84 protein-coding genes, 1 tRNA gene, 8 pseudogenes and 1 other annotated feature (1 of these 94 running past the window's edge) are annotated in these 91,627 nt (G+C 49.9%); of the genes and pseudogenes, 54 read left to right on the top strand and 39 right to left on the bottom strand.

Annotation, left to right across the window (positions count from 1 at the left end; genetic code table 11):
* Positions 1–398: the 5' portion of an HTH-type transcriptional regulator UlaR gene (ulaR, locus tag ACJHX3_RS04725; RefSeq protein ID WP_000133631.1), read on the bottom strand. It extends 358 nt beyond the left edge of the window; the window shows 398 of its 756 coding nt (coding positions 1–398); it begins with the start codon at positions 396–398; its stop codon lies off the left edge, out of view.
* A 107-nt stretch (positions 399–505) separates the two neighbouring features.
* Positions 506–1,570 carry an L-ascorbate 6-phosphate lactonase gene (gene ulaG, locus ACJHX3_RS04730; RefSeq protein WP_001295191.1) on the bottom strand — a complete coding sequence of 355 codons (1,065 nt, stop codon included), beginning with the start codon at positions 1,568–1,570 and terminating at the stop codon, positions 506–508.
* A gap of 354 nt (positions 1,571–1,924) precedes the next feature.
* Here ulaG and ulaA point away from each other — a divergent pair, with 354 nt between their 5' ends.
* The 6 genes from ulaA to ulaF are packed head-to-tail and all read left to right on the top strand — an operon-like array spanning position 1,925 to position 6,331.
* Positions 1,925–3,322 (top strand): PTS ascorbate transporter subunit IIC, encoded by a 1,398-nt coding sequence (gene ulaA, locus ACJHX3_RS04735; protein ID WP_001366527.1) that lies wholly within the window; start codon positions 1,925–1,927, stop codon positions 3,320–3,322.
* A gap of 15 nt (positions 3,323–3,337) precedes the next feature.
* Positions 3,338–3,643, top strand: a complete 306-nt coding sequence (ulaB, locus tag ACJHX3_RS04740) for a PTS ascorbate transporter subunit IIB (RefSeq protein ID WP_000218362.1) — start codon at positions 3,338–3,340, stop codon at positions 3,641–3,643.
* Positions 3,644–3,652: 9 nt separating this feature from the next.
* Entirely contained in the window at positions 3,653–4,117 is a 465-nt protein-coding gene (ulaC, locus tag ACJHX3_RS04745; RefSeq protein WP_000776505.1) for a PTS ascorbate transporter subunit IIA, read from the top strand.
* Positions 4,118–4,130: 13 nt separating this feature from the next.
* Complete coding sequence (gene ulaD, locus ACJHX3_RS04750; protein WP_000056760.1) at positions 4,131–4,781, top strand: 3-keto-L-gulonate-6-phosphate decarboxylase UlaD; 651 nt, start codon at positions 4,131–4,133, stop codon at positions 4,779–4,781.
* A gap of 9 nt (positions 4,782–4,790) precedes the next feature.
* The gene (gene ulaE, locus ACJHX3_RS04755) at positions 4,791–5,645 is read left to right on the top strand and encodes an L-ribulose-5-phosphate 3-epimerase UlaE (protein WP_000949555.1); all 855 of its coding nucleotides are present in this window, start codon (positions 4,791–4,793) and stop codon (positions 5,643–5,645) included.
* Complete coding sequence (gene ulaF, locus ACJHX3_RS04760) at positions 5,645–6,331, top strand: L-ribulose-5-phosphate 4-epimerase UlaF (protein WP_094308587.1); 687 nt, start codon at positions 5,645–5,647, stop codon at positions 6,329–6,331. The genes ulaE and ulaF overlap by 1 nt, the downstream gene beginning before the upstream one ends.
* A gap of 128 nt (positions 6,332–6,459) precedes the next feature.
* On the opposite strand, the gene yjfY is transcribed toward ulaF, so the two are convergent.
* Positions 6,460–6,735 carry a DUF1471 family protein YjfY gene (gene yjfY / locus ACJHX3_RS04765; protein WP_000492914.1) on the bottom strand — a complete coding sequence of 92 codons (276 nt, stop codon included), beginning with the start codon at positions 6,733–6,735 and terminating at the stop codon, positions 6,460–6,462.
* Between the two features lie 326 nt (positions 6,736–7,061).
* On the opposite strand from yjfY, the gene rpsF reads away from it, so the two are divergent.
* Genes rpsF through rplI form a run of 4 tightly spaced genes read left to right on the top strand, consistent with a single transcriptional unit; the run spans position 7,062 to position 8,501 of the window.
* Complete coding sequence (gene rpsF, locus ACJHX3_RS04770; protein ID WP_001216676.1) at positions 7,062–7,457, top strand: 30S ribosomal protein S6; 396 nt, start codon at positions 7,062–7,064, stop codon at positions 7,455–7,457.
* Positions 7,458–7,463: 6 nt separating this feature from the next.
* Positions 7,464–7,778: a primosomal replication protein N gene (priB, locus tag ACJHX3_RS04775; protein WP_001296681.1), complete on the top strand. Its 315-nt coding sequence runs from the start codon at positions 7,464–7,466 to the stop codon at positions 7,776–7,778.
* 4 nt (positions 7,779–7,782) lie between these two features.
* On the top strand, positions 7,783–8,010 hold the full coding sequence (rpsR, locus tag ACJHX3_RS04780) for a 30S ribosomal protein S18 (RefSeq protein ID WP_000135199.1): 228 nt from the start codon (positions 7,783–7,785) through the stop codon (positions 8,008–8,010).
* A 41-nt stretch (positions 8,011–8,051) separates the two neighbouring features.
* Complete coding sequence (gene rplI / locus ACJHX3_RS04785) at positions 8,052–8,501, top strand: 50S ribosomal protein L9 (RefSeq protein ID WP_001196062.1); 450 nt, start codon at positions 8,052–8,054, stop codon at positions 8,499–8,501.
* A gap of 70 nt (positions 8,502–8,571) precedes the next feature.
* Here rplI and ACJHX3_RS04790 read toward each other — a convergent pair whose 3' ends face one another.
* Positions 8,572–9,366 (bottom strand): DUF2686 family protein, encoded by a 795-nt coding sequence (locus tag ACJHX3_RS04790; protein WP_001468891.1) that lies wholly within the window; start codon positions 9,364–9,366, stop codon positions 8,572–8,574.
* 275 nt (positions 9,367–9,641) lie between these two features.
* On the opposite strand from ACJHX3_RS04790, the pseudogene ACJHX3_RS04795 reads away from it, so the two are divergent.
* Positions 9,642–9,953 (top strand): annotated as a pseudogene (locus ACJHX3_RS04795) (TetR/AcrR family transcriptional regulator); the annotation flags it as partial.
* 36 nt (positions 9,954–9,989) lie between these two features.
* Here the strand turns inward: ACJHX3_RS04795 and tnpA are convergent.
* Positions 9,990–10,421 (bottom strand): IS200/IS605 family transposase, encoded by a 432-nt coding sequence (gene tnpA / locus ACJHX3_RS04800; RefSeq protein ID WP_000604902.1) that lies wholly within the window; start codon positions 10,419–10,421, stop codon positions 9,990–9,992.
* Between the two features lie 7 nt (positions 10,422–10,428).
* Between tnpA and ACJHX3_RS04805 the strand changes: the two genes are divergently transcribed.
* Together ACJHX3_RS04805 and ACJHX3_RS04810 are read left to right on the top strand one after the other, a co-directional pair.
* Positions 10,429–11,637: an RNA-guided endonuclease InsQ/TnpB family protein gene (locus ACJHX3_RS04805; protein WP_001468889.1), complete on the top strand. Its 1,209-nt coding sequence runs from the start codon at positions 10,429–10,431 to the stop codon at positions 11,635–11,637.
* Positions 11,638–11,680: 43 nt separating this feature from the next.
* A pseudogene (locus ACJHX3_RS04810) lies at positions 11,681–11,788 on the top strand (TetR/AcrR family transcriptional regulator); the annotation flags it as partial.
* On the opposite strand, the gene ytfB reads toward ACJHX3_RS04810, so the two are convergent.
* Positions 11,772–12,410: a cell division protein YtfB gene (gene ytfB, locus ACJHX3_RS04815; protein WP_001119478.1), complete on the bottom strand. Its 639-nt coding sequence runs from the start codon at positions 12,408–12,410 to the stop codon at positions 11,772–11,774. The pseudogene ACJHX3_RS04810 and the gene ytfB overlap by 17 nt on opposite strands.
* 218 nt (positions 12,411–12,628) lie before the next feature.
* Between ytfB and fklB the strand changes: the two genes are divergently transcribed.
* The 4 genes and pseudogenes from fklB to ACJHX3_RS04835 all read left to right on the top strand — a co-directional run bounded on the left by fklB (position 12,629) and on the right by ACJHX3_RS04835 (position 16,828).
* On the top strand, positions 12,629–13,249 hold the full coding sequence (gene fklB / locus ACJHX3_RS04820) for an FKBP-type peptidyl-prolyl cis-trans isomerase (RefSeq protein ID WP_000211225.1): 621 nt from the start codon (positions 12,629–12,631) through the stop codon (positions 13,247–13,249).
* Positions 13,250–13,557: 308 nt separating this feature from the next.
* Positions 13,558–14,961 carry a D-serine/D-alanine/glycine transporter gene (gene cycA, locus ACJHX3_RS04825; protein ID WP_000228344.1) on the top strand — a complete coding sequence of 468 codons (1,404 nt, stop codon included), beginning with the start codon at positions 13,558–13,560 and terminating at the stop codon, positions 14,959–14,961.
* A 266-nt stretch (positions 14,962–15,227) separates the two neighbouring features.
* Positions 15,228–15,656: pseudogene (locus ACJHX3_RS04830) on the top strand (hypothetical protein); the annotation flags it as partial.
* 104 nt (positions 15,657–15,760) lie between these two features.
* On the top strand, positions 15,761–16,828 hold the full coding sequence (locus tag ACJHX3_RS04835; protein WP_001345317.1) for a hypothetical protein: 1,068 nt from the start codon (positions 15,761–15,763) through the stop codon (positions 16,826–16,828).
* Between the two features lie 246 nt (positions 16,829–17,074).
* Here ACJHX3_RS04835 and ytfE read toward each other — a convergent pair whose 3' ends face one another.
* The 3 genes from ytfE to qorB form a co-directional block, all read right to left on the bottom strand.
* Complete coding sequence (gene ytfE, locus ACJHX3_RS04840; protein WP_000331465.1) at positions 17,075–17,737, bottom strand: iron-sulfur cluster repair protein YtfE; 663 nt, start codon at positions 17,735–17,737, stop codon at positions 17,075–17,077.
* A gap of 107 nt (positions 17,738–17,844) precedes the next feature.
* Positions 17,845–18,810: a DMT family transporter gene (locus ACJHX3_RS04845; RefSeq protein ID WP_001324314.1), complete on the bottom strand. Its 966-nt coding sequence runs from the start codon at positions 18,808–18,810 to the stop codon at positions 17,845–17,847.
* Positions 18,811–18,917: 107 nt separating this feature from the next.
* Entirely contained in the window at positions 18,918–19,778 is an 861-nt protein-coding gene (gene qorB / locus ACJHX3_RS04850) for an NAD(P)H:quinone oxidoreductase (RefSeq protein ID WP_094321804.1), read from the bottom strand.
* 88 nt (positions 19,779–19,866) lie between these two features.
* Between qorB and ACJHX3_RS04855 the strand changes: the two genes are divergently transcribed.
* On the top strand, positions 19,867–20,247 hold the full coding sequence (locus ACJHX3_RS04855) for a winged helix-turn-helix transcriptional regulator (protein ID WP_000084622.1): 381 nt from the start codon (positions 19,867–19,869) through the stop codon (positions 20,245–20,247).
* Positions 20,248–20,364: 117 nt separating this feature from the next.
* Here the strand turns inward: ACJHX3_RS04855 and cpdB are convergent, their stop codons facing one another.
* On the bottom strand, positions 20,365–22,308 hold the full coding sequence (gene cpdB, locus ACJHX3_RS04860) for a 2',3'-cyclic-nucleotide 2'-phosphodiesterase (RefSeq protein ID WP_000589477.1): 1,944 nt from the start codon (positions 22,306–22,308) through the stop codon (positions 20,365–20,367).
* 189 nt (positions 22,309–22,497) lie between these two features.
* Between cpdB and cysQ the strand changes: the two genes are divergently transcribed.
* Positions 22,498–23,238 carry a 3'(2'),5'-bisphosphate nucleotidase CysQ gene (gene cysQ, locus ACJHX3_RS04865; protein WP_000886909.1) on the top strand — a complete coding sequence of 247 codons (741 nt, stop codon included), beginning with the start codon at positions 22,498–22,500 and terminating at the stop codon, positions 23,236–23,238.
* Between the two features lie 211 nt (positions 23,239–23,449).
* Positions 23,450–24,362: pseudogene (gene ytfI / locus ACJHX3_RS04870) on the top strand (protein YtfI).
* 89 nt (positions 24,363–24,451) lie between these two features.
* On the opposite strand, the gene ACJHX3_RS04875 reads toward ytfI, so the two are convergent.
* Positions 24,452–25,006 carry a YtfJ family protein gene (locus ACJHX3_RS04875; protein ID WP_000175287.1) on the bottom strand — a complete coding sequence of 185 codons (555 nt, stop codon included), beginning with the start codon at positions 25,004–25,006 and terminating at the stop codon, positions 24,452–24,454.
* A 325-nt stretch (positions 25,007–25,331) separates the two neighbouring features.
* On the opposite strand from ACJHX3_RS04875, the gene ACJHX3_RS04880 reads away from it, so the two are divergent.
* Entirely contained in the window at positions 25,332–25,538 is a 207-nt protein-coding gene (locus ACJHX3_RS04880; RefSeq protein WP_000689228.1) for a DUF1107 domain-containing protein, read from the top strand.
* A gap of 61 nt (positions 25,539–25,599) precedes the next feature.
* On the opposite strand, the gene ACJHX3_RS04885 is transcribed toward ACJHX3_RS04880, so the two are convergent.
* Together ACJHX3_RS04885 and msrA are read right to left on the bottom strand one after the other, a co-directional pair.
* Entirely contained in the window at positions 25,600–26,943 is a 1,344-nt protein-coding gene (locus tag ACJHX3_RS04885) for a hemolysin family protein (protein WP_000935042.1), read from the bottom strand.
* A gap of 322 nt (positions 26,944–27,265) precedes the next feature.
* Complete coding sequence (gene msrA, locus ACJHX3_RS04890) at positions 27,266–27,904, bottom strand: peptide-methionine (S)-S-oxide reductase MsrA (RefSeq protein WP_001295196.1); 639 nt, start codon at positions 27,902–27,904, stop codon at positions 27,266–27,268.
* Between the two features lie 205 nt (positions 27,905–28,109).
* Between msrA and tamA the strand changes: the two genes are divergently transcribed.
* The 3 genes from tamA to ACJHX3_RS04905 are packed head-to-tail and all read left to right on the top strand — an operon-like array spanning position 28,110 to position 33,963.
* Positions 28,110–29,843, top strand: a complete 1,734-nt coding sequence (gene tamA / locus ACJHX3_RS04895) for an autotransporter assembly complex protein TamA (RefSeq protein WP_001269308.1) — start codon at positions 28,110–28,112, stop codon at positions 29,841–29,843.
* Positions 29,840–33,619, top strand: coding sequence for an autotransporter assembly complex protein TamB (tamB, locus tag ACJHX3_RS04900; RefSeq protein ID WP_000060950.1), 3,780 nt, complete (start codon positions 29,840–29,842; stop codon positions 33,617–33,619). Before tamA ends, tamB begins: the two co-directional genes overlap by 4 nt.
* 2 nt (positions 33,620–33,621) lie before the next feature.
* The gene (locus ACJHX3_RS04905; RefSeq protein WP_001219160.1) at positions 33,622–33,963 is read left to right on the top strand and encodes a gamma-glutamylcyclotransferase; all 342 of its coding nucleotides are present in this window, start codon (positions 33,622–33,624) and stop codon (positions 33,961–33,963) included.
* A gap of 379 nt (positions 33,964–34,342) precedes the next feature.
* On the opposite strand, the gene ppa is transcribed toward ACJHX3_RS04905, so the two are convergent.
* Positions 34,343–34,873, bottom strand: coding sequence for an inorganic diphosphatase (ppa, locus tag ACJHX3_RS04910; protein ID WP_000055070.1), 531 nt, complete (start codon positions 34,871–34,873; stop codon positions 34,343–34,345).
* A 309-nt stretch (positions 34,874–35,182) separates the two neighbouring features.
* On the opposite strand from ppa, the gene ytfQ reads away from it, so the two are divergent.
* The 4 genes from ytfQ to yjfF all read left to right on the top strand — a co-directional run bounded on the left by ytfQ (position 35,183) and on the right by yjfF (position 39,799).
* Positions 35,183–36,139, top strand: coding sequence for a galactofuranose ABC transporter substrate-binding protein YtfQ (ytfQ, locus tag ACJHX3_RS04915; RefSeq protein ID WP_000265933.1), 957 nt, complete (start codon positions 35,183–35,185; stop codon positions 36,137–36,139).
* A gap of 139 nt (positions 36,140–36,278) precedes the next feature.
* Positions 36,279–37,781: a galactofuranose ABC transporter, ATP-binding protein YtfR gene (gene ytfR, locus ACJHX3_RS04920; RefSeq protein ID WP_001472754.1), complete on the top strand. Its 1,503-nt coding sequence runs from the start codon at positions 36,279–36,281 to the stop codon at positions 37,779–37,781.
* A 13-nt stretch (positions 37,782–37,794) separates the two neighbouring features.
* Positions 37,795–38,817, top strand: coding sequence for a galactofuranose ABC transporter, ATP-binding protein YtfT (ytfT, locus tag ACJHX3_RS04925; RefSeq protein WP_001472755.1), 1,023 nt, complete (start codon positions 37,795–37,797; stop codon positions 38,815–38,817).
* Positions 38,804–39,799, top strand: coding sequence for a galactofuranose ABC transporter, permease protein YjfF (yjfF, locus tag ACJHX3_RS04930; protein ID WP_000596015.1), 996 nt, complete (start codon positions 38,804–38,806; stop codon positions 39,797–39,799). Before ytfT ends, yjfF begins: the two co-directional genes overlap by 14 nt.
* Positions 39,800–39,831: 32 nt before the next feature.
* Here the strand turns inward: yjfF and fbp are convergent, their stop codons facing one another.
* Positions 39,832–40,830 carry a class 1 fructose-bisphosphatase gene (gene fbp, locus ACJHX3_RS04935; protein ID WP_000853753.1) on the bottom strand — a complete coding sequence of 333 codons (999 nt, stop codon included), beginning with the start codon at positions 40,828–40,830 and terminating at the stop codon, positions 39,832–39,834.
* 175 nt (positions 40,831–41,005) lie between these two features.
* Between fbp and mpl the strand changes: the two genes are divergently transcribed.
* The gene (gene mpl, locus ACJHX3_RS04940; protein WP_001219792.1) at positions 41,006–42,379 is read left to right on the top strand and encodes a UDP-N-acetylmuramate:L-alanyl-gamma-D-glutamyl-meso-diaminopimelate ligase; all 1,374 of its coding nucleotides are present in this window, start codon (positions 41,006–41,008) and stop codon (positions 42,377–42,379) included.
* Between the two features lie 155 nt (positions 42,380–42,534).
* Here mpl and yjgA read toward each other — a convergent pair whose 3' ends face one another.
* The gene (gene yjgA / locus ACJHX3_RS04945) at positions 42,535–43,086 is read right to left on the bottom strand and encodes a ribosome biogenesis factor YjgA (protein WP_000166270.1); all 552 of its coding nucleotides are present in this window, start codon (positions 43,084–43,086) and stop codon (positions 42,535–42,537) included.
* A gap of 93 nt (positions 43,087–43,179) precedes the next feature.
* On the opposite strand from yjgA, the gene pmbA reads away from it, so the two are divergent.
* Positions 43,180–44,532: a metalloprotease PmbA gene (gene pmbA, locus ACJHX3_RS04950; RefSeq protein ID WP_001162184.1), complete on the top strand. Its 1,353-nt coding sequence runs from the start codon at positions 43,180–43,182 to the stop codon at positions 44,530–44,532.
* A gap of 54 nt (positions 44,533–44,586) precedes the next feature.
* A complete protein-coding gene (cybC, locus tag ACJHX3_RS04955; protein ID WP_001232255.1) occupies positions 44,587–44,973 on the top strand; it encodes a cytochrome b562 in 387 nt (128 codons plus the stop codon).
* A 44-nt stretch (positions 44,974–45,017) separates the two neighbouring features.
* Here cybC and nrdG read toward each other — a convergent pair whose 3' ends face one another.
* The 5 genes from nrdG to treR form a co-directional block, all read right to left on the bottom strand.
* The gene (nrdG, locus tag ACJHX3_RS04960; RefSeq protein ID WP_001106226.1) at positions 45,018–45,482 is read right to left on the bottom strand and encodes an anaerobic ribonucleoside-triphosphate reductase-activating protein; all 465 of its coding nucleotides are present in this window, start codon (positions 45,480–45,482) and stop codon (positions 45,018–45,020) included.
* Between the two features lie 157 nt (positions 45,483–45,639).
* Positions 45,640–47,778 (bottom strand): anaerobic ribonucleoside-triphosphate reductase, encoded by a 2,139-nt coding sequence (nrdD, locus tag ACJHX3_RS04965; protein WP_000187776.1) that lies wholly within the window; start codon positions 47,776–47,778, stop codon positions 45,640–45,642.
* Positions 47,779–48,171: 393 nt separating this feature from the next.
* Complete coding sequence (gene treC, locus ACJHX3_RS04970; protein ID WP_001297260.1) at positions 48,172–49,827, bottom strand: alpha,alpha-phosphotrehalase; 1,656 nt, start codon at positions 49,825–49,827, stop codon at positions 48,172–48,174.
* A gap of 49 nt (positions 49,828–49,876) precedes the next feature.
* Complete coding sequence (gene treB / locus ACJHX3_RS04975) at positions 49,877–51,298, bottom strand: PTS trehalose transporter subunit IIBC (protein WP_001297258.1); 1,422 nt, start codon at positions 51,296–51,298, stop codon at positions 49,877–49,879.
* 118 nt (positions 51,299–51,416) lie between these two features.
* Positions 51,417–52,364 carry a trehalose operon repressor TreR gene (gene treR, locus ACJHX3_RS04980; RefSeq protein ID WP_001181324.1) on the bottom strand — a complete coding sequence of 316 codons (948 nt, stop codon included), beginning with the start codon at positions 52,362–52,364 and terminating at the stop codon, positions 51,417–51,419.
* Positions 52,365–52,548: 184 nt separating this feature from the next.
* Between treR and mgtL the strand changes: the two genes are divergently transcribed.
* The gene (gene mgtL / locus ACJHX3_RS04985; protein ID WP_001387276.1) at positions 52,549–52,602 is read left to right on the top strand and encodes a mgtA regulatory leader peptide MgtL; all 54 of its coding nucleotides are present in this window, start codon (positions 52,549–52,551) and stop codon (positions 52,600–52,602) included.
* A 140-nt stretch (positions 52,603–52,742) separates the two neighbouring features.
* Positions 52,743–55,439 (top strand): magnesium-translocating P-type ATPase, encoded by a 2,697-nt coding sequence (gene mgtA / locus ACJHX3_RS04990; protein WP_000471889.1) that lies wholly within the window; start codon positions 52,743–52,745, stop codon positions 55,437–55,439.
* 205 nt (positions 55,440–55,644) lie between these two features.
* On the opposite strand, the gene ridA is transcribed toward mgtA, so the two are convergent.
* The 6 genes from ridA to bdcA all read right to left on the bottom strand — a co-directional run bounded on the left by ridA (position 55,645) and on the right by bdcA (position 59,171).
* On the bottom strand, positions 55,645–56,031 hold the full coding sequence (gene ridA / locus ACJHX3_RS04995; protein ID WP_000047539.1) for a 2-iminobutanoate/2-iminopropanoate deaminase: 387 nt from the start codon (positions 56,029–56,031) through the stop codon (positions 55,645–55,647).
* 72 nt (positions 56,032–56,103) lie between these two features.
* Complete coding sequence (gene pyrI / locus ACJHX3_RS05000; protein WP_000148581.1) at positions 56,104–56,565, bottom strand: aspartate carbamoyltransferase regulatory subunit; 462 nt, start codon at positions 56,563–56,565, stop codon at positions 56,104–56,106.
* A 12-nt stretch (positions 56,566–56,577) separates the two neighbouring features.
* On the bottom strand, positions 56,578–57,513 hold the full coding sequence (gene pyrB, locus ACJHX3_RS05005) for an aspartate carbamoyltransferase (RefSeq protein ID WP_000013046.1): 936 nt from the start codon (positions 57,511–57,513) through the stop codon (positions 56,578–56,580).
* Between the two features lie 3 nt (positions 57,514–57,516).
* Entirely contained in the window at positions 57,517–57,651 is a 135-nt protein-coding gene (gene pyrL, locus ACJHX3_RS05010; RefSeq protein ID WP_001296693.1) for a pyr operon leader peptide, read from the bottom strand.
* Between the two features lie 280 nt (positions 57,652–57,931).
* Positions 57,932–58,327 (bottom strand): RidA family protein, encoded by a 396-nt coding sequence (locus tag ACJHX3_RS05015; RefSeq protein WP_000230281.1) that lies wholly within the window; start codon positions 58,325–58,327, stop codon positions 57,932–57,934.
* Between the two features lie 130 nt (positions 58,328–58,457).
* Complete coding sequence (bdcA, locus tag ACJHX3_RS05020) at positions 58,458–59,171, bottom strand: SDR family oxidoreductase (protein WP_000500686.1); 714 nt, start codon at positions 59,169–59,171, stop codon at positions 58,458–58,460.
* Between the two features lie 70 nt (positions 59,172–59,241).
* Between bdcA and ACJHX3_RS05025 the strand changes: the two genes are divergently transcribed.
* The 3 genes and pseudogenes from ACJHX3_RS05025 (at position 59,242) to ACJHX3_RS05035 (ending at position 62,184) form a co-directional block, all read left to right on the top strand.
* Positions 59,242–59,835, top strand: coding sequence for a TetR/AcrR family transcriptional regulator (locus ACJHX3_RS05025; protein ID WP_001401490.1), 594 nt, complete (start codon positions 59,242–59,244; stop codon positions 59,833–59,835).
* A gap of 144 nt (positions 59,836–59,979) precedes the next feature.
* On the top strand, positions 59,980–60,432 hold the full coding sequence (gene tabA / locus ACJHX3_RS05030) for a toxin-antitoxin biofilm protein TabA (RefSeq protein WP_000583470.1): 453 nt from the start codon (positions 59,980–59,982) through the stop codon (positions 60,430–60,432).
* Positions 60,433–60,554: 122 nt separating this feature from the next.
* Positions 60,555–62,184: pseudogene (locus ACJHX3_RS05035) on the top strand (DNA-binding protein).
* Positions 62,185–62,226: 42 nt separating this feature from the next.
* On the opposite strand, the gene argF reads toward ACJHX3_RS05035, so the two are convergent.
* Positions 62,227–63,240: an ornithine carbamoyltransferase gene (argF, locus tag ACJHX3_RS05040; RefSeq protein ID WP_000012927.1), complete on the bottom strand. Its 1,014-nt coding sequence runs from the start codon at positions 63,238–63,240 to the stop codon at positions 62,227–62,229.
* Positions 63,241–63,401: 161 nt separating this feature from the next.
* On the opposite strand from argF, the gene rraB reads away from it, so the two are divergent.
* The gene (gene rraB, locus ACJHX3_RS05045) at positions 63,402–63,818 is read left to right on the top strand and encodes a ribonuclease E inhibitor RraB (RefSeq protein WP_000002953.1); all 417 of its coding nucleotides are present in this window, start codon (positions 63,402–63,404) and stop codon (positions 63,816–63,818) included.
* A gap of 45 nt (positions 63,819–63,863) precedes the next feature.
* Here rraB and ACJHX3_RS05050 read toward each other — a convergent pair whose 3' ends face one another.
* Positions 63,864–64,367, bottom strand: coding sequence for a GNAT family N-acetyltransferase (locus tag ACJHX3_RS05050; RefSeq protein WP_001059412.1), 504 nt, complete (start codon positions 64,365–64,367; stop codon positions 63,864–63,866).
* A 192-nt stretch (positions 64,368–64,559) separates the two neighbouring features.
* Between ACJHX3_RS05050 and ACJHX3_RS05055 the strand changes: the two genes are divergently transcribed.
* Positions 64,560–65,756: a YjgN family protein gene (locus ACJHX3_RS05055; protein WP_094321803.1), complete on the top strand. Its 1,197-nt coding sequence runs from the start codon at positions 64,560–64,562 to the stop codon at positions 65,754–65,756.
* A gap of 55 nt (positions 65,757–65,811) precedes the next feature.
* On the opposite strand, the gene valS is transcribed toward ACJHX3_RS05055, so the two are convergent.
* The 3 genes from valS to pepA all read right to left on the bottom strand — a co-directional run bounded on the left by valS (position 65,812) and on the right by pepA (position 70,975).
* Positions 65,812–68,667, bottom strand: coding sequence for a valine--tRNA ligase (valS, locus tag ACJHX3_RS05060; RefSeq protein WP_000416400.1), 2,856 nt, complete (start codon positions 68,665–68,667; stop codon positions 65,812–65,814).
* Entirely contained in the window at positions 68,667–69,110 is a 444-nt protein-coding gene (gene holC / locus ACJHX3_RS05065; protein ID WP_000786399.1) for a DNA polymerase III subunit chi, read from the bottom strand. Before holC ends, valS begins: the two co-directional genes overlap by 1 nt.
* Positions 69,111–69,463: 353 nt before the next feature.
* A complete protein-coding gene (gene pepA, locus ACJHX3_RS05070; protein ID WP_000397144.1) occupies positions 69,464–70,975 on the bottom strand; it encodes a leucyl aminopeptidase in 1,512 nt (503 codons plus the stop codon).
* 153 nt (positions 70,976–71,128) lie between these two features.
* On the opposite strand from pepA, the gene ytgA reads away from it, so the two are divergent.
* From ytgA to lptG, 3 genes are all read left to right on the top strand, one after another.
* Positions 71,129–71,179: a protein YtgA gene (gene ytgA, locus ACJHX3_RS05075; RefSeq protein ID WP_211180521.1), complete on the top strand. Its 51-nt coding sequence runs from the start codon at positions 71,129–71,131 to the stop codon at positions 71,177–71,179.
* Positions 71,180–71,241: 62 nt separating this feature from the next.
* On the top strand, positions 71,242–72,342 hold the full coding sequence (lptF, locus tag ACJHX3_RS05080; protein ID WP_000584114.1) for an LPS export ABC transporter permease LptF: 1,101 nt from the start codon (positions 71,242–71,244) through the stop codon (positions 72,340–72,342).
* On the top strand, positions 72,342–73,424 hold the full coding sequence (lptG, locus tag ACJHX3_RS05085; protein ID WP_001295681.1) for an LPS export ABC transporter permease LptG: 1,083 nt from the start codon (positions 72,342–72,344) through the stop codon (positions 73,422–73,424). The genes lptF and lptG overlap by 1 nt, the downstream gene beginning before the upstream one ends.
* Before the next feature lie 160 nt (positions 73,425–73,584).
* Here the strand turns inward: lptG and ACJHX3_RS05090 are convergent, their stop codons facing one another.
* Both ACJHX3_RS05090 and ahr read right to left on the bottom strand, forming a co-directional pair.
* Positions 73,585–75,087: a helicase HerA-like C-terminal domain-containing protein gene (locus tag ACJHX3_RS05090; protein ID WP_001294554.1), complete on the bottom strand. Its 1,503-nt coding sequence runs from the start codon at positions 75,085–75,087 to the stop codon at positions 73,585–73,587.
* A 127-nt stretch (positions 75,088–75,214) separates the two neighbouring features.
* A complete protein-coding gene (gene ahr / locus ACJHX3_RS05095) occupies positions 75,215–76,234 on the bottom strand; it encodes an NADPH-dependent aldehyde reductase Ahr (protein WP_001299662.1) in 1,020 nt (339 codons plus the stop codon).
* Positions 76,235–76,429: 195 nt separating this feature from the next.
* Here ahr and ACJHX3_RS05100 point away from each other — a divergent pair.
* From ACJHX3_RS05100 to ACJHX3_RS05125, 6 genes are all read left to right on the top strand, one after another.
* A tRNA-Leu gene (locus ACJHX3_RS05100) sits at positions 76,430–76,514 on the top strand.
* A 163-nt stretch (positions 76,515–76,677) separates the two neighbouring features.
* Positions 76,678–77,937, top strand: coding sequence for a tyrosine-type recombinase/integrase (locus tag ACJHX3_RS05105; protein ID WP_001472781.1), 1,260 nt, complete (start codon positions 76,678–76,680; stop codon positions 77,935–77,937).
* A gap of 146 nt (positions 77,938–78,083) precedes the next feature.
* A complete protein-coding gene (locus ACJHX3_RS05110) occupies positions 78,084–78,254 on the top strand; it encodes a hypothetical protein (protein ID WP_001472782.1) in 171 nt (56 codons plus the stop codon).
* Between the two features lie 12 nt (positions 78,255–78,266).
* Positions 78,267–78,809 (top strand): ABC-three component system protein, encoded by a 543-nt coding sequence (locus ACJHX3_RS05115; protein WP_001472783.1) that lies wholly within the window; start codon positions 78,267–78,269, stop codon positions 78,807–78,809.
* Positions 78,809–79,306, top strand: coding sequence for an ABC-three component system middle component 5 (locus ACJHX3_RS05120; RefSeq protein ID WP_024203853.1), 498 nt, complete (start codon positions 78,809–78,811; stop codon positions 79,304–79,306). The genes ACJHX3_RS05115 and ACJHX3_RS05120 overlap by 1 nt, the downstream gene beginning before the upstream one ends.
* Entirely contained in the window at positions 79,293–81,206 is a 1,914-nt protein-coding gene (locus ACJHX3_RS05125; RefSeq protein WP_001472787.1) for an AAA family ATPase, read from the top strand. Before ACJHX3_RS05120 ends, ACJHX3_RS05125 begins: the two co-directional genes overlap by 14 nt.
* 463 nt (positions 81,207–81,669) lie before the next feature.
* Here ACJHX3_RS05125 and ACJHX3_RS05130 read toward each other — a convergent pair whose 3' ends face one another.
* The 3 genes from ACJHX3_RS05130 to ACJHX3_RS05140 are packed head-to-tail and all read right to left on the bottom strand — an operon-like array spanning position 81,670 to position 83,247.
* The gene (locus ACJHX3_RS05130; protein ID WP_001472788.1) at positions 81,670–81,942 is read right to left on the bottom strand and encodes an ogr/Delta-like zinc finger family protein; all 273 of its coding nucleotides are present in this window, start codon (positions 81,940–81,942) and stop codon (positions 81,670–81,672) included.
* 1 nt (position 81,943) lies between these two features.
* The gene (locus ACJHX3_RS05135) at positions 81,944–82,498 is read right to left on the bottom strand and encodes a phage polarity suppression protein (protein WP_001472790.1); all 555 of its coding nucleotides are present in this window, start codon (positions 82,496–82,498) and stop codon (positions 81,944–81,946) included.
* Positions 82,495–83,247, bottom strand: coding sequence for a septation initiation protein (locus ACJHX3_RS05140; protein ID WP_094321802.1), 753 nt, complete (start codon positions 83,245–83,247; stop codon positions 82,495–82,497). Before ACJHX3_RS05140 ends, ACJHX3_RS05135 begins: the two co-directional genes overlap by 4 nt.
* A 905-nt stretch (positions 83,248–84,152) precedes the next feature.
* Here ACJHX3_RS05140 and ACJHX3_RS05145 point away from each other — a divergent pair.
* The 6 genes and pseudogenes from ACJHX3_RS05145 to ACJHX3_RS05170 all read left to right on the top strand — a co-directional run.
* Positions 84,153–84,413, top strand: coding sequence for a helix-turn-helix transcriptional regulator (locus tag ACJHX3_RS05145; RefSeq protein ID WP_001084853.1), 261 nt, complete (start codon positions 84,153–84,155; stop codon positions 84,411–84,413).
* Positions 84,410–84,958, top strand: coding sequence for a host cell division inhibitor Icd-like protein (locus ACJHX3_RS05150; RefSeq protein ID WP_000761643.1), 549 nt, complete (start codon positions 84,410–84,412; stop codon positions 84,956–84,958). Before ACJHX3_RS05145 ends, ACJHX3_RS05150 begins: the two co-directional genes overlap by 4 nt.
* Positions 84,958–85,182, top strand: coding sequence for a hypothetical protein (locus tag ACJHX3_RS05155; RefSeq protein ID WP_001014979.1), 225 nt, complete (start codon positions 84,958–84,960; stop codon positions 85,180–85,182). Before ACJHX3_RS05150 ends, ACJHX3_RS05155 begins: the two co-directional genes overlap by 1 nt.
* On the top strand, positions 85,179–85,502 hold the full coding sequence (locus tag ACJHX3_RS05160; RefSeq protein ID WP_000842358.1) for a DUF5375 family protein: 324 nt from the start codon (positions 85,179–85,181) through the stop codon (positions 85,500–85,502). Before ACJHX3_RS05155 ends, ACJHX3_RS05160 begins: the two co-directional genes overlap by 4 nt.
* A 14-nt stretch (positions 85,503–85,516) precedes the next feature.
* Complete coding sequence (locus ACJHX3_RS05165; protein WP_094321801.1) at positions 85,517–87,850, top strand: primase-helicase zinc-binding domain-containing protein; 2,334 nt, start codon at positions 85,517–85,519, stop codon at positions 87,848–87,850.
* A gap of 570 nt (positions 87,851–88,420) precedes the next feature.
* Positions 88,421–89,559: pseudogene (locus ACJHX3_RS05170) on the top strand (tyrosine-type recombinase/integrase); the annotation flags it as partial.
* 5 nt (positions 89,560–89,564) lie between these two features.
* On the opposite strand, the gene ACJHX3_RS05175 reads toward ACJHX3_RS05170, so the two are convergent.
* Positions 89,565–90,778 (bottom strand): IS3 family transposase gene (locus ACJHX3_RS05175; protein WP_151327001.1). Its coding sequence is split into 2 segments (ribosomal slippage): positions 89,565–90,490 and positions 90,490–90,778, totalling 1,215 coding nucleotides; the frame shifts between segments, so codons are not numbered across the junction.
* Positions 90,381–90,497 (bottom strand) — a sequence feature (AL1L pseudoknot). (Overlaps the previous gene by 117 nt.)
* Positions 90,779–90,880: 102 nt before the next feature.
* Here ACJHX3_RS05175 and istB point away from each other — a divergent pair.
* Positions 90,881–91,246: pseudogene (gene istB / locus ACJHX3_RS05180) on the top strand (IS21-like element IS100kyp family helper ATPase IstB); the annotation flags it as partial.
* Between the two features lie 65 nt (positions 91,247–91,311).
* Here the strand turns inward: istB and ACJHX3_RS05185 are convergent.
* Positions 91,312–91,515: pseudogene (locus tag ACJHX3_RS05185) on the bottom strand (TetR/AcrR family transcriptional regulator); the annotation flags it as partial.
* Positions 91,516–91,627 lie beyond the last annotated feature (112 nt).

Raw genomic sequence — 91,627 nt, forward strand, 5'->3', positions numbered from 1 at the left:
TGATCGATCAGGTAATTTGCCAGCGGTAGATAATTAGTGATGATTTGCACTGGCTTGCCACACATTTCCCGCCCAAGCAGAAACGCGGTGGAGCCGCAGTTGATGACTACGCTTTCGCCCGGATTAACCAGCTGCGAGGCCGCTTTAGCAATACGTACTTTTTCATCGTGATTCTGCGCCTGATGCAGATTCATCGGCGTCCAGCGTGGGCGCTGCTGGGTAATAGCTTCTGCGCCATTGCGCACTTTTTTCAGTTTGCCGCTTTCGTCAAGTTTATTGATATCGCGTCGCGCAGTGGCAGGCGAAATTCCCAGACGCTCAACGACTTTCTCAACGGTCACAAAGCCCAATTGTGCGAGCATTTCCAGGAGGATTTGATGTCTTTGTGCTTCAGTCATGAGCTATTCCGATAAAATTTGATTTTTTTAGATGATATTTGAAATAGCCAGGAAATACTACGCCGGATAGCGCGAACTACTCCACGCTATCCGGTATAAACGACAGATTACAGGAATGACTTGAACGGCAGATCCGGTTCAATAGTGAAGCAATCATCGAAACCACGCGGATAGTGGTACTCGAAGTTGTCTTTATCCAACGGCCAGGTAAATTTGCCGCCCACCTGCCAGATAAACGGCTTGAAGCCATACTTCAGACGATCTTTTTTCATCTCCCACAGCACGCGGATTTCTTGCGGATCGGCCTGGAAGTTTGACCAGATGTCGTGGTGGAACGGGATAACCACTTTCGCATTCAGGGCTTCACCCATACGCAGCATATCGGCGCTGGTCATTTTGTCGGTAATACCGCGCGGGTTCTCACCATACGATCCTAACGCCACATCGATCTGATGTTCGTTACCGTGCTTCGCATAATAGTTAGAGTAGTGGGAATCGCCACTGTGATACAGGGAACCGCCAGGGGTTTTGAACAGGTAGTTTACTGCGCGATCGTCCATGCCATCTGGCAGTACGCCAGCCGCTTTTTGATCGGCAGGCAGGGTGATCAGTGCAGTACGGTCGAAAGCGTCAAGCGCATGAATTTCAATGTCTTTCACTTTTACAACATCGCCAGGTTTGACCACGATGCAACGCTCTTTCGGTACGCCCCAGCCAATCCACAAATCAACGCAGGTTTTCGGTCCAATGAACGGTACGTCATCAGCACAGTTCTGCATTACGGCAGCAGCGACGTTAACGTCGATATGATCGTTGTGATCGTGAGTCGCCAGTACCGCGTCGATCTGGCGAATCGCAAACGGATCAAGAACAAACGGGGTGGTGCGCAGGTTTGGCTGCAGTTTTTTCACGCCAGCCATGCGCTGCATCTGGTGACCCTGTTTCATTAACGGGTTACCGTGACTTTGTTTGCCAGTGCCGCACCAGAAATCAACGCAAACGTTGGTGCCACCTTCTGATTTCAGCCAGATCCCAGTGCAGCCTAGCCACCACATCGCAAATGTGCCAGGGGCGACCTGCTCTTGTTCAATTTCTTCATTCAGCCAGCTACCCCACTCCGGGAAAGTGCTCAGGATCCAGGATTCTCGGGTGATACTTTTCACTTTACTCATCGCCATTTACCTTCATGATAGTTCAATTCGAATCAACATATGATTGGTTTTGATTAATCCTGACACTATTTTTTCAGGAAGGCAATGACCATTTTTTGACTTTTTGCCAGGGAAGTTGTTATTGATTTTGAGTGTGGAAAGATTTAATGGAATGTGTAATTCAATTAACTAAATGAATTTAAATGAATAATTATTTCGTTGTGTGAATCCTACTCTATCCATGTGGAATTATTTGCGGGTCGCGTCACATTTAATCATAATTAATCTTGTTGTGATTACTTTTGAAAATTAGAGTGAGTGCACAACATTCCGGGTGTGTGGAATACCTGGTTACCTCTTCTTCAGGAGATCGTTATGGAGATCCTCTACAACATCTTTACCGTGTTTTTTAACCAGGTCATGACCAATGCCCCGTTGTTGCTGGGTATTGTGACCTGTCTGGGCTACATCCTACTGCGCAAAAGTGTCAGCGTTATTATTAAAGGCACGATTAAAACCATAATTGGTTTCATGTTGTTGCAGGCAGGGTCCGGCATCCTCACCAGCACCTTCAAACCGGTGGTGGCGAAAATGTCCGAAGTCTACGGCATTAACGGCGCAATTTCCGATACTTACGCGTCGATGATGGCAACCATCGACCGCATGGGCGATGCCTATAGCTGGGTAGGTTACGCGGTGTTGTTAGCGCTGGCGCTGAACATCTGTTACGTGCTGCTGCGTCGCATTACCGGTATTCGTACCATCATGCTGACTGGTCATATCATGTTCCAGCAGGCGGGGCTGATTGCCGTTACGTTGTTTATTTTCGGCTACTCCATGTGGACGACCATTATCTGCACGGCGATTCTGGTTTCGCTCTACTGGGGCATTACCTCCAACATGATGTACAAGCCGACTCAGGAAGTGACGGACGGCTGCGGTTTCTCCATCGGTCACCAGCAACAGTTTGCATCATGGATTGCCTATAAGGTTGCGCCGTTCCTCGGCAAAAAAGAGGAAAGCGTTGAAGACCTCAAACTGCCAGGCTGGCTGAATATTTTCCACGACAACATCGTCTCCACGGCGATTGTCATGACCATCTTCTTTGGTGCCATTCTGCTCTCCTTCGGTATCGACACCGTGCAGGCGATGGCAGGCAAAGTGCACTGGACGGTCTATATCCTGCAAACCGGTTTCTCCTTCGCGGTGGCGATCTTCATCATCACTCAGGGTGTGCGCATGTTTGTGGCGGAACTCTCTGAAGCGTTTAACGGTATCTCCCAGCGCCTGATCCCTGGTGCGGTTCTGGCGATTGACTGTGCGGCTATCTATAGCTTCGCGCCGAACGCCGTTGTCTGGGGCTTTATGTGGGGCACCATCGGTCAGCTGATTGCGGTTGGCATCCTGGTCGCCTGCGGTTCCTCGATCCTGATTATTCCCGGCTTTATCCCGATGTTCTTCTCCAACGCCACCATCGGCGTGTTCGCTAACCACTTCGGCGGCTGGCGTGCGGCACTGAAGATTTGTCTGGTGATGGGGATGATCGAAATCTTTGGTTGCGTCTGGGCGGTGAAACTCACTGGTATGAGTGCCTGGATGGGCATGGCGGACTGGTCGATTCTGGCACCGCCGATGATGCAGGGCTTCTTCTCCGTCGGTATCGCCTTTATGGCCGTCATCATTGTAATTGCACTGGCTTATATGTTCTTCGCTGGCCGCGCACTGCGCGCAGAAGAAGATGCAGAAAAACAACTGGCAGAACAGTCTGCTTAATAAGGAGTTTTGATTATGACCGTACGTATTCTGGCTGTGTGTGGCAACGGACAAGGCAGTTCCATGATCATGAAGATGAAAGTGGACCAGTTTTTAACCCAATCAAACATTGACCACACGGTAAACAGCTGCGCGGTTGGCGAATACAAAAGCGAGTTGAGCGGCGCGGATATCATCATCGCTTCTACGCACATTGCGGGCGAAATCACCGTGACCGGCAACAAATACGTGGTTGGTGTGCGCAACATGCTCTCTCCTGCCGACTTTGGCCCGAAACTGCTGGAAGTGATCAAAGAGCATTTCCCGCAGGATGTGAAGTAAGGACGCGCCATGAAATTACGTGATTCGCTGGCGGAGAATAAATCCATCCGCCTGCAGGCTGAAGCTGAGACATGGCAGGACGCAGTAAAAATCGGCGTTGACCTGCTGGTGGCGGCGGATGTTGTCGAGCCGCGTTACTACCAGGCGATTCTGGATGCGGTTGAACAGCACGGTCCGTACTTTGTGCTCGCACCAGGCCTGGCAATGCCGCACGGTCGCCCGGAAGAGGGCGTTAAGAAAACCGGTTTTGCGCTAGTGACGCTGAAAAAGCCGCTGGAGTTCAACCACGAAGATAACGATCCGGTGGATATCCTCATCACCATGGCGGCGGTCGATGCCAACACTCATCAGGAAGTGGGCATCATGCAGATCGTTAACCTGTTTGAAGATGAAGAGAATTTCGACCGTTTACGCGCCTGCCGTACCGAGCAGGAAGTACTGGATCTCATTGACCGCACCAACGCGGCAGCTTAAGAAGGAATTGAAAATGTCATTACCGATGTTGCAAGTCGCGCTGGACAACCAGACTATGGATAGCGCCTACGAAACCACTCGCCTGATTGCCGAAGAAGTCGACATTATCGAAGTGGGCACCATTCTGTGCGTGGGCGAAGGCGTGCGTGCGGTTCGCGATCTGAAAGCGCTTTACCCGCACAAAATCGTACTGGCAGACGCCAAAATTGCCGATGCGGGCAAAATCCTTTCTCGTATGTGCTTTGAAGCCAACGCTGACTGGGTGACCGTGATTTGCTGTGCAGATATCAACACCGCCAAGGGCGCGCTGGACGTGGCAAAAGAGTTTAACGGCGACGTGCAGATCGAACTGACCGGCTACTGGACCTGGGAACAGGCGCAACAGTGGCGCGACGCAGGCATTCAACAGGTGGTTTATCACCGCAGCCGTGACGCACAGGCCGCAGGCGTGGCGTGGGGCGAAGCAGATATCACCGCGATCAAACGTCTTTCCGATATGGGCTTCAAAGTGACCGTCACCGGTGGCCTGGCGCTGGAAGATCTGCCGCTGTTCAAAGGCATTCCGATTCACGTGTTTATCGCTGGCCGCAGCATCCGTGATGCCGCTTCTCCGGTGGAAGCCGCACGTCAGTTCAAACGTTCCATTGCCGAACTGTGGGGCTAAGGAGCGGATATGTTGTCCAAACAAATCCCGCTTGGCATCTATGAAAAAGCGCTCCCGGGCGGGGAGTGCTGGCTGGAACGCCTGCAACTGGCAAAAACGTTAGGCTTCGATTTTGTCGAGATGTCGGTAGATGAAACGGACGATCGCCTTTCGCGCCTCGACTGGAGCCGCGAGCAGCGTCTGGCGCTGGTGAATGCGATTGTTGAAACCGGCGTGCGTGTACCGTCTATGTGCCTTTCTGCTCATCGTCGTTTCCCGCTGGGCAGCGAAGATGACGCGGTACGGGCGCAGGGGCTGGAGATTATGCGTAAAGCTATCCAGTTCGCCCAGGACGTTGGCATTCGCGTAATCCAACTGGCGGGCTATGACGTTTACTATCAGGAAGCCAATAACGAAACGCGTCGTCGTTTCCGTGACGGCCTGAAAGAGAGCGTTGAGATGGCAAGCCGCGCGCAGGTGACGCTGGCAATGGAGATCATGGATTATCCATTGATGAACTCCATCAGCAAGGCGCTGGGCTATGCGCACTATCTCAACAACCCGTGGTTCCAGCTCTATCCGGATATCGGCAACCTGTCGGCGTGGGACAACGACGTGCAGATGGAATTGCAGGCCGGAATTGGGCATATCGTCGCGGTGCATGTGAAAGACACCAAACCAGGCGTCTTCAAAAACGTGCCGTTTGGCGAAGGTGTAGTGGATTTTGAACGTTGCTTCGAAACGCTCAAACAGAGTGGCTATTGCGGGCCGTACCTGATTGAGATGTGGAGCGAAACGGCGGAAGACCCGGCGGCAGAAGTGGCGAAAGCGCGTGATTGGGTGAAAGCGCGCATGGCCAAAGCTGGCATGGTGGAGGCGGCATAATGCAAAAGCTAAAACAGCAGGTGTTTGAAGCCAACATGGATCTGCCGCGCTACGGGCTGGTGACCTTTACCTGGGGCAACGTCAGCGCTATCGACCGCGAACGCGGGCTGGTGGTGATCAAGCCCAGCGGCGTTGCCTACGAAACCATGAAAGCGGCCGATATGGTGGTGGTTGATATGAGCGGCAAGGTGGTGGAAGGGGAGTATCGCCCATCTTCCGACACTGCGACGCATCTCGAACTCTACCGTCGTCACCCGTCGCTTGGCGGCATTGTCCATACCCACTCCACTCATGCCACCGCATGGGCGCAGGCGGGGCTGGCGATCCCGGCGTTAGGCACCACGCACGCTGACTACTTCTTTGGTGATATCCCGTGTACGCGTGGATTAAGCGAAGAAGAGGTGCAGGGTGAGTATGAACTGAACACTGGCAAAGTGATTATCGAAACGCTGGGCAACGCCGAGCCGCTGCATACGCCGGGAATTGTGGTGTATCAGCACGGACCGTTCGCCTGGGGGAAAGATGCCCACGATGCGGTGCATAACGCGGTGGTGATGGAAGAAGTGGCGAAAATGGCGTGGATTGCCCGCGGCATTAACCCACAACTGAATCACATCGACAGCTATCTTATGAATAAACACTTCATGCGTAAGCATGGTCCCAACGCTTATTACGGGCAGAAGTAAAACACGCGCTGCGGAAATTTCCTTCTTCGGGAGATAACTGGTCTAATTCCGCAGCCGTTTTTCAAAAAAAGCCCCCTGCGAAGGGGGCAAAGCAAACTATGGCAATGTTTCGTTGGTTATACCTGGTGCTAGCGATAAATATCCGCGCTGGCGTGCATATTGCCGTTACTTCCCGGTTCCCGCATCAGAATCACGTGGTAGTACGTTGCGCCCTGCGCATCGGTCTCTTCATTTAATGCCTGACGTGCTTCACTTTCAGTGGCGAAGTTATGGTTGATATAAATCACGCCTAAGCTTTGCACATCATCCATATTTCTGGCCTGGTGGTTATTAATTTCAATGGCTGCCCATGTATTTGCACTTAGCAAAAGCACAGCCAGAAGGGCTAAAACACGACTGAACATAGATACCTCCTCAACGGCTGACTTTGTGTGCTCTCCTCTGTGATGATCTTCTGATTTAATTTTAATCAATGATAAAGAAGTTGATGGTGACCATTTCTGATGCAGTTGTTCAAAAAAACACCATGATGAAGTGTGATGAACTTCAAATCAGCGTGTTAGTACGATTTGGTGAAGGATGAGATTTATTTGTCGGCTGGCCTTGAGTTTAGCGGGGCATACAAGTACTATAACGCGTCATTTTTCAGCCGACCTTTAACACGTTCCTTGCCTCCCCGGGATTCGGCTGACCCAGACAGGAGGCTGAATAATCCGTAAGGAGCAATTCGATGCGTCATTACGAAATCGTTTTTATGGTCCATCCTGACCAGAGCGAACAGGTTCCGGGCATGATCGAGCGCTACACTGCTGCCATCACTGGTGCAGAAGGCAAGATCCACCGTCTGGAAGACTGGGGCCGCCGTCAGCTGGCTTACCCGATCAACAAACTGCACAAAGCACACTACGTTCTGATGAACGTTGAAGCTCCGCAGGAAGTGATCGATGAGCTGGAAACTACCTTCCGCTTCAACGATGCCGTTATCCGCAGCATGGTTATGCGTACCAAGCACGCTGTTACCGAAGCATCTCCGATGGTTAAAGCGAAAGACGAGCGCCGTGAGCGTCGCGATGATTTCGCAAACGAAACCGCTGATGATGCTGAAGCTGGGGATTCTGAAGAGTAATTTCTGATGACCAACCGTCTGGTGTTGTCCGGCACCGTGTGCAGGACTCCCCTTCGAAAGGTCAGTCCATCAGGAATTCCTCACTGCCAGTTCGTGCTTGAGCATCGTTCTGTGCAGGAGGAAGCCGGCTTTCACCGGCAGGCATGGTGTCAAATGCCCGTTATTGTTAGCGGACACGAAAACCAGGCCATTACTCACAGTATAACGGTCGGCAGTCGCATAACCGTTCAGGGGTTCATTTCATGCCACAAGGCAAAGAACGGACTGAGCAAAATGGTTTTGCATGCCGAGCAGATTGAATTGATAGATTCTGGAGACTAGCCATATGGCACGTTATTTCCGTCGTCGCAAGTTCTGCCGTTTCACCGCGGAAGGCGTTCAAGAGATCGACTATAAAGATATCGCTACGCTGAAAAACTACATCACCGAAAGCGGTAAGATTGTCCCAAGCCGTATCACCGGTACCCGTGCAAAATACCAGCGTCAGCTGGCTCGCGCTATCAAACGCGCTCGCTACCTGTCCCTGCTGCCGTACACTGATCGCCATCAGTAATCGGTCACGGTCCATTAATACGACTTTGAGAGGATAAGGTAATGCAAGTTATTCTGCTTGATAAAGTAGCAAACCTGGGTAGCCTGGGTGATCAGGTAAATGTTAAAGCGGGCTATGCTCGTAACTTCCTGGTACCGCAGGGTAAAGCTGTTCCAGCTACCAAGAAAAACATTGAATTTTTCGAAGCACGTCGCGCTGAACTGGAAGCTAAACTGGCTGAAGTTCTGGCAGCTGCTAATGCTCGCGCTGAGAAAATCAATGCACTGGAAACTGTTACCATCGCGTCTAAAGCTGGCGACGAAGGTAAACTGTTCGGTTCCATCGGTACTCGCGACATCGCTGACGCTGTAACTGCAGCTGGCGTTGAAGTGGCTAAGAGCGAAGTTCGTCTGCCGAACGGCGTTCTGCGTACCACTGGCGAACACGAAGTGAGCTTCCAGGTTCACAGCGAAGTATTCGCGAAAGTGATCGTAAACGTAGTAGCTGAATAATTCGTTATTCAACGAGACGTAAAAACGCCGACCACTGGTCGGCGTTTTGCTTTCTATTTTTCGTTAGGTATTAGTTTCGCAAGTAGATCCATTCACCATTCTCTTGTGTCCATAATTCAGGATGGTTTGCTGGCGTTAGATGCATACGATCGCACCTTATGTCTCGGTCCTGCGGCACTCGCTCGAAACCCAAACCCGAGTAGATTGCTGCTGAACTTGATAAGGAACGCAGACCAATTTTCAAATCATGGGGTAAATCAGAATACGCGTTTAGCAATGCAGCAATGATGAATCCGAGGGCATTAGAAACGCCTGTAACAGTGCGAAGTTGGTCGATATAAAGATCGATTGTTGGTAGTTCAGATGACCAGCAATTAGGCATTTGGGCAGGAAGGGTTACAACGTATCCTATCGATTGGCCGGTATAGTCTGGAGTACCATAACCTGGACCCAAAACAACCTCGTGTATTGTGTATTTACTGTTGGGTTCGAAGGATTCGACATCTTGCAATAAATATTTCAGTTCTGCGGTTAACCTCGCACCCGCGTAAGCTTTATTGTATTTCTGGGCGTGAATATTATCTAATGTAGCTTCATGGTTCCATCCAAAAGAATTATCACCATTCATTGTTATTCCATCGTAAGCATTACACGCCATCGCTAGTTTATTGAATGCTTGCCAGTCTGAGAGATCTAGTTTGTGGATCTCAACAGTATGTCTGCCATCGCAATTATGATCTCTTCCACGATTTGAAAGTAATGTAGCGCGTGCGTATTGATGAAATTTTAATTTTACTGGTTTGTCGGTGGACGAAAAACGGGGTGAATATGCAGGAAATGAATAAATAGTCGTTGGTAATGTCATTGTATTTTTGCCTGTTTAATTTTTTTATAAATATCGCAGCTGAATGTGCACAGAATAAATAATCGATATTAATAAAAATAAGTTTGTTTTCTGAAGTAGTGAAGATAGCGGATGGTGAAAGATATTAATATCAAAAATCGCTCATCACGGATATAACGATGCATCCAGGGAGGGAGATGACTGACAACGCCTTACACCATACATTCTTGTTGTGCGGTATGTAATTATTCTACGCTGTCGGTATCGGTGCGTTCGTTAATCAGCAGGTTAACCAGCCACAAAAATCCATTGAAAAAATCATCGATTTTACCTGGGGTTATTATATTGCTAATCCCAGGTTTTTAAAAATTGTGCATAGTGAAAACCAAAGTAAAGGTGTGCATTATGCAAAATCACAGCGTCTCTTAGAAATTAATCATGCGCACTTGCATTTAATGGAATTATTGGATGAAGGGAAGAAACACAATATTTTTAAGGCAGATAGCGACCCATTGCAGGTGAATATTAATATTGCTGCGCTTGGGGGATATTATTTGATCAACCAGCATACGCTTGGCCTGGTTTATCCAGTGCGCCGTAAAACCCCGTCCTTCAGGGCGGGGATATAAGGCGCGGTTTTCCACCTAACCAGGTGTTTGCTGTTGTTCAATGTATTGACGGATGGCGGATATTGGCGCACCTCCGCAGCTACTGGCAAAATAGCCAGGACTCCACAAAACGCCTTTGTAGTAATACCTGACTGCAATATCTGGTCGATCTCGTCGCAGTAACCTACTCGATACGCCTTTGAGGCTGTTTACCAGACTGGATATCGCCAGTTTGGGAGGATAGTTAATTAACAAATGGACGTGATCTGGTTCGCCATCCATTTCAACCAGTTCAGCTTCAAAATCAGCACATACCTTTGAAAAGTAAGTGCGTAGTTTTTCTTTCGCGTCATGGTCAAAAATCTGGCGTCGGTATTTGGTGACAAAGACCAGGTGAACATGCATCAGGAAAACACAATGCTTTCCACGCCGGATATCGGTTTCTTTTTTCACAGACCAAAGTATCATTTGACCTGTGAAACGATTACAGGCATTTAAATTCCAGTTAAGACCAGGTGGTCAACAGGAGTGTGAAATGAGGCGCTTCGCAGGCGCATGTCGTTTCGTTTTCAATCGTGCTCTGGCGCTTCAGAATGAGAATCATGAGGCCGGTAATAAATACATCCCTTACGGGAAAATGGCTTCCTGGTTGGTTGAGTGGAAAAATGCCACTGAAACGCAATGGCTTAAAGATTCTCCCTCACAGCCATTGCAACAGTCACTGAAAGACCTTGAGCGGGCTTACAAAAACTTCTTCCGGAAGCGGGCTGCTTTTCCCCGATTCAAAAAGCGGGGACAGAATGATGCATTCCGCTACCCGCAGGGCGTTAAGCTCGATCAGGAAAACAGCCGTATTTTTCTGCCGAAACTTGGCTGGATGCGCTACCGGAACAGCCGTCAGGTCACGGGTGTTGTAAAAAATGTCACTGTCAGCCAGTCCTGCGGTAAGTGGTACATCAGTATTCAGACAGAAAGTGAAGTATCAACTCCGGATCACCCTTCAGCATCAATGGTCGGGCTGGATGCTGGCGTGGCTAAACTCGCCACGCTGTCAGATGGCACAGTCTTTGAGCCTGTAAACAGTTTTCAGAAAAACCAGAAGACGCTGGCGAGACTTCAGCGACAGTTAAGCCGCAAGGTCAAATTCAGCAACAACTGGCAGAAGCAGAAACGCAAAATACAGCGACTGCATTCCTGTATCGCAAATATCCGCAGGGACTACCTTCACAAAGTCACAACGACCGTCAGCAAAAACCACGCAATGATAGTCATTGAGGATTTGAAGGTCAGCAACATGTCAAAGTCAGCAGCGGGTACGGTCAGCCAGCCGGGGCGCAATGTCCGGGCAAAATCAGGTTTAAACCGTTCGATACTGGATCAGGGCTGGTATGAAATGCGCCGCCAGCTTGAGTACAAGCAGCTCTGGCGTGGCGGTCAGGTGCTTGCTGTTCCGCCAGCGTACACAAGCCAGCGATGCGCGTGCTGTGGTCATACAGCGAAAGAAAATCGCCTGTCACAAAGTAAATTCAGATGCCAGGCATGTGGATATACAGCGAACGCCGATGTAAATGGCGCTCGTAACATTTTAGCGGCGGGGCACGCCGTTCTTGCCTGTGGAGAGATGGTGCAGTCAGGCCGCTCGTTGAAGCAGGAACCCACCGAAATGATTCAGGCGACAGCCTGAACGTAGCAGGGATCCACGTCCTTCAGGGCGTGGAGGATGTCAACATATCAGTATGGTTTCCCCCCAGGCACTGGAAGCCAGACGTAAGGTCATCAAAGAGACAATCCTTAGCTGGCTTTTGGTTGACCCTTCATCTACCGCGCACGAATAAAACTGCCATCCGGCTGGCGGGTGAACAGGACCTGTTGATTATTCCCCGTATCAATGGTTAAGCCCGTCACCACGCCGCTGGCGTTCTGGCGGATTTTCACCATTTGCCCGTTTTGCAAATTACTCAGCGGCTTACCCGCGCCTTCTACCTGCGCCATTGCATAGACATCGGTAGCGGGCAGTCCGTGGTCGCGGAACAGTTGCGCCATCGTTTTACCGGGTTCGACACGGTAAGAGCGCCATTGATTATCAATTCCGCTATCTGGCTGGAATGGTTGCGTTTGGGTAGTTTGCGGCTGCTCTTCTGGCTGGCCTTCCTGTATAGGTTCTGGAGCGACCGGAGCCACCTGATCAGGATCATTTTGTGGGGTGACTAATTGCGCCCGCAGCTGTTCTTCTGTCGGCGGTTGTGATTGCGACTGAATATCTAACTGCGCTTCACGCGTCACCACCGGCGCGTTGGGCGTATCATCAGATGGAAGCAGAAATCCGACCACCAATACAATGGCGGCAATAATGATCCCCCGACGATGCATCGGCGGCAGCGGGTCCATGAAGCGAAAATTGTCCGGCGCGTGCCAGACTTTCTCCAGGGTTGGTTTTAGTTCAAAGCGCCCGGGCATGGTTTCCTCCTGCTCCGCGTCTTGTTCCTCAATCATAGCCTATGAATAAGCTAACGCTATGATGTCCGTGGTAAACCCGCCTTTATTATATTCATACGGGATATTGCTATTGTTTCTTTTTCCCCGGGATTTGTCATCATTCCTGCGACAAAGTTTTACCCAAAGAAGTGTGGCTGATATGCTGCCCGCTACTTTTATACCCTAAGAAAGGAAATACGATGACCACCCCAACTTTTGACACCATCGAAGCGCAAGCAAGCTACGGCATTGGTTTGCAGGTAGGGCAACAACTGAGTGAATCTGGCCTGGAAGGGCTGCTGCCAGAAGCACTGGTTGCAGGTATTGCCGATGCGCTGGAAGGCAAACATCCGGCTGTTCCGGTTGATGTGGTGCATCGCGCGCTGCGTGAAATCCACGAGCGCGCCGATGCCGTTCGTCGTCAGCGTTTCCAGGCGATGGCTGCTGAAGGTGTGAAATACCTGGAAGAAAACGCCAAAAAAGAAGGTGTGAATAGCACCGAATCTGGCCTGCAATTCCGCGTGATCAACCAGGGTGAAGGCGCAATTCCGGCACGTACCGACCGCGTTCGTGTTCATTACACCGGTAAACTGATCGACGGCACCGTGTTTGACAGCTCCGTTGCTCGTGGTGAACCCGCTGAATTTCCGGTTAATGGCGTGATCCCTGGCTGGATTGAAGCACTGACTCTGATGCCGGTAGGTTCTAAATGGGAACTGACTATCCCGCAGGAACTGGCATATGGCGAGCGCGGCGCAGGCGCATCCATCCCTCCGTTCAGCACCCTGGTGTTTGAAGTCGAACTGCTGGAAATCCTCTAAGCAGCGCATTCTGTTCCCCTCGAACCAGAGGGGAGCAGGCATTCAGCAATAAACCCTTCAGTTTGCCAAACGGCGCTATTTTGTGTTGCAAAGACCCCGTAAGCGTGTATTTTTGTGAGCTGTTTCGCGTTATCACCGTGATATGACACTCACTTTAAACATAAAATTAACATTAGATCTAAATCTTAGTATTCATCCCGCGTATTGTTACCTAATATCGATGAGTCCCGATACAGATTCGTCGTATCATAGACTGACTAAAGGCCGTAGAGCCTGAACAACACAGACAGGTACAGGAAGAAAAAAACATGGTAGATCAGGTAAAAGTCGTTGCCGATGATCAGGCTCCGGCTGAACAGTCGCTACGGCGCAATCTCACAAACCGACATATTCAGCTTATTGCCATTGGCGGTGCCATTGGTACGGGGTTGTTTATGGGGTCTGGCAAAACGATTAGCCTTGCCGGGCCGTCGATCATTTTCGTTTATATGATCATCGGTTTTATGCTCTTTTTCGTGATGCGGGCAATGGGGGAATTGCTGCTTTCGAATCTGGAATACAAATCTTTTAGTGACTTCGCTTCCGATTTACTCGGGCCGTGGGCAGGATATTTCACCGGCTGGACTTACTGGTTCTGCTGGGTTGTAACCGGTATGGCAGACGTGGTGGCGATCACGGCTTATGCTCAGTTCTGGTTCCCCGATCTCTCCGACTGGGTCGCCTCGCTGGCGGTGATAGTGCTGCTGCTGACGCTCAATCTCGCCACCGTGAAAATGTTCGGTGAGATGGAGTTCTGGTTTGCGATGATCAAAATCGTCGCCATTGTGTCGCTGATTGTCGTCGGCCTGGTTATGGTGGCGATGCACTTTCAGTCACCGACTGGTGTGGAAGCGTCATTCGCGCATTTGTGGAATGATGGCGGCTGGTTCCCGAAAGGTTTAAGTGGCTTCTTTGCCGGATTCCAGATAGCGGTTTTCGCTTTCGTAGGGATTGAGCTGGTAGGTACAACCGCTGCGGAAACCAAAGATCCGGAGAAATCACTGCCGCGTGCAATTAACTCTATTCCGATCCGTATCATTATGTTCTACGTCTTCGCGCTGATTGTAATTATGTCCGTGACGCCGTGGAGTTCGGTAGTCCCGGAGAAAAGCCCGTTTGTTGAACTGTTCGTGTTGGTGGGTTTGCCTGCGGCTGCCAGCGTGATCAACTTTGTGGTGCTGACCTCTGCGGCGTCTTCCGCTAACAGCGGCGTCTTCTCTACCAGCCGTATGCTGTTTGGCCTGGCCCAGGAAGGTGTTGCACCGAAAGCGTTCGCTAAACTCTCTAAGCGCGCAGTACCCGCGAAAGGGCTGACCTTCTCCTGCATCTGTCTGCTCGGCGGCGTGGTGATGCTGTATGTGAATCCCAGCGTGATTGGCGCGTTCACGATGATCACGACGGTTTCCGCGATTCTGTTTATGTTCGTCTGGACGATTATCCTTTGCTCGTACCTGGTGTATCGCAAACAGCGTCCTCATCTGCATGAGAAGTCGATCTACAAGATGCCGCTCGGCAAGCTGATGTGCTGGGTATGTATGGCGTTCTTTGTGTTCGTGATCGTGCTGCTGACACTGGAAGATGACACTCGCCAGGCGCTGCTGGTTACCCCGCTGTGGTTTATCGCGCTGGGGTTGGGCTGGCTGTTTATTGGTAAAAAACGCATGGCGAAGTAATGCCGCTAAGGCACCTGCGGGTGTCTTTCAGGCTGCAAAATTGCCTGATGCGCTACGCTTATCAGGCCTACAGAACCTCTGCAATATATTGAGTTTGCGTGCTTTTGTAGGCCGGGTAAGGCGTTTACGCCGCATCCGGCATGAACAAAGCACACTTTGTCAGCAATCTCCTTTGTCTTTATACATTCCTAAAAATACTTCCCGTCATCGACAGCTCTCAGGCGCGGGCTTACCGTGGATCTTTGCCACTCATTGCAGAGTTCACTATGGCTAAGCACAGTTGGTTATTAATCGCCGCATTACCTCTCTCCATTTCACCTTCCTGGGGCGCAGATTTTTATTACCGCCAGCAGGAGAAAGGCACGGTTTATGTTGCCGAACAGAAGGGAGAAAAGGATGAGATCCTCTCCGAACTGCCGGGCGTTAATTTTTCCCGCCTCTGGCGTATTGCCAATTTAGCCAATAACCAAGAAACCCGCTTACTGTCCGATTTTAATCCCGATAAGTTCGATTGCGATGATCGGAATAATTGCCAGCATACCTGGCTCACCGATGGACGCTCTGTTCTTTGGTCTGGCAAAGTCCTGAAAAATCCGCCCGGTGAACCTAATGTCGATGCCGCCAGTTTTCAGGCATTCGGTGCTTTCGCTGCCGATAAACGCAGCGTCTATTTTGACGGTCAGCGTACCGATGATAGATGAAGTGGATATGTATATAGCTGTGTCTCAGTTGCAAACAAATATTTATGTACCGAAATAAAAGTATCAATAGACAATTAATTAATAAATCAGGAGATAAAGTGGCTATATTACATCCACAGGAGTGCTGGTTGCTGGAAAGAATAATGTCGCCGGAATATTATCGGCGTCGTTTTGAGGGCTGGCAGGAGTTTGTCGAGCTGTGCGAGCGACAGGTGGCAGAGTGGAGCAAGACCATGCCGCTGGATGTGCGCCGTCGTCCGCTGTGCGAGCAGATTGACGTCGTCTGGGGCGGGCGAGTGTTGCCCAATATCCGCAGTACTTTAAAGTCGGTACAGTATGACTTTATTCAGCTACAGCAGGGGGACCTGCGGGTACTGCAATCCGGGGGCAATATTAGCAGTGATATGAAAGGACTAATTGATTATCCGTCGGACTGGATGTCACTCGCCGCGCAAAAACAGTATGACAGACTGAAATGGCGAGGTGCACATTATAATAATTTAATCAGACGTACCTCGGGCGGATACTGGTATGACGGCGAACTGACTTATTATTATGAGGAAAGTCTGCACGGCCCGCTGGCCCTGCCGATGCAATTACCGTTGTATGAGCTGGATAGTAGCGTATACCTGCGTGAGGATGACTCGGTAACGGTGGCTGGCCTGTATCTGCCGGATATCCCAGATGCCAGCGCCCAACTGTTGTACCGGAGTGAACATATTCCCGAGGCTTGGCAGGGGCGGGTACGAACGAAGTATGTCAACGAGGCTGGGATACAAGAATATTACTGGGAAAGCGGGGCGTGGGCAAAATGCAATTGGAAACGTATACGGCGGGTGGCAAACCGATTTATCAATGTGCCGCCGGAGGGATTTTTCCCACAGGGCATGCCGGAGGAGTTGTACAACTGGCCACAGCGCGAAGCGCAGTATGTTACAGACCGGCAGCGGATAGCGGCCTTTAGCGGTGAAGCTTGTCCTCATAGCGGGGAGTGGTCGATTTTTGTAGAAGGTAGACAAGCGACGGTGACACTGGAGCAGGGAGAGCAGATGCCAGAATGGACGGACAGGAAAATGGAGGGGGAGTATAAAAGAGGCGAGAAATTCCATGTGCTGTGGTCGCTGATGAACCGCCATGATGGCGGGTCGGTGTGGGTGGAAGCGTAGCGGTAGCTGGATGTACACGTAAAAACCAGGGAATGGGTGATTTTATTCTGGCTTATACAGGAGCGATGAATAAGTAATTATATTAATGAAAAAAATAAGTTAGTAACCGTTGAAGGAACTTATTATTGGCTGAATAATGAATTTTCCCAGTTCAGTAGATACAAAAGATTGTCCCGGAGTGGTGAATAACTCAAAGCATTTGAAAACGCACCTGATTGTGTAAACCAGGTGCGTTGATCGAACAAATTACTCACCCGCCAGCGCGCGTGGGAACAGTACATTGTTTTCCAGGCTGATGTGATCCATCAGGTCATCAATCAGTTCATTAATACCGTTATACATCGCTTTCCAGGTGGTGCAGGCTTCCGGCGGCGGTGTGACGTTATTGGTGGTGTGTTTAATCACTTCCAGCAGTTCGCCCGCTTCATCGTGCTCGCTTTCCATTACGCTGATTGGCCCCATTGCCTGGCTGCCCATGCCTTGTTTGATCATCGGGAAGAGGATCTGCTCTTCTTTCATCATGTGGCTGGAAAGCTCTTCATGCAGCATAGTCAGGTATTTTGTCAGCCCTTTTGGCACGCTCGGTTTGTCGGCGTGAACGCGCTCGACTTTAGTCGCTTGCAGGATCAGCTCCGGCAGCTGCTCGCGGTGACGATCGTGGTAGCGCACGATGATATGGTCAATGATTTCTGCCAGCGGGGCGCTACGCCAGTCTTTCTCAATCGGTTGTTCAGCAAGCTTTGCCAGTTCAGCTTCAATGACCTCAACATCCAGTTCTTTACGTGCCGCCGCGCGCGACAGCGTCTGCTTACCGCCACAGCAGTAATCCATATCATATTTACGAAACAGAGCTGAAGCGCGAGGGATAGAGAGCGCCAGTTCACCTAAAGGTTGGTCGCGATAAGCCATAGCTGATACCTCATTCTTAATAAGATAAGATGTATTTTAAATGCATCTTTAAGGCAAAAGCTATAACCCTTACGTAGCAGAGGCTTATTTAACTCACAGCCAGTATGTCAACTTTCTGAGACAGATTCAGTTAAGGGTTTTTCTGGTTTTGCTCTGACTGCAATGACCACGCCAACCACTAACAGCGCGATACCGCTCAGCGTCATCAGCGGCGGCATTTGCTGGCGTATCAAAAAGGTGTACAGCAAACCTGCCAGTGTTTCGAAAACGATCAGCGGCCCGAGAATCACTGTCGGTAATCGCTGGCTGGCGACGTTCCAGCAGAGTGCGCCAACCCATGAGCAAAGCACGGCTATCGCAACCATCAGACTAATAAACACCAGCGGACGGGGGCCAAAAGGTAGGGAGAAGTCCGGCGTTTGCGTATTCAGCCAGTAACAGGCGACGAGATAGCCGATGAGAGAAACCGGCAGTGTGACCAGCGCCTGCGCCGTCGCCCACATCATCGGATGTTTGTCGGGATTCTCCCGCAGCCAGCGGGCGTTGCGCAGGGCATACCATGCCCAGCAGACCACGGAAACTAACGCTAGCACGATGCCAGAGGTATAACGTGCCCAGTCAAAATCGGGGAGTCCGTGGTTTAACTCAGCAATATTCACACTCGCCAGGCCGATGCCAATACAAATCAGTGCCGGGGCGAGTTTTCCCCACGCGAGTTTGCCGTCGCGCTGGCTATAAAGCAGATTGGCAAAGACAGGAATGACCACCGGCAGGGTGCCGATAATCATCGTGGAAACAGGCGCGCCAGTACGTTGAATGGCACTGGCAAGGCAGAAGTAATAAATGAGGTTGCCCATCATAGTGAGCATCAAGGCGGTAAGCCAGTCCCGACGCGCCAACTGACGCAGACGCACGCGTCCCAGCCAGGCAATGGGCAGCGCAATTAACCCTAACGCCAGATAACGCCCCATCGACTGCAACATCGCCGGGTATTCCGGTACGATCAACGGCCCGACAAAAATAAGCCCCCACATCAACCCTGCTAACAGGGCGTACAGCACGCCGCTAATCATTACTGGCATCCATTGGTCTGTCAGAAGAAAGTTCAGGAAGCAGACATGATTGCTCCCGGCATCCCGTCATTATCAGAGAGGATGCGGGAGGATGCCACTTTAATTAACTAGTTATTAACATTAAAAAGATGGCTTACGCTTTCGGCTAACGTTGTCGTTGGGCGGCCAATCAATTTGCTAAGCGTTTTGCTGTTATCAAACAGACCACCTTTCGATGCGCCAACGTCAGAATCCGCCAGCATATCCGCCAGTCCGTCGGGCAGTCCGACGCTTTTCAGTGCCGCGGCGAAATCGGCTTCGCTCAGATTTTGATAGGTAACGGATTTTCCGCTCTGTTTGGTCAGCTCTGCCGCTAACTGTGTCAACGTCCAGGCACTATCGCCCGCCAGTTCGTAAACCTTGCCTTCGTGACCGGCTTCGCTAATCACGCGTGCCGCAGCTGCCGCATAATCTGCCCGCGTTGCTGAGGCGATTTTGCCATCGCCCGCCGCACCGATAAATACGCCGTGTTCCAGTGCTGCCGGGGCGCTGGCGAGGTAGTTTTCGGTGTACCAGCCGTTGCGCAGCAGGGTGTAAACGATGCCAGAATCAGCCAGCATTTTCTCCGTCTCGATGTGCTCATCGGCGAGGCCGAGCGGGGAGGTATCTGCATGTAGCAGGCTGGTATAAGCGATAAATTTCACGCCAGCCGCCTTTGCGGCATTAATAACATTACGATGCTGCGGGGCACGTTGATCCACTTCGCTGGAAGAGATCAGCAGTAGTTTTTCCACTCCCTGAAGTGCAGATGTCAGTGCGGCTTCATCGCCGTAGTCAGCCTGACGCACGGTAATGCCTTGTGCTGCCAGAGCCTGGGCTTTTGCCGGATTACGAACGATAGCCACTATTTGGCTGGCAGGAACCGTTTTCATCAAGGATTCAATAATATAGTGACCAAGTTGGCCAGTGGCACCAGTAATAGCGATCATGGGAAGTCTCCATCGTTTTGTCTTGTGTTTAAATACGCTAACACCTAAACTTACTTTTAGTAAGTACGTACAAAAAGGTAAGTATGAAATGAGTCAGGTTAGCCTGTCGCAACAACTGAAAGAGGGTAATCTCTTTGCGGAACAGTGCCCGTCGCGCGAGGTGTTGAAACACGTCACCAGCCGTTGGGGGGTGTTGATTCTGGTGGCGCTACGCGAAGGTACTCATCGCTTTAGCGACCTGCGGCGCAAAATCGGCGGGGTGAGCGAAAAGATGCTTGCGCAGTCGTTACAGGCGTTAGAACAGGATGGTTTTCTTAACCGTATCGCGTATCCGGTGGTGCCGCCGCATGTGGAATACAGCCTCACGCCGCTGGGCGAGCAGGTGAGCGAAAAGGTTGCTGCACTGGCGGACTGGATTGAGTTGAATTTGCCCGAGGTGTTGGCGGTGCGGGATGAACGTGCGGCATAACTGCCGGATGCGCGGCCTACGGTGTATGACTTGTAGGGCGGATAAGATGCGCCAGCATCGCATCCGCCAATAAATGCCGGATGCGATTGATGATTTATAGGCCGAAAAAGAAGTGTTTTACTTACTCAAATCCACCTGATAAATCGCAAACCCGATATCATCGGTCGCGACTTTATTCATCGGATACTGCCCTTTCTCTTTAATAAACGCTGCGGCTTTATCTGACGGGGAAGTTTCGAAACGGATATCCAGTTTCTTATCGGCAGCTATCGGTGCTAAACGCCAGTTGTTATCTGCCGCCGGGTGAATTTCCCCCGCACGTTTCGACTCATCAGCAATCCACGCTGCCAGCACCGAGCGGTTCTCATCCGGTGAAGCAAAAGCGATATGGCTGTCGCCCGTACCGGCAAATTTGCCGCCGTAAGCGCGATAGTTATTGGTGGCAACGAGGAACATGGCGTTCGGATCAATCGGCTTGCCATTAAAGGTCAGGTTCTTAATCCTTTCCGCATTGGTATTAATCATCTGGCACTCGCCGTCATAACGGGCAGGCTGGGTAACATCAATCTGATAATTCACACCATCAATCACATCAAAGTTATAGGTGCGGAAACCATCCCAGTTGATGAGTGATTGCGGTTTCGTGCTGTTAGGATCAATCTGGTTAAACTGTCCGGCGGAGCACTCCAGCCACTCTTTCACCTCTTTACCGCTGGCTTTCACCACAATCAGCGTATTGGGGTAGAGATAAAGATCGGCGGCATTACGGAAGGTCAACTGGCCTTTTTCCACCTCCACATAGCTTGCCGGGTCATTTTTGCGACCACCAACTTTAAACGGTGCGGCAGCTGAAAGCACCGGCAGTTTTGCCAGATCCGGATCGCCCTGAATGTAATGTTCGACATACGCTTTTTGCGCGTTGTTCACTACTTGCACGGTCGGATCGTCCTGCACCAGCGCCAGATAGCTATACATATTGTCGGCAGATTTACCGATTGGCTTGCTGACGAACTGGCGTGTGGCATCGTGATCGGCTTTGAGTGTTTCTACCAGCTTGCTGTCTTCCGCCGCGAGGGATTTTTTATTGGCGATGTCGTAAATCGGCCGAGCTTCCGCTTTCGCCTGCGTCACCTGCCATTTACCGCTGTCATTACTGAGTTGTAAGTCGACCACCCCAAGATGATCGCCCCACATGCCCGGCATTACCGCCGGAACACCATTCAGCGTGCCTTTGGTGATATCAGCCCCTTCGATATCAGCAAAATCTTTACCCGGGAAAACGGCGTGAGCATGACCAAACATAATGGCGTTAACGCCCGGAATTTCACTGAGGTAATAAACTGAGTTTTCCGCCATCACTTTATACGGATCGGCAGACAGCCCGGAATGTGCCAGAACGACAACGACATCGGCACCTTTCTCGCGCATTTCAGGCACGTATTTGCGCACGGTTTCGGTAATATCATTCACCGTCACTTTCCCGGATAAATTAGCTTTATCCCAGCCCATGATTTGCGGCGGCACGACGCCAATATAGCCAATCTTCAGCGTCTGTTTTTTTCCGTCTTTATCGACCACTTCGGTATCTTTAATTAAATACGGTGTAAACATTGGCTGTTTGGTTCTGGCGTCAATGACGTTGGCATTTACATAAGGGAATTTCGCTCCCGCCAGCGCATTTTTCAGGTAATCCAGACCGTAGTTAAATTCATGATTGCCGAGTGTACCGACCGTATAATCCAGCGTATTCAGCGCCTTATAAACCGGATGAACATCACCTGTTTTTAATCCTTTCGCCGACATGTAATCTGCCAGCGGACTCCCCTGAATCAAATCGCCGTTATCGACCAGTACGCTGTTTTTCACTTCATTGCGGGCATCGTTAATCAGGCTTGCCGTACGTACCAGTCCGAATTTTTCCGTGGCGGTGTCTTTGTAATAATCGAAATCCATCATGTTGCTATGCAGATCAGTGGTTTCCATGATACGCAGATCGACCGTCGCTGCATTCACACTGGCGGCAATCAGCGTGGCCAGGAGCGTTGCGCTAAACTTAATCATCAGGGACATCCTTTTATCATCGGGAATACGAAAGAAAAGGGAGAATAAACGTCTTACTTATAGAACAGTGAAGAATGCCACAATTTTACGCTTTGAAAATGATGACACTATCACAGTTGGCGCATTCATTAACGATAGGGTATAAGTAAAACAATAAGTTAACACCGCTCACAGAGACGAGGTGGAGAAATGTTAGATCAAGTATGCCAGCTTGCACGGAATGCAGGCGATGCCATTATGCAGGTCTACGACGGGACGAAACCGATGGACGTCGTCAGCAAAGCGGACAATTCTCCGGTAACGGCAGCGGATATTGCCGCACACACCGTTATCATGGACGGTTTACGTACGCTGACACCGGATATTCCGGTCCTTTCTGAAGAAGATCCTCCCGGTTGGGAAGTCCGTCAGCACTGGCAGCGTTACTGGCTGGTAGACCCGCTGGATGGTACTAAAGAGTTTATTAAACGTAATGGCGAATTCACCGTTAACATTGCGCTCATTGACCATGGCAAACCGATTTTAGGTGTGGTGTATGCGCCGGTAATGAACGTAATGTACAGCGCGGCAGAAGGCAAGGCCTGGAAAGAAGAGTGCGGTGTGCGCAAGCAGATTCAGGTCCGCGATGCGCGCCCGCCGCTGGTGGTTATCAGCCGTTCCCATGCAGATGCGGAGCTGAAAGAGTATCTGCAACAGCTTGGCGAACATCAGACCACGTCCATCGGCTCTTCGCTGAAATTCTGCCTGGTGGCGGAAGGACAGGCGCAGCTGTACCCGCGCTTCGGACCAACGAATATTTGGGACACCGCCGCTGGACATGCTGTGGCTGCAGCTGCCGGAGCGCACGTTCACGACTGGCAGGGTAAACCGCTGGATTACACTCCGCGCGAGTCGTTCCTGAATCCGGGGTTCAGAGTGTCTATTTACTAAATTCAGATGGCAGAAACAGTGTATTTCCTGATTCTGCCATCCTGATTTCTCCCAACCTAAAAAGTTATAAATAAAAAGAGATTGTATTTAAAGTGCAAAAATTCAATTGCTAATAAGTTACATTTTAATAATGAGCGTTTTTTGATAGTTTACTTCTATAATGAGATATTTAATGGCGACATAAAATAACCAAATAAAATAAGGTAGCCATATGTTACCCAGGATCAGACACAATAATTTTATTGGTGCGGTGGAGTTATTCGTAAAATCATCGCATACAAAAACACATTCAAACAATTTTTTTTAATAATATTCAGCATGCATTTAAGAAAAAAGATTGGGTTTCGAATTATGATAGCCTGTTAACTTTGTGGGAGTTTTTTCGTTGCGCAACTCAGATTGATAAAGATAGTTATCAAGTGCTTTCATCAAAAAATGAAACTGTTAAAGCCATGGATAAGTTTCTTATCAGTTTCAGCCTTAAAGATAACGGTGCCGAATATACAATGACATTGCGAGGCAGTGGATTTGAATACGAAGAAATTCCCATAACAATAAATGAGTATAACTCATTCATGGATTTCAAAAACCGCGAGTTTCCGTTAGAACAAAACAGAAGATTGTATGCCTGTGATATTTTGCAGAAAAAACAGTCTGACATACCAAAAAGGATTAAAGGTTATATTCGCCAGGCGTTTGGTGACGTATCTTTCGGTTATGCCTTATTGGAGGATATAGTAAGCAAATTAAAACGGGGTAAATTTGAACTCCAAATACCAGGCTGTGGAATTAAAGAATGCGATGGATGGTATATTTACGAAAAAATAATTGATGATAATTTTGCCATAGTCATAGAATCTTTGGGCTTTGCGCTTAAAATCTATGGAGGGGGTGAACGTTTTCGTAATGGTTCCTCTGTTGTTTTGGAGGATGAAGATTACTCTCTTATTTATAATTTTCTGGTTAATGCAGGTTGCCAACAAGTCGAATTAGCCGAACAAGTGGATGCGATAGTAAGTGCGAATCTGGCCGCAGATAGTAATATTACCAAAGAAAAGATTTGCGAGAAATATAAATCGACCATTGAGGCATTTAAAAAAGAGCAACTAGCGTTACCAGTATGAGTTCGGCGTAAGAACTAAGAGACTTAATTCCCCTATCCCATAGATAACGATAGGGGAAAATTATTTTTGCAGAATTTATGTTATTGCCATTATTTGAGCAACTTTTGCAGCAGGTCCATCACTTGCTGCACCTCTTCCTGTGTGAGCGCCCCGTCTTTGGCCCATTGCACGCGACCATCCTTATCCAGCACCACTACAGCGGAACTTTCTTCATCCAGCTGCCAGGCACCGCGCGCGACGCCATTGCTATCGACAATAAACTGCGACCAGGGATAAAGCTTTTTATTACTCTCCAGACTGCTGCGCACAAACATGCCGGAACCCGGAATCGCGTCGTCGGTGTTAACAATGGTGGTGGTCTGGTAACGATCGTGCGGTAACTTCGCTGATTTAATCGCTTCAATCAGCGTCGCGTTTTTCTCTTTTGCAGAGGTGCGACCAGCAATATGTTGCAGTACTCGCACTTTTCCCACTAACTGCGCGCTGTTCCAGGTTTTGTAGCTAAACTGATCTTTATCAAGCACCAACTCGCCCCGATCGGTAATGCCAATCGGCGGCACTCGCTGACCGGTTTCGAACTGATGTGCGGAAGCCATCATCGGCAACAGCAGGCAGGTGAGTGCCAGAATCTTGCGTAGGGTCATGGTGTTTCCTTCTTATGATATGCAGGTGATCCGACCACTTGGTGTCTGAGTTTTAATCATATGTGCTATTTATCGAATTTCCCGCAAGTGTGATGCCAGTTTGCGGTCAAGCGCACAAATCATATGAAAAATGAATGCTTATACTGAAGACCGCGCTTCGGTAAAAAGATAATTCTGAATAATTGTAACCTTTAGGTAAAAAAAGTTATACGCGGTGGAAACATTGCCCGGATAGTCTATAGTCACTAAGCATTAAAATTTGCGCCTCATAATAGTTGGGCCGATTGTGGCACCGCACAGGCGTAATACTCAGCAGGAGATAACAATGAAAATTTTCCAACGGTACAACCCACTTCAGGTGGCGAAGTACGTAAAGATCCTGTTCCGTGGACGGTTATACATCAAGGACGTTGGCGCTTTTGAATTTGATAAGGGTAAGATTCTTATCCCAAAAGTGAAGGATAAGCTGCATTTGTCAGTGATGTCCGAAGTTAACCGTCAGGTTATGCGTCTGCAAACAGAGATGGCTTAACCAAAGTGCTATGCAGTAATAAGACGGCTCCTGATTCAGGAGCCGTTGATGTTTCTGGGGGTTACGCGACGCTTTCTTCTTTATCTTTAGCGTCAGGCAGTTTTGGCGAAAGGGCGGTGGCCTTGCTGTCGATCCGGGTCACCAGCAGCTGGTCGATGCGGTAGTTATCGATATCCACCACTTCAAATTTGTAGCCGGCGAATTTCACCGAATCGGTGCGTTTCGGGATCTTACGCAGCATAAACATCATAAAGCCGCCGATGGTTTCGTAGTTGCCCGACTGCGGGAACTCGTCAATATCCAGCACGCGCATGACGTCGTCAATTGGGGTGCCGCCGTCAATCAGCCATGAGTTCTCATCACGGGCGACAATCTGCTCTTCCAGCCCCTGACCGACCAGATCGCCCATCAGCGTGGTCATCACGTCGTTGAGGGTGATGATCCCCACCACCAGCGCGTACTCGTTCATGATCACCGCGAAGTCTTCACCTGCGGTTTTAAAACTTTCCAACGCCTCTGAAAGGGTTAACGTATCCGGTACAATCAGCGTGTTGCGAATTTGTACGCCGCTGTTCAGTGCCAGGCTTTGGTTAGCCAGCACGCGGTTCAGCAGGTCTTTAGAATCGACATAACCGATGATGTGGTCAATATCTTCATTACAGACGAGGAACTTAGAGTGCGGATGTTCCGCCACCTTATTCTTCAGGCTTTGCTCATCTTCGTGGAGATCAAACCAAATCACGTTTTCACGCGGTGTCATTGAAGACGGAACGGTACGGGATTCCAGCTCAAAGACGTTTTCAATCAGCTCGTGTTCCTGTTTACGTAACACGCCCGCCAGCGCACCGGCTTCCACTACCGCGTAGATGTCATCAGAAGTGATGTCATCTTTACGTACCATTGGCAGTTTGAAAATACGGAAGATCATGTTCGCCAGGCCGTTGAAGAACCACACCAGCGGGGTGCATACGTACAGGCAGAAGCGCATCGGGTTGATGATACGCAAAGCTACCGCTTCTGGCGCAATCATACCGATGCGTTTCGGGGTTAAATCCGCAAACAGGATAAACATGCCAGTCACTAACGAGAAAGAGAGAATAAAGCTCAGTTGCTCAGAGAGCTCTGCCGACATATAGCGGGAGAACAGGCTGTGAAAAGCTGGAGAAAATGCCGCATCACCGACGATACCGCCGAGAATCGCCACTGCGTTCAGACCGATTTGGACCACGGTAAAGAACATGCCGGGATTTTCCTGCATATTCAGAACGCGTTGGGCATTTATATTGCCTTCATCAGCCAGCAGTTTAAGTTTGATTTTGCGTGAGGCGGCAAGCGAGATCTCGGACATCGAGAAGAACGCACTTACAGCGATCAAGCAGAGTATGACTAAAATACTGTTTAACATATCTTATCCGACCTTTCAGGCCAGATCCTCGGAAGGGGAAGTTGATTAATTTGTGTGAAATACACATTGAAAGCCGATTCGAAGAAAGTGAACCGGCATTTTCAGTGGCTAGTATAGCGTAAGGTACTGTAAAGTCGCCAGAGGGTTAAAATTCAGACTGCTGATAAATGCAATACTGCCTGATGCGCTATGCCGATCAGGCCTACGCAGTCCTTGCAATATATTGAATTTGGACGATTTTGTAGGCCTGGTAAGGCGTTTACGCCGCATCCGGCATAAACAAAGCGCACTTTATCAACAATCTACATTTGTACCCGTAACGCTATGCTTCCGGTGGCAGACAGACGCCAATTCCGCCAATTCCACAGTAACCATACGGGTTTTTATGCAGATATTGCTGGTGGTCATCTTCGGCATAATAAAACGGTGTGGCGTTAGCGATTTCCGTGGTGATGTGACGATCGTCATCGGCGGCAAGCATCGCCGCCTGAAAACGTTCCAGACTGGCGCGAGCTGCGGCATCCTGTTCTGGGGTCAGCGGATAAATCGCTGAACGATACTGCGTGCCGTGGTCATTGCCCTGACGCATTCCCTGGGCGGGATCGTGATTCTCCCAAAATACCTGTAGCAACTGCTCATAGCTGATGACGGAAGGATCGTAAACAATGCGTACCGCTTCGGCATGACCCGTATCACCGGAGCACACTTCCCGATAAGTCGGATTTGGCGTATAGCCTCCGGTATAGCCTGCGGCGGTGCTGTAAACGCCGGGTAACTGCCAGAACAGACGCTCCACACCCCAGAAACAACCCATCGCAAAAATGGCAATCTCCATTCCGTCAGGTACATTGGTCATTGAGTGACCGTTGACCGCATGCAGCGTGGCTACGGGCATCGGGGTGTTACGTCCAGGCAGGGCATCGGCGGGGGAAACCAGATGCTTTTTATCAAATAAACTCATGGTGTCGCTCTCCCGAAAATCGGTCATTGGGGTTAAGGTTGTAACAAGAGGCGTATTTGCACACAATAACCACCGTGAATAGGTCTAAAGTAAAACATAAGAAATATTTGGGGTTTAGTCTGCTTTTTAATCCATATTACTGGATTTTTGTTAAGCCGTTTAACGGCGTTCCAGGGGCAGGAAAAAAGGATATTCAGGAGAAAATGTGCGCTATATCCGACAGTTATGCTGTGTAAGCTTACTCTGCTTAAGCGGATCTGCCGTCGCCGCGAACGTCCGTCTACAGGTCGAGGGGTTATCGGGACAGCTGGAAAAGAACGTTCGTGCGCAGCTTTCTACGATTGAAAGTGATGAAGTGACGCCAGACCGTCGCTTTCGCGCACGCGTCGATGATGCCATCCGCGAAGGTCTGAAAGCGCTGGGTTATTACCAGCCGACCATTGAATTTGATCTCCGTCCACCGCCAAAGAAAGGGCGGCAGGTATTGATCGCCAAAGTCACGCCAGGCGTGCCGGTGTTAATTGGCGGCACCGATGTGGTATTGCGCGGCGGCGCGCGGACCGATAAAGACTATTTGAAATTGCTCGATACTCGCCCGGCTATTGGCACGGTGCTGAACCAGGGCGATTATGAAAATTTCAAAAAGTCCTTAACCAGCATTGCGTTGCGTAAAGGTTATTTCGATAGCGAATTTACCAAAGCGCAGCTGGGCATTGCGCTCGGCCTGCATAAAGCCTTCTGGGATATTGATTATAACAGTGGCGAACGTTACCGCTTTGGGCATGTGACCTTTGAAGGATCACAAATCCGCGATGAATACCTGCAAAATCTGGTGCCGTTTAAAGAGGGCGATGAGTACGAATCGAAAGATCTGGCGGAACTGAACCGCCGACTTTCTGCTACCGGCTGGTTTAACTCGGTGGTGGTGGCTCCACAATTTGATAAAGCGCGCGAAACGAAAGTATTACCATTGACGGGCGTGGTTTCGCCGCGAACAGAAAACACCATCGAAACCGGGGGCGGTTACTCTACGGACGTGGGACCGCGCGTGAAAGCGACGTGGAAAAAGCCGTGGATGAACTCTTATGGTCACAGTCTGACCACCAGTACCAGTATTTCCGCGCCGGAACAGACCCTCGACTTCAGCTATAAAATGCCGCTGCTGAAGAATCCACTGGAACAATATTATTTGGTGCAGGGCGGTTTTAAGCGCACTGACCTGAACGATACCGAATCTGACTCCACTACGCTGGTGGCTTCTCGCTACTGGGATCTCTCCAGCGGCTGGCAGCGTGCCATTAACCTGCGCTGGAGCCTCGACCACTTTACCCAGGGTGAAATTACCAACACCACGATGCTGTTTTATCCTGGTGTGATGATTAGCCGCACGCGTTCTCGTGGTGGCCTGATGCCAACCTGGGGCGACTCGCAACGCTACTCTATCGACTACTCCAACACGGCCTGGGGTTCAGATGTCGATTTCTCCGTTTTCCAGGCGCAGAACGTCTGGATCCGCACACTGTACGATCGCCATCGTTTCGTTACACGCGGCACGCTGGGCTGGATTGAAACCGGTGATTTCGACAAAGTACCGCCGGATCTGCGTTTCTTCGCCGGGGGCGATCGCAGTATTCGCGGCTACAAATACAAATCTATCGCCCCGAAATACGCCAACGGTGACCTGAAAGGGGCCTCGAAGTTGATAACCGGATCGCTGGAATACCAGTACAACGTGACCGGAAAATGGTGGGGCGCGGTGTTTGTCGATAGTGGCGAAGCGGTAAGCGATATTCGCCGCAGCGACTTTAAAACCGGTACCGGGGTCGGCGTGCGCTGGGAATCGCCGGTCGGGCCAATCAAACTCGATTTTGCCGTACCGGTCGCGGATAAAGACGAACACGGGTTACAGTTTTACATCGGTCTGGGGCCAGAATTATGAGTTTATGGAAAAAAATCAGCCTCGGCGTGGTTATCGTTATCTTACTGTTGCTGGGATCGGTGGCGTTTCTGGTGGGCACCACCAGCGGCCTGCATCTTGTATTTAAAGCGGCGGATCGCTGGGTGCCAGGACTGGATATTGGCAAGGTCACCGGCGGCTGGCGCGATCTCACCTTGTCTGACGTTCGTTATGAGCAGCCAGGCGTGGCGGTAAAAGCGGGTAATCTGCATCTGGCGGTCGGTCTTGAGTGCCTGTGGAACAGTAGCGTTTGTATTAATGACCTGGCGCTGAAAGACATTCAGGTCAACATCGACAGTAAAAAAATGCCTCCTTCTGAACAGGTTGAAGAAGAGGAAGATAGCGGTCCGCTGGATCTCTCCACGCCGTATCCCATCACCCTGACACGGGTGGCGCTGGACAACGTCAACATCAAGATTGATGACACCACGGTGTCGGTGATGGACTTCACCTCCGGCCTGAACTGGCAGGAGAAAACCCTGACCCTGAAACCGACGTCGCTGAAAGGCCTGCTGATTGCTCTGCCGAAAGTGGCGGAAGTGGCGCAGGAAGAAGTGGTCGAACCGAAAATTGAAAATCCGCAGCCGGAGGAAAAGCCGCTCGGCGAAACGCTGAAAGATCTCTTTTCTCGCCCGGTATTGCCGGAAATGACCGACGTGCATTTGCCGCTTAACCTGAACATTGAAGAGTTTAAGGGCGAGCAGCTGCGCGTGACGGGCGACACGGACATCACCGTGCGCACCATGCTGCTGAAAGTGAGCAGCATTGACGGCAATACTAAACTGGACGCCCTGGATATCGATACCAACCAGGGGATCGTCAACGCCAGCGGCACGGCGCAGCTGTCAGACAACTGGCCGGTGGATATCACCCTCAACAGCACACTGAACGTGGAGCCGTTGAAAGGTGAAAAGGTGAAGCTGAAAGTGGGCGGCGCGCTGCGCGAACAGCTGGAGATAGGCGTTAACCTTTCCGGTCCGGTGGATATGGATTTACGCGCCCAGACGCGACTGGCGGAAGCCGGATTGCCACTCAACGTGGAAGTGAACAGCAAACAGCTTTACTGGCCGTTCACTGGTGAGAAGCAGTATCAGGCGGATGATCTGAAACTGAAACTTACCGGCAAAATGACCGATTACACGCTCTCAATGCGTACGGCAGTGAAGGGACAGGAGATCCCGCCAGCCACCATTACCCTTGATGCCAAAGGTAATGAACAGCAGGTCAATCTCGACAAACTCACCGTCGCGGCGCTGGAAGGGAAAACTGAACTCAAGGCGTTGCTCGACTGGCAGCAGGCCATTAGTTGGCGCGGTGAGCTAACGCTTAATGGCATTAACACCGCCAAAGAGTTCCCGGAGTGGCCGTCGAAACTCAATGGCTTGATTAAAACCCGCGGTAGCCTGTACGGCGGCACCTGGCAGATGGAGGTGCCAGAACTGAAGCTGACCGGTAACGTCAAACAGAACAAAGTGAACGTTGACGGCACGCTGAAAGGCAACAGTTATATGCAGTGGATGATCCCAGGGCTGCATCTGGAACTGGGGCCAAACAGTGCCGAAGTGAAAGGCGAGCTGGGGGTAAAAGATCTCAATCTTGATGCCACCATCAACGCGCCGGGTCTGGATAACGCGCTGCCGGGGCTTGGCGGTACAGCGAAAGGGCTGGTGAAAGTACGCGGCACGGTGGAAGCGCCACAACTACTGGCAGATATCACCGCGCGCGGCCTGCGCTGGCAGGAACTTTCCGTGGCGCAGGTTCGCGTGGAAGGCGATATCAAATCCACCGATCAGATTGCGGGTAAACTCGACGTACGCGTTGAGCAAATTTCGCAGCCGGATGTCAATATCAACCTCGTCACCCTGAATGCCAAAGGCAGCGAAAAGCAGCACGAGCTACAGTTGCGGATTCAGGGCGAGCCTGTCTCCGGGCAGCTTAATCTGGCAGGAAGTTTTGATCGCAAAGAAGAACGCTGGAAGGGAACTCTTAGCAATACCCGCTTCCAGACGCCGGTCGGCCCGTGGTCGCTGACCCGCGATATTGCGCTGGATTACCGCAATAAGGAGCAAAAAATCAGCATCGGGCCACACTGCTGGCTTAACCCGAATGCGGAACTGTGCGTGCCGCAAACTATCGATGCGGGGGCCGAAGGGCGTGCGGTGGTGAATCTCAACCGCTTCGACCTCGCCATGCTGAAACCGTTTATGCCAGAAACCACTCAGGCCAGCGGTATCTTCACGGGTAAAGCGGATGTTGCCTGGGACACCACGAAAGAGGGGCTGCCGCAGGGCAGTATCACCCTTTCGGGGCGTAACGTGCAGGTAACGCAAACCGTCAACGATGCGGCGCTGCCCGTGGCGTTTCAGACACTGAATCTGACGGCGGAATTGCGTAACAACCGTGCCGAATTGGGCTGGACCATCCGCCTGACCAATAACGGCCAGTTTGATGGACAGGTGCAGGTGACCGATCCGCAAGGCCGCCGTAATCTTGGTGGCAACGTCAATATCCGTAACTTCAACCTTGCGATGATAAACCCCATCTTTACCCGTGGGGAAAAAGCAGCGGGGATGGTGAGTGCCAACTTGCGTCTGGGTGGTGATGTGCAAAGCCCGCAGTTGTTTGGTCAGCTTCAGGTTACGGGTGTGGATATCGACGGCAACTTTATGCCGTTTGATATGCAACCGAGCCAGCTTGCGGTCAACTTTAATGGTATGCGCTCGACGCTTGCCGGTACAGTACGGACCCAGCAGGGTGAAATCTACCTGAACGGTGATGCCGACTGGAGCCAAATTGAAAACTGGCGGGCGCGGGTAACGGCGAAAGGCAGTAAAGTGCGGATCACCGTGCCGCCGATGGTACGAATGGATGTATCGCCAGATGTTGTCTTCGAGGCTACACCAAACCTGTTTACCCTCGATGGTCGCGTGGATGTCCCGTGGGCGCGCATCGTGGTGCACGATCTGCCGGAAAGCGCAGTAGGCGTCTCCAGCGATGTGGTGATGCTTAACGATAACCTGCAACCGGAAGAGCCGAAAACGGCGTCGATTCCGATTAACAGTAACCTGATTGTCCACGTTGGCAACAATGTGCGCATTGACGCCTTTGGCCTGAAAGCGCGGCTGACGGGCGATCTTAACGTCGTTCAGGACAAACAAGGGCTGGGCCTGAACGGGCAGATCAACATCCCTGAAGGGCGCTTCCATGCCTATGGTCAGGATCTGATTGTGCGTAAAGGTGAGTTACTGTTCTCTGGTCCGCCGGATCAACCGTATCTTAATATTGAAGCTATTCGTAACCCGGATGCTACAGAAGACGACGTAATCGCCGGAGTTCGCGTCACTGGTCTGGCGGACGAACCGAAAGCGGAGATCTTCTCTGACCCGGCGATGTCGCAACAAGCTGCATTGTCTTATTTGCTACGTGGACAAGGGCTGGAGAGCGATCAGAGCGACAGTGCGGCAATGACCTCGATGCTGATTGGTCTGGGGGTTGCGCAAAGTGGCCAGATTGTGGGTAAAATCGGCGAGACGTTTGGCGTAAGCAATTTAGCGCTCGACACCCAGGGAGTAGGCGACTCCTCCCAGGTAGTGGTCAGCGGCTATGTATTGCCAGGTCTGCAAGTGAAATACGGCGTGGGTATATTTGACTCTATAGCAACACTCACGTTACGTTATCGCCTGATGCCTAAGCTATATCTGGAAGCCGTGTCTGGTGTAGACCAGGCACTGGATTTGCTCTATCAGTTCGAGTTTTAGCAATGCGAATATTTGTCTACGGCAGTTTACGCCACAAACAAGGCAACAGTCACTGGATGACCAATGCCCAGTTACTGGGCGATTTCAGTATCGATAACTACCAGTTGTATAGCCTGGGCCACTATCCAGGCGCAGTTCCGGGGAACGGAACAGTACACGGTGAAGTTTATCGTATTGACAACGCCACGCTGGCCGAACTTGATGCCTTGCGCACCAGGGGCGGTGAATACGCGCGCCAGTTGATTCAGACGCCGTACGGGAGTGCATGGATGTACGTTTATCAACGACCCGTCGATGGATTAAAGCTAATTGAAAGCGGCGACTGGTTAGACAGGGATAAGTAATAATAAAAGCACGCCACCTTCGGGTGGCGTTGTTTTATGCGATGTATCTCGCGATTTTTTTTTGTAACTTTTCCATCTTTTGCTTTTCTCTCCGAGCCGCTTTCCATATCTGCAATCGCATACAAAACTCTGCTGGCGTTCACAAATGTGCAGGGGTAAAACGGGGGCACGCTTTGAACGGTGAGTATGAGTGAGGTCGGCTAACTTCCAGCAAGTGGCTATGAACAGCAAAATGGTGGTCGGGTTTGCTTGTTCTTACCGTTCAAGCCTTGCAACCGCTGAGAATAATGATGGTGGAATAGAGAGTTTATTTATCGCGGGCATAAAAAAACCCTTACTAACCGAAGCCCGGCGTTCAGGGTTATTGCGCTAGAAGAACTTATTTATTCTTTGCGCGCTCGAAGGAAGCAACGATTTCAGCTTTAGCGGCTTCTGCGTTTTCCCAACCTTCAACTTTCACCCACTTGCCTTTTTCGAGGTCTTTGTAGTGCTCGAAGAAGTGAGCGATTTGCGCTTTCAGCAGTTCAGGCAGATCGTTTACGTCTTTAATGTGATCGTATTCTTTGCTCAGCTTGCTGTGCGGAACCGCAATCAGTTTCGCATCTTCACCGGCTTCGTCGGTCATTTTCAGAACGCCAACCGGACGGCAACGGATCACAGAACCAGGCTGCAGCGGGTACGGAGTCGGGACCAGTACGTCAACCGGGTCACCGTCCAGAGACAGGGTGTGGTTGATGTAACCGTAGTTGCACGGATAGAACATCGCGGTGGACATGAAGCGGTCAACGAACAGTGCGCCGCTCTCTTTGTCGATTTCGTATTTGATCGGATCTGCGTTAGCCGGGATCTCAATAACAACGTAGATGTCTTCCGGCAGATCTTTACCCGCAGGGACGTTGAGTAAGCTCATGTCTGTTTCCTTTAAAAATATGTGGCAAACAAGTGCCGAGTATTATAGCCAACTCGCGCCGAATGTCTTCGCTTGTTTTCGTCTTCATTTTCCTTTTTCGCCAATTTTAAGACGGTATACAGAGCAGGAAAATCCATAACCGTAGCCGCATTTTTCATAGTGAGATGAAAGCGATTACAAACTTGTGATTAACGTTTTATTTACTTCTTTGAAGTGTGATGTAACGCAATCCGTTACATAACGAATTGTCTATAGTTTTTTCGCGAACATCTTTTCACCAATAATAATTACCCCGACGAGGACAACCCTATGTGGAAACGCTTACTTGTAGTCTCTGCAGTCTCGGCAGCCATGTCGTCTATGGCGTTGGCCGCTCCATTAACCGTAGGATTTTCGCAGGTCGGATCGGAATCTGGCTGGCGCGCCGCAGAAACCAATGTGGCGAAAAGTGAGGCCGAAAAACGCGGAATTACGCTGAAAATTGCCGATGGTCAGCAAAAGCAGGAAAACCAGATTAAAGCGGTACGTTCCTTCGTCGCGCAAGGGGTGGATGCGATCTTTATCGCTCCGGTGGTTGCGACGGGTTGGGAACCGGTATTAAAAGAGGCGAAAGATGCCGAAATCCCGGTCTTCTTGCTCGATCGTTCTATTGATGTGAAAGACAAATCTCTCTATATGACCACCGTCACTGCCGACAACATTCTCGAAGGCAAGTTGATTGGTGACTGGCTGGTAAAAGAAGTGAATGGCAAACCATGCAACGTGGTGGAGCTGCAGGGCACTGTTGGGGCCAGCGTCGCCATTGACCGTAAGAAAGGCTTTGCCGAAGCCATTAAGAATGCGCCAAATATCAAAATTATCCGCTCGCAGTCAGGTGACTTCACCCGCAGTAAAGGCAAAGAAGTCATGGAGAGCTTTATCAAAGCGGAAAACAACGGCAAAAACATCTGCATGGTTTACGCCCATAACGACGACATGGTGATTGGTGCAATTCAGGCAATTAAAGAAGCGGGCCTGAAACCAGGCAAAGATATTCTGACAGGTTCTATCGACGGCGTACCGGATATCTACAAAGCGATGATTGATGGCGAAGCGAACGCCAGTGTTGAACTGACGCCGAATATGGCAGGTCCCGCCTTCGACGCGCTGGAGAAATACAAAAAAGACGGCACCATGCCTGAAAAGCTGACGCTGACCAAATCCACCCTTTATCTGCCTGATACCGCAAAAGAAGAGTTAGAGAAGAAGAAAAATATGGGGTATTGAGGGTTGCTATGCCTGATGCCGATTCGTAGGCCGGATAAGGCGCTCGCGCCGCATCCGGCGGTGGTGCGCTGAAGCCTGATGCGACGCTTACCGCGTCTTATCATGCCTACTGGGAGCACGCTTTACACCGGGGGAAACCATGACGACTAACCAACACCAGGAGATCCTCCGCACCGAAGGATTAAGTAAATTTTTCCCCGGCGTCAAAGCGTTAGACAACGTTGATTTCAGCCTGCGCCGCGGCGAAATCATGGCGCTGCTCGGTGAAAACGGGGCAGGAAAATCAACGCTAATCAAAGCATTAACTGGTGTATACCACGCCGATCGCGGCACCATCTGGCTGGAAGGCCAGGCTATCTCACCGAAAAATACCGCCCATGCACAACAACTCGGTATCGGCACCGTCTATCAGGAAGTAAACCTGCTACCCAATATGTCGGTCGCTGATAATCTATTTATAGGCCGCGAACCCAAATGCTTCGGCCTTCTACGCCGCAAAGAGATGGAAAAGCGCGCCACCGAACTGATGGCATCTTACGGTTTCTCCCTCGACGTGCGCGAACCGCTCAACCGCTTTTCAGTCGCGATGCAGCAAATCGTCGCTATTTGCCGGGCTATCGATCTCTCTGCCAAAGTGCTGATCCTCGATGAACCCACCGCCAGTCTCGACACCCAGGAAGTGGAGTTACTGTTTGACCTGATGCGTCAGTTGCGCGATCGCGGCGTCAGCCTGATTTTTGTCACTCACTTTCTCGATCAGGTCTATCAGGTCAGCGATCGGATCACCGTCTTACGCAACGGCAGTTTCGTAGGCTGTCGGGAAACGTGCGAGCTACCGCAGATCGAACTGGTAAAAATGATGCTGGGGCGCGAGCTGGATACCCACGCGCTACAGCGTGCCGGGCGAACATTGTTGAGCGACAAACCCGTTGCCGCGTTCAAAAATTACGGCAAAAAAGGAACGATCGCACCGTTTGATCTCGAAGTACGCCCCGGCGAGATCGTCGGTCTGGCTGGATTGCTGGGATCAGGACGTACCGAAACCGCCGAAGTGATCTTCGGTATCAAACCTGCTGACAGCGGCACGGCGTTGATCAAAGGCAAACCGCAAAACCTGCGATCGCCACATCAGGCTTCGGTACTGGGCATTGGCTTCTGCCCGGAAGACAGGAAAACCGATGGCATCATCGCTGCCGCCTCGGTGCGGGAAAATATCATCCTCGCTCTCCAGGCCCAGCGCGGCTGGCTACGTCCCATTTCCCGCAAAGAACAGCAAGAGATTGCCGAACGCTTTATCCGCCAGCTTGGCATTCGCACACCTTCAACTGAACAACCGATTGAATTTCTCTCTGGCGGCAATCAGCAAAAAGTGTTGCTTTCACGTTGGCTACTGACCCGACCGCAATTTCTGATCCTTGATGAGCCAACTCGCGGCATTGATGTTGGTGCCCACGCCGAGATCATCCGCCTGATTGAAACGCTATGCGCCGATGGTCTGGCGCTGCTGGTGATCTCCTCCGAACTGGAAGAACTGGTGGGCTATGCCGACCGGGTGATCATCATGCGCGATCGCAAACAGGTGGCGGAGATCCCGCTGGCAGAGCTTTCCGTTCCGGCGATCATGAACGCCATTGCGGCGTAAGGAGAACAGTGTGATGCCTCAATCTCTCCCGGACACTACGCCGCCGAAAAGGCGCTTTCGCTGGCCAACGGGAATGCCGCAGCTGGCGGCACTGTTGCTGGTGCTGCTGGTCGATAGCCTGGTGGCCCCGCATTTCTGGCAGGTGGTGCTCCAGGATGGGCGTTTATTCGGTAGCCCCATAGACATTCTTAACCGTGCGGCCCCCGTTGCGCTGTTGGCTATCGGAATGACGCTGGTGATCGCAACAGGTGGGATTGATCTCTCCGTGGGGGCGGTGATGGCTATCGCCGGAGCCACAACGGCTGCGATGACGGTCGCGGGATTCAGCCTGCCGATTGTTTTGTTAAGCGCCCTGGGCACTGGCATCCTGGCGGGATTGTGGAACGGCATACTGGTAGCGATCCTCAAAATTCAGCCGTTTGTTGCCACCCTGATCCTGATGGTCGCCGGGCGCGGCGTGGCGCAACTGATCACCTCCGGACAGATCGTCACGTTTAACTCGCCGGATCTCTCATGGTTTGGCAGTGGATCGCTGTTGTTCCTGCCAACGCCGGTCATTATCGCGGTGCTGACGCTTATCCTGTTCTGGCTGTTGACCCGCAAAACGGCGCTGGGGATGTTTATCGAAGCCGTTGGTATCAACATTCGGGCGGCAAAAAATGCCGGGGTAAACACGCGGATCATCGTCATGCTTACCTACGTGTTGAGCGGGCTGTGTGCGGCGATTGCGGGCATTATCATAGCGGCGGATATTCGCGGTGCCGATGCCAATAACGCCGGGTTATGGCTGGAGCTGGACGCCATTCTCGCGGTGGTTATTGGCGGCGGATCGCTGATGGGCGGACGTTTTAACCTACTGCTTTCGGTGGTGGGGGCGCTGATTATTCAGGGGATGAACACCGGAATTTTGCTTTCGGGCTTTCCGCCAGAGATGAACCAGGTTGTAAAAGCGGTGGTGGTTCTTTGCGTGCTGATTGTCCAGTCGCAACGCTTTATCAGTCTGATTAAAGGAGTACGTAGCCGTGATAAAACGTAATTTGCCACTGATGATCACCATCGGCGTCTTTGTGTTGGGTTATCTTTACTGCCTGACCCAGTTTCCCGGTTTTGCTTCCACAAGAGTGATCTGCAATATCCTGACCGATAACGCCTTTCTTGGGATCATTGCCGTTGGCATGACCTTTGTGATCCTCTCCGGTGGGATCGATCTCTCCGTCGGTTCGGTGATCGCCTTTACTGGCGTGTTTCTGGCAAAAGTGATTGGCGATTTCGGCCTCTCGCCGCTACTGGCGTTTCCGCTAGTGCTGGTGATGGGCTGTGCCTTCGGCGCATTTATGGGGCTTTTGATCGACGCCCTGAAGATCCCGGCATTTATCATTACCCTGGCGGGGATGTTCTTTTTGCGCGGTGTCAGCTATCTCGTTTCGGAAGAGTCGATTCCGATAAACCATCCCATTTATGACACGCTCTCAAGCCTTGCGTGGAAAATCCCTGGCGGCGGTCGCTTAAGTGCGATGGGACTGCTGATGTTGGCGGTGGTGGTTATCGGTATTTTCCTCGCGCATCGTACCCGTTTTGGTAATCAGGTATACGCCATTGGCGGCAACGCAACGTCGGCGAACCTGATGGGGATTTCCACTCGCAGCACCACTATTCGCATTTATATGCTCTCCACCGGACTGGCAACGCTGGCGGGGATTGTCTTCTCGATTTATACCCAGGCCGGATATGCGCTGGCGGGCGTAGGTGTGGAACTGGATGCTATCGCCTCAGTGGTAATTGGCGGTACGCTTCTGAGCGGTGGCGTTGGAACGGTATTAGGGACGCTTTTTGGCGTGGCGATTCAGGGACTGATTCAGACTTACATAAACTTTGATGGCACGCTGAGCTCATGGTGGACGAAAATCGCCATCGGTATTTTGTTGTTTATTTTTATAGCATTACAGCGTGGATTAACGGTGCTGTGGGAGAATCGTCAGAGTTCGCCAGTGACAAGAGTCAACATTGCGCAGCGATAAAAACGCCTCTCCGTGTGGAGAGGCGCAGGAGATTACGCGTCCGGGAACTCACGGATAAAGCGTTCGACATCTTCAACCATATGGTCGTTGCCGACAAAGAACGAACGGCGCTGGTGCAGAGTTTCCGGGATGATATCCAGAATACGCTCTTTGCCATCGCTCGCTTTACCGCCCGCTTGTTCCGCCAGGAATGCCATCGGGTTGCACTCATAAAGCAAACGCAGTTTGCCGTCCGGGTGGCTGGCGGTGCTTGGGTAGAGATAAATACCGCCTTTCAGCAGGTTACGGTGGAAATCCGCGACCAGTGAACCGATATAACGTGAGGTATACGGGCGGTTGGTGGATTTATCTTCTTCCTGGCAGAATTTAATGTACTTCTTCACCCCGTTCGGAAACTTAATGTAGTTTCCTTCGTTGATGGAGTAGGTTTTGCCTTTCTCCGGGAAGCGCATCCGTTCCTGGCACAGGCAGAAAACGCCGAGCGAAGGATCGTAAGTAAAGGCGTGAACACCGCATCCGGTGGTGTAAACCAGCATGGTAGAGGAGCCGTATACCACGTAACCTGCCGCAACCTGTTTGTTACCAGGCTGGAGGAAATCTTCTTCCGTTACCGGCGTGCCGACGGGCGTAACGCGGCGGTAGATGGAGAAAATGGTACCGACAGAGACGTTAACATCGATGTTGGACGAGCCATCCAGTGGGTCCATCAGCACCACGTATTTTGCATGTTCACAGCCTTCAAAGACGACAATCTCATCTTCTTCTTCAGAGGCAATGCCCGCAACGATATCGCGTGCTTTCAGTGCGGCTTTCAGTTTTTCATTAGCGAACAAGTCGAGTTTTTGCTGAACCTCGCCCTGCACGTTCTCAGCACCGCTGGCACCCAGGATATCAACCAGTCCTGCTTTGTTGATATCGCGATGGATAATCTTGGCGCCCAGTTTTATTGCCGACAGCAAAGCAGTGAGCTCACCGGTAGCATGAGAAAACTCGTGCTGCTTTTCGACAATAAATTCACCTAACGTTTTCATAAAACTTTCCCTGCAATGTTTATGGAGTAAAGCGACCGTAACAATCTTAACAAATAATCGGAATGTTGCGCTCAGGTGAATCGCGCCAGCAAATTGCGGATTATCCTGAAATGCGTTTCTCACTTGCCCGACATATGCGTAAAATGAGCGGCAGATTAAAAAAGGATAGTGACGTATGCGCATTCATATTTTAGGAATTTGTGGCACGTTTATGGGCGGTCTGGCGATGCTGGCGCGCCAGTTAGGCCATGAAGTAACGGGTTCGGACGCCAATGTGTATCCGCCGATGAGCACCTTACTTGAGAAGCAAGGCATTGAACTGATTCAGGGTTACGATGCCAGCCAGCTCGATCCGCAGCCGGATCTGGTGATTATTGGCAACGCCATGACCCGTGGAAATCCGTGTGTGGAAGCGGTACTGGAAAAAAACATCCCTTATATGTCAGGTCCGCAGTGGCTGCACGATTTTGTGCTGCGCGACCGCTGGGTGCTGGCCGTTGCCGGTACACACGGCAAAACTACCACCGCGGGAATGGCGACCTGGATTCTGGAACAGTGCGGTTACAAACCGGGATTTGTGATCGGCGGTGTGCCGGGGAACTTTGAGGTTTCGGCGCGTCTGGGCGAAAGCGACTTCTTTGTTATCGAAGCGGATGAGTATGACTGCGCCTTCTTCGACAAACGCTCTAAATTTGTCCATTACTGCCCGCGTACGCTGATCCTCAACAACCTTGAGTTCGATCACGCCGATATCTTTGACGACCTGAAAGCGATCCAGAAACAGTTCCACCATCTGGTGCGTATCGTTCCGGGGCAGGGCCGTATTATCTGGCCGGAAAACGACATCAACCTGAAACAGACCATGGCGATGGGCTGCTGGAGCGAGCAGGAGCTGGTGGGTGAGCAGGGTCACTGGCAGGCGAAAAAGCTGACCACCGATGCTTCCGAATGGGAAGTCTTGCTGGATGGCGAAAAAGTGGGCGAAGTGAAATGGTCGCTGGTAGGCGAACATAATATGCACAATGGCCTGATGGCGATTGCGGCGGCTCGCCATGTTGGTGTAGCGCCGGCAGATGCCGCTAACGCGCTGGGTTCGTTTATTAACGCTCGCCGCCGTCTGGAGTTGCGTGGTGAAGCGAATGGCGTCACGGTATATGACGATTTTGCCCATCACCCGACGGCGATTCTGGCAACGCTTGCGGCGCTGCGTGGCAAAGTTGGCGGTACGGCGCGCATTATTGCTGTGCTGGAACCGCGCTCGAATACCATGAAAATGGGGATCTGCAAAGACGATCTGGCACCTTCATTAGGTCGTGCCGATGAAGTCTTCCTGCTGCAACCAGCGCATATTCCGTGGCAGGTGGCAGAAGTGGCAGAAGCCTGCGTTCAGCCTGCACACTGGAGTGGCGATGTGGATACGCTGGCAGATATGGTGGTGAAAACCGCTCAGCCTGGCGACCATATTCTGGTGATGAGCAACGGCGGTTTTGGTGGGATCCATCAGAAACTGCTGGATGGTCTGGCGAAGAAGGCGGAAGCCGCGCAGTAATTCGGCCTTAGCCTGATATAGTGTGCGTAGGCCGGATAAGGCGTTCACGCCGCATCCGGCATTTGAGCATAGTGCCTGATGCGACGCTTGATGCGTCTTATCAGGCCTACAGGTGCACCGCATCCGGCAAACCATACTCACATCAACAACGAAAATTACCCTTCATTCTCCGCCAGTTCGCGCAGATACTGGAAAATCTGGCGTGCGGATTTCGGCGGCTTATTCCCTTCTTTCTCTTTCTTCGCGTTGCGGATCAGAGTACGCAGCTGCTGACGATCGGCATCGGGCCACAGATTCAATACTTCAGCGATGGCGTCATCACCTTGATCGATCAGACGATCGCGCAGGTTTTCCAGTTTATGGAACAGCACCACCTGCTGGTTGTGACGGTTTTTCAGCTTATCCAGCGCCTGACGAATAGGCTCTACGTCGCGCTGGCGCAGCATCTTACCGATGAGCTGCAACTGGCGGCGGCGACCTTCCATCTTAATACGCTGGGCGAGCTCAATAGCCGCGCGCAGATCCGCATCTAACGGGATCTTATCCAGCGCGTTTTTCCCCAGATCAACAATTTCCGCGCCAAGGCGTTTTAGCTCCTCGGCATCACGTTTAATTTCACTTTTACTGACCCAGATAATTTCATCGTCTTCGTCTTCGATGTCATCACCGGGAACGTCGTCGAGCCAGTCTTCGGGCTGCTTAGTCATCTCAGGCTCCTTAAAAAAAGAGGCTAATGTTACCAGTTAAGATGCGCACTGAAAAACGGTTCTCTGTTAGACTTCAGAGAAACTCTCTACATTATGGCACTTGCAATGAAAGTAATCTCTCAAGTTGAAGCGCAGCGCAAGATTCTGGAAGAAGCAGTTTCCACTGCGCTGGAGTTGGCCTCAGGCAAATCGGACGGTGCGGAAGTTGCCGTCAGCAAGACCACCGGCATTAGCGTAAGCACGCGTTATGGTGAAGTGGAGAATGTTGAATTCAATAGCGATGGCGCGCTGGGGATCACTGTTTATCACCAGAACCGCAAAGGTAGCGCATCATCCACCGATTTAAGCCCGCAGGCCATTGCCCGCACCGTACAGGCGGCGCTGGATATTGCCCGTTATACCTCGCCAGATCCCTGTGCCGGCGTGGCAGACAAAGAGCTGCTGGCCTTTGAGGCACCGGATCTCGATTTGTTCCACCCTGCGGAAGTTTCCCCGGATGAAGCCATTGAACTGGCGGCCCGCGCAGAACAGGCAGCATTACAGGCGGACAAACGTATCACCAATACCGAAGGTGGCAGCTTTAACAGCCACTACGGTGTCAAAGTTTTTGGCAACAGCCACGGCATGTTGCAGGGTTACTGCTCTACGCGTCATTCGCTCTCCAGCTGTGTAATTGCCGAAGAAAATGGCGATATGGAGCGTGATTACGCCTACACCATTGGTCGTGCGATGAGCGATCTGCAAACGCCAGAGTGGGTTGGGGCCGACTGTGCTCGCCGTACTTTATCGCGCCTGTCACCGCGTAAACTCTCCACCATGAAAGCGCCGGTCATTTTTGCCAATGAAGTGGCAACCGGGCTTTTTGGGCATCTGGTGGGGGCGATAGCGGGTGGAGCGGTTTACCGTAAATCTACCTTCCTGCTGGATTCGCTGGGTAAACAAATTCTGCCGGACTGGCTGACCATTGAAGAGCATCCGCATCTGCTGAAAGGGCTGGCATCGACGCCATTTGACAGCGAAGGTGTGCGCACCGAGCGTCGCGATATTATTAAAGATGGCATCCTGACTCAGTGGCTGCTGACCAGCTATTCGGCGCGAAAACTGGGGCTGAAAAGCACCGGACATGCGGGCGGTATTCACAACTGGCGGATTGCCGGACAAGGGCTAAGCTTCGAACAAATGCTCAAAGAGATGGGCACCGGGCTGGTGGTGACGGAGCTGATGGGCCAGGGCGTGAGTGCAATTACCGGTGATTATTCCCGTGGTGCGGCGGGCTTCTGGGTAGAAAACGGCGAAATTCAGTATCCGGTTAGCGAAATCACCATCGCAGGTAATTTAAAAGATATGTGGCGCAATATTGTCACCGTCGGTAACGATATTGAAACACGCAGTAATATACAGTGTGGTTCTGTGCTGTTGCCGGAGATGAAAATCGCCGGGCAGTAAAAAACTGGCGCGACCTGCCGCGCCAAATCTTCATAATAAAAAAGGAAGTGAGCAATGCGTAAAAGCCTGTTAGCTATTCTTGCAGTCTCCTCGTTGGTATTCAGTTCGGCGTCGTTTGCCGCTGATCTTGAAGACAATATGGAAACCCTCAACGACACTTTAAAAGTGGTCGAAAAAGCCGATAACGCGGCGCAAGTCAAAGACGCGTTAACGAAGATGCGCGCCGCAGCGCTGGATGCGCAAAAAGCAACGCCGCCGAAGCTCGAAGATAAATCACCGGACAGCCCGGAAATGAAAGACTTCCGTCACGGTTTCGATATTCTGGTTGGTCAGATTGACGACGCGCTGAAGCTGGCAAATGAAGGTAAAGTAAAAGAAGCGCAGGCTGCCGCGGAGCAACTGAAAACGACCCGCAACGCCTATCACCAGAAGTATCGTTAATTCCTCATTTCCCTGTTGCCTGCACTCAGGTAACAGGGAACTTATCATCGCAAATGATGCACCACCTGATTGCTGCTGCCGCGCCAGATCAGGGAAGGGTCTTTTAAATCCTGCACAAATTTGCCGTCGACCAGTACGTTAATCAAATCAACAACCTGCATTTGCGCAGCGTTGAGATCGTCGAGTTTATAGCCTGTCCACACCCAGATGTCTTTATCCGGACACTCGGCGCGGATGCGTTTTACCAGTTTCAGAATATCCGGCACGTTTTGCGGATGCAGCGGATCGCCGCCGGAGAGGGAAATCCCCTGGCGTTTGATACGAGTGTCATTCAGATCGTTAATGATCTGGTCTTCCATTGCTTTGGTAAATGGCTGACCAGAATTTACCCGCCATGTGCTTTTGTTATAGCAACCGGGGCATTCATGAACACACCCGGAGACAAACAGGGTGCAGCGAGTGCCGGGGCCGTTGACGATGTCGACAGGATAGTACTGATGATAATTCATTGTTTCGCCTGGCTTATCAGTCCGCGTATAGGATGCATCCGGTAATCAACGCCTGATGCGACGCTGTCGCCTCTTATCAGGCCTGGAGCCGTTGCCAAATGTAGGCCGGATAAGGCGTTTACGCCGCATCCGGCATTTGCTTAGCGCAGAGTGAAGATTAACCTATCTGCCCATTCCCCAAATGTTTAACGCGGCGCTTAACTTCTTCCTGCTTACCGGCGTTAAATGGACGTGCATCCGGGCTACCTAAATATCCGCACACGCGGCGAGTCACCGACACACGGGAGGCGTCATGGTTACCACATTTCGGGCAAGTGAAGCCTTTGCTGGTGCACTCGAACTCACCGGTAAAGCCACACTCGTAGCACTCATCAATCGGTGTATTGGTGCCGTAATACGGTACATGCTGATAGCTGTAATCCCAGACATCTTCCAGCGCCTTCAGGTTGTGCTGAATGTTTGGATACTCGCCGTAGCAAATGAAACCACCGTTCGCCAGCGGCGGGTAAGGCGCTTCAAAGTCGATCTTGTCGTACGGGTTCACCTTCTTCTCCACATCGAGGTGGAAACTGTTGGTGTAGTAACCTTTATCGGTCACGCCCGGCACCACGCCAAACTCAGCAGTATCGAGACGGCAGAAGCGGTCGCACAGGTTTTCACTCGGCGTGCTGTAGAGACTGAAACCATAACCCGTTTCTTCTTTCCACTTATCCACTGCCTGACGCAGACGTTCAACAATGGCGATACCTTTCGCGCGAAGCTGCTCGTTGTCGTAAACATGCTCGCCGCCGAACAGCGCGTTAATGGTTTCGTGGATGCCGATGTAACCCAGCGAAATAGACGCACGACCGTTTTTGAAGATTTCAGAAACATCATCGTCAGCATTGAGACGCACGCCACAAGCACCTTCCATATAGAGGATCGGGGCCACGCGCGCTTTCACGCCTTCGAGACGAGCGATACGGGTCATCAGCGCCTTACGTGCCAGCACCAGACGTTCATCCAGCAGCTTCCAGAAGGTGGCTTCATCGCCTTTTGCTTCCAGAGCAATACGCGGCAGGTTCAGGCTGATCACGCCGAGGTTGTTACGACCATCGTGGATCTGCTCGCCGTTTTCATTTTCCCACACGCCGAGGAAGCTGCGGCAGCCCATCGGGGTTTTAAACGAACCGGTGACTTTCACTACCTGATCGTAGTTCAGGATATCCGGATACATGCGCTTGCTTGCGCACTCCAGCGCCAGCTGTTTGATGTCGTAGTTCGGATCGCCTTTTTTATGGTTCAGACCATCGCGAATCGCAAACACCAGTTTCGGGAACACCGCAGTTTTACGGTTTTTACCGAGGCCTGCGATACGGTTACGCAGGATAGATTCCTGAATCAGGCGCGATTCCCAGCTGGTGCCCAGACCAAAACCAAAGGTTACAAACGGCGTCTGACCGTTGGCGGTGTGCAGGGTGTTTACTTCGTACTCCAGCGACTGGAAGGCATCGTAGCACTCTTTAATGGTACGAGAGTTAGCGTAGCCTTCGGCGTCCGGGATGTTCCACTCTTCTGCGGTCTTGCGATGTTTGTTGTAGCTGGCGGTGACAAACGGTGCCAGCACTTCATCGATACGGTTAATGGTGGTGCCGCCATAAATATGGCTGGCGACCTGAGCAATAATCTGCGCAGTTACCGCGGTTGCCGTAGAGATCGACTTCGGCGGTTCAATCTCGGCGTTCCCCATCTTAAAGCCCTGGGTCAGCATGCCTTTCAGGTCGATCAACATGCAGTTGAACATCGGGAAGAACGGCGAGTAATCGAGATCGTGATAGTGAATATCGCCACGCTCATGTGCCTGCACCACGTCACGCGGCAGCAGGTGCTGGCGTGCATAGTGTTTAGCCACGATCCCGGCCAGCAGGTCGCGCTGGGTTGGAATCACCTTGCTGTCTTTGTTGGCGTTTTCGTTGAGTAACGAGGCGTTGGTCTGCTCGACCAGACCACGGATCTCCTGGTTCAGGCGACCGCGTTTTTCACGTTCAATGTCGCGATCGTGACGGTACTCGATGTAAGCACGAGCCAGTTGTTTGTATGGACCCGACATCAGCTGGTTTTCAACTGCGGTCTGGATCTCGTTGATATCCACCTGGTTGCGGCCCTGCATCTGCTCGCTGACAACCGCAGCAACAGTGGCGCAATAATCGGCATCATCGACTTCCGCTGCTTTAGCTGCACGCAGAATCGCTTCTTTGATGCGCTCTGATTTAAACGGCACTTTGCAGCCGTCTCGTTTCATCACATGCGGTGTCATGATCGCTCCATATTTTTAAGAACAGGTTATCCACAGAAATTGGGAAAGGCGTTTTCCGGTTTTTTCGTTTCGTTTTCCGGTGCTTTCCGCAATCGCCATCCGCTTATCCACAACGCCGCACCTTTTTCGTGGGGAGCTGTAGTAGCAATTATAGTCGATTAATACAACATATTGGGTTGGGACGCATTTTAAAGTCTATATATAGTGCTTTGCATCAAGGATGTTTGAACTTTTTTTGATGTAGCTCAAAGTAAAAAGCAGAGCGTACGGATGACGGGCGCTACAGCGTTATGTAAATTTTTTAATGAATTTGCTGCTTGAAAAATCAACAAAAACAACATGCTGACAGACAAAACCCCGGAATGACCGGCATTACCGGGGCTTAGGGAAGATTTACTTCTGTAACCACCAGACAGCCTCAAAAGGCCGTAAATTCATGGCACAGGGTTGTGGTGAGGCTTCTTCGTAGTTATGCATCACAAGCTGCCAGTTGCCGCGCATTTGCCCTGGCTGCCAGGGTTGGATCCCACGGCTAAGGTTGGCAATGACCAGCAAGGTTTGCCCCTTCCATTCACGGCGATAGCACCACAATACAGGGCTGTTTGGCAGCAGATCCTGGTAATTGCCCCATGTCAGGATGGCTTCCTGCTTACGCAGTGCGATTAACTTTTGGTAGGTGTAAAACACCGAGGAATCATCGGCCAGCGCGGCTTCTACGTTGATTTGTTGATAGTTATCGCCCAAGCCAATCCACGGTTCGCCAGCCGTAAACCCGGCATTATCGCCGTTGCTCCATTGCATGGGTGTGCGACTGTTGTCACGGGATTTGCTGGCGAGGATTGCCAATAACTCGTCGGCATCACGCCCATCGTTGCGTAGCTCGGCAAACATATTGAGGCTCTCCACGTCGCGATAGTCAGTAATGCGCGTGAAATGCGGGTTGGTCATGCCAATCTCTTCGCCCTGGTAGATATACGGCGTTCCCTGCATGCCATGCAGCACCATCGCCAGCATTTTTGCCGCAGGCACGCGGTATTCACCTTCATCACCAAAGCGAGAAACAATGCGCGGCTGATCGTGGTTACACCAGAACAAGGCATTCCATGCTACGTTGTGCATTCCTTGTTGCCAGTGGCGGAACAATGTTTTCAACGCCACAAAGTCAGGTTTAGCCAGCGTCCATTTTTCACCACCGGGATAATCGACCTTCAGGTGATGAAAATTAAAGGTCATCGATAATTCACTGCCTGTCAGTGCCGCGTATCGCTGGCAATGCTCAAGGCTGGTGGAGGACATTTCACCTACGGTCATTAACCCGCGTGGCGTAAACACATCGCGGTTCATCTCGTGCAAAAACTCGTGTGCTCGTGGCCCGTCGGTGTAGAAGCGACGCCCGTCGCCATCCAGGTCATCAGGGAAACGTGGGTCTTTGGAGATCAGATTCACCACATCCAGGCGCAACCCGTCGACCCCACGATCGGCCCAGAACTCACAGACTTTTTTCAGCTCTGCGCGTACCGCTGGATTCTCCCAGTTGAGATCCGCCTGCTCTGGTGCAAAGAGATGCAAATAGTACTGTTCGCTTTCCGCATGCCAGCGCCACGCACTACCGCCAAATTTTGAACGCCAGTTGTTCGGTGGCGTTTCTGGTTCGCCATCGCGCCAGATATAAAACTGGCGGTAAGGGCTTTCTTTGTTCAGCGCCTCGCGAAACCAGGCATGTTGGGTAGAGGTATGGTTAAACACCATATCGAGAATGATACGAATCCCGCGCGATTTTGCCTGCGTCACCAGTTCGTCAAAATCGTCCAGCGTGCCGTAGATGGGATCAATCGCCGTATAGTTCGCTACGTCGTAACCGTTATCGACCTGGGGAGAGATATAAAAGGGGGTTAGCCAGATGGCATCAACGCCCAGTTTATGCAGATAGTCCAGGCGTTGGATAACGCCACGTAAATCGCCGGTGCCGCTACCCGTGGTGTCCTGAAAACTCTTTGGATAAATCTGGTAGATAACGCCGTTTTGCCACCAGTGGGGAAGATTAGTCATTACGTTATTCCTGCAAATGCGAGGGGGCGCAATTGCGCCCCGAAGAAAATTAAACAATATCCAGCGTGCCCAGGCGGTATTTCCGCTGATAGATAAACGAGGTGAGTACAATCGGGATGATGATGGCGATAACCATTGCCAGCGCAAATACCTGCCAGTAGCTCGGTTGAATCGAGAGAATTCCCGGCAGGCCGCCTACGCCGATACCATTCGCCATAACGCCGTTCAGGCCGCATAGTAATCCTGCCAGACCAGAACCAATCATCGCGCACAGCATCGGGAAGCGATATTTCAGGTTGATGCCGTACATTGCAGGCTCAGTGACCCCAAGCCAGGCGGAGATAGCGGCAGGCACGGAGATCTCGCGTTCATTGTGCTTGCGGCTGGAAATGATAATGCCTATCACGGCGGAGCCCTGAGCGATATTCGACAGCGCAATCAGCGGCCACACTGGCGTGCCACCCATGCTTTGAATCATCTGCAAATCAATAGCAAGGGTGGTCTGGTGTACGCCGGTGATCACCAGCGGCGCGTACAGGAAGCCAAACAATGCCGCACCAATCGGAGCAAAGCTGCCGGTCATCAGGTGACGTACCGCAAAGGCAACGCCATCGCCAATCATGCGACCAAACGGACCAATCAGCGCATGGGCGAGGAACACCGCGAGGATCAGCGAACAGACGGGCACCACCACCAGATAGAGGTAATCCGGTACGATGCGTTTAAGGCGAGTTTCAATAACGCCCAGTGCCAGCCCGGCTAACAGTGCCGGGATCACCTGTGCCTGATAGCCCACTTTGGCGATGCTGAACATGCCAAAGTCCCACACTTCCGGCAGCTGCTGCCCGAGCAGATAAGCGTTCATCAGCTGGGGAGAAACCAGTGTCACGCCAAGCACGATACCAAGGATCGGCGTGCCGCCCATTTTTTTCACCGCTGACCAGCAAATACCGACCGGCAGGTAGAAGAAGATCGCTTCACCGATCAACCACAGAAAATCGTAGATCGTTTGCAGGGAAGGGTACATTTGCGCCAGCGTCTGACCGTTGCTCATGGGCAAATCGCCGATCACATTGCGAAAACCGAGGATCAAACCGCCGCTAATCAACGCGGGCAGCAACGGGAAGAAGATCTCCGCGAAATGAGAGATCAACTGCTCATGCCATTTCATATTCTGCCGGGCGGCTTTTTTTACCTGCTCTTTATCAACCTGCGCCTGTCCGGTTGACGCTATTAGTGCTTGATAGTAATCACCCACGTTGGTGCCAATCACCACCTGAAATTGCCCGGCATTGGTGAAACAGCCTTTCACCATGGGGAGTTGCTCAATTTCTTTCGGTCTGGCATTGGCCGGTTGGTTGAGGACAAAGCGCAGGCGAGTAATACAGTGGCTCACCGTCGCAATATTGCCGCGCCCGCCGACCAGTTCAATCAACCGATCGATATCCGTTTGGTTTATTTTGCTCATCATAAAGCCCCATGGCAGATGACATTTTTGGTTGGCTGCAGAATATATTGCGCGGAAAAATTTAAAAACGGGAACGTTCCCGAAACGCAGCGAAGATCACAATTTATCGTTCAGGAAACGATCAGGACAGGGTGGCGGGGATGATGATTTGTTGCGGTTCGCTGCGCCCGGTTACCTGTGCGATCAATTGGCAGGCCGCCTGGCGTCCAGCTTCGGCGTAACCAGGATCTACGGTGACGATCTCCGGATGAAGGAATTTCATTAATGGCGTATTACCGACGCTCGCCAGTTGCAAGGTGTCGATGCGTTGCTCTTGCAGGTATTTACTTGCGCCAAGTGCCAGCGTGTCGGTTGCGCACAGTAAGGCGGTAGTTTCAGGCGTAATCACTTTTGCTACGTTCTCATAGCCTTGCTTCATAGCAAGGCCTGGCAGAGCGGCAACGGGATGCAGTTTATGCGCTTTGCAGAACGCCAGGTAGGCTTCGTGACGTCGCTTCCCGGTCGTCACGTCACTATGCGGCACGCCGAGATAACTGATATTACGATGCCCCTGGTCATACAGCCGTTGCATCAGGATCTTGATTGCCCCTTCGTCGTCATAACAGACCGAAGCAAAACCTTTTGCGTCACGCGCCAGCAGAACCAGCGATGACTGCCAGTGGGCTAACATTTCTTCTGTTATGCCAGTAAAACCGAACAGCACTACGCCGTCGATATTACGCCGTTTCAGCACCCCCAAATGTTCGGCAACTAATTGCGGGGAAAACTGACTTTCCATCATGATTGGGTCGTAACCTTGTTCATAGAACGCTGGCAGCATGGTTTGAACGGCGAGATTTTCTGACAACGAATCCAGGCGGGTAACAATGATGGCGACCACTTTATCGCTTTGCCCACGCATAGCGCGCGCAGAGCGGGAAGGGGAAAATCCATGCTGATTCATCACTGCTTCAACACGCTCGCGGGTGCGCTGGCTCACGCCGCTTTCGTTATTCAGCACCCGGGAAACTGTAGATTTCCCCACGCCGCTTAAGCGTGCGATGTCTTTGATGGTCAGCCGATTTTGCATCCTGTTGTCCTGTAACGTGTTGTTTAATTATTTGAGCCTAACTTTACCCGTGCATTCAGCAATGGGTAAAGTCTGGTTTATCGTTGGTTTAGTTGCCAGCAGGTATTATATCGCCATAGATACTACGAATATTATTGGATTCTCCTTATTATTTGCGGCGCTTTATTCACTTACCGGAGGTTATATGGAACCTGATCCCACGCCTCTCCCTCGACGGAGATTAAAACTTTTCCGGTAAGCCCGTCTTTTCACGGCGTTACCGGATGCGTAAGGCCGTGACGTTTTAACGTCCCTGCTCAGCTTTATTACCTTCAGGTAAGGCTTCGCCACGCCTGAAGACATTTCTGTACTGTTTCAGACAGTGCGGAGGGACTCCTTATGTTTAAAGAAATCTTTACCCGGCTCATTCGCCATTTACCTTCCCGTCTGGTTCATCGTGATCCATTGCCTGGCGCGCAGCAGACAGTGAATACGGTGGTCCCGCCGTCCTTAAGTGCGCATTGCCTGAAAATGGCGGTGATGCCCGAAGAAGAATTGTGGAAAACGTTCGACACCCATCCGGAAGGGTTAAATCAGGCGGAAGTGGAATCTGCCCGCGAACAACATGGTGAAAATAAATTACCCGCACAACAACCGTCGCCGTGGTGGGTACATTTATGGGTCTGCTATCGCAACCCATTTAATATTTTACTCACCATTCTCGGCGCTATTTCTTACGCCACGGAAGATTTATTTGCCGCGGGCGTTATCGCGCTAATGGTCGCTATTTCTACGTTGCTGAACTTTATTCAGGAAGCACGTTCCACTAAAGCGGCAGATGCCCTGAAAGCGATGGTCAGCAATACCGCGACGGTGCTGCGCGTAATTAACGACAAAGGCGAAAATGGCTGGCTGGAGATCCCGATCGACCAGCTGGTGCCCGGCGATATTATAAAACTGGCGGCGGGGGATATGATCCCGGCAGATTTACGTATCTTGCAGGCGCGGGATCTGTTCGTCGCTCAGGCGTCGTTAACCGGTGAGTCTCTGCCCGTGGAAAAAGCCGCTACCACTCGCCAGCCGGAGCACAGCAATCCGCTGGAGTGTGACACCCTGTGTTTTATGGGCACCACCGTGGTGAGCGGCACGGCACAAGCAATGGTGATTGCTACAGGAGCCAATACCTGGTTTGGTCAACTGGCGGGGCGTGTTAGTGAGCAGGAAAGCGAGCCGAATGCCTTTCAGCAGGGGATCAGCCGCGTCAGTATGCTGCTGATTCGCTTTATGCTGGTGATGGCTCCGGTGGTGTTGCTTATCAACGGTTACACCAAAGGCGACTGGTGGGAAGCGGCACTGTTTGCGCTTTCGGTCGCGGTAGGCTTAACGCCGGAAATGTTGCCGATGATTGTTACCTCGACGCTGGCGCGCGGCGCAGTAAAGCTGTCGAAACAGAAAGTGATCGTCAAACATCTGGATGCTATTCAGAACTTTGGCGCAATGGATATTCTGTGCACTGATAAAACTGGCACCCTGACACAGGACAAAATTGTGCTGGAGAATCATACCGATATCTCCGGTAAAACCAGCGAACGCGTGCTGCATAGCGCGTGGTTGAACAGTCATTATCAGACCGGACTTAAAAACCTGCTCGATACAGCGGTGCTCGAAGGTACGGATGAAGAGTCAGCGCGCTCGCTGGCCAGTCGTTGGCAAAAAATTGATGAGATTCCGTTTGATTTCGAGCGTCGTCGGATGTCGGTGGTAGTGGCAGAAAATACCGAGCACCATCAGCTGGTTTGCAAAGGTGCATTGCAGGAAATCCTCAATGTGTGTTCGCAGGTGCGTCACAATGGCGAGATTGTGCCGCTCGATGACATCATGCTGCGTAAGATTAAGCGGGTTACTGATACGCTGAATCGTCAGGGGCTGCGCGTGGTTGCGGTGGCGACGAAATACCTGCCAGCGCGTGAAGGAGATTACCAGCGGGCGGATGAATCCGACCTGATCCTCGAAGGATATATTGCTTTCCTTGATCCGCCAAAAGAGACAACTGCTCCGGCACTGAAGGCATTAAAAGCGAGTGGAATTACCGTAAAAATCCTTACTGGCGACAGTGAGTTAGTTGCAGCGAAAGTGTGCCATGAAGTGGGGCTGGACGCGGGAGAGGTGGTCATTGGTAGTGATATTGAAACGCTATCTGACGACGAACTGGCAAATCTCGCACAGCGCACCACGCTGTTTGCTCGTCTGACGCCGATGCATAAAGAACGCATTGTGACCTTACTGAAGCGCGAAGGGCATGTGGTTGGCTTTATGGGCGATGGTATTAATGATGCGCCCGCCTTACGCGCTGCGGATATCGGCATTTCTGTGGACGGCGCGGTAGATATTGCCCGTGAAGCGGCTGATATCATCCTGCTGGAAAAAAGCCTGATGGTGCTGGAAGAGGGGGTTATTGAAGGACGTCGCACTTTCGCCAACATGCTGAAATACATCAAAATGACGGCGAGCTCCAACTTCGGTAATGTGTTCAGCGTGCTGGTGGCGAGTGCTTTCTTGCCCTTCCTGCCGATGTTGCCGTTACACTTGCTTATTCAGAACCTGCTGTATGATGTGTCACAGGTGGCGATCCCGTTTGATAACGTCGACGACGAGCAAATTCAAAAGCCGCAGCGTTGGAATCCGGCGGATCTGGGGCGCTTTATGATCTTCTTCGGACCGATCAGCTCGATCTTCGATATTCTGACGTTTTGCCTGATGTGGTGGGTATTCCATGCCAACACGCCGGAAACGCAAACGCTGTTCCAGTCGGGATGGTTTGTGGTGGGCTTACTGTCGCAAACGCTGATTGTGCATATGATCCGCACCCGCCGTGTGCCGTTTATTCAGAGCTGTGCATCGTGGCCGTTAATGATCATGACCGTGATCGTGATGATTGTCGGGATCGCATTGCCGTTTTCACCGCTGGCCAGTTATCTGCAATTACAGGCGCTGCCGTTAAGCTATTTCCCGTGGCTGGTTGCGATTCTGGCAGGGTATATGACATTAACCCAGTTGGTGAAAGGGTTCTATAGCCGTCGTTACGGCTGGCAATAAAGAATAAACTGGGCACGATAGCCCCGATTCAGATTGCAGACAAAGTAAGCTTTGTTCATGCCGGATGCGGCGTAAATGCCTTATCCGGCCAACAAATTCAATAAATTGCAGGAATCACGTAGGCCTGATAAGCGTAGCGCATCAGGCGATTTTGCGTTTGTCATCAGACTTAATCCGGGCATGATAGCCCGGATTTCCATCAAGATTAGCGACGAACAGCGATCGCTTCGATCTCAATCTTCACGTCTTTCGGCAGACGGGCGACTTCAACGCAAGAACGTGCCGGGAAGGTGGCGTTGTGTTCGGTGAAGAAGGCTTCGTAGGTAGCATTAACGGTAGCGAAGTCGTTCAGATCTTTCACAAACACGGTGGTTTTAACGATATCGCCCACTTTCAGGCCAGCGGCTTCGACAATCGCTTTTACGTTATCCAGCGACTGACGTGCCTGTGCAGCGACGTCTGCCGGTACTTCACCCGTTTTCGGATTTACCGGGATCTGACCGGAGGTGATGATCATATTGCCCAGATCAACGCCCTGTACGTAAGGACCGATAGCTGCCGGTGCATTTTCCGTCGCGATAGTTTTGCTCATGATTTCTCCTTTATTACAGCGGTAAAAAGTCTGGCTCATTATAGGGAGCCAGACTTTTATTACCAACCGCAATTAATTGGCCAGCACCACATTATGGGAAAACTCTTTTTCACAGTATTTGCATTTGAGCGCGATGTCATTGGCGCGTTTTCGCACGGCAAAGCTGGAAGAAACCGGTTCGGCATGGCTGATACAGTTGCTGTTCGGGCAGACCAGCACGTTGTCGATGCGCTCTGGCAGACTGGGGCGCGATTTACCCACCACTTCATAGTTGTCGATACGGTTAACCGTGGCTTGCGGCGCATACAATGCCAGTTGATCTACCTGATCTTCACTCAAAAAGGTATTTTCGATTTTGATCAGATCTTTGCGGCCCATCTCGCCAGAAGGCAAGTTCAGACCGATGGTGATGCGCTGATCCGTTTCGGTCAGCTTGAACAGACTCAACAGCTTAAAACCGATCTGGGCGGGGATATGGTCAATTACCGTGCCGCGTTTAATAGCTTCAACCTGCAATTTATTATCGTGTGTCATCTCTATTTCCCCTTACAGTACCAGATCGCGATTCAGAACCAGTGCCAGTAACGCCTGGCGAGCGAAAATCCCGTTGCCTGCCTGCTGGAAGTACCAGGCGTGTGGCGTTTTATCAACATCCGTCGCAATCTCATCAACACGCGGCAGCGGATGCAGCACTTTCATATTGGCTTTGGCGTTGTGGAGATCGCTGGCGCGAAGAACAAACTGCGCTTTCACGTTGGCGTACTCGGACGGGTCCAGACGCTCTTTTTGCACGCGGGTCATGTACAGGATGTCTACTTCCGCCATCACTTCTTCAATAGAGCTGTGCAGACTCCATGCGATCCCTTTTTCATCGAGCATATCCAGAATGTATTGCGGCATTGCCAGCGCGTCCGGCGCGATGAAGTAAAAACGGTTGCCGTCGAACTTCGCTAACGCCTGAGTCAGGGAGTGAACGGTGCGGCCATATTTCAGGTCACCAACCATTGCGACGTGGAGATTGTCCAGACGCCCCTGGGTTTCCTGAATAGTGAATAAGTCCAGCAAGGTTTGCGTCGGATGTTGGTTGGAGCCATCACCGGCATTCAGTACCGGTACATTGCCGGAAAACTCGGTGGCCAGGCGCGCCGCACCTTCCTGCGGATGACGCATCACTATCGCATCGACGTAAGTGCTGATAACCGAAATGGTATCGGCCAGCGTTTCGCCCTTTTTACCCAGTGATGTATTGGCGCTGTCGGAGAAGCCCACCACGCTGGCACCCAGGCGGTGCATAGATGTTTCGAAAGAGAGGCGGGTACGGGTAGAGGCTTCGAAGAAACAGCTGGCAATGACTTTGTGCTTCAACAGCTCTGGTTGCGGGTTTGCTTTCAGTTTCGCCGCTGTCGCCAGCACCAGATTAAGGTCATCGCGACTAAGGTCGTTTATGGAAATGATATGTTTCTGATATAGCGGATTAGCCATCTTTTATCTCCTGACGCCTGGGCAAAAAAAAGCCCCTCGATTGAGGGGCTGGGAATGGGTGATCAACGGGAAGAAAAACGGCAGGCCAGCGTCTTTTTTCAGACGCGGTAAGACAAAATGTCGAACACACTGAACCATACATCCTCCCGGCAAATTGTCCGGCATTATACTCATCGTCAGAAGCGGTGCAAGCATTTGATGCAATATTTTGTCAGCGCAAACGGTTTATTTGAATTAAAAGTCAAGGTATATGCATTTTTATTTGATGTGATTCTGCAGGGGAACTGTCCTTCGGTATCAATAATTGCAGACATTCCCTGCTTTTTCCTTTTTCACTTTCACGCAATCAGATATGCATTTTATTCCATTCATCCGACTTATAGGGCGGAGTGTGAAAGCGAACGGCTAACACTATTGCTTACTGCTCAGGGATGCGCGCTATCACTTTAATTTCAAAATCAAAGCCTGCCAGCCATGTAACACCCACCGCCGTCCAGTTTGGATAAGGTGGGGCGCTAAATATTTCATTTTTCACCGTCATGATGTCTTCAAATTGGTTTTCTGGATCGGTATGGAAGCTCGTAACATCAATGATATCGTCAAAAGTGCATCCCGCAGCTGCCAGGGTCGCATGCAAATTATCAAATGCCAGTCTGACTTGTTGCTGAAAATCGGGTTCTGGTGTTCCGTCCTCTCGACTTCCTACTTGCCCGGAAACAAACAGCAAATCGCCGGAACGAATAGCCGCAGAATAACGATGCTCAGCATACAGTGAATGTCGGCCAGCAGGGAAAACAGCGGTTCTTTCTACCATTTGGTTATCCTCAAGATTTACGACATGAACAGAAGATTTCTCTTTACCGGGAGCCGCTTTTAGCGGACGACGTGAGTAAACAAAACCCAGACATCATGGATAATGGCTGGGCTTAATTGAGCGTAGTCGGTTATGCGCCAAACGCGCCATCAATGGTATGCATCGCGCCGGTAACAAAACTGGCTTCTGGCCCTGCTAACCATGCGACCATACCAGCGACCTCTTCCGGTTGCCCATGTCTTTTGATGGCCATAAAACTATGCAACATATCGCGCATTGGCCCGTTGGCGGGATTAGCATCGGTATCAATTGGCCCTGGCTGGACGACGTTGATGGTGATCCCACGCGGTCCAAAATCACGGGCCAGCCCGCGCGCCATGCCTTGCAGGGCAGATTTGCTGGCGGCATAAGCAGCCATGCCTGCAACAGGCATACGATCGCCATTCACGGAGCCGATGATTAAGATGCGCCCGCCTTCGGGCATCTGCCGGGCGGCTTCAACAGAGGCATGATAAGGAGCATGAATATTGATTTTGAAAAGGCGATCAATATCGTCGGCATTTAATTCCAGGGCATCGCCAAAGACGCCAATACCTGCATTTACTACCAGAATATCCAATGCGCCACTCTTACGAACGACATCAATGACAGCGTCTCTGTCAGCACTATCTGTGAATACTGCTGTCGCTCCAGTCTCTTGTGCCAGGTGTTCAGCGGCATCTTTCGACCCCGCATAGGTGAATCGTACATTGGCCCCATCGGTGACGAAACGACGTACGATAGCGGCACCGATTCCACGGCTGCCACCGAGGATGAGAACTGTCTTACCTGTAAAAGCGCCCATAAGGACTCCTTGATTTATTATGTAACATGCATTACAAAACTGTTTTAACTTTCTGTCAACAAGTTTTGTAATGGTCACTAAAAAACAATCTCGCGTTCCAGGTCGTCCCAGACGTTTCGCTCCTGAGCAGGCAGTCTCTGCGGCAAAAGTGCTTTTTCACCAAAAAGGTTTCGATGCTGTCAGTGTTGCTGAAGTTACTGATTATATTGGTATTAACCCCCCGAGCCTCTACGCGGCTTTTGGCAGTAAAGCTGGTTTATTTAGCCGTGTACTCAATGAATATGTCGGTACGGAAGCTATTCCGCTTGCCGATATTCTTCGTGATGATCGTCCGGTAGGCGAGTGCCTGGTTGAGGTATTAAAAGAAGCGGCGCGCAGATATAGCCAAAACGGCGGCTGCGCTGGCTGTATGGTTCTTGAAGGTATTCATAGTCATGATCCACAAGCGCGTGATATTGCCGTTCAATATTATCACGCCGCAGAAACGACCATTTATGACTATATCGCCAGGCGGCATCCACAAAGCGCACAATGTGTGACTGATTTTATGAGTACCGTGATGTCAGGGCTTTCTGCGAAGGCACGGGAGGGGCACTCCATCGAACAACTTTGTGCAACAGCTGTACTGGCGGGGGAAGCGATAAAAACTATTCTCGAGGAGTGATGCTGACCTTGACCCGAAAGGCGGGAACGCGCCTGCCGATAAGTTGTGATAAGACAATAATTCACGCGTTAAGGCTAGCGGAATTGATCATCTTTTCGTATAACGATAGAAATGAAACATTGTTTTAATTAAGGAGTGGAAAAGATGATCATCGGAAATATTCATAATCTTCAGCCGTGGCTACCCCAAGAGTTACGCCAGGCGATTGAGCATATCAAAGCGCACGTTACGGCAGAAACGCCAAAGGGTAAGCACGATATCGAAGGCAATCGTCTGTTTTATCTTATCTCGGAAGATATGACCGAGCCGTACGAAGCCCGCCGTGCGGAGTACCATGCCCGCTATCTCGACATTCAGATTGTGTTAAAAGGTCAGGAAGGCATGACCTTCAGCACGCAACCTGCAGGCACGCCGGATACCGACTGGTTAGCTGATAAAGACATCGCATTTTTGCCGGAAGGCGTTGATGAGAAAACAGTTATCCTTAATGAAGGTGATTTTGTTGTGTTTTATCCGGGGGAAGTGCATAAACCGCTGTGCGCAGTGGGCGCGCCAGCCCAGGTTCGCAAAGCAGTAGTGAAGATGCTGATGGCGTGATGACTTTTCGCCGTAAATAACTCCAGGTTTACGGCGAGTTTGTGAAAAGAGCGTTTTTTGATATTTTTTTGTGAGTAGAATTTGTAATGCTTAGACGTTCTTATTAACTCAAGGAGTCCGTCATGAGCAAAATATCAGATTTGAATTATTCTCAACACATTACATTAGCCGACAATTTTAAACAAAAAAGTGAAGTTTTAAATACCTGGCGTGTTGGAATGAATAATTTTGCCCGAATTGCCGAGGGGCAGGATAACACAAGAAATATCCTTGATTCTAAGACATTTTTGGAGTTTTTGGTAAAAATATTTACCCTGGGTTATGTGGATTTTAGCAAACGCTCCAACGAAGCGGGTAGAAATATGATGGCTCATATTGAGTCCTCATCTTATATCAAAAATAATGATGGCAGTGAAATAATGCAGTTTGTTATGAATAATCCTGAAGGTGAGCGAGCGGATTCACCCAAGGTGATTATAGAAGTTTCACTTTCCACTATCACTACTATGGGGACTCGTCAAGGACATACAGCCATTATATTTCCACAACCTGATGGTTCGACTAACCGTTATGAAGGGAAGTCCTTTGAAAGAAAAGATGAGAGTTCATTACATCTGATTACTAACAAGGTTCTGGCGTGTTACCAACGCGAAGCTAACAAGAATATGGCGCTTCTATTAAATAATCATCAGTTGAACTGGAAGGACGCAATTGATTATAACGAGTTATTAGAAAAGCCATTAGCCAGTACATTAGAAAAAATAAAGAAAGAACATCTGCTATTAATGCCTCATGTATGTGATGACACGATTCCATACTTACTAGGCGAAGGTGGTATACTTGAAGAAATAAATGATCTGAAAGCGTTACATGATACCAGAATTGCTAGTGGTACAGAAGGTAATGATGAAATTAATAACATCAAAATTAACCTGTCTAATATTCTTATTGATTCCTTAGATGATGCAAAAGTTAATCTCGAAAAGGTCATCGATTCGATGTTGAAGACTTTTTTAAAATTGCCATATATTAATGATGTAAAAATTCTGGAGTGGTGTTTTAATCAAAGTATGCAATATTCTGATGATACTACAAAGATAAAGCATGCCCGCTCCGTGATCGATCATATTGATTTTAACTGCGATCAGTCTAAAATAGCTGAGACATTATTTTTCAACCTCAATAAAGAACCCTATAAAAACAGCCCTGAGTTACAGGAATTGATTTGGGAGAAGTTGGTTGTATATGTCAATGATTTTAACTTAAGCAATCAAGAAAAATCACGCTTAATACTAAGGTTATTTGATGATGTTAAGTTGCTATTTAATGAAGTGTCTGTCAGCATTTTAGTAAATGATATTTTTTTGAAGGATTTTTTCATGAAGCAACCTGATTTTGCGAAGTGGTACTTCTATCAATTAATTAAGAAGTATGAGGGCGAACAGCTGTATCTTAATGAGTTAGGATATGTTTATGGTAATGAAGAAAAAACAAATGAAATTGTAAAAAAAACATCCGGGTTATGTCATTAAGATTTTTGAAGAAAAGATGGGTAATGAATTAAAAATTAGAACAAGAATGATGAAAATCCTCCGGAATGGCAAAATCAATATATATGAATATATGAATATATGAATATATGAATATATTAATAATGAACAGTTGGGAAAATTAAATCCTCCGGAAAATTTACGTATAGCAATAGAAAAATTTGGCTGGAAGAAAAAACTATCACTGCATAAAATAATGTGATGCCGGGATGTTTTTGTATTTCCCGGCATCTTGATAGAGATATTAATTATTTAATTTACTGAGCGTCGCGACCATCACCGCTTTGATGGTATGCATGCGGTTTTCCGCCTGATCAAATACAATGCTGGCGGCAGATTCGAAGACCTCATCAGTCACTTCCATTCCGCCATGTAGGCCAAACTCTTCCGCCATTTTCTTGCCAAGCGTCGTTTGGTCGTCATGAAACGCGGGCAGGCAGTGGAGGAATTTGACCTCCGGGTTACCGGTCAACTGCATCATCTTGCTGTTCACTTGATAATCACGCAGCAATGCAATGCGTTCCGCCCATTTCTCTTTTGCTTCACCCATCGACACCCATACATCGGTATAGATAAAGTCAGCACCTTCAACTCCTTTGGCTACATCTTCCGTCAGCGTAATATCCCCGCCATTTTGCTGTGCCAGGGCGCGGCATTCCGTAACCAGCGCAGCTTCCGGCCAGCATGCCTTTGGCGCGACCAGACGCAAATCCAGACCGGTAAGCGCCGCAGCTTCAAGCATCGAGTTTCCCATGTTGTTACGTGCGTCACCTGCATAGACCAGCGTCATTTCGTTGAATGTTTTACCGGGCAAATGCTCTTGCATGGTGAGAAGATCCGCCAGCAGCTGGGTGGGGTGGAACTCATTGGTCAGGCCGTTCCATACTGGCACGCCAGCGTATTCCGCCAGTGTTTCGACAATCTCCTGACCATAGCCGCGATACTGAATACCGTCATACATGCGACCAAGCACGCGGGCAGTGTCTTTAATCGACTCTTTATGACCAATCTGGCTGCCGCTTGGGCCGAGATAAGTAACGCGAGCACCCTGGTCATATGCGGCAACTTCGAAAGAGCATCGGGTACGAGTCGAGTCTTTTTCGAAGATGAGCGCGATGTTTTTACCAGTGAGTTTGGCTTCTTCTTTACCACTTTTCTTATCGGCTTTCAGCTTCGCGGCTAACTGCAGCAGGCTGTTGAGTTCAGCTGGCGTGAAATCGAGTAATTTCAGGAAATGCTTATGATAAAACCCAGACATAGATCCCTCCTGTGGCTAACGCCTCAATGAATTAAAATTCAATTTATATGGATGGTTATTCATTTGCAAGTCTAAAGCATAAATCTTTGTCACAAAGGTGGAGGCAATGTCAGTGGTGTGTGACAATAAGAGTATCGGCAGGACATTAAGAGGAATGAGCCATGGCAAACCCGGAACAACTGGAAGAACAGCGTGAAGAAACACGTTTGATTATTGAAGAATTACTGGAAGATGGCAGCGATCCGGACGCGCTGTACACCATCGAACACCATCTTTCCGCAGACGATCTGGAAACCCTGGAAAAAGCAGCAGTTGAAGCGTTTAAACTTGGTTATGAAGTGACCGATCCAGAAGAGCTGGAAGTTGAAGATGGTGATATCGTGATTTGCTGCGACATCCTCAGCGAGTGCGCGTTGAATGCCGATCTGATCGATGCCCAGGTTGAACAACTGATGACGCTGGCGGAGAAATTTGACGTTGAGTACGACGGTTGGGGCACTTACTTTGAAGATCCTAACGGCGAAGACGGCGACGATGAAGATTTTGTCGATGAAGACGATGACGGGGTTCGCCACTAATTAATTGATTAAAATGCCCGATAGCACACACTAGCGGGCATTTTTTTAGAGTTCGCGTAGCATCCGCACTTCACAATCGACATGGCCCGTGCAGCCAAGCGCATAGTCGATATGCTCAAAGCCCAAATGCTCATAAAGCGCAATGGCTTCCTTTAAAAAAGCGGTCGTTTCCAGATAGCAGCGTTTGAAGCCCATCTCTCGTGCCTGCTCCATCGCCATTAAGGCCAGTTTTTTCGCCAGCCCTTTACCGCGAATAGCCGGAAGAAAATACATCTTTTGCAGTTCGCAAATGTCCGATTCACTACCTGCTAATGGCGCAATCCCACCGCCGCCGACCACTTCACCATCGAACTCAACCACCCAATATGCATGGCCAGGCTGACTATACACTTGATACAACTCGTCAAGGTTCGGATCGGCGACGGTGTAGCCTTTATCAGCGGTAAGACCGTATTCGGCGGATACCTGACGAATGACGCGGGCGATAGCGGGATTATCCTGCTGCGTCAGGCGACGCATTACAGGTGATTGCGGCGCAATGTTATTCATAGTTTAACCCAATAAAAATAAAGTAATTATACATTTGTTTAATACCACTCTCTTCTTACGTGCGCAAGCGACTTATAAAGTAATAAAGTTTTTGCCAGCCTATTACTGATAAGAGTATTGTAACGTGGCAGAACATTTTACTGTCTGTATCTATAAATTATATCAATGGATTTTTTAATTCAGGGAATTTTTATGGCTCAAGTTATTAATGAAATGGATGTTTCGTCCCATTCGTTTGTTTTTCATGGCACAGGTGAGAGATATTTTCTTATTTGTGTGGTGAATGTGTTGTTAACGATTATAACGCTAGGTATCTATTTACCATGGGCATTAATGAAATGTAAGCGTTATCTCTATGCTAATATGGAAGTTAACGGACAACGATTTTCTTATGGAATTACCGGTGGGAATGTTTTTGTTAGTTGTCTTGTTTTTGTTTTTTTCTATTTCGCAATCTTAATGACAGTGTCAGCAGATATGCCGCTTGTTGGCTGTGTTTTGACTTTGTCACTGTTGGTTTTGCTTATATTTATGGCAGCAAAAGGACTGCGTTATCAGGCCTTGATGACCAGTCTCAACGGCGTAAGATTTAGTTTTAATTGCTCTTTGAAAGGGTTCTGGTGGGTAACCTTTTTCTTGCCGATTTTAATGGCCATTGGGATGGGGACTGTTTTCTTTATCTCGACAAAGATGCTACATGCCAATAGTTCAAGTAGTGTTATTATATCTGTGGTTCTGATGGCAATAGTTGGTATTGTTTCCATTGGTATTTTTAATGGTACTTTATATAGTCTGGTAATGAGTTTTCTCTGGAGCAATACCAGTTTCGGTATACATCGTTTCAAGGTGAAATTAGATACTACGTATTGTATAAAATATGCCATTCTCGCATTTTTAGCTTTATTACCTTTTCTCGCTGTTGCTGGTTATATTATCTTCGATCAAATATTAAATGCGTATGATAGTTCTGTGTATGCAAGTGATGATATTGAGAATTTACAGCAATTTATGGAAATGCAACGTAAAATGATAATCGCGCAGTTAATCTATTATTTTGGGATTGCTGTTAGCACCAGTTATTTAACGGTGTCGTTGCGAAATCATTTTATGAGCAACCTGTCACTGAATGATGGGCGTATTCGTTTTCGCTCAACTTTAACGTACCACGGTATGCTTTATCGCATGTGTGCGTTGGTGGTGATATCCGGGATTACGGGCGGTCTGGCTTATCCACTGCTGAAAATATGGATGATTGACTGGCAGGCAAAAAATACGTATTTGCTGGGCGATTTGGATGACCTTCCTTTAATCAATAAAGAAGAACAACCAGATAAAGGCTTCTTAGCCAGGATTTCACGGGGAATTATGCCTTCTTTACCATTTCTGTAAGAGATAAAAAAGGCCGGAGTATGCTCCGGCCTTCGTTTTCATCGCTGTGATTTGATTACAGCGCGGCGATAACAGCCTGCTGTTCAATCAGCTTCGCTTTCGCTTCTGCATAGCCTTCCAGCTTCTCACGCTCTTTCGCGATGACCGCTTCCGGTGCGCGCGCTACAAAGCCTTCGTTCGCCAGTTTGTTCTCGATACGGCTGATTTCGCCGTCGATCTTCGCCACTTCTTTCGCCAGACGCGCCAGCTCATCTTCTTTGTTGATGAGGCCAGCCATCGGGATCAGCAGCTCTGCGCCGTCGATGATCTTCGTAACGGAAACCGGACCTTTGTCATCGGCAGGCAGCACGGTGATGCTTTCCAGACGCGCCAGGGTTTGCAGGAAGCCACGGTTTTCATTTACGCGACGTTCTGCATCCGCGCTGCAACCACGCAGGAGCAGCTCCAGCAGTTTGCCCGGCGCGATGTTCATTTCTGCACGGATGTTACGTACCGCAACGATCGCCTGCTTCAACCACTCTGTGTCGGCCAGTGCGGCTTCATCAACCTGAGATGCATCGTACTGCGGGAACGGCTGCAGCATGATGGTGTCGGCAGTGATACCGCAAAGTACTTTCACACGCTGCCAGATGGTTTCGGTGATGAACGGAATGATCGGATGCGCGAGGCGCAGCAGACCTTCCAGCACGGTCACCAGCGTATGGCGAGTACCGCGCAGTTCGGCTTCGGTGCCACCGTTCATTACCGGCTTAGTCAGCTCCAGATACCAGTCACAGAACTGGTTCCAGGTGAACTCATACAGAATGCCTGCGGCGATATCGAAGCGGAAGCTGTCCAGCGCTTCGCGGTACGCTTTGATGGTCTGGTTGAACTCTGCCAGAATCCAGCGGTCCGCCAGCGACAGCGTCATTTCACCGCCGTTGAAGCCGCAATCCTGACCTTCTGTGTTCATCAGCACAAAGCGGCTGGCGTTCCACAGCTTGTTACAGAAGTTACGGTAACCTTCCAGGCGCTTCATATCCCAGTTGATGTCACGACCGGTAGACGCCAGCGCCGCCAGGGTGAAGCGCAGGGCATCGGTGCCGTGCGGCTCAATGCCGTTCGGGAACTGTTTCTCGGTGCGCTTACGGATTTTGTCCGCCAGCTGCGGCTGCATCATATTGCCGGTACGTTTTTCCAGCAGTTCTGGCAGCGAAATACCGTCAACCATATCCAGCGGGTCGATAACGTTACCCTTGGATTTGGACATCTTCTGGCCTTCGTCGTCACGAATCAGACCGGTCATGTAAACAGTGTGGAACGGCACCTGCGGTTTGCCATTTTCATCTTTGATGAAGTGCATGGTCATCATGATCATGCGGGCAATCCAGAAGAAGATGATGTCGAAGCCGGATACCATCACGCTGGTTGGGTGGAACTGACGCAGGGCGTCGGTGTTTTCCGGCCAGCCAAGGGTAGAGAAGGTCCACAGTGCAGAAGAGAACCAGGTGTCGAGAACGTCTTCGTCCTGACGCAGGGCAACGTCGGCACCGAGGTTATTTTCCTTGCGCACTTCTTCTTCGTTGCGGCCAACATAAACGTTACCTGCTTCGTCGTACCATGCAGGGATACGGTGACCCCACCACAGCTGACGAGAGATACACCAGTCCTGAATATCGCGCATCCAGGAGAAGTACATGTTTTCGTACTGCTTCGGTACGAACTGAATGTCGCCGTTCTCAACCGCTTCAACCGCCGGTTTCGCCAGTACATCGGCACGCACGTACCACTGGTCGGTCAGCATTGGTTCGATAACTACGCCGCCACGGTCGCCGTAAGGAACGGTCAGGTCGTGCGGTTTAATTTCTTCCAGCAGGCCAAGCGCGTCAACTGCGGCAACGACTGCTTTACGTGCAGCAAAACGCTCCAGTTTCTGGAACTCTGCAGGGATTTCGCTGGAATAAACGTCAGATTCGTTACCTTTGGTATCGAACACCTGGGCGCTTTCACGGATATCGCCGTCAAAGGTCAGGATGTTGATCATCGGCAGGGCGTGACGTTTACCCACTTCATAGTCGTTAAAGTCGTGCGCCGGAGTGATTTTCACGCAGCCGGTGCCTTTTTCCATGTCGGCGTGTTCGTCGCCAACGATCGGAATACGACGGTTAACCAGCGGCAGAATGACATATTTGCCAATCAGATCTTTGTAACGCGGATCTTCCGGGTTAACGGCTACGCCAGTATCGCCCAGCAGGGTTTCTGGACGGGTAGTCGCGACCACCAGATAATCTTTACCGTCTGCGGTTTTCGCACCGTCAGCCAGCGGATAGCGGATGTGCCACATCGAACCTTTCGATTCGCGGTTTTCGACTTCCAGGTCAGAGATAGCGGTGCGCAGTTTCGGATCCCAGTTTACCAGGCGTTTGCCACGGTAAATCAGGTCTTCTTTATACAGACGAACGAAAACTTCTTTCACCGCATTGGACAGGCCTTCGTCCATGGTGAAGCGTTCACGCTCCCAGTCGACGGAGTTGCCGAGACGGCGCATCTGACGGGTAATCGTGCCGCCGGATTCCGCTTTCCATTCCCAAATTTTGTCGATGAAAGCTTCGCGGCCGTAGTCGTGACGGGTTTTACCTTCTTCTGCGGCAATCTTGCGCTCAACGACCATCTGGGTAGCGATCCCGGCGTGGTCAGTACCGACCTGCCACAGGGTGTTTTTGCCCTGCATGCGCTGATAGCGGATCATGGTATCCATGATGGTTTGCTGGAAGGCGTGACCCATATGCAAACTGCCGGTGACGTTCGGCGGCGGGATCATGATGCAGAAACTTTCCTGGCTTTCATCGCCATTAGGCTTAAAGTAGCCCTGCTTTTCCCAGTGCTCGTAAAGCGGCTGTTCGATATCTTGTGGGTTGTATGTCTTTTCCATTATTTCCAGGTTGCCGTATTCAGGTTGAAACCAGCCACGCGGTAGGCTTTATAGCGTTCGCGCGCCAGTTGTTTCAGAGAATCTTCATAAGGAACGAAGTCTACCACTTCTGTGAAAGCGGTGGCAAAATCTGCAAAGCTTGTTCGCAGACTAATCAATATATCGCGCGGGCTGCTGCTGCGTTTTTGCGGCCAGGCGATCTCCACCGGCGCACCGCCGCGCGGTCCTTCTCCCGCTAAATTATGCGGAACAAAGCTTTCTGCCGGACGCGCCCACAGGGCTTCATCCAGCCGATAAGCCTGCTTTTCATCTTCACAGGCGATGAGCACGCGCTTACCGCTGCGCCAACGTTCTGCGGCAATTTCACACACCAGTTGCTCAACGGCGCTTAAGCCATCGACGGTGGTGTCATTGTCCAGAAGGTAGAACGTCGCGTTTTTCATATATGGGGCTTCTTGTGGTGGATTTAAATACGCATCAGGTATACACCGCAGCGCCTGATGCGACGCTGTTGTGTCTTATCAGGCCTACGAGTTCAGTGCTGTGTGTAGGTCGGATAAGGCGCTCACGCCGCATCCGACAATAACAGCATTGCCTGATGCGACGCTGCCGCGTCTTATCAGGCCTACGAGTTCGGTGCTGTGTAGGTCGGATAAGGCGTTCATGCCGCATCCGACAATAACAGCATTGCCTGATGCGACGCTTGCGCGTCTTATCAGGCCTACGAGTTCAGTGCTGTGTAGGTCGGATAAGGCGTTCACGCCGCATCCGGCAATAACAGCCTTGCCTGACGCAATTACTCTTCGCCGTTAAACCCAGCGCGGTTCAACAGGAACTGTGCCAGCAACGCTACCGGACGACCGGTTGCGCCTTTTGCTTTACCAGAACGCCAGGCGGTTCCGGCGATATCCAGGTGCGCCCAGTTGTACTTACGGGTAAAGCGCGACAGGAAGCAACCTGCGGTAATCGCCCCACCAGGACGACCGCCAATGTTCGCCATATCGGCAAAATTGGACTCCAGTTGTTCCTGATACTCGTCACCCAGCGGTAAGCGCCATGCGCGGTCACCGGATTGTTCAGACGCGGCAATCAGTTCATGGGCCAGCGGATTGTGGTTTGCCATCAGACCAGTAATGTGATGACCCAGCGCGATCACGCAGGCACCGGTCAGCGTCGCCACGTCAATCACCGCTTCCGGCTCAAAACGCTCAACGTAAGTTAACACGTCGCACAGTACCAGGCGGCCTTCAGCGTCGGTGTTGAGCACTTCAACGGTTTGACCAGACATGGTGGTTAACACATCGCCCGGACGATAGGCGCGACCGCCTGGCATGTTTTCACAACCTGCCAGCACGCCGATAACATTAATCGGCAGTTGTAGCTCCGCGACCATACGCATCACGCCGTAAACCGCCGCCGCGCCGCACATATCGTACTTCATCTCATCCATGCCTTCTGAAGGCTTGATCGAGATACCGCCGGAGTCGAAGGTTAAACCTTTACCCACCAGCACGATTGGGCGTGCATCTTCCGACGCGTTGCCTTTGTACTCAATCACCGACATCAGCGATTCGTTTTGCGAACCCTGACCGACCGCCAGATAAGAGTGCATCCCCAGCTCTTTCATCTGCTGTTCGCCGATAACGCGGGTAATGACATTCTTGCTGTAGCTGTCAGCCAGCTGGCGCGCTTGTGAAGCGAGGTAAGCGGCGTTACAGATATTCGGCGGCATATTGCCGAGATCTTTTGCTGCTTTAATCCCGGCGGCAATCGCCAGACCGTGCTGGATCGCGCGCTCACCGCTGGTCAGTTCACGGCGGGTCGGCACGTTGAACACCATCTTACGCAGCGGACGACGCGGTTCGCTCTTGTTCGTTTTCAGCTGATCGAAACTGTAGAGCGTCTCTTTTGCCGTCTCGACAGCCTGACGCACTTTCCAGTAGTTGTTACGGCCTTTAACGTGCAGTTCAGTCAGAAAGCAGACCGCTTCCATTGAGCCAGTATCATTCAGCGTATTAATGGTTTTCTGAATAACCTGCTTGTACTGACGCTCATCCAGCTCACGTTCTTTGCCGCAACCAATAAGGAGAATTCGCTCGGAAAGTACATTCGGAACATGGTGCAGCAACAATGTCTGCCCCGGTTTTCCTTCCAGTTCGCCCCGACGTAGCAGGGCGCTGATGTACCCATCGCTGATTTTATCGAGCTGTTCTGCAATCGGAGAAAGGCGACGTGGTTCGAAGACGCCCACGACGATGCAGGCACTCCGCTGTTTCTCCGGGCTACCGCTTTTTACACTAAACTCCATGCACTACGCTCCTGAATCTTAAAGACAACGGCGGTGGCTACAGATAGAATTGCAAGCTTTCGTAACTCATGTCCGCTGTTGCGATGACTTCGTGTTAATCTTAACGTTATTACGGCATTGGCACGTCAGAACAAAATCTGAGAGGTGAATCCGTTGAGTATAATTATCTTAGCGACGATTTCGACGACTCAAGAGAATAAATGACGTTTAAGCCATGAAACAAGCTAAAATCCTGCAAAAGACGAGTTTTTACGGGCGTATTTAAAGTGATAATCATAAGATATCTGGTGCGGGAGACGCTCAAAAGCCAGCTGGCGATACTCTTCATCTTGCTTTTGATCTTCTTCTGTCAAAAGTTAGTGAGGATCCTCGGCGCAGCGGTTGACGGCGATATTCCGGCGAATCTGGTGCTCTCCCTTCTCGGGTTGGGCGTGCCGGAAATGGCGCAGCTTATCCTGCCATTAAGCCTGTTCCTCGGGCTGCTGATGACGCTGGGCAAACTGTATACCGAAAGTGAAATTACGGTAATGCATGCCTGCGGCCTGAGCAAAGCGGTTCTGGTGAAAGCGGCAATGATCCTTGCGGTATTCACGGCAATCGTCGCGGCGGTTAACGTGATGTGGGCGGGACCGTGGTCATCGCGTCATCAGGATGAAGTGTTAGCAGAAGCGAAAGCGAACCCTGGCATGGCGGCGCTGGCGCAAGGGCAATTCCAGCAAGCGACTAATGGCAGCTCGGTGCTGTTCATCGAAAGCGTTGACGGCAGCGATTTCAAAGATGTGTTCCTCGCGCAAATTCGACCAAAAGGTAATGCTCGTCCTTCTGTGGTGGTGGCCGATTCCGGACATTTAACCCAGCTGCGCGACGGCTCCCAGGTCGTCACTCTCAACCAGGGAACGCGCTTCGAAGGCACTGCACTGTTACGTGATTTCCGCATTACGGACTTCCAGGATTATCAGGCGATCATTGGTCACCAGGCGGTGGCGCTCGACCCGAACGATACCGACCAGATGGACATGCGTACATTGTGGAACACTGATACCGATCGTGCTCGCGCAGAACTGAACTGGCGTATCACGTTGGTATTCACCGTGTTTATGATGGCACTTATGGTCGTACCGCTGAGCGTGGTTAACCCGCGTCAGGGACGCGTACTGTCGATGCTGCCAGCCATGCTGCTGTATCTACTTTTCTTCCTGATCCAGACCTCCCTGAAATCGAACGGCGGTAAAGGTAAGCTGGACCCGACGCTGTGGATGTGGACCGTTAACCTGATTTATCTGGCTTTGGCGATTGTTCTCAACCTTTGGGACACCGTGCCGGTCCGCCGCCTGCGCGCCAGTTTTTCGCGTAAAGGAGCGGTGTGATGCAACCTTTTGGCGTACTTGACCGCTATATCGGTAAAACTATTTTCACCACCATCATGATGACGCTGTTCATGCTGGTGTCGCTGTCGGGCATTATCAAGTTTGTCGATCAGCTGAAAAAAGCCGGGCAGGGGAGTTACGACGCGTTAGGCGCAGGAATGTATACCTTGCTGAGCGTGCCGAAAGATGTGCAAATCTTCTTCCCGATGGCGGCTCTGCTTGGGGCGTTGCTTGGTCTTGGGATGCTGGCGCAGCGCAGCGAACTGGTGGTGATGCAGGCTTCTGGTTTTACCCGTATGCAGGTGGCGCTGTCGGTGATGAAAACCGCCATTCCACTGGTCTTGCTGACGATGGCGATTGGCGAATGGGTCGCGCCGCAGGGCGAGCAGATGGCGCGTAACTACCGTGCGCAGGCGATGTACGGCGGCTCGTTGCTCTCTACCCAGCAAGGCTTATGGGCGAAAGATGGCAACAACTTCGTCTACATTGAGCGGGTTAAAGGTGACGAAGAGTTAGGTGGCATCAGTATCTATGCCTTTAACGAGAATCGTCGTCTGCAATCCGTACGCTATGCCGCTACCGCGAAGTTTGACCCGGAACATAAAGTCTGGCGTCTGTCGCAGGTTGATGAATCTGATCTGACCAATCCGAAACAGATCACCGGTTCGCAGACGGTGAGCGGCACCTGGAAAACCAACCTCACGCCAGACAAACTGGGCGTGGTGGCGCTGGACCCGGATGCACTCTCAATCAGCGGTTTGCACAACTACGTGAAGTATCTGAAGTCGAGCGGTCAGGATGCCGGACGTTATCAGCTCAATATGTGGAGCAAAATCTTCCAGCCGCTATCCGTGGCGGTGATGATGCTGATGGCGCTGTCGTTCATCTTTGGCCCACTGCGTAGCGTACCGATGGGCGTGCGTGTGGTCACCGGTATCAGCTTCGGTTTTGTCTTCTACGTACTGGACCAGATCTTCGGCCCGCTGACGTTGGTTTATGGCATCCCGCCGATCATCGGCGCACTGTTGCCAAGCGCCAGCTTCTTCTTAATCAGCCTGTGGCTGTTAATGAGAAAATCGTAACCTGATGAACGAATAAAGGGAGCGAAAGCTCCCTTTATTATTGTTAGCAAAGTGTGCTTCGTTCATGCCTGAAAAATCATGAAAATCCAATATATTGCAGTGGTGTAGGCATGATAAGACGCGCCAGCGTCGCATCAGGCAAAGACAAATCGCACCTGACTTACCTTCTTCTCCCTCCCAGCAAACTCCCCAACATTCCACGCACAATCTGATTCGTCACCTGGCGGGCGGCGCTTTTCGCCATTGTTTGCACAACACCATCTTTCTTCCCGCCGCGTGGTCCGGTAGTGCCGAACAAAATATCCTTCAATCCACCAAGAATGCCGTCATCCACCGCCACCTCTTTCCCTTTCACGGCAGGATTATTTTGCTGCTCGGTGCTTGCCTGTACGCCTTTTTGCAACATCTCATAGGCGGATTCCCGGTCCACGTCATCCTCGTACTTGCCATACACCGGAGAGTGATTAATCAAGCCATTACGCTCATCTTCCGTCACCGGTCCCATCCGCGAACAAGGCGCAATCACCATCGCCCGTTCCACCACAGAAGGACTTCCTTTTGCATCGAGAAACGAGATTAACGCCTCGCCGGTCCCCAGTTCCTGGATTGCCTTTTCGGTATCAAATGCCGGATTGGCCCGCATGGTTTGCGCCGCAGCTTTTACCGCTTTCTGATCTTTGGGCGTAAAAGCCCGCAAAGCGTGTTGAACGCGATTACCGAGCTGCCCGAGCACATTATCCGGAATATCAGACGGGTTTTGCGAAACGAACCAGACGCCCACGCCTTTTGAGCGAATAAGCCTTATCACTTGCTCAATCTTATCCAGCAGTACCTGCGGTGCATCGTTAAACAGCAGATGTGCCTCGTCGAAGAAAAACACCAGTTTTGGTTTCTCCAGATCGCCCGCTTCCGGCAATTGTTCATACAACTCTGAAAGCATCCACAGCAGGCTGGCGGCGTACAGTTTCGGCATCTGATAAAGTTTCTCGGCGCTGAGGATATTGATAACGCCTTTACCGTTGGCATCAGTACGCATCCAGTCTTTGATATCCAGCATCGGCTCACCAAAGAAATGCGTTGCCCCTTGCTGTTCCAGCGTCAGTAATCCGCGCTGGATGGCACCAACCGATGCGCTACTAATATTACCGTACTGATTCTGGAATGATTTGGCGTTATCGCCGATGTACTGGGTAATCGCCCGCAAATCTTTAAAGTCGAGCAGTAACAGCCCCTGATCGTCAGCAATGCGGAAGATGATATTTAGCACGCCAGATTGCACATCGTTGAGATTCAACAGCCGCGCCAGCAACAGCGGCCCCAGATCCGAAACCGTCGCCCGCACCGGATGGCCTTTCTCGCCAAAGATATCCCACACCACCACAGGATTGGCATGCGGTTGCCAGTCATTGACGCCGATATTTTTAAGCCTTGTGAGCAGTTTTTCCGACGCCGTTCCTGCCTGCGCGATACCGGTCAGATCGCCTTTCACATCAGCCATAAACACCGGCACGCCGATTTCCGACAATGACTCTGCCAGTTTTTGCAGCGTAACGGTTTTACCCGTCCCCGTTGCGCCAGTAATCAGCCCGTGACGGTTAGCCATTCCCGGCAGTAAAAACAGTTCTGTGTCCGGCGTGCGGGCAATTAACAGGGGTTCGCTCATGAGATTTCCTCCAGTTCCTGCCTGGAGTATAGGCAACGGCTGTGCACTCTTCACCGCTAAATTCAGCAGATTGCGAGACGCCTTCCAAAGAGATTTAAGTGCCGGGCGACAGCACCCGGCAAAGGGATCAGAAGTCGGCTTTCAGGACTACTCGGTAGCGAGCTTTACCATCGCGTACATGCTGAATGGCGTCGTTAATTTTCGACATCGGGAACAGTTCGGTTGTCGGCGCAACCTTGCTGCGGGCGGCAAAGCGCATCAGCTTTCGCAGCTCATAAGGCGTGCCGGTAGCAGAACCAGAGATGCTGCGGTCGCCCGCAATTAACGTAAAGGCCGGAACAGACAGCGGCGTGAGAACCGCACCGACCGTATGGAAATTACCGCCATAGGTCAGCGCCTCAAAATAAGGCTGCCAGTCGAGGCTGACGTTCACAGTATTGATAATGAGATCAAACTGCCCCGACAGGGCTTTCAGTGCCTGCGGATCGCGGCTATTCACCACTTTATCGGCACCCATCGCCAGTACTTCCTGCTCTTTCGCCGGATTAGAACTAAAGGCCGTCACCTCGCATCCCATTGCGTGCAGAAGTTTTATAGCGATATGCCCCAGCCCGCCAATACCAATTACCCCAACGCGGCTGGTAGCAGTGATATGGTGCATCAACAGTGGTTTAAAGACCGTGATACCGCCGCACAACAGCGGCCCGGCGGACTCGATATCAATATTTTCTGGCAGTGGAATCACCCATTGCCAGTCCGCACGCAACTTCTCGGCAAAGCCACCGCGATTCATAATCGTCGGCACCGCACCTTGCTCGCAGTTGATCTGATTACCGCTAATACAGGCGTCGCAGTGACCACAGCTACGCGCCGTCCAGCCAATCCCGACACGCTGACCGACCTGCAAACCTTTATCCTGCGCGGCGCTCCCGAGTGCCACCACGCGCCCAATCACCTCATGCCCGGCAACCAGCGGATATTGTGAAAATCCCCATTCGTTATCGATCATCGACAGATCGGAATGACAAATCCCGCAGTAATCCACCTGCACTTCAACATCTTGTGGCTTCAGCTCACCGGGATCGTACTCATAAACTTCCAGTTCGCCGCCCGCTTCTTTTGCGGCATAGCTTTTTATCATCGACATTTTTGGGGCCTTCTCTGGTGTTGTTTGGGAAGTGTAGAGCATGGCAGGGCGGGGTGCCTGGAGTGTGACAAAGGTTACATATCGCTGAGTGTAATGCTGAAAATTTCAGCACTTAGCGAGGTGGGTGCAAGCTGGCGCTTGCATGGTGGCGTGCGACAGGTATAATCCACAACGTTTTCCGCATACCTCTTCAGTGCCGAAGTGGCGAAATCGGTAGACGCAGTTGATTCAAAATCAACCGTAGAAATACGTGCCGGTTCGAGTCCGGCCTTCGGCACCATTAGTACTTCCAATACCATCCGAGAAAGTCCAATTATCCCTTAAAAATCAATGGTTGAAGTGATTTTTACGTCCTGAGTCGTCCGAGGTTGTCCGTTGAAATCCAGATGCCATTGGGGGCATAATTGGGGGCATCTTAACTTCGATTAGAAATGTGCCCCCAAATGAAGCTCAACGCCAGACAGGTCGAGACCGCAAAGCCAAAAGACAAAACCTACAAAATGGCCGATGGCGGCGGTTTATATCTTGAGGTTTCTGCAAAGGGTTCTAAATACTGGCGCATGAAATACAGACGCCCCTCTGACAAAAAAGAGGATCGCCTCGCTTTTGGTGTTTGGCCTACCGTGACGCTTGCTCAGGCAAGGGCAAAGCGTGATGAAGCTAAAAAGCTGTTAGTGCAGGGCATCGACCCAAAAGCCGAACAGAAAGAAGCTCAGGCCGAGAACTCGGGGGCATACACTTTCGAAACTATCGCTCGTGAATGGCACGCCAGTAACAAGCGCTGGAGTGAAGACCATCGATCACGCGTTCTACGCTATCTTGAGCTTTATATTTTCCCCCATATCGGTTCGTCCGACATTCGGCAGCTTAAAACCAGCCACCTGTTAGCCCCGATTAAAAAAGTTGATGCCAGCGGCAAACACGATGTCGCTCAGCGCCTGCAACAGCGCGTCACGGCCATTATGCGTTATGCCGTACAGAATGATTACATCGACTCAAATCCAGCCAGCGATATGGCCGGTGCGCTATCGACAACCAAAGCGCGACATTACCCGGCTTTACCTTCCAGCCGGTTCCCTGAGTTTCTTGCACATCTAGCTGCATATCGTGGCCGTGTAATGACACGGATCGCGGTCGAGCTTTCCTTGCTAACTTTTGTGCGTTCCAGTGAGTTACGTTTCGCGCGTTGGGATGAATTCGACTTCGATAAATCTCTTTGGCGTATACCTGCAAAACGAGAAGAAATTAAAGGCGTGCGTTATTCGTACCGAGGCATGAAGATGAAAGAGGAACATATCGTTCCGCTTAGTCGGCAGGCGATGATTTTATTAAATCAGTTAAAGCAGATTAGTGGTGATAAAGAGCTGCTTTTTCCGGGGGATCACGACGCAACTAAGGTTATGAGTGAAAACACCGTAAACAATGCATTGCGTGCCATGGGTTATGATACGAAAACTGAGGTCTGTGGGCATGGTTTTAGGACGATGGCGCGTGGTGCTTTGGGTGAGTCAGGGTTATGGAGTGATGATGCGATTGAGCGCCAGTTAAGCCACTCAGAACGTAACAATGTTCGTGCGGCGTATATTCATACTTCTGAGCATTTGGAAGAACGTCGGCTTATGATTCAGTGGTGGGCTGATTATTTGCAAGAGTGTTATAAAGGGCCAATAACGCCATACGAATTTGCAAAGAAATCTCAGTAGAAAACATAAAATCTATTAGTTGTGATAGATATCACTTTGTTTTTATTGAAATATAACGAGGTTTATGCATCATAGGGCATAGTGCAAGTATATAAATAGATAACAAGCTAATAATTTTTCAAGATAATTATATTAAGAGGTGTTTAATGGAAGTTAACGTGGTCACCATTGTTTTGGGGGTGTGTTTGTTTGCTGCTATCGTTGCCGTGCCTGTATGGAAAATAAGCGCAAGATTTTTCTTCAAAGGAGGAGTAAAAAATAAACTCAAAAATGTTTCAATTAATGGCGATTATACTGGTCGAGATAAGAAAAATTAATAAGGCCATTGTATGGGTATTTTTAATAGGCTGAAAAATGTTTTTGTAAATGGTGATTATGTTGGAAGGGATAAAATTGTCTATAATACAGAACCCACTCAGCTAATGCTATTGCAAGAGGAGTATCAGGAAGAGTTTAAAAATAGGCAAATTTGCACAGAAATGATTGATGAACTGAATCATTATAATACCAAAAAAAGTAAAGTGCGTGATTTGGAAGTTAAACTTAATGCTGCTGGGTACTCTTCCTTTCTTGACGAAGCTCGCGAGTTAAAAGAGTTGGTTTCGAAATTAATTATACAATATCAGCATTATCGCTCAGCACAGAAAATAATCGCTTTTTTATTGTCAGACGTTCATTCAATTTTTCAATACAGAATAAAACCTCATATAGTAAATAAACAACAAGAGGCACAGATCCTTGAATTAATATATTTATATATAGAGTGTGAACTGAGTAGAAAGTTAGGTATAAATGCCTTGGAGATATATAATAGACAATTGCGTGGTATGGTTTTCTTCCTTACAGGAAACTGTCATTTGGAGTGGGAATAATGTTATTATATAACAAGGCATTTGATATCAATCATACTATTCTAAGAATGTCTTCATGGCTGCTAAATAGCTCTGAGCCGTTAATAAGTCTTGAGGGTATAAGAATATTTGACTTCTTAATAGCATTTCCTGAGTACATATCCAAGTTATCACTAGGGAAAGAATTAGTGAAGGAAAGAAATAAGTTCAAAAGGTTTTCTAACCCTTATAATGCTTTTGATCCTCAATCCTTGTTTCAGCAAATGGAAGGGGTGCAAAAATCTGCAATTTGTTCTTTAGTAACAGCATCAGTTTTAGTAGAAATTAATAATGAATTATATGAAATAAAAAAAGATAAGTTATATGCGATTGGATTTACCAAAACCAATCTTTTTGATAGCATAAACGAAGATGTGATCTCATTTATCAGTAACAATCTTGAGACATTACCTGTAACGGGAATAACTGGACTTAAGGCCGCTAGCAAATTAATGAGTTTTAAATATGATCGTATATAATCCCACATTGAATATTAAAAAACTTTACGCATTCAAGGATGGTAAAGAGGTCATACACTTGAAGTTTCATAATGGGCTGAATGTCATATATGGCTCGAACGGAAGCGGAAAAACCTCGGCAATTCAGTTACTCGCGTATGTTCTTGGTTCTACGATCTATAATTGGAAAGAAGAAGCAGGGAGTTGTGATTACGTTATAGCTGAAATTTACGCAAATGAGTCTACTATAACCATTCGTCGTGAGATAAGTGACACAATGGCAGGTATGAGCATTTTTTTTGGTACATATGAAGAAAGTATCAAAGCAGGGAAAACTGGATGGTTTAGCTACCCCTACGCAATTTCTACTAACAAGGAAAGTTTTTCACAACGTATCTTTGAAATCTTAAACATACCTGAGGCTAAATCTGACGGGATTAATAATCTTACTTTACATCAAATCCTAAGGCTGGTGTATAACAACCAATCTGATTCTGCAACAAGTATATTTAACGACGAGAAGTTTGATTCCGCAATAAAACGAGAGTTTGTAAGTAATTATTTGCTCGGTTTGTATGATGATGATCTTTATAATAATAAATTAGAGTATATTAAAAAAGAAAAAGAGCTAACAAAAACAATAGCTGAGTTAAAGGGTTTACTATTATTAATAGATGGTCAAGATCTTGATTTTAAATCTGATAATTTAGATAGCTTATCTGAACAATTACAGGGAAAGATCGATTCTATAATTGAAGAAATTGAAAAGTATAAAGAGTTAGATACACGGATAAAATTTAGTAATGAAGTTAAGGCAATTAGTGCAGAACAATTAGTGAAGGATAAGAACAAGCTTATTGCCTTGGAGGTTGAATTAAGTCAAATACAATATAATATTGTTGATTCAACCAAATTTATTGAAGAATTACAAAATAAATTACTTGCTATTAATGATTCAATTAAATTTAATAGTTCATTCAAGTTTAAAGAGTTCGATACCTGCCCATCATGTTTTACTAAGTTGCCAACTGCTCATGATGATAGTAAATGCTCTCTATGTGGTACAGAAGACCCGGATTCGGCAAAGCAAATTAATTATGCTAGAATGAAAAATGAAATAATGATTCAAATCAACGAGTCACAAAATCTTTTGGAAAGGAATAAAATAAAGAGTGGTGAGATCTCAAAGCAAATAAAATGCTTAAAAAGTGGAATGCGGAAAGAAGTTAACAAAGTTTCGGTTGTTAGTTCATCTTTGAATTCCCATGATGATAGCTTACTTTATAGTAAATATAAAGAGATTGGAGAGCTTGAAGAAAGACTAGATACTTTAGGTCGTATGGAGTCCGTTTATTCAAAAATTAAAACACTTCAGACTCTCCGCGATAGCTTACAAGCCAGAGTTACATTTTTACAAGAAAACATTAGTAAAAAAGAACATGATCTTCAGTTAAAAATGCCAGCACTGAAAGAGAAAGTCAGTGAATATATGGAAGAAGTTTTAACTAAAGATGTCGAAAATATTGATGATCCTCATGATAAAGCTGAATTTAGTAACATAACTAGCATCGACTTTGATCTGGCTTCAAATAGGATTGTTGTCAATAATAAAGTCTCATTCTCTGAGAGCTCAATGTACTATCTTAATAATGCCCTGCATATAGCATTGCTAAAATTAAGTTTGGTTGATCCTAATGTAAGATTTCCACGTCTTTTAATTCTGGACGGTATAGAAAATGGTGGCATGGAAGATGCTCGCTCACAGGGTATCCAAAAAACTTTAAAAGAAATTTCTGATGAGTTTTGCGGGGTTCGGCATCAGATTATTATTACAACTAAAGGAATATACCATGCCGTTGATAATGATAAATATCGAGTTGGAGAAAAATTTACTTCATCAAATCGTAGTTTAAATATGTGATTTTGAACAGGTGCGGCTTTAGCTGCACTTGTCTTTTGAATAATAATATATCGCAATTATTAATTCCGTGTAACTTTATTATTGTCTATGTTATTTATAGATGTTGGCGTTATATTATCGGTCGATAATGGATTTGAGCTATTTTAGGTTAGTTAAAGTTGTTTTAAAAATTCGATAAAGAAAATAATTTGATACTCACAAATCCTTTCTTAGCATACTTAAAGTACCTCTTACGCGCGCAGCCCCGCCCGCCTGCCCGCTTCGCTTAACAGACTGGGTTTTCATGCACCCCGTAAACCGTCTCAGAAGCCACCACACAAGGGCTTTCGCGTCAAAAATGGCGCATGAGACTCATGCGTTTTCATGCACCATAGATATGCACTCATACGCTCTCAGGCCAGCCAGGGAAAAGGCGTAAAAAATCCCGGTACTGGACCGGGACTTCGTGGTCGTATTTTGCTAATCAGACAGGAATTTGCTGACGGTTTGACAGCTTTGACGCGGAGCCATAGCGATTGAGTGTTTGCTGTTGTTTTTCCGGTATTTTTGCTTTGTCTGATTCCTGTTCATTGCACTGAGGCTTCATAATGATCGTATCCACGCTTTCCAGTGCGGTAAATGTGCAGGAACATTCCAGATTCTGGCACTGATACCATGAGCGTTTAACCGACGGAGCTTCATAGGCGCTGGTTCTGGCGTGAGCGACCGCGCCACATTCAGGACACTTCAGGGCCATATCAGCACACTCCTTTTTCATTAAGTCGGTTAAGGCGGGCCAGGAAAACTTTATGTTGTGCCGGGGTGAAACTGGCTGAAGCATCAGCGCGCATTGATGCATCCACCGTTAATCCGGTTTCGTCGATAATGCTCTTATATGCTGCTGAAATTACCGGAGTACGGACTTCCGTTTGTCGGGCTACAGCGGTTCGTAATATTTTCATTGCCGCCTCAAGCCCGTATGGTGCACAAAGAAAAGGAGCCAGAGCGTCAGTGAGTGCATCACCATGCTCGCTCATGAAGTTTTCAGTTGTGCTTGTAACACAGCTTTCCAGCACAATCTGGTGAGCATAAAGACCATCCCGGGCGGCACAGTTAATCTGCCATTCGAGGAGTGCAAGACGCTCACGAAGATCCTCAAGTTGGCTGGCATATGCTGCGGGTTTTTCTTCAGTATCCAGCAAAGCAGCCAGACGAAGCTGGCTGGTACTTTGCACATTACGTAGTGTCAGCCAGCTTTTTATTGCCGCGCGGTAATCGTTGAGAGCTTCCTGAGTAATGGTTCCGGTATTCATTCCTTCTCGCCCCCTTTAGCCATGTCACGCTGTTTAAGCATCCGGGAACGTGCTGCAGGGCTGGGTGATTGTCTGGCATCCTGTATGGCTTTATCGTCCGCATAAATGCTGATTCCCGGCAGGGCAATATCATCCGTTGAAGATACGTTACAGAACAGTGCCGGAGTGGTGAGTTGCTCGCTGATAAATTGCTTCAGCACACTTTCGGGGTCGTTTACGGTATGAACTACACCGATAACAGAAGATGCGCTTCGGCCCAGAGTCATTTTCAGCAGTCCAAAGATCTGAATAAGTTTCTGGCCGTGTTCCTTCATAAACTCATTCCAGAGCCACACTGCATGAGTTTCAATCAGGTGATTATGTTCGCTGATGTAGCGGTTTGCAGCATCCGCAGTTTTCCATGGCAGGAATTCATTTTCTGCAGCCTGAGCAGCCAGCAAATCTTCGAACTCATCCAGTGTTTCGCGTCCGAGGGCGATTTCTGCCCGCAGTTTTTTCATTCGTGGCGTCATATTCCCCTGATTCTCACGAAACAGGTTTCGCCATTCATCATTAAGCGCCTGCGTCTCCGTTTTTGTATCTTCCTGACGTTTACGGATAGTTTCAGTCATTGCAGCGGCTTCGGTTTGTTTTCGCCGTTCTTCCTGCCAGACAGCTTTTGCTGCCTTAACTTTTTCCACCGCTTCGCGAATTTTCGGCGGGAGGGTGGGGGTAATGTTTGCATCAGAGATCTGGTTAACAGTTGTCATGGCTGCTCCGGTAGTGTTTTGTTGTTGTGTCAATTGTGCCGGGGTCCATACAAGCGCACTACCGAGGAGGATTGTGTCAGTGACTGAACAATGACCTTGTTCTGGCTAGCCAGAGAAAGGTGTCATGTCTGATCTATACGCTTCCTTTAATACATACTATTCACTACTGTTCACTTCAATAAAAATATAGTAAATACATGTGGTTAAGTGGTGTAGTGTTTTAATTAAAGTGATCATCTACTGTTCATGACTGTTCACAGAGATAAAATTAAACATATATTTTTTTTTCATATAAGTCGCGATATTTATTTCAGTTTATTACTGGATCTTTTCTCCTCACCAATATTCACCAGTATTCAATACATATTCTATGTAAAGAATAAAAGATGTCTTATGTCTGTTTAATAATTAAACATTCAACCTCCCTGCACTCAGTTGCATTTCAGGAAAATATTCATAAAAATGAATTTGTCTGATGTTCATTAAACACATCCGGATACATGCGGAAGTAAGATGGTAATTTAATTTCTTTAATCATCGGATTTATTGATACATATGGTGAGCTGTTTATTTTTGGCCGTTTTTGGCTCTTTTATTAATCAGGTGTTGTCTTAGTGCTTATGATGTAACGCCCTGAATGATATGGGCTGGTTCAGATTTGAGCTGTGATCCTGCCTAGTGTAATAGACTTTTTTATTATTGATGCTCCTTATTATATTCCATAAAGGAATTGTTTGTTTTTGTTCGTTTCATACGGTTTTTAGCTGTTTTATTTTTTGAGAAATCAACATTTCACACAAAATAAATAAAGCATGCGCGAGCCGCTTATATAAACATAATAAGGAGCTACCTGAATCCGCATGGAATTGCCCGGACTGTTGTAAACATATTAGAGAGGTAGCCAGATGAATAGTATTTCCGTTTCCACCCCGGCACCAGCTGCTCCGGTGCTCCCGGTTCCGGCTCAGCAGGAGCGCTTCATACGATTACCTGAAGTGATGCACCTTTGCGGGCTATCCCGTTCAACCATCTACGACCTTATCAGCCGCGATGCCTTCCCGCAGCAGATATCCCTGGGTGGAAAAAATGTGGCCTGGGTACAGTCGGAGGTCAGTGCATGGATGGCGGCGCGAATTGCTGCCCGCGAGCAAGGAGGCCATGCGTGAAACTTGCTTTGCAGTCTCATCTCCTTTTTTCTGGCTTGCGTCCTGATATCTTTTCCAGGTATAGTTTTCCCGCTGCCGCAAAATCGGCTGCCGGGCGTAGGAACCCGAGTTACTTATTGGCGACACCAGACGCGCCGTGCGTCTTTTTTTACGTCGTTGCTCAGGCACACCCATTTTTCGGGCTGCGGTGCTTATACCTTAGCCCCTTTCAGATAATGGTGGTCCGGGCGGGGCAGCCTTCGGGCTGGCCGGTTTCCAATAAGGCCGGTATTCCTACCCCCGTTCGGGTCACCACCCATGAGCGTAGGAACTCCGGTGGTGGCATTTACCGCTACTTATTGGAGGTTGCCCTTATGGCTACGATCCTCGCCCCGTCACATCCTCAATTTATATTTGTTTTTGCCGCCGTTCGTCGTGCAGAACGTAAACCACGTATCAGTATGCTGCGTATCATCGCCAGCAATGAGCATCATGCACGTCTTTCACTGGTCCATGAGTATGTGCTTTGTCTTGCTGCTCGCCTGCCTGTCCGGGAGGTGATCTAATGAATCACGCCGCAATCTCTTATGACGATATTCTCCGCCTGAAGCATCTTCGTAACGTGGGAGAGTTTGTCACCGGAATGGCTGTTCTTCAGGATTGCTACGAAAAACCTGCCAGTGCTCAATGTGAACAACTGGTTTCCCTGATTTATCTGATGACAGAGCAGCTTGATGGCGTGGTACAGCGTTGCCAGGATGACCTCATGAACATGGAGGTGGTGCAATGAAATCACGTACTCTTTCCCTTTCACTTCGGGTAGCGTTGTATCGCCGCGCGGTAGCCTGCGCCTGGTTGAGTGCCTGCTATCAGCAAAACCGCCATCTGCAGCTCACTCTGGATGAAATTGAAACCGCTATTGCCCGTGAGCTTGAAGGATTTTATCTGCGACAGCACGGGCAAACAAAAGGCATGGAAATCGCCTGCGCCCTGCTTTCAGACCTGATGGAATACGGCCCTCTAATGTCCTGTCCCGCACTCTCCCAGCTCGGAATAGCCGTAATGGATGAGTTATGCGTCCGTCACATCAAAAAGCCGGTTTTACACTGAGGGAGAACTGCGTCATGTCAGGAATGAAAGTCAGTCAGGCCGTGAAGGCTGCCCGCGGTCACTGGGCTCAGATTCTGCCAGCGCTGGGCGTGAATATATTGAAAAATCGCCATCAGCCTTGCCCGGTCTGTGGCGGTAAAGATCGTTTTCGCTTCGACGATCAGGAAGGACGCGGAACATGGTTCTGCAATCAGTGCGGAGCCGGGGATGGTTTAGCGCTTGTCACCAGGGCACTGAATGTGGATATCAGTGAAGCAGCTGACAGGATACATGGACTGACACATGATCTGTCTATAGTTAATTCCGAGGTCAGGACGTTAACCGCCGATACCGATAGCGGGAAAGATGCAGCGGCAGCACTTGCCGCGCGACTGCTGCAAGCCTCGCGTGAATCTGCCGGAAACACTTATCTTACACATAAAGGTTTCCCGGAGCATATTTGCCATGAGCTGACTTCAGCTCATAAGGCCGGTGGTGTGATGTTCCGCCCCGGTGATTTGATCGTCCCACTCTATAACGCTGACGGGGAGCTGGTGAATATTCAGCTTATCAGTGGCAATGGTAGCAAGTGTTTTCTTAAAGGAGGTCAGGTTAAGGAGGCCTATCATCTGATAGAAGGGGGCGGGAGTTCTGTAAGAAGGATTTGGATTGCGGAAGGTTACGCCACGGCGCTTACCATTCATTATTTGACAGGAGAAGCCGTCATGGTGGCATTTTCGTCGGTCAACTTTCTTTCTCTGAGCAGCGTTGCCCATAATAAGTATCCTGGATATCAGTTAATTATTGCAGCGGACCGCGATCTGAATGGTTCAGGCCAGAACAGGGCTGAAACTGCTGCAAAAGCGAGTCAGTGTGACATTGTGCTGCCACCGGTTTTTGGTGACTGGAATGATGCGCTTACCCAATACGGAGAGGAATCCACCAGGAAGGCAATTCTTGAGGCTTTGAAGCCACATAACGCCAGTCCTTTCGACACAATGAGTGAAGCAGAATTCACAGCGATGAGTGTCAGCGAAAAAGCTCAGAGGGTTCGGGAGCATTACAGGGATGCACTGGCGGTTGATCCGAACGGGCAGCTTTTATCCCGCTACGAGTCTGGAGCGTGGAAAGTTATTTCTCAGTCAGATTTTGCCCGAGATGTCGCAGCCCTTTTCCAGCGCCTCGGGGCACCGTTTTCCTCAGGAAAAATTGCCTCACTGGTGGAAACATTAAAGTTAATTGTTCCGCAGCAGCAAAATCCGTCACGTCATCTGATTGGTTTTCGTAATGGCGTTCTCGATACGCGAACAGGGCTTTTTAGTCCGCACTGTAAAGAGAACTGGCTGCGTACCCTGTGTGAAGTCGATTTCACGCCACCGGTAAAGGGGGAAACGCTTGAAACTCATGCCCCGGCATTCTGGCGTTGGCTGGACCGGGCCGCCGGACACAAGCCAGCAAAACGCGACATTATTCTTGCAGCGTTATTTATGGTGCTGGCGAACCGCTATGACTGGCAGCTCTTTCTGGAAGTGACTGGCCCTGGTGGAAGTGGCAAAAGTATTCTGGCTGAAATTGCGACCATGCTTGCTGGAGAGGATAACGCCACCTCTGCGACCATTGAAACGCTGGAGTCCCCGCGAGAACGTGCGGCTCTGATAGGTTTTTCTCTTATTCGCCTGCCTGATCAGGAGAAGTGGAGCGGCGACGGCGCCGGGCTTAAGGCTATAACTGGTGGCGATGCAGTATCTGTGGACCCCAAATATCAGAATGCTTATTCAACACATATTCCGGCGGTTATCTTGGCCGTAAATAATAATCCTATGCGCTTCACTGATCGCAGTGGTGGTGTGTCCCGCAGGAGAGTTATTCTGCATTTTCCTGAGCAGATAGCACCGGAAGAACGCGATCCGCAGTTGAAAGATAAAATTGCACGAGAACTGGCTGTGATTGTTCGTCAGCTCATGAAGCGTTTCAGCGATCCGATGAGCGCCAGAACATTGCTTCAGTCGCAGCAGAATTCTGATGAGGCTCTCACCATCAAGCGTGATGCTGATCCAGCATTTGATTTTTGTGGCTACCTTGAGGCATTACCTGACACCAACGGCATGTTTATGGGGAACGCCAATATTGTCCCGCGCCAGCCACGTACGTACCTTTACCATGCCTATCTTGTATACATGGAGGCTAATGGCTTTAAAAATACCCTTAGCCTGACAATGTTTGGCAAAGGGCTACCAGTTATGCTGAAGGAATACGGGCTAAATTATGAGAAGCGGCGAACTAATCAGGGAATGCAGACTAACCTCACTTTAAAAGAGGAAAGTAATGCAGACTGGCTTCCCAAGTGTGATGAGCCAACAATCAAATAATTACAACTAACCCGGCTGATGCCGGGTTTCTTATTGGAAACGTACGAATGTAGAGATAGCAGTTCACTCTTCACCTAACTGTTAATACATAACCAATTGATATATAAATTAAAAGTTGCAGAGTGAATAGTGTGCATGGTTTTGCGAAAAAAAAGTATTTTTTGTTGAGTCAAGTCCCGGTTTGGATCCGTTTAACGGAACCTAACTGGATTGACTATTTCTTCAATAATTTTTGGATAAATAATCAGCAAAAATCAAAATGTGAACAGCGAATGGAGGGGGCACAAAAGGGGGCATAATTGAATTAATTATGAATAAAATCCATTTTTTTACAACAATTTAAATGAATATGCGAGTCCGGCCTTCGCACCATCGGAACATCAATAGACGTCAACGGACGTCTTTTTTTGTGCCTAAAATCCAGTATCCGCAAGGCTTTCCTCGCTTTTTCACTCAACCTAAGTCAACCTGATTCAATCTACATCAACTTACTGATGCGGGTACAACTGCGGGTATTTCCCGGTTCGATAATGTTTGTACCCACACAGAACCCTTGAAAGGATACTCATCATGGCTCTGAGTGATGTGAAGGTTCGTTCGGCTAAGCCTGAAGCAAAAGCCTATAAGCTGACCGACGGTGAAGGCATGGTTTTGCTGGTTCACCCTAACGGCTCCAAATACTGGCGGCTACGTTATCGCTTTGGCGGTAAAGAGAAGATGCTGGCATTGGGGAAATACCCCGAAGTGTCGTTGGCGGATGCCAGGGCACGCCGGGATGAGGCTCGTAAGCTTTTAGCTAATGGTGTCGATCCCAGTGAAAACAAGAAAGCTGTTAAGGTAGAACAGGAACAAGAGGCGATAACGTTGAAGTAGTCGCCAGAGACTGGCACGCCAGCAATCAGAAGTGGTCGGTATCGCATAGCGCTCGTGTTTTGAAAAGTCTGGAGGATAATCTCTTTACTGCTATCGGTAAGCGGAACATTGCGGAACTGAAGACGCGGGATCTTCTTGTACCCATTAAAGCAGTCGAGTCATCCGGGCGGCTCGAAGTTGCCGCCCGTTTACAGCAGCGTACTACCGCGATTATGCGCTTTGCCGTTCAGAGCGGCTTAATCGACTACAACCCCGCGCAAGAGATTGCAGGTGCGGTTGCTACGGCGAAAAGACAGCACCGTGCAGCTCTTGAACTGAACCGTATACCTGAATTACTTCATCGCATAGATCACTATTCTGGCAGACCGTTAACTCGGCTGGCGGTTGAACTCACTTTATTGGTTTTCATCCGTTCGAGCGAGCTGCATTTTGCCCGCTGGTCAGAAGTAGATTTTGAAACGGCTATGTGGACAATCCCAGGTGAGCGTGAGCAACTGGAAGGAGTCAAGCATTCTCAGCGTGGCTCGAAGATGCGGACACCACACCTTGTACCTTTGTCGCGGCAGGCCCTAAGTATTTTGGAAAAGATCAAAAGCATGAGCGGAAATTGAGAGCTGATTTTTGTGGGCGATCACGATCCACGTAAGCCGATGAGTGAGAATACGGTGAACAAGGCTTTGCGCGTAATGGGGTATGACACGAAGGTCGAGGTTTGTGGGCATGGCTTCAGGACGATGGCTTGTAGTTCGTTGATTGAGTCGGGATTATGGTCGAGGGATGCGGTAGAGCGGCAGATGAGTGAACCGCCCCGGGTTTCCTGGAGAGTGTTTTATCTGTGAACTCAGGCTGCCAGATCATCGTTTCCGATGGAAGCATAATAAGCTTTTTCTGCTTCTGCCGGAGGAGTATGGCCCAGCCTTTCCAGCAATCGTCGATTGTTATACCAGTCCACCCACGTGAGTGTGGCCAGTTCCACTTCTGCACGGTTTTTCCAGCTCTTACGGTGTATTACCTCCGCTTTGTAAAGACCATTGATGCTCTCCGCCATCGCGTTGTCATACGAGTCGCCTGTACTTCCTGTTGATGCCAGTAATCCGGCTTCCTTAAGCCGCTGTGTGTAGGCCAGCGATACATACTGAGAACCTTTATCACTGTGATGGACCGTGCCGGACGGTCGACGGGCCCATAACGCCTGCTCCAGTGCATCCAGCACGAATGTCGTTTCCATGGACGATGAGACCCGCCACCCCACGATGTATCCGGCAAACACATCAATGATGAACGCCACATAGACGAAGCCCCGCCATGTGCTGACGTAAGTAAAATCAGCCACCCACAGCTGGTCAGGTCGTTCTGCCACGAACTGACGGTTTACGCGGTCGCCTGCGGCAACGGCTTTCCGGCTGATGGTCGTACGGACCTTTTTACCCCGGAGAACACCGGCAAGTCCCATAACCGCCATGAGACGTGCCACAGTGCATCTGGCCACTCTGATACCTTCCCGTAACAACTGACGCCAGACTTTACGCACACCGTATACCTTGTGATTTTCATCGTATACGCGCTGTATCTCTTTCTTCAGCCAGTCATCGCGCTGCGCACGGGCACTGCGTTTATCCGGATGATGTCGCTGTTGCTGACAGTGGTAATACGTTGACGGGGCAATATGCAGTTCGCTGCATAGCGGTCCGACCCCGTACTGCTCACGCAGCTTATCCAGCAGTGGCATCATTTTTTCCAGAGGCGGTCGAACTCCGCCTTCGCAAAATAAGCGGAAGCCTGGCGAAGGATATCGTTACTGCGGCGCAGTTCACGATTTTCACGTTCCAGCTCTTTCAGACGCTGACGTTCAGCGGTGGTGAGCCCTCCATCACCGCCCCCGGTATCCCGCTCATGCTGGCGAACCCAGACACGCAGAGTCTCCGGCGTACAGCCAATCTTTGGAGCAATGGAACAAATTGTCGCCCATTGTGAGTCATATTCGCTCTGACTTTCCAGAACCATACGGACTGCCCGTTGACGGACTTCGGGGGAAAAACGAGTATTTTTAGTCATCCTGTTTACCTCTTTCTCAGGAAGTTTAGTCTCCAGGATTCCCGGGGCGGTTCAGTACTCACCAATAAATAAGCGTCAATACGGTGCTCCGTTGACGCTTACGCAGATCTGTTACTTCAGTTATCTACGGCACAACGTCAGGGCCGTTATAAAACGACGCTTCAGCGTGGAGTAATGGCCCCCCGCCTGCTCATCATTGATGAAATAGGCTATCTGCCGTTCAGTCAGGAAGAAGCAAAGCTGTTCTTCCAGGTCATCGCTAAACGTTACGAAAAGAGCGCAATGATCCTGACATCCAATCTGCCGTTCGGGCAGTGGGATCAAACGTTCGCCGGTGATGCAGCACTGACCTCAGCGATGCTGGACCGTATCTTACACCACTCACATATCGTTCAAATCAAAGGAGAAAGCTATCGACTCAGACAGAAACGAAAGGCCGGGGTTATAGCAGAAGCTAATCCTGAGTAAAACGGTGGATCAATATTGGGCCGTTGGTGGAGATATAAGTGGATCACTTTTCATCCGTCGTTGACAGCATAATCCTCTTTACTCTTAAGGTAGTAATAAAATGAGCCTTTAGGGACATTGGCATTTTTAACAATGGCATCGACTCCCGTCGCAAGAAAACCATTCTGCGTCAGCAGTTCAAGGCCACTGCGGATCAGATCATTACGAGTATCTGCATAGGTACTTTCTGTCTTTCGCGGCCTTCCCCGGCCACGATTTTCGCCTGTCATGTGATCTTACCCAGCAATAGTGGACACGCGGCTAAGTGAGTAAACTCTCAGTCAGAGGTGACTCACATGACAAAAACAGTATCAACCAGTAAAAAACCCCGTAAACAGCATT

It is taken from the genome of Escherichia sp. WS1265 (genome assembly GCF_046487585.1).
Lineage (GTDB): Bacteria > Pseudomonadota > Gammaproteobacteria > Enterobacterales > Enterobacteriaceae > Escherichia > Escherichia coli.

What these genes read in the sequence shown, in the direction of transcription:
- mgtA (WP_000471889.1), top strand. Translation starts at nt 52,743, where the DNA reads ATGTTTAAAGAAATCTTTACCCGGCTCATTCGCCATTTACCTTCCCGT.
- ACJHX3_RS05090 (WP_001294554.1), bottom strand. Translation starts at nt 75,087, where the DNA reads ATGAGCGAACCCCTGTTAATTGCCCGCACGCCGGACACAGAACTGTTT.
- ACJHX3_RS05140 (WP_094321802.1), bottom strand. Translation starts at nt 83,247, where the DNA reads ATGACAACTGTTAACCAGATCTCTGATGCAAACATTACCCCCACCCTC.
- lptG (WP_001295681.1), top strand. Translation starts at nt 72,342, where the DNA reads ATGCAACCTTTTGGCGTACTTGACCGCTATATCGGTAAAACTATTTTC.
- pyrB (WP_000013046.1), bottom strand. Translation starts at nt 57,513, where the DNA reads ATGGCTAATCCGCTATATCAGAAACATATCATTTCCATAAACGACCTT.
- ACJHX3_RS04875 (WP_000175287.1), bottom strand. Translation starts at nt 25,006, where the DNA reads ATGACCCTACGCAAGATTCTGGCACTCACCTGCCTGCTGTTGCCGATG.
- ytfR (WP_001472754.1), top strand. Translation starts at nt 36,279, where the DNA reads ATGACGACTAACCAACACCAGGAGATCCTCCGCACCGAAGGATTAAGT.
- ytfQ (WP_000265933.1), top strand. Translation starts at nt 35,183, where the DNA reads ATGTGGAAACGCTTACTTGTAGTCTCTGCAGTCTCGGCAGCCATGTCG.
- msrA (WP_001295196.1), bottom strand. Translation starts at nt 27,904, where the DNA reads ATGAGTTTATTTGATAAAAAGCATCTGGTTTCCCCCGCCGATGCCCTG.
- ACJHX3_RS05155 (WP_001014979.1), top strand. Translation starts at nt 84,958, where the DNA reads ATGAATCACGCCGCAATCTCTTATGACGATATTCTCCGCCTGAAGCAT.
- rpsR (WP_000135199.1), top strand. Translation starts at nt 7,783, where the DNA reads ATGGCACGTTATTTCCGTCGTCGCAAGTTCTGCCGTTTCACCGCGGAA.
- nrdG (WP_001106226.1), bottom strand. Translation starts at nt 45,482, where the DNA reads ATGAATTATCATCAGTACTATCCTGTCGACATCGTCAACGGCCCCGGC.
- cybC (WP_001232255.1), top strand. Translation starts at nt 44,587, where the DNA reads ATGCGTAAAAGCCTGTTAGCTATTCTTGCAGTCTCCTCGTTGGTATTC.
- mpl (WP_001219792.1), top strand. Translation starts at nt 41,006, where the DNA reads ATGCGCATTCATATTTTAGGAATTTGTGGCACGTTTATGGGCGGTCTG.
- ACJHX3_RS05160 (WP_000842358.1), top strand. Translation starts at nt 85,179, where the DNA reads ATGAAATCACGTACTCTTTCCCTTTCACTTCGGGTAGCGTTGTATCGC.
- treB (WP_001297258.1), bottom strand. Translation starts at nt 51,298, where the DNA reads ATGATGAGCAAAATAAACCAAACGGATATCGATCGGTTGATTGAACTG.
- cycA (WP_000228344.1), top strand. Translation starts at nt 13,558, where the DNA reads ATGGTAGATCAGGTAAAAGTCGTTGCCGATGATCAGGCTCCGGCTGAA.
- tnpA (WP_000604902.1), bottom strand. Translation starts at nt 10,421, where the DNA reads ATGATACTTTGGTCTGTGAAAAAAGAAACCGATATCCGGCGTGGAAAG.
- ACJHX3_RS04880 (WP_000689228.1), top strand. Translation starts at nt 25,332, where the DNA reads ATGAAAATTTTCCAACGGTACAACCCACTTCAGGTGGCGAAGTACGTA.
- pepA (WP_000397144.1), bottom strand. Translation starts at nt 70,975, where the DNA reads ATGGAGTTTAGTGTAAAAAGCGGTAGCCCGGAGAAACAGCGGAGTGCC.
- ulaG (WP_001295191.1), bottom strand. Translation starts at nt 1,570, where the DNA reads ATGAGTAAAGTGAAAAGTATCACCCGAGAATCCTGGATCCTGAGCACT.
- ulaD (WP_000056760.1), top strand. Translation starts at nt 4,131, where the DNA reads ATGTCATTACCGATGTTGCAAGTCGCGCTGGACAACCAGACTATGGAT.
- valS (WP_000416400.1), bottom strand. Translation starts at nt 68,667, where the DNA reads ATGGAAAAGACATACAACCCACAAGATATCGAACAGCCGCTTTACGAG.
- ppa (WP_000055070.1), bottom strand. Translation starts at nt 34,873, where the DNA reads ATGAGCTTACTCAACGTCCCTGCGGGTAAAGATCTGCCGGAAGACATC.
- ACJHX3_RS05120 (WP_024203853.1), top strand. Translation starts at nt 78,809, where the DNA reads ATGTTATTATATAACAAGGCATTTGATATCAATCATACTATTCTAAGA.
- ACJHX3_RS05110 (WP_001472782.1), top strand. Translation starts at nt 78,084, where the DNA reads ATGGAAGTTAACGTGGTCACCATTGTTTTGGGGGTGTGTTTGTTTGCT.
- ACJHX3_RS05125 (WP_001472787.1), top strand. Translation starts at nt 79,293, where the DNA reads ATGATCGTATATAATCCCACATTGAATATTAAAAAACTTTACGCATTC.
- ACJHX3_RS05115 (WP_001472783.1), top strand. Translation starts at nt 78,267, where the DNA reads ATGGGTATTTTTAATAGGCTGAAAAATGTTTTTGTAAATGGTGATTAT.
- pmbA (WP_001162184.1), top strand. Translation starts at nt 43,180, where the DNA reads ATGGCACTTGCAATGAAAGTAATCTCTCAAGTTGAAGCGCAGCGCAAG.
- nrdD (WP_000187776.1), bottom strand. Translation starts at nt 47,778, where the DNA reads ATGACACCGCATGTGATGAAACGAGACGGCTGCAAAGTGCCGTTTAAA.
- cpdB (WP_000589477.1), bottom strand. Translation starts at nt 22,308, where the DNA reads ATGATTAAGTTTAGCGCAACGCTCCTGGCCACGCTGATTGCCGCCAGT.
- pyrL (WP_001296693.1), bottom strand. Translation starts at nt 57,651, where the DNA reads ATGGTTCAGTGTGTTCGACATTTTGTCTTACCGCGTCTGAAAAAAGAC.
- ulaB (WP_000218362.1), top strand. Translation starts at nt 3,338, where the DNA reads ATGACCGTACGTATTCTGGCTGTGTGTGGCAACGGACAAGGCAGTTCC.
- treC (WP_001297260.1), bottom strand. Translation starts at nt 49,827, where the DNA reads ATGACTAATCTTCCCCACTGGTGGCAAAACGGCGTTATCTACCAGATT.
- ACJHX3_RS04790 (WP_001468891.1), bottom strand. Translation starts at nt 9,366, where the DNA reads ATGACATTACCAACGACTATTTATTCATTTCCTGCATATTCACCCCGT.
- ACJHX3_RS05165 (WP_094321801.1), top strand. Translation starts at nt 85,517, where the DNA reads ATGTCAGGAATGAAAGTCAGTCAGGCCGTGAAGGCTGCCCGCGGTCAC.
- qorB (WP_094321804.1), bottom strand. Translation starts at nt 19,778, where the DNA reads ATGATCGCTATTACTGGTGCCACTGGCCAACTTGGTCACTATATTATT.
- ulaE (WP_000949555.1), top strand. Translation starts at nt 4,791, where the DNA reads ATGTTGTCCAAACAAATCCCGCTTGGCATCTATGAAAAAGCGCTCCCG.
- pyrI (WP_000148581.1), bottom strand. Translation starts at nt 56,565, where the DNA reads ATGACACACGATAATAAATTGCAGGTTGAAGCTATTAAACGCGGCACG.
- ACJHX3_RS05130 (WP_001472788.1), bottom strand. Translation starts at nt 81,942, where the DNA reads ATGGCCCTGAAGTGTCCTGAATGTGGCGCGGTCGCTCACGCCAGAACC.
- ACJHX3_RS05015 (WP_000230281.1), bottom strand. Translation starts at nt 58,327, where the DNA reads ATGGTAGAAAGAACCGCTGTTTTCCCTGCTGGCCGACATTCACTGTAT.
- ACJHX3_RS04885 (WP_000935042.1), bottom strand. Translation starts at nt 26,943, where the DNA reads ATGTTAAACAGTATTTTAGTCATACTCTGCTTGATCGCTGTAAGTGCG.
- ACJHX3_RS05135 (WP_001472790.1), bottom strand. Translation starts at nt 82,498, where the DNA reads ATGAATACCGGAACCATTACTCAGGAAGCTCTCAACGATTACCGCGCG.
- treR (WP_001181324.1), bottom strand. Translation starts at nt 52,364, where the DNA reads ATGCAAAATCGGCTGACCATCAAAGACATCGCACGCTTAAGCGGCGTG.
- priB (WP_001296681.1), top strand. Translation starts at nt 7,464, where the DNA reads ATGACCAACCGTCTGGTGTTGTCCGGCACCGTGTGCAGGACTCCCCTT.
- ACJHX3_RS04905 (WP_001219160.1), top strand. Translation starts at nt 33,622, where the DNA reads ATGCGAATATTTGTCTACGGCAGTTTACGCCACAAACAAGGCAACAGT.
- ytfT (WP_001472755.1), top strand. Translation starts at nt 37,795, where the DNA reads ATGCCTCAATCTCTCCCGGACACTACGCCGCCGAAAAGGCGCTTTCGC.
- ACJHX3_RS04845 (WP_001324314.1), bottom strand. Translation starts at nt 18,810, where the DNA reads ATGATTAGCGGCGTGCTGTACGCCCTGTTAGCAGGGTTGATGTGGGGG.
- ahr (WP_001299662.1), bottom strand. Translation starts at nt 76,234, where the DNA reads ATGTCGATGATAAAAAGCTATGCCGCAAAAGAAGCGGGCGGCGAACTG.
- ridA (WP_000047539.1), bottom strand. Translation starts at nt 56,031, where the DNA reads ATGAGCAAAACTATCGCGACGGAAAATGCACCGGCAGCTATCGGTCCT.
- rplI (WP_001196062.1), top strand. Translation starts at nt 8,052, where the DNA reads ATGCAAGTTATTCTGCTTGATAAAGTAGCAAACCTGGGTAGCCTGGGT.
- ytfB (WP_001119478.1), bottom strand. Translation starts at nt 12,410, where the DNA reads ATGCCCGGGCGCTTTGAACTAAAACCAACCCTGGAGAAAGTCTGGCAC.
- ACJHX3_RS05055 (WP_094321803.1), top strand. Translation starts at nt 64,560, where the DNA reads ATGGCTCAAGTTATTAATGAAATGGATGTTTCGTCCCATTCGTTTGTT.
- ACJHX3_RS05025 (WP_001401490.1), top strand. Translation starts at nt 59,242, where the DNA reads ATGGTCACTAAAAAACAATCTCGCGTTCCAGGTCGTCCCAGACGTTTC.
- ACJHX3_RS05050 (WP_001059412.1), bottom strand. Translation starts at nt 64,367, where the DNA reads ATGAATAACATTGCGCCGCAATCACCTGTAATGCGTCGCCTGACGCAG.
- ulaF (WP_094308587.1), top strand. Translation starts at nt 5,645, where the DNA reads ATGCAAAAGCTAAAACAGCAGGTGTTTGAAGCCAACATGGATCTGCCG.
- rraB (WP_000002953.1), top strand. Translation starts at nt 63,402, where the DNA reads ATGGCAAACCCGGAACAACTGGAAGAACAGCGTGAAGAAACACGTTTG.
- yjgA (WP_000166270.1), bottom strand. Translation starts at nt 43,086, where the DNA reads ATGACTAAGCAGCCCGAAGACTGGCTCGACGACGTTCCCGGTGATGAC.
- holC (WP_000786399.1), bottom strand. Translation starts at nt 69,110, where the DNA reads ATGAAAAACGCGACGTTCTACCTTCTGGACAATGACACCACCGTCGAT.
- ytfE (WP_000331465.1), bottom strand. Translation starts at nt 17,737, where the DNA reads ATGGCTTATCGCGACCAACCTTTAGGTGAACTGGCGCTCTCTATCCCT.
- tamB (WP_000060950.1), top strand. Translation starts at nt 29,840, where the DNA reads ATGAGTTTATGGAAAAAAATCAGCCTCGGCGTGGTTATCGTTATCTTA.
- ulaA (WP_001366527.1), top strand. Translation starts at nt 1,925, where the DNA reads ATGGAGATCCTCTACAACATCTTTACCGTGTTTTTTAACCAGGTCATG.
- argF (WP_000012927.1), bottom strand. Translation starts at nt 63,240, where the DNA reads ATGTCTGGGTTTTATCATAAGCATTTCCTGAAATTACTCGATTTCACG.
- cysQ (WP_000886909.1), top strand. Translation starts at nt 22,498, where the DNA reads ATGTTAGATCAAGTATGCCAGCTTGCACGGAATGCAGGCGATGCCATT.
- fbp (WP_000853753.1), bottom strand. Translation starts at nt 40,830, where the DNA reads ATGAAAACGTTAGGTGAATTTATTGTCGAAAAGCAGCACGAGTTTTCT.
- tabA (WP_000583470.1), top strand. Translation starts at nt 59,980, where the DNA reads ATGATCATCGGAAATATTCATAATCTTCAGCCGTGGCTACCCCAAGAG.
- yjfY (WP_000492914.1), bottom strand. Translation starts at nt 6,735, where the DNA reads ATGTTCAGTCGTGTTTTAGCCCTTCTGGCTGTGCTTTTGCTAAGTGCA.
- fklB (WP_000211225.1), top strand. Translation starts at nt 12,629, where the DNA reads ATGACCACCCCAACTTTTGACACCATCGAAGCGCAAGCAAGCTACGGC.
- ACJHX3_RS05145 (WP_001084853.1), top strand. Translation starts at nt 84,153, where the DNA reads ATGAATAGTATTTCCGTTTCCACCCCGGCACCAGCTGCTCCGGTGCTC.
- bdcA (WP_000500686.1), bottom strand. Translation starts at nt 59,171, where the DNA reads ATGGGCGCTTTTACAGGTAAGACAGTTCTCATCCTCGGTGGCAGCCGT.
- ACJHX3_RS04855 (WP_000084622.1), top strand. Translation starts at nt 19,867, where the DNA reads ATGAGTCAGGTTAGCCTGTCGCAACAACTGAAAGAGGGTAATCTCTTT.
- rpsF (WP_001216676.1), top strand. Translation starts at nt 7,062, where the DNA reads ATGCGTCATTACGAAATCGTTTTTATGGTCCATCCTGACCAGAGCGAA.
- ACJHX3_RS05105 (WP_001472781.1), top strand. Translation starts at nt 76,678, where the DNA reads ATGAAGCTCAACGCCAGACAGGTCGAGACCGCAAAGCCAAAAGACAAA.
- ulaC (WP_000776505.1), top strand. Translation starts at nt 3,653, where the DNA reads ATGAAATTACGTGATTCGCTGGCGGAGAATAAATCCATCCGCCTGCAG.